Source organism: Streptococcus sp. NSSLK0004, from assembly GCF_059039125.1.
On record NZ_CM180142.1, the window covers coordinates 1 to 113,469 of the forward strand.

General features: G+C 42.6%; 110 protein-coding genes, 29 tRNA genes, 6 rRNA genes, 1 other RNA gene and 2 pseudogenes (1 of these 148 only partly in view). 139 read left to right on the top strand and 9 right to left on the bottom strand.

The window, feature by feature from the left end; all coding sequences use genetic code 11:
• From dnaA to recO, 42 genes and pseudogenes are all read left to right on the top strand, one after another.
• On the top strand, window positions 1–1,365 hold the full coding sequence (gene dnaA / locus AC4CS8_RS00005) for a chromosomal replication initiator protein DnaA (protein WP_493893044.1): 1,365 nt from the start codon (window positions 1–3) through the stop codon (window positions 1,363–1,365).
• A gap of 150 nt (window positions 1,366–1,515) precedes the next feature.
• Window positions 1,516–2,652: a DNA polymerase III subunit beta gene (dnaN, locus tag AC4CS8_RS00010; RefSeq protein ID WP_493893045.1), complete on the top strand. Its 1,137-nt coding sequence runs from the start codon at window positions 1,516–1,518 to the stop codon at window positions 2,650–2,652.
• 75 nt (window positions 2,653–2,727) lie between these two features.
• Window positions 2,728–3,609, top strand: coding sequence for a diacylglycerol/lipid kinase family protein (locus AC4CS8_RS00015; protein WP_493893046.1), 882 nt, complete (start codon window positions 2,728–2,730; stop codon window positions 3,607–3,609).
• Window positions 3,610–3,618: 9 nt separating this feature from the next.
• Window positions 3,619–3,822: a DUF951 domain-containing protein gene (locus AC4CS8_RS00020; RefSeq protein ID WP_493893047.1), complete on the top strand. Its 204-nt coding sequence runs from the start codon at window positions 3,619–3,621 to the stop codon at window positions 3,820–3,822.
• Window positions 3,823–3,925: 103 nt separating this feature from the next.
• Window positions 3,926–4,283: pseudogene (locus AC4CS8_RS00025) on the top strand (helix-turn-helix domain-containing protein).
• 82 nt (window positions 4,284–4,365) lie between these two features.
• Entirely contained in the window at window positions 4,366–5,481 is a 1,116-nt protein-coding gene (gene ychF / locus AC4CS8_RS00030) for a redox-regulated ATPase YchF (protein ID WP_014637241.1), read from the top strand.
• 55 nt (window positions 5,482–5,536) lie between these two features.
• Complete coding sequence (gene pth, locus AC4CS8_RS00035; RefSeq protein ID WP_493893048.1) at window positions 5,537–6,106, top strand: aminoacyl-tRNA hydrolase; 570 nt, start codon at window positions 5,537–5,539, stop codon at window positions 6,104–6,106.
• The gene (mfd, locus tag AC4CS8_RS00040) at window positions 6,106–9,600 is read left to right on the top strand and encodes a transcription-repair coupling factor (RefSeq protein WP_493893049.1); all 3,495 of its coding nucleotides are present in this window, start codon (window positions 6,106–6,108) and stop codon (window positions 9,598–9,600) included. Before pth ends, mfd begins: the two co-directional genes overlap by 1 nt.
• A gap of 50 nt (window positions 9,601–9,650) precedes the next feature.
• Window positions 9,651–9,923 carry an RNA-binding S4 domain-containing protein gene (locus AC4CS8_RS00045; RefSeq protein ID WP_004194330.1) on the top strand — a complete coding sequence of 91 codons (273 nt, stop codon included), beginning with the start codon at window positions 9,651–9,653 and terminating at the stop codon, window positions 9,921–9,923.
• On the top strand, window positions 9,910–10,281 hold the full coding sequence (locus AC4CS8_RS00050; RefSeq protein WP_493893050.1) for an FtsB family cell division protein: 372 nt from the start codon (window positions 9,910–9,912) through the stop codon (window positions 10,279–10,281). Before AC4CS8_RS00045 ends, AC4CS8_RS00050 begins: the two co-directional genes overlap by 14 nt.
• On the top strand, window positions 10,278–10,394 hold the full coding sequence (locus AC4CS8_RS00055) for an SP_0009 family protein (protein WP_493893051.1): 117 nt from the start codon (window positions 10,278–10,280) through the stop codon (window positions 10,392–10,394). Before AC4CS8_RS00050 ends, AC4CS8_RS00055 begins: the two co-directional genes overlap by 4 nt.
• Window positions 10,395–10,406: 12 nt before the next feature.
• Entirely contained in the window at window positions 10,407–11,690 is a 1,284-nt protein-coding gene (locus AC4CS8_RS00060; protein ID WP_493893052.1) for a serine hydrolase, read from the top strand.
• On the top strand, window positions 11,687–12,958 hold the full coding sequence (gene tilS / locus AC4CS8_RS00065) for a tRNA lysidine(34) synthetase TilS (RefSeq protein WP_493893053.1): 1,272 nt from the start codon (window positions 11,687–11,689) through the stop codon (window positions 12,956–12,958). Before AC4CS8_RS00060 ends, tilS begins: the two co-directional genes overlap by 4 nt.
• Window positions 12,959–12,962: 4 nt before the next feature.
• Window positions 12,963–13,505 (top strand): hypoxanthine phosphoribosyltransferase, encoded by a 543-nt coding sequence (hpt, locus tag AC4CS8_RS00070; protein ID WP_493893054.1) that lies wholly within the window; start codon window positions 12,963–12,965, stop codon window positions 13,503–13,505.
• Between the two features lie 21 nt (window positions 13,506–13,526).
• Entirely contained in the window at window positions 13,527–15,500 is a 1,974-nt protein-coding gene (gene ftsH / locus AC4CS8_RS00075; RefSeq protein ID WP_493893055.1) for an ATP-dependent zinc metalloprotease FtsH, read from the top strand.
• A gap of 283 nt (window positions 15,501–15,783) precedes the next feature.
• A pseudogene (locus tag AC4CS8_RS00080) lies at window positions 15,784–16,257 on the top strand (sigma-70 family RNA polymerase sigma factor).
• A gap of 328 nt (window positions 16,258–16,585) precedes the next feature.
• A 16S ribosomal RNA gene (locus tag AC4CS8_RS00085) occupies window positions 16,586–18,142 on the top strand.
• 52 nt (window positions 18,143–18,194) lie between these two features.
• Window positions 18,195–18,267, top strand: a tRNA-Ala gene (locus AC4CS8_RS00090).
• A 162-nt stretch (window positions 18,268–18,429) separates the two neighbouring features.
• Window positions 18,430–21,334, top strand: a 23S ribosomal RNA gene (locus AC4CS8_RS00095).
• Window positions 21,335–21,525: 191 nt separating this feature from the next.
• Window positions 21,526–21,641 (top strand): 5S ribosomal RNA (gene rrf / locus AC4CS8_RS00100).
• The 16S, 23S and 5S rRNA genes sit together here with 17 tRNA genes alongside, the layout of an rRNA operon.
• 4 nt (window positions 21,642–21,645) lie before the next feature.
• A tRNA-Val gene (locus AC4CS8_RS00105) sits at window positions 21,646–21,718 on the top strand.
• A 2-nt stretch (window positions 21,719–21,720) separates the two neighbouring features.
• Window positions 21,721–21,793, top strand: a tRNA-Asp gene (locus AC4CS8_RS00110).
• Window positions 21,794–21,831: 38 nt separating this feature from the next.
• Window positions 21,832–21,904, top strand: a tRNA-Lys gene (locus AC4CS8_RS00115).
• Window positions 21,905–21,907: 3 nt separating this feature from the next.
• Window positions 21,908–21,989 (top strand) — tRNA-Leu (locus AC4CS8_RS00120).
• Window positions 21,990–22,007: 18 nt separating this feature from the next.
• A tRNA-Thr gene (locus AC4CS8_RS00125) sits at window positions 22,008–22,080 on the top strand.
• Window positions 22,081–22,093: 13 nt separating this feature from the next.
• Window positions 22,094–22,165 (top strand) — tRNA-Gly (locus AC4CS8_RS00130).
• Window positions 22,166–22,172: 7 nt separating this feature from the next.
• A tRNA-Leu gene (locus AC4CS8_RS00135) sits at window positions 22,173–22,256 on the top strand.
• 12 nt (window positions 22,257–22,268) lie between these two features.
• Window positions 22,269–22,342: transfer RNA gene (locus AC4CS8_RS00140), tRNA-Arg, on the top strand.
• 49 nt (window positions 22,343–22,391) lie between these two features.
• Window positions 22,392–22,465: transfer RNA gene (locus AC4CS8_RS00145), tRNA-Pro, on the top strand.
• Window positions 22,466–22,470: 5 nt separating this feature from the next.
• Window positions 22,471–22,544, top strand: a tRNA-Met gene (locus tag AC4CS8_RS00150).
• 16 nt (window positions 22,545–22,560) lie between these two features.
• Window positions 22,561–22,634: transfer RNA gene (locus AC4CS8_RS00155), tRNA-Ile, on the top strand.
• A gap of 13 nt (window positions 22,635–22,647) precedes the next feature.
• A tRNA-Ser gene (locus tag AC4CS8_RS00160) sits at window positions 22,648–22,737 on the top strand.
• A 12-nt stretch (window positions 22,738–22,749) separates the two neighbouring features.
• A tRNA-Met gene (locus AC4CS8_RS00165) sits at window positions 22,750–22,823 on the top strand.
• 17 nt (window positions 22,824–22,840) lie between these two features.
• Window positions 22,841–22,913, top strand: a tRNA-Phe gene (locus AC4CS8_RS00170).
• Window positions 22,914–22,942: 29 nt separating this feature from the next.
• Window positions 22,943–23,016, top strand: a tRNA-Ile gene (locus tag AC4CS8_RS00175).
• 13 nt (window positions 23,017–23,029) lie between these two features.
• Window positions 23,030–23,117 (top strand) — tRNA-Ser (locus AC4CS8_RS00180).
• A gap of 93 nt (window positions 23,118–23,210) precedes the next feature.
• Window positions 23,211–24,023: a rod shape-determining protein MreC gene (gene mreC, locus AC4CS8_RS00185; protein ID WP_493893056.1), complete on the top strand. Its 813-nt coding sequence runs from the start codon at window positions 23,211–23,213 to the stop codon at window positions 24,021–24,023.
• Complete coding sequence (gene mreD / locus AC4CS8_RS00190; protein WP_321058409.1) at window positions 24,020–24,514, top strand: rod shape-determining protein MreD; 495 nt, start codon at window positions 24,020–24,022, stop codon at window positions 24,512–24,514. The genes mreC and mreD overlap by 4 nt, the downstream gene beginning before the upstream one ends.
• A gap of 101 nt (window positions 24,515–24,615) precedes the next feature.
• Complete coding sequence (pcsB, locus tag AC4CS8_RS00195) at window positions 24,616–25,830, top strand: peptidoglycan hydrolase PcsB (protein WP_493893057.1); 1,215 nt, start codon at window positions 24,616–24,618, stop codon at window positions 25,828–25,830.
• A 126-nt stretch (window positions 25,831–25,956) separates the two neighbouring features.
• Complete coding sequence (locus AC4CS8_RS00200) at window positions 25,957–26,925, top strand: ribose-phosphate diphosphokinase (protein WP_493893058.1); 969 nt, start codon at window positions 25,957–25,959, stop codon at window positions 26,923–26,925.
• 182 nt (window positions 26,926–27,107) lie between these two features.
• A complete protein-coding gene (locus AC4CS8_RS00205; RefSeq protein WP_493893059.1) occupies window positions 27,108–28,286 on the top strand; it encodes a pyridoxal phosphate-dependent aminotransferase in 1,179 nt (392 codons plus the stop codon).
• The gene (recO, locus tag AC4CS8_RS00210) at window positions 28,273–29,037 is read left to right on the top strand and encodes a DNA repair protein RecO (RefSeq protein ID WP_493893060.1); all 765 of its coding nucleotides are present in this window, start codon (window positions 28,273–28,275) and stop codon (window positions 29,035–29,037) included. The genes AC4CS8_RS00205 and recO overlap by 14 nt, the downstream gene beginning before the upstream one ends.
• Window positions 29,038–29,048: 11 nt before the next feature.
• Here recO and AC4CS8_RS00215 read toward each other — a convergent pair whose 3' ends face one another.
• The gene (locus tag AC4CS8_RS00215; RefSeq protein WP_105209053.1) at window positions 29,049–29,390 is read right to left on the bottom strand and encodes a hypothetical protein; all 342 of its coding nucleotides are present in this window, start codon (window positions 29,388–29,390) and stop codon (window positions 29,049–29,051) included.
• Between the two features lie 106 nt (window positions 29,391–29,496).
• Here AC4CS8_RS00215 and AC4CS8_RS00220 point away from each other — a divergent pair, with 106 nt between their 5' ends.
• The 56 genes from AC4CS8_RS00220 (at window position 29,497) to glf (ending at window position 80,355) form a co-directional block, all read left to right on the top strand.
• Window positions 29,497–30,231 carry a response regulator transcription factor gene (locus AC4CS8_RS00220; protein ID WP_493893061.1) on the top strand — a complete coding sequence of 245 codons (735 nt, stop codon included), beginning with the start codon at window positions 29,497–29,499 and terminating at the stop codon, window positions 30,229–30,231.
• Window positions 30,177–31,592 carry a sensor histidine kinase gene (locus AC4CS8_RS00225; protein WP_493893062.1) on the top strand — a complete coding sequence of 472 codons (1,416 nt, stop codon included), beginning with the start codon at window positions 30,177–30,179 and terminating at the stop codon, window positions 31,590–31,592. The genes AC4CS8_RS00220 and AC4CS8_RS00225 overlap by 55 nt, the downstream gene beginning before the upstream one ends.
• 322 nt (window positions 31,593–31,914) lie before the next feature.
• Entirely contained in the window at window positions 31,915–32,649 is a 735-nt protein-coding gene (locus AC4CS8_RS00230; RefSeq protein ID WP_321056916.1) for a hypothetical protein, read from the top strand.
• A 27-nt stretch (window positions 32,650–32,676) separates the two neighbouring features.
• Window positions 32,677–33,552 (top strand): ABC transporter ATP-binding protein, encoded by an 876-nt coding sequence (locus tag AC4CS8_RS00235; protein WP_493893063.1) that lies wholly within the window; start codon window positions 32,677–32,679, stop codon window positions 33,550–33,552.
• A gap of 1 nt (window position 33,553) precedes the next feature.
• Window positions 33,554–34,324 carry a hypothetical protein gene (locus AC4CS8_RS00240; RefSeq protein ID WP_493893064.1) on the top strand — a complete coding sequence of 257 codons (771 nt, stop codon included), beginning with the start codon at window positions 33,554–33,556 and terminating at the stop codon, window positions 34,322–34,324.
• A gap of 283 nt (window positions 34,325–34,607) precedes the next feature.
• Complete coding sequence (plsX, locus tag AC4CS8_RS00245) at window positions 34,608–35,615, top strand: phosphate acyltransferase PlsX (protein ID WP_493893065.1); 1,008 nt, start codon at window positions 34,608–34,610, stop codon at window positions 35,613–35,615.
• On the top strand, window positions 35,608–35,856 hold the full coding sequence (locus tag AC4CS8_RS00250) for a phosphopantetheine-binding protein (protein ID WP_493893066.1): 249 nt from the start codon (window positions 35,608–35,610) through the stop codon (window positions 35,854–35,856). Before plsX ends, AC4CS8_RS00250 begins: the two co-directional genes overlap by 8 nt.
• Before the next feature lie 117 nt (window positions 35,857–35,973).
• Window positions 35,974–36,681 (top strand): phosphoribosylaminoimidazolesuccinocarboxamide synthase, encoded by a 708-nt coding sequence (gene purC / locus AC4CS8_RS00255; RefSeq protein WP_493893067.1) that lies wholly within the window; start codon window positions 35,974–35,976, stop codon window positions 36,679–36,681.
• A 12-nt stretch (window positions 36,682–36,693) separates the two neighbouring features.
• Window positions 36,694–40,413 (top strand): phosphoribosylformylglycinamidine synthase, encoded by a 3,720-nt coding sequence (locus AC4CS8_RS00260; RefSeq protein ID WP_493893068.1) that lies wholly within the window; start codon window positions 36,694–36,696, stop codon window positions 40,411–40,413.
• Between the two features lie 2 nt (window positions 40,414–40,415).
• Window positions 40,416–41,870, top strand: coding sequence for an amidophosphoribosyltransferase (gene purF, locus AC4CS8_RS00265; RefSeq protein WP_493893069.1), 1,455 nt, complete (start codon window positions 40,416–40,418; stop codon window positions 41,868–41,870).
• A gap of 80 nt (window positions 41,871–41,950) precedes the next feature.
• A complete protein-coding gene (gene purM, locus AC4CS8_RS00270) occupies window positions 41,951–42,973 on the top strand; it encodes a phosphoribosylformylglycinamidine cyclo-ligase (protein ID WP_493893070.1) in 1,023 nt (340 codons plus the stop codon).
• Window positions 42,970–43,521 carry a phosphoribosylglycinamide formyltransferase gene (gene purN, locus AC4CS8_RS00275; RefSeq protein ID WP_493893071.1) on the top strand — a complete coding sequence of 184 codons (552 nt, stop codon included), beginning with the start codon at window positions 42,970–42,972 and terminating at the stop codon, window positions 43,519–43,521. Before purM ends, purN begins: the two co-directional genes overlap by 4 nt.
• Before the next feature lie 9 nt (window positions 43,522–43,530).
• Window positions 43,531–45,078: a bifunctional phosphoribosylaminoimidazolecarboxamide formyltransferase/IMP cyclohydrolase gene (gene purH, locus AC4CS8_RS00280; protein WP_493893072.1), complete on the top strand. Its 1,548-nt coding sequence runs from the start codon at window positions 43,531–43,533 to the stop codon at window positions 45,076–45,078.
• A 65-nt stretch (window positions 45,079–45,143) separates the two neighbouring features.
• Window positions 45,144–45,974, top strand: coding sequence for a DNA adenine methylase (locus AC4CS8_RS00285; RefSeq protein ID WP_493893073.1), 831 nt, complete (start codon window positions 45,144–45,146; stop codon window positions 45,972–45,974).
• Entirely contained in the window at window positions 45,964–46,779 is an 816-nt protein-coding gene (locus AC4CS8_RS00290; protein ID WP_493893074.1) for a DNA-methyltransferase, read from the top strand. Before AC4CS8_RS00285 ends, AC4CS8_RS00290 begins: the two co-directional genes overlap by 11 nt.
• A complete protein-coding gene (locus AC4CS8_RS00295; RefSeq protein WP_172053598.1) occupies window positions 46,757–47,683 on the top strand; it encodes a type II restriction endonuclease in 927 nt (308 codons plus the stop codon). Before AC4CS8_RS00290 ends, AC4CS8_RS00295 begins: the two co-directional genes overlap by 23 nt.
• A complete protein-coding gene (locus AC4CS8_RS00300; RefSeq protein ID WP_172053597.1) occupies window positions 47,683–48,588 on the top strand; it encodes a type II restriction endonuclease in 906 nt (301 codons plus the stop codon). Before AC4CS8_RS00295 ends, AC4CS8_RS00300 begins: the two co-directional genes overlap by 1 nt.
• Before the next feature lie 120 nt (window positions 48,589–48,708).
• Complete coding sequence (purD, locus tag AC4CS8_RS00305) at window positions 48,709–49,971, top strand: phosphoribosylamine--glycine ligase (RefSeq protein ID WP_493893075.1); 1,263 nt, start codon at window positions 48,709–48,711, stop codon at window positions 49,969–49,971.
• Between the two features lie 25 nt (window positions 49,972–49,996).
• Window positions 49,997–50,485, top strand: coding sequence for a 5-(carboxyamino)imidazole ribonucleotide mutase (purE, locus tag AC4CS8_RS00310; protein ID WP_493893076.1), 489 nt, complete (start codon window positions 49,997–49,999; stop codon window positions 50,483–50,485).
• Window positions 50,472–51,533 carry a 5-(carboxyamino)imidazole ribonucleotide synthase gene (purK, locus tag AC4CS8_RS00315; protein ID WP_493893077.1) on the top strand — a complete coding sequence of 354 codons (1,062 nt, stop codon included), beginning with the start codon at window positions 50,472–50,474 and terminating at the stop codon, window positions 51,531–51,533. Before purE ends, purK begins: the two co-directional genes overlap by 14 nt.
• Before the next feature lie 10 nt (window positions 51,534–51,543).
• Entirely contained in the window at window positions 51,544–52,581 is a 1,038-nt protein-coding gene (locus tag AC4CS8_RS00320) for a hypothetical protein (RefSeq protein WP_493893078.1), read from the top strand.
• Window positions 52,574–52,723, top strand: coding sequence for a hypothetical protein (locus AC4CS8_RS00325; protein WP_493893079.1), 150 nt, complete (start codon window positions 52,574–52,576; stop codon window positions 52,721–52,723). Before AC4CS8_RS00320 ends, AC4CS8_RS00325 begins: the two co-directional genes overlap by 8 nt.
• A 264-nt stretch (window positions 52,724–52,987) precedes the next feature.
• Window positions 52,988–54,280, top strand: a complete 1,293-nt coding sequence (purB, locus tag AC4CS8_RS00330; RefSeq protein WP_172098399.1) for an adenylosuccinate lyase — start codon at window positions 52,988–52,990, stop codon at window positions 54,278–54,280.
• Between the two features lie 336 nt (window positions 54,281–54,616).
• Window positions 54,617–55,885: a MerR family transcriptional regulator gene (locus tag AC4CS8_RS00335; RefSeq protein ID WP_172091343.1), complete on the top strand. Its 1,269-nt coding sequence runs from the start codon at window positions 54,617–54,619 to the stop codon at window positions 55,883–55,885.
• A gap of 193 nt (window positions 55,886–56,078) precedes the next feature.
• Window positions 56,079–57,077, top strand: a complete 999-nt coding sequence (ruvB, locus tag AC4CS8_RS00340; RefSeq protein ID WP_172043759.1) for a Holliday junction branch migration DNA helicase RuvB — start codon at window positions 56,079–56,081, stop codon at window positions 57,075–57,077.
• Window positions 57,077–57,823 (top strand): GNAT family N-acetyltransferase, encoded by a 747-nt coding sequence (locus AC4CS8_RS00345; protein ID WP_493893080.1) that lies wholly within the window; start codon window positions 57,077–57,079, stop codon window positions 57,821–57,823. The genes ruvB and AC4CS8_RS00345 overlap by 1 nt, the downstream gene beginning before the upstream one ends.
• A 1-nt stretch (window position 57,824) precedes the next feature.
• The gene (locus AC4CS8_RS00350; RefSeq protein ID WP_493893081.1) at window positions 57,825–58,439 is read left to right on the top strand and encodes an HAD-IA family hydrolase; all 615 of its coding nucleotides are present in this window, start codon (window positions 57,825–57,827) and stop codon (window positions 58,437–58,439) included.
• A 111-nt stretch (window positions 58,440–58,550) separates the two neighbouring features.
• On the top strand, window positions 58,551–59,099 hold the full coding sequence (locus AC4CS8_RS00355; RefSeq protein WP_493893082.1) for a nucleotidyltransferase family protein: 549 nt from the start codon (window positions 58,551–58,553) through the stop codon (window positions 59,097–59,099).
• 299 nt (window positions 59,100–59,398) lie between these two features.
• Window positions 59,399–59,872 carry a sigma-70 RNA polymerase sigma factor region 4 domain-containing protein gene (locus AC4CS8_RS00360; protein WP_493893083.1) on the top strand — a complete coding sequence of 158 codons (474 nt, stop codon included), beginning with the start codon at window positions 59,399–59,401 and terminating at the stop codon, window positions 59,870–59,872.
• A gap of 328 nt (window positions 59,873–60,200) precedes the next feature.
• A 16S ribosomal RNA gene (locus tag AC4CS8_RS00365) occupies window positions 60,201–61,757 on the top strand.
• Window positions 61,758–61,809: 52 nt separating this feature from the next.
• A tRNA-Ala gene (locus tag AC4CS8_RS00370) sits at window positions 61,810–61,882 on the top strand.
• A gap of 162 nt (window positions 61,883–62,044) precedes the next feature.
• A 23S ribosomal RNA gene (locus AC4CS8_RS00375) occupies window positions 62,045–64,949 on the top strand.
• A gap of 191 nt (window positions 64,950–65,140) precedes the next feature.
• Window positions 65,141–65,256 (top strand): 5S ribosomal RNA (gene rrf, locus AC4CS8_RS00380).
• Between the two features lie 5 nt (window positions 65,257–65,261).
• Window positions 65,262–65,334, top strand: a tRNA-Asn gene (locus AC4CS8_RS00385).
• A 23-nt stretch (window positions 65,335–65,357) separates the two neighbouring features.
• Window positions 65,358–65,429: transfer RNA gene (locus AC4CS8_RS00390), tRNA-Glu, on the top strand.
• 5 nt (window positions 65,430–65,434) lie between these two features.
• Window positions 65,435–65,524 (top strand) — tRNA-Ser (locus AC4CS8_RS00395).
• Window positions 65,525–65,536: 12 nt separating this feature from the next.
• Window positions 65,537–65,610 (top strand) — tRNA-Met (locus AC4CS8_RS00400).
• A gap of 17 nt (window positions 65,611–65,627) precedes the next feature.
• Window positions 65,628–65,700: transfer RNA gene (locus AC4CS8_RS00405), tRNA-Phe, on the top strand.
• A gap of 15 nt (window positions 65,701–65,715) precedes the next feature.
• Window positions 65,716–65,796, top strand: a tRNA-Tyr gene (locus AC4CS8_RS00410).
• A gap of 7 nt (window positions 65,797–65,803) precedes the next feature.
• Window positions 65,804–65,874 (top strand) — tRNA-Trp (locus tag AC4CS8_RS00415).
• A gap of 7 nt (window positions 65,875–65,881) precedes the next feature.
• Window positions 65,882–65,954 (top strand) — tRNA-His (locus AC4CS8_RS00420).
• Window positions 65,955–65,968: 14 nt separating this feature from the next.
• Window positions 65,969–66,040 (top strand) — tRNA-Gln (locus AC4CS8_RS00425).
• Window positions 66,041–66,052: 12 nt separating this feature from the next.
• Window positions 66,053–66,136 (top strand) — tRNA-Leu (locus AC4CS8_RS00430).
• Window positions 66,137–66,250: 114 nt separating this feature from the next.
• The gene (locus AC4CS8_RS00435; RefSeq protein WP_493893084.1) at window positions 66,251–66,694 is read left to right on the top strand and encodes a zinc-dependent MarR family transcriptional regulator; all 444 of its coding nucleotides are present in this window, start codon (window positions 66,251–66,253) and stop codon (window positions 66,692–66,694) included.
• Window positions 66,694–67,398, top strand: a complete 705-nt coding sequence (locus tag AC4CS8_RS00440; RefSeq protein WP_493893085.1) for a metal ABC transporter ATP-binding protein — start codon at window positions 66,694–66,696, stop codon at window positions 67,396–67,398. Before AC4CS8_RS00435 ends, AC4CS8_RS00440 begins: the two co-directional genes overlap by 1 nt.
• A complete protein-coding gene (locus AC4CS8_RS00445) occupies window positions 67,391–68,203 on the top strand; it encodes a metal ABC transporter permease (RefSeq protein ID WP_493893086.1) in 813 nt (270 codons plus the stop codon). The genes AC4CS8_RS00440 and AC4CS8_RS00445 overlap by 8 nt, the downstream gene beginning before the upstream one ends.
• Window positions 68,204–68,211: 8 nt before the next feature.
• Complete coding sequence (locus tag AC4CS8_RS00450; RefSeq protein WP_493893087.1) at window positions 68,212–69,720, top strand: zinc ABC transporter substrate-binding protein AdcA; 1,509 nt, start codon at window positions 68,212–68,214, stop codon at window positions 69,718–69,720.
• A 263-nt stretch (window positions 69,721–69,983) separates the two neighbouring features.
• Window positions 69,984–70,895, top strand: coding sequence for a helix-turn-helix domain-containing protein (locus AC4CS8_RS00455; RefSeq protein WP_493893088.1), 912 nt, complete (start codon window positions 69,984–69,986; stop codon window positions 70,893–70,895).
• A gap of 281 nt (window positions 70,896–71,176) precedes the next feature.
• The gene (locus tag AC4CS8_RS00460; protein ID WP_493893089.1) at window positions 71,177–72,409 is read left to right on the top strand and encodes a bifunctional folylpolyglutamate synthase/dihydrofolate synthase; all 1,233 of its coding nucleotides are present in this window, start codon (window positions 71,177–71,179) and stop codon (window positions 72,407–72,409) included.
• Window positions 72,410–72,619: 210 nt separating this feature from the next.
• Entirely contained in the window at window positions 72,620–74,191 is a 1,572-nt protein-coding gene (locus AC4CS8_RS00465; protein WP_493893090.1) for a quinol oxidase, read from the top strand.
• Between the two features lie 153 nt (window positions 74,192–74,344).
• Window positions 74,345–76,516, top strand: a complete 2,172-nt coding sequence (gene nrdD / locus AC4CS8_RS00470) for an anaerobic ribonucleoside-triphosphate reductase (protein WP_493893091.1) — start codon at window positions 74,345–74,347, stop codon at window positions 76,514–76,516.
• A 102-nt stretch (window positions 76,517–76,618) separates the two neighbouring features.
• Window positions 76,619–76,753 (top strand): hypothetical protein, encoded by a 135-nt coding sequence (locus tag AC4CS8_RS00475; RefSeq protein WP_002939130.1) that lies wholly within the window; start codon window positions 76,619–76,621, stop codon window positions 76,751–76,753.
• 1 nt (window position 76,754) lies between these two features.
• Window positions 76,755–78,101, top strand: a complete 1,347-nt coding sequence (locus tag AC4CS8_RS00480) for a bifunctional metallophosphatase/5'-nucleotidase (RefSeq protein ID WP_493893092.1) — start codon at window positions 76,755–76,757, stop codon at window positions 78,099–78,101.
• A 1-nt stretch (window position 78,102) separates the two neighbouring features.
• Window positions 78,103–78,594, top strand: coding sequence for a GNAT family N-acetyltransferase (locus tag AC4CS8_RS00485; RefSeq protein ID WP_493893093.1), 492 nt, complete (start codon window positions 78,103–78,105; stop codon window positions 78,592–78,594).
• Window positions 78,595–78,609: 15 nt separating this feature from the next.
• On the top strand, window positions 78,610–79,182 hold the full coding sequence (gene nrdG, locus AC4CS8_RS00490) for an anaerobic ribonucleoside-triphosphate reductase activating protein (RefSeq protein WP_493893094.1): 573 nt from the start codon (window positions 78,610–78,612) through the stop codon (window positions 79,180–79,182).
• Between the two features lie 69 nt (window positions 79,183–79,251).
• Window positions 79,252–80,355 (top strand): UDP-galactopyranose mutase, encoded by a 1,104-nt coding sequence (glf, locus tag AC4CS8_RS00495; protein ID WP_493893095.1) that lies wholly within the window; start codon window positions 79,252–79,254, stop codon window positions 80,353–80,355.
• Window positions 80,356–80,450: 95 nt separating this feature from the next.
• Here the strand turns inward: glf and AC4CS8_RS00500 are convergent.
• The 3 genes from AC4CS8_RS00500 to AC4CS8_RS00510 all read right to left on the bottom strand — a co-directional run bounded on the left by AC4CS8_RS00500 (window position 80,451) and on the right by AC4CS8_RS00510 (window position 82,112).
• A tRNA-Lys gene (locus AC4CS8_RS00500) sits at window positions 80,451–80,523 on the bottom strand.
• Between the two features lie 7 nt (window positions 80,524–80,530).
• Window positions 80,531–80,724, bottom strand: a non-coding RNA gene (gene ssrS, locus AC4CS8_RS00505) — 6S RNA.
• 101 nt (window positions 80,725–80,825) lie between these two features.
• Window positions 80,826–82,112: a replication-associated recombination protein A gene (locus tag AC4CS8_RS00510; RefSeq protein ID WP_493893096.1), complete on the bottom strand. Its 1,287-nt coding sequence runs from the start codon at window positions 82,110–82,112 to the stop codon at window positions 80,826–80,828.
• A gap of 69 nt (window positions 82,113–82,181) precedes the next feature.
• Here AC4CS8_RS00510 and AC4CS8_RS00515 point away from each other — a divergent pair, with 69 nt between their 5' ends.
• The 34 genes from AC4CS8_RS00515 (at window position 82,182) to rplQ (ending at window position 101,263) form a co-directional block, all read left to right on the top strand.
• Entirely contained in the window at window positions 82,182–82,517 is a 336-nt protein-coding gene (locus tag AC4CS8_RS00515; RefSeq protein WP_493893097.1) for a MazG nucleotide pyrophosphohydrolase domain-containing protein, read from the top strand.
• Window position 82,518: 1 nt separating this feature from the next.
• On the top strand, window positions 82,519–82,989 hold the full coding sequence (locus AC4CS8_RS00520; protein WP_493893098.1) for a DUF3013 family protein: 471 nt from the start codon (window positions 82,519–82,521) through the stop codon (window positions 82,987–82,989).
• Window positions 82,990–83,421: 432 nt separating this feature from the next.
• Entirely contained in the window at window positions 83,422–84,375 is a 954-nt protein-coding gene (gene prmA, locus AC4CS8_RS00525) for a 50S ribosomal protein L11 methyltransferase (RefSeq protein ID WP_493893852.1), read from the top strand.
• Between the two features lies 1 nt (window position 84,376).
• Window positions 84,377–85,123, top strand: a complete 747-nt coding sequence (locus tag AC4CS8_RS00530) for a 16S rRNA (uracil(1498)-N(3))-methyltransferase (RefSeq protein WP_493893099.1) — start codon at window positions 84,377–84,379, stop codon at window positions 85,121–85,123.
• Between the two features lie 3 nt (window positions 85,124–85,126).
• Window positions 85,127–85,843 carry a DUF554 domain-containing protein gene (locus AC4CS8_RS00535; protein WP_493893100.1) on the top strand — a complete coding sequence of 239 codons (717 nt, stop codon included), beginning with the start codon at window positions 85,127–85,129 and terminating at the stop codon, window positions 85,841–85,843.
• A 366-nt stretch (window positions 85,844–86,209) separates the two neighbouring features.
• Entirely contained in the window at window positions 86,210–86,518 is a 309-nt protein-coding gene (gene rpsJ, locus AC4CS8_RS00540) for a 30S ribosomal protein S10 (RefSeq protein ID WP_002939332.1), read from the top strand.
• A gap of 111 nt (window positions 86,519–86,629) precedes the next feature.
• Window positions 86,630–87,256 carry a 50S ribosomal protein L3 gene (gene rplC, locus AC4CS8_RS00545; protein WP_004195488.1) on the top strand — a complete coding sequence of 209 codons (627 nt, stop codon included), beginning with the start codon at window positions 86,630–86,632 and terminating at the stop codon, window positions 87,254–87,256.
• A gap of 24 nt (window positions 87,257–87,280) precedes the next feature.
• Window positions 87,281–87,904 (top strand): 50S ribosomal protein L4, encoded by a 624-nt coding sequence (gene rplD, locus AC4CS8_RS00550; protein ID WP_004195490.1) that lies wholly within the window; start codon window positions 87,281–87,283, stop codon window positions 87,902–87,904.
• Entirely contained in the window at window positions 87,904–88,203 is a 300-nt protein-coding gene (locus AC4CS8_RS00555; RefSeq protein WP_004195491.1) for a 50S ribosomal protein L23, read from the top strand. Before rplD ends, AC4CS8_RS00555 begins: the two co-directional genes overlap by 1 nt.
• A gap of 17 nt (window positions 88,204–88,220) precedes the next feature.
• On the top strand, window positions 88,221–89,054 hold the full coding sequence (gene rplB / locus AC4CS8_RS00560; protein WP_002936663.1) for a 50S ribosomal protein L2: 834 nt from the start codon (window positions 88,221–88,223) through the stop codon (window positions 89,052–89,054).
• Between the two features lie 250 nt (window positions 89,055–89,304).
• Window positions 89,305–89,586 carry a 30S ribosomal protein S19 gene (gene rpsS / locus AC4CS8_RS00565; RefSeq protein WP_000533766.1) on the top strand — a complete coding sequence of 94 codons (282 nt, stop codon included), beginning with the start codon at window positions 89,305–89,307 and terminating at the stop codon, window positions 89,584–89,586.
• 17 nt (window positions 89,587–89,603) lie between these two features.
• Window positions 89,604–89,948: a 50S ribosomal protein L22 gene (rplV, locus tag AC4CS8_RS00570; RefSeq protein WP_002936662.1), complete on the top strand. Its 345-nt coding sequence runs from the start codon at window positions 89,604–89,606 to the stop codon at window positions 89,946–89,948.
• 12 nt (window positions 89,949–89,960) lie between these two features.
• Window positions 89,961–90,614: a 30S ribosomal protein S3 gene (gene rpsC / locus AC4CS8_RS00575; protein ID WP_002936661.1), complete on the top strand. Its 654-nt coding sequence runs from the start codon at window positions 89,961–89,963 to the stop codon at window positions 90,612–90,614.
• 3 nt (window positions 90,615–90,617) lie between these two features.
• Window positions 90,618–91,031: a 50S ribosomal protein L16 gene (gene rplP / locus AC4CS8_RS00580; protein WP_024398423.1), complete on the top strand. Its 414-nt coding sequence runs from the start codon at window positions 90,618–90,620 to the stop codon at window positions 91,029–91,031.
• 9 nt (window positions 91,032–91,040) lie between these two features.
• A complete protein-coding gene (gene rpmC, locus AC4CS8_RS00585; RefSeq protein ID WP_024377707.1) occupies window positions 91,041–91,247 on the top strand; it encodes a 50S ribosomal protein L29 in 207 nt (68 codons plus the stop codon).
• 23 nt (window positions 91,248–91,270) lie between these two features.
• The gene (gene rpsQ, locus AC4CS8_RS00590; RefSeq protein ID WP_000440801.1) at window positions 91,271–91,531 is read left to right on the top strand and encodes a 30S ribosomal protein S17; all 261 of its coding nucleotides are present in this window, start codon (window positions 91,271–91,273) and stop codon (window positions 91,529–91,531) included.
• Window positions 91,532–91,555: 24 nt separating this feature from the next.
• On the top strand, window positions 91,556–91,924 hold the full coding sequence (gene rplN, locus AC4CS8_RS00595) for a 50S ribosomal protein L14 (RefSeq protein ID WP_004195497.1): 369 nt from the start codon (window positions 91,556–91,558) through the stop codon (window positions 91,922–91,924).
• 181 nt (window positions 91,925–92,105) lie between these two features.
• Window positions 92,106–92,411 carry a 50S ribosomal protein L24 gene (rplX, locus tag AC4CS8_RS00600; protein ID WP_002936656.1) on the top strand — a complete coding sequence of 102 codons (306 nt, stop codon included), beginning with the start codon at window positions 92,106–92,108 and terminating at the stop codon, window positions 92,409–92,411.
• Between the two features lie 23 nt (window positions 92,412–92,434).
• Complete coding sequence (gene rplE / locus AC4CS8_RS00605; RefSeq protein WP_002936653.1) at window positions 92,435–92,977, top strand: 50S ribosomal protein L5; 543 nt, start codon at window positions 92,435–92,437, stop codon at window positions 92,975–92,977.
• Between the two features lie 14 nt (window positions 92,978–92,991).
• Window positions 92,992–93,177 carry a type Z 30S ribosomal protein S14 gene (locus AC4CS8_RS00610; RefSeq protein WP_002936651.1) on the top strand — a complete coding sequence of 62 codons (186 nt, stop codon included), beginning with the start codon at window positions 92,992–92,994 and terminating at the stop codon, window positions 93,175–93,177.
• 309 nt (window positions 93,178–93,486) lie between these two features.
• The gene (rpsH, locus tag AC4CS8_RS00615) at window positions 93,487–93,885 is read left to right on the top strand and encodes a 30S ribosomal protein S8 (protein WP_002936647.1); all 399 of its coding nucleotides are present in this window, start codon (window positions 93,487–93,489) and stop codon (window positions 93,883–93,885) included.
• Between the two features lie 379 nt (window positions 93,886–94,264).
• A complete protein-coding gene (gene rplF, locus AC4CS8_RS00620; protein WP_105138624.1) occupies window positions 94,265–94,801 on the top strand; it encodes a 50S ribosomal protein L6 in 537 nt (178 codons plus the stop codon).
• A gap of 89 nt (window positions 94,802–94,890) precedes the next feature.
• On the top strand, window positions 94,891–95,247 hold the full coding sequence (gene rplR, locus AC4CS8_RS00625) for a 50S ribosomal protein L18 (RefSeq protein ID WP_002936641.1): 357 nt from the start codon (window positions 94,891–94,893) through the stop codon (window positions 95,245–95,247).
• An 18-nt stretch (window positions 95,248–95,265) separates the two neighbouring features.
• Complete coding sequence (gene rpsE, locus AC4CS8_RS00630; RefSeq protein ID WP_024391473.1) at window positions 95,266–95,760, top strand: 30S ribosomal protein S5; 495 nt, start codon at window positions 95,266–95,268, stop codon at window positions 95,758–95,760.
• Window positions 95,761–95,774: 14 nt separating this feature from the next.
• The gene (rpmD, locus tag AC4CS8_RS00635) at window positions 95,775–95,957 is read left to right on the top strand and encodes a 50S ribosomal protein L30 (RefSeq protein ID WP_044765554.1); all 183 of its coding nucleotides are present in this window, start codon (window positions 95,775–95,777) and stop codon (window positions 95,955–95,957) included.
• Between the two features lie 132 nt (window positions 95,958–96,089).
• The gene (gene rplO / locus AC4CS8_RS00640; RefSeq protein WP_002936637.1) at window positions 96,090–96,530 is read left to right on the top strand and encodes a 50S ribosomal protein L15; all 441 of its coding nucleotides are present in this window, start codon (window positions 96,090–96,092) and stop codon (window positions 96,528–96,530) included.
• A 13-nt stretch (window positions 96,531–96,543) separates the two neighbouring features.
• Window positions 96,544–97,854 (top strand): preprotein translocase subunit SecY, encoded by a 1,311-nt coding sequence (gene secY, locus AC4CS8_RS00645; RefSeq protein WP_493893101.1) that lies wholly within the window; start codon window positions 96,544–96,546, stop codon window positions 97,852–97,854.
• Between the two features lie 117 nt (window positions 97,855–97,971).
• The gene (locus tag AC4CS8_RS00650; RefSeq protein WP_493893102.1) at window positions 97,972–98,613 is read left to right on the top strand and encodes an adenylate kinase; all 642 of its coding nucleotides are present in this window, start codon (window positions 97,972–97,974) and stop codon (window positions 98,611–98,613) included.
• A 120-nt stretch (window positions 98,614–98,733) separates the two neighbouring features.
• Window positions 98,734–98,952: a translation initiation factor IF-1 gene (gene infA / locus AC4CS8_RS00655; protein WP_002936627.1), complete on the top strand. Its 219-nt coding sequence runs from the start codon at window positions 98,734–98,736 to the stop codon at window positions 98,950–98,952.
• A gap of 24 nt (window positions 98,953–98,976) precedes the next feature.
• On the top strand, window positions 98,977–99,093 hold the full coding sequence (gene rpmJ / locus AC4CS8_RS00660) for a 50S ribosomal protein L36 (RefSeq protein WP_001808836.1): 117 nt from the start codon (window positions 98,977–98,979) through the stop codon (window positions 99,091–99,093).
• A 19-nt stretch (window positions 99,094–99,112) separates the two neighbouring features.
• The gene (gene rpsM, locus AC4CS8_RS00665; protein WP_049617497.1) at window positions 99,113–99,478 is read left to right on the top strand and encodes a 30S ribosomal protein S13; all 366 of its coding nucleotides are present in this window, start codon (window positions 99,113–99,115) and stop codon (window positions 99,476–99,478) included.
• Window positions 99,479–99,495: 17 nt separating this feature from the next.
• Window positions 99,496–99,879 (top strand): 30S ribosomal protein S11, encoded by a 384-nt coding sequence (gene rpsK / locus AC4CS8_RS00670; protein WP_057491590.1) that lies wholly within the window; start codon window positions 99,496–99,498, stop codon window positions 99,877–99,879.
• Window positions 99,880–99,923: 44 nt separating this feature from the next.
• Window positions 99,924–100,862 (top strand): DNA-directed RNA polymerase subunit alpha, encoded by a 939-nt coding sequence (locus AC4CS8_RS00675; protein WP_493893103.1) that lies wholly within the window; start codon window positions 99,924–99,926, stop codon window positions 100,860–100,862.
• 14 nt (window positions 100,863–100,876) lie between these two features.
• Window positions 100,877–101,263 carry a 50S ribosomal protein L17 gene (gene rplQ / locus AC4CS8_RS00680; RefSeq protein WP_354363636.1) on the top strand — a complete coding sequence of 129 codons (387 nt, stop codon included), beginning with the start codon at window positions 100,877–100,879 and terminating at the stop codon, window positions 101,261–101,263.
• A gap of 888 nt (window positions 101,264–102,151) precedes the next feature.
• On the opposite strand, the gene dusB is transcribed toward rplQ, so the two are convergent.
• From dusB to gshAB, 3 genes are all read right to left on the bottom strand, one after another.
• Entirely contained in the window at window positions 102,152–103,156 is a 1,005-nt protein-coding gene (dusB, locus tag AC4CS8_RS00685) for a tRNA dihydrouridine synthase DusB (protein WP_493893104.1), read from the bottom strand.
• Window positions 103,149–104,015: an Hsp33 family molecular chaperone HslO gene (gene hslO / locus AC4CS8_RS00690; protein WP_493893105.1), complete on the bottom strand. Its 867-nt coding sequence runs from the start codon at window positions 104,013–104,015 to the stop codon at window positions 103,149–103,151. Before hslO ends, dusB begins: the two co-directional genes overlap by 8 nt.
• Window positions 104,016–104,092: 77 nt before the next feature.
• Window positions 104,093–106,324 (bottom strand): bifunctional glutamate--cysteine ligase GshA/glutathione synthetase GshB, encoded by a 2,232-nt coding sequence (gene gshAB, locus AC4CS8_RS00695; protein ID WP_493893106.1) that lies wholly within the window; start codon window positions 106,322–106,324, stop codon window positions 104,093–104,095.
• A 194-nt stretch (window positions 106,325–106,518) separates the two neighbouring features.
• On the opposite strand from gshAB, the gene AC4CS8_RS00700 reads away from it, so the two are divergent.
• Together AC4CS8_RS00700 and AC4CS8_RS00705 are read left to right on the top strand one after the other, a co-directional pair.
• A complete protein-coding gene (locus AC4CS8_RS00700; protein WP_493893107.1) occupies window positions 106,519–107,067 on the top strand; it encodes a hypothetical protein in 549 nt (182 codons plus the stop codon).
• Window positions 107,068–107,353: 286 nt separating this feature from the next.
• Window positions 107,354–108,703, top strand: coding sequence for a glucose-6-phosphate isomerase (locus AC4CS8_RS00705; protein ID WP_493893108.1), 1,350 nt, complete (start codon window positions 107,354–107,356; stop codon window positions 108,701–108,703).
• Window positions 108,704–108,772: 69 nt separating this feature from the next.
• On the opposite strand, the gene AC4CS8_RS00710 is transcribed toward AC4CS8_RS00705, so the two are convergent.
• Entirely contained in the window at window positions 108,773–109,714 is a 942-nt protein-coding gene (locus AC4CS8_RS00710) for a sugar-binding transcriptional regulator (RefSeq protein ID WP_493893109.1), read from the bottom strand.
• A gap of 134 nt (window positions 109,715–109,848) precedes the next feature.
• Here AC4CS8_RS00710 and AC4CS8_RS00715 point away from each other — a divergent pair, with 134 nt between their 5' ends.
• The 5 genes from AC4CS8_RS00715 (at window position 109,849) to AC4CS8_RS00735 (ending at window position 113,145) form a co-directional block, all read left to right on the top strand.
• Entirely contained in the window at window positions 109,849–110,688 is an 840-nt protein-coding gene (locus AC4CS8_RS00715; RefSeq protein WP_493893110.1) for a class II fructose-bisphosphate aldolase, read from the top strand.
• A gap of 1 nt (window position 110,689) precedes the next feature.
• Window positions 110,690–111,376: a triose-phosphate isomerase gene (locus tag AC4CS8_RS00720; protein ID WP_493893111.1), complete on the top strand. Its 687-nt coding sequence runs from the start codon at window positions 110,690–110,692 to the stop codon at window positions 111,374–111,376.
• An 8-nt stretch (window positions 111,377–111,384) separates the two neighbouring features.
• Window positions 111,385–111,906: a YjbQ family protein gene (locus tag AC4CS8_RS00725; protein ID WP_493893112.1), complete on the top strand. Its 522-nt coding sequence runs from the start codon at window positions 111,385–111,387 to the stop codon at window positions 111,904–111,906.
• Window positions 111,907–111,943: 37 nt separating this feature from the next.
• Window positions 111,944–112,687, top strand: coding sequence for a metallophosphoesterase (locus tag AC4CS8_RS00730; RefSeq protein WP_493893113.1), 744 nt, complete (start codon window positions 111,944–111,946; stop codon window positions 112,685–112,687).
• 95 nt (window positions 112,688–112,782) lie between these two features.
• Window positions 112,783–113,145 carry a DUF1033 family protein gene (locus AC4CS8_RS00735; protein ID WP_493893114.1) on the top strand — a complete coding sequence of 121 codons (363 nt, stop codon included), beginning with the start codon at window positions 112,783–112,785 and terminating at the stop codon, window positions 113,143–113,145.
• Here the strand turns inward: AC4CS8_RS00735 and AC4CS8_RS00740 are convergent.
• Window positions 113,142–113,469: the final stretch of a S66 family peptidase gene (locus AC4CS8_RS00740; RefSeq protein ID WP_493893115.1), read on the bottom strand. Its footprint extends 641 nt past the window's final position; 328 of the gene's 969 nt are visible here — the last part of the coding sequence; its start codon lies off the right edge, out of view — the gene reads right to left on this strand; the stop codon is at window positions 113,142–113,144. The two genes, AC4CS8_RS00735 and AC4CS8_RS00740, sit on opposite strands and share 4 nt — an antisense overlap.

The window sequence follows — 113,469 nt, forward strand, 5'->3', positions numbered from 1 at the left end:
GTGGAAAATGAACAAATTTTTTGGCAACGAGTTTTAGAATTAGCACAAGCCAATCTCAAGCAATCTGCTTTTGAATTCTTTGTTTCTCAGGCAAAACTAATCAGTATTCAAGATAACCAAGCAACTATCTTCTTAGATAGTCCCTTCAAGAAGCTATTTTGGGAAGAGAATTTAAAAGATGTTATCCTTACAGCAGGATTTGAAATCTACAATAATCAGATAAAAATAAATTATCAGTTTTCTGAAGTCAATCTACAGCCTATTCCGCACAAAATTGATGAGAATCCGGTCAATGATTACCAAGTTATTTCGCAGATAGAAACCAATAATCAGCCTATTCACTCAGATATAAAACCCCAGTACAACTTTGCAAACTTTGTTCAAGGTGATAATAACCAATGGGCAAAAGCCGCAGCACTAGCTGTTTCTGATAACCTAGGTGGACTTTACAATCCTCTATTTATCTTTGGAGGACCTGGTCTTGGTAAGACACACTTACTGAATGCGATAGGCAACAAAGTGCTAACAGATAATCCTGTAGCGCGTATAAAATATGTATCTTCTGAAACCTTTATCAACGAGTTTTTGGAGCATCTTCGACTTAATGAAATGGAGAAATTCAAAAAAACCTATCGCAACCTGGATTTGCTCTTGATTGATGACATTCAATCCTTACGCAATAAGGCCTCAACTCAAGAAGAATTTTTCCACACCTTTAATGCCCTGCATGATAAAAATAAACAAATTGTCCTCACAAGTGACCGAAATCCTGATTATCTGGACAATTTGGAAGAACGATTAGTAACACGTTTTAAATGGGGATTGACCAGCGAGATTACACCACCTGATCTGGAGACACGAATCGCTATTCTACGGAATAAATGTGAAGAGTATCCTTACGACTTTACAAATGATACACTTTCTTATCTAGCTGGACAGTTTGATTCTAATGTCCGTGATTTAGAAGGAGCTCTTAAGGATATTCATCTCCTTGCAACTATGCGAAATCTAACAGAGATTACAGTTGATGTCGCTGCTGAGGCCATTCGCTCTCGTAAACAAACTAATCCGCAAAATATCCTCATTTCTATTGAAACAATTCAAAAAGAAGTTGGGAATTTCTACGGTGTCAGCGTCAAGGAATTAAAAGGTGCAAAACGTGTACAAAATATTGTACATGCTCGACAAGTTGCTATGTATCTGGCGCGTGAGATGACTGATAACTCTCTCCCAAAAATAGGGAAAGAATTTGGAAATCGCGATCACACTACTGTTATGCACGCTTATAATAAAATAAAAAGTATGCTTGTAGAAGACGACAATCTAGAGATTGAGTTAACTACAATAAAGAATAAATTACGTTAATGTGGATAACTTTTTCAATTTTAGAGATTTTTTCCACAAGTTGTGAACAAGTTCTTTTCCTTATCCTTCTTGACTTGAAGGGATTTTTCCACAGATTTCACAGATACTACTATTACTATTAACCTTATTATCTATAAAAAAGGAGAATCCATGATTCAATTTTCTATCAACAAAACAGTTTTTCTGCAAGCTCTTAATATAACCAAACGAGCGATCAGTAGTAAAAATGCTATTCCCGTTCTTTCAACAGTTAAGATTGAAGTTTCAACAGATGGAATTACCTTAACAGGTTCGAATGGACAGATTTCAATCGAAAACTTTATCTCAGTTCAAGATGAAAATGCTGGACTTTTGATTTCTTCAACAGGTTCTGTTCTTTTAGAAGCAACTTTCTTTATTAATGTGGTATCAAGTTTACCAGATATTGTTGTGAATTTTAATGAAATAGAGCAGAAGCAAGTTGTATTAACTAGTGGTAAATCAGAAATTACTCTGAAAGGAAAAGAAGCAGAACAATATCCTCGTTTACAGGAAGTACAAACTACAAAACCCTTAGTATTAGAAACAAAGGTTCTTAAACAAACTATTAATGAAACAGCTTTTGCAGCTTCTACACAAGAAAGTCGACCAATTTTAACAGGTGTTCACTTTGTTTTGACTGAAAACAATCAATTAAAAACAGTAGCAACAGATTCTCATCGTATGAGTCAGCGTAAACTACTACTTGAAAAATCTGGGGATAACTTCGATGTCGTTATTCCAAGTCGTTCTTTACGTGAGTTTTCAACAGTTTTTACAGACGAAGTAGAAACTGTTGAGGTTTTCTTCTCTAACAACCAGTTACTCTTCAGAAGTGAACATATCAGTTTTTACACGCGCCTTCTTGAAGGAACATATCCAGATACAGATCGATTGATTCCAGCAGATTTTAATACCGTTGTAGTCTTTGATACGGCTAATCTTCGTCATGCTATGGAGCGTGCTCGTCTTTTGTCAAATGCAACTCAGAACGGTACAGTAAAACTTGAAATTTCTAACGGTTTAGTATCAGCGCATGTTAATTCACCAGAAGTTGGTAAAGTAAATGAAGAATTAGATGTGTTAGAAGTTACTGGTGATAATTTAGTAATTAGTTTTAATCCAAGTTATCTAATTGAAGCATTGAAAGCAACTAGCAGTGAGCAAGTTAAAGTGAGCTTTATTTCAGCAATTCGACCATTCACTATGGTACCAAATATTGAGGGAGAAGATTTTATACAACTGATTACACCTGTTCGTACTAATTAAATTCTTCTAAATTTGACCCGAAAGGGTCTTTTTTTTGGTATACTAGAAAGAAAAATAAATGATATGAATGATAAAATGAAACTATATATATTAGCGAATCCTAAGGCGGGAAGCCAGACAGCAGATAACATTATTGTCAAAATTCGTCGTCAATATCCACAATTTACTCTTCATATTTACAATACTCGCGGAGTTGATGATGAGTACCAACAAATCCAATCAATAATGGAACAGTTTGATACCTATCAGGACAAATTATTGATACTAGGCGGAGATGGGACTTTATCCAAGGCTTTAAAATACCTTCCAGAAACAGTACCTTTTGCTTACTATCCAACTGGATCAGGAAATGATTTTGCGCGTTCTATGGGGATTGAGAGGCTAGAACAGGTTATAGAAGCCCTCCTAACAGATAGAATTCTTCCCATAACAGTTTTGAAAAGTAATTTAGGTATTGTAGTAAATAGTTTGGATATGGGGTACTCGGCTCAAGTGATCGCTTATTCAGTCAATTCTAAGTTAAAAAAATGGTTAAATAGCATTAAACTAGGTAAACTGACTTATTTATTTTTTGGAATTCGTAGCTTGCTAAGCCGTGCTAAATTGACAGTAACAGTGAGTATGGATGGTCAAAAACAAATCTTGGAAGATGTATTTTTCTTATCTTTTGCCAATAACACCTATTTTGGAGGTGGAATTATGATTTGGCCAGATGCTAGTGCGCATCAAAAACAGATTGATCTTGTTTGGTTTAAACGAGGTAACTTAATTCAACGGATTCAAGCACTACTGGACTTACTTTTTAAACGCCATTATCAATCTTCTGTTCTACACCATAGCCATGCTCAGGTAGTTACTGTTGCAGCAAATCAAGAATTAACTTTACAAGTGGATGGAGAATTATGTCAGTCTAAAGAGGTGACCCTATCTTGCCAGCAACGTCAGATTTATCGATAAGGAGAAAGTATGTATCAATTAGGATCATTTGTCGAAATGAAAAAGCCCCATGCCTGTGTCATAAAATCGACCGGCAAGAAGGCCAATAAATGGGAGGTTATCCGTCTAGGAGCGGATATCAAAATCCGTTGTACCAATTGTGACCATGTGGTTATGATGAGCCGGCATGATTTTGAACGAAAAATGAAACAAGTTCTGTCGAGTGAAGCTTAGTTGACAACTTGCAACTGCTGGTTGCGTTACTTGTAGAACTATTGCTAGTAAAGGACTCATATCTAAGTTATACTAAACTTAGAAAAAAGAGGAGGAAATAACTATGACTCTATTAGCACAACAAATCAAGAATTTACGCACAAGTCACCAGCTATCCCAAGATGAGTTGGCAGAGAAACTCTATATTTCCCGTCAGGCTGTTTCCAAGTGGGAAAATGGCGAAGCAACGCCAGATATCGACAAACTGGTCCAGCTGTCAGAAATTTTTGGTGTCAGTCTGGATTATCTGGTTTTAGGAAAAGAACCTGAGAAGGAAATTGTGGTGGAACAACGAGGAAAAATGAATGGTTGGGAATACATGAACGAAGAATCCAAACGACCTCTTACAAGAGGAGATATTATCTCTCATTTTTGTTGCAGTTGTTGTTTTAGGTTCATTTTTCATTATGCATTATTTTTAACGAAGCTTGCCAATCGGCAAGCTTTTTCTCTATTTTTCTGCTATAATAGTCATGATTGAATTTTTAATTGGAGAGTAAAGATATGGCTTTAACAGCAGGAATCGTCGGTTTGCCAAACGTTGGTAAATCAACCCTATTTAACGCAATTACCAAGGCAGGAGCAGAGGCTGCCAACTATCCCTTTGCGACCATTGATCCAAACGTCGGTATGGTAGAAGTGCCTGATGAGCGTTTGCAGAAGTTGACAGAACTCATTACCCCTAAAAAGACAGTTCCAACCACTTTTGAATTTACCGATATTGCCGGTATCGTAAAAGGTGCCTCTAAAGGTGAAGGGCTTGGAAATAAATTCTTGGCCAATATCCGTGAGGTCGACGCCATTGTCCATGTAGTTCGTGCCTTTGACGATGAAAATGTCATGCGTGAACAAGGTCGTGAAGACGCCTTTGTGGATCCAATCGCAGATATTGATACCATTAACCTAGAATTGATTTTGGCGGACCTAGAGAGCATCAACAAACGCTATGCGCGTGTAGAAAAAATGGCCCGTACGCAAAAAGACAAGGATTCTGTCGCAGAATTTGCCGTTCTTGAAAAAATCAAGCCAGTCCTTGAAGACGGAAAATCTGCTCGTACAGTTGACTTCACAGATGAAGAACAAAAAATCGTTAAGCAACTCTTCCTCTTGACCACCAAGCCAGTCCTCTATGTTGCCAACGTCGATGAAGACAAGGTAGCAGATCCTGAGTCTATCAGCTATGTGCAGCAAATCCGTGACTTTGCCGCAACAGAAAATGCAGAGGTAGTCGTTATCTCTGCGCGTGCTGAAGAAGAAATTTCTGAACTAGATGATGAAGATAAGGGTGAATTTTTAGAAGCCCTCGGCTTGACAGAATCTGGCGTGGATAAGTTGACACGTGCTGCTTACCACTTGTTAGGTCTTGGAACCTACTTCACAGCAGGCGAAAAAGAAGTTCGTGCTTGGACCTTCAAACGTGGTATGAAAGCACCACAGTGTGCAGGAATTATCCACTCAGACTTCGAAAAAGGCTTTATCCGTGCTGTCACAATGTCCTATGATGATTTGATTCAATACGGCTCTGAGAAGGCTGTCAAGGAAGCAGGACGCCTTCGTGAAGAAGGAAAAGAGTACGTTGTTCAAGATGGGGACATCATGGAGTTCCGCTTTAACGTATAATAGAAAATTAGGTTGGAAAGAATTTTCCAGCCTTTTGGTATTGTAAGGAGAAAAAATGACACGATTAATCATAGGTCTTGGAAATCCTGGAGACCGCTATTTTGAAACCAAACACAATGTTGGTTTTATGTTATTGGATAAAATTGCCAAACGTGAAAATGTGACCTTTAGTCACGATAAGATTTTTCAAGCTGATATTGCAACTACTTTTATTGATGGTGAAAAAATTTATCTGGTCAAACCAACCACCTTTATGAATGAGTCAGGAAAAGCAGTCCATGCTTTGATGACCTATTATGGCTTGGATGAGACAGATATTCTAGTTGCCTACGATGATTTGGATATGGCAGTTGGGAAAATCCGTTTTCGCCAAAAAGGTTCAGCAGGCGGCCACAATGGAATTAAGTCTATTGTCAAACATATTGGAACGCAAGAATTTGACCGTATCAAGATTGGAATAGGTCGTCCAAAAGGTCAGATGAGTGTTGTCAATCATGTCTTATCAGGATTTGACACAGAAGACCGCATCGAAATTGATCTAGCTTTAGAGAAACTTGACAAGGCTGTCAACTTTTATCTGGAAGAAGACGATTTTGATACCATTATGAGAAAGTTTAATGGCTAATGAATATACTAGATATACTTCACAAGAACAAGCAAATCAATCAATGGCAGTCTGGTTTAAACAAATCAACACGTCAGTTACTATTAGGATTGTCTGGCACCAGTAAGTCATTAGTCATGGCGACTGCCTATGATAGTTTGGCTGAGAAAATAATGATTGTAACGGCTAGTCAGAATGAAGCGGAGAGGTTGGCTACAGATTTATCAGCCATTATAGGTAGTGAGAATATTTACAACTTCTTTACAGATGATAGTCCTATTGCCGAGTTTGTATTTGCTTCAAAGGAACGGACGCAGTCAAGAATTGATAGCTTGAATTTTCTGACCGATCCAACTCAGTCCGGAGTTCTAGTTGTTAGCATGGCTGCTTGTCGCGTTTTATTACCAAGTCCTACAGTTTACAGGAACTCTAAAATTAAGATAGAGATTGGTCAAGAAATTGAAATTGACAAACTTGTAAAGAAACTTGTCAATGTAGGTTACAAAAAAGTTTCCCGTGTTTTGACCAAAGGAGAATTTAGTCAACGTGGTGATATTCTAGATATTTTTGATATGCAAGCAGCATCTCCCTATCGTTTAGGGTTCTTTGGTGATGAAATTGATGGAATCCGTATTTTTGATGTCGATAGTCAAAAGTCTTTAGAGAATCTTGATGAGATTAGTTTAAATCCAGCATCAGATATTATTTTGTCCTCTATTGATTATGAGCGAGCTAGTCAGAAAATCCAAACCTCTATTGACCAGTCTACTAGTGAGGAACAGGAGTCCTATTTACGAGAAGTGTTGGCAGATATGCAGACGGAATATCGTCACCCTGATTTGCGCAAGTTTTTATCCTTTTTGTATGAACAATCATGGACCTTGTTGGATTACTTGCCAAAGGGTTCCCCACTTTTTTTAGATGATTTTCATAAAATAGCTGATAGGCAGGCCCAGTTTGAAAAAGAAGTTGCAGAGCTCTTGACAGATGATTTACAAAAAGGTAAATCTGTGTCAAGTTTGCGCTATTTTGCATCAACTTATTCTGAATTAAGAAAGTACAAACCTGCCACCTTCTTTTCAAGTTTTCAAAAAGGCTTAGGAAATGTTAAATTTGATGCTCTCTATCAATTTACACAACATCCTATGCAGGAATTTTTCCATCAAATTCCTCTCTTGAAAGAAGAATTAGCCCGTTATGCAAAATCCAATAACACGGTCATTATTCAAGCAAGTTCTGAGACAAGTTTACAGACTTTACAAAAATCTTTACAGGAGTATGATATTCAGCTACCTACCTATCCATCGGATAAATTAGTAGAAAGTCAACAACAAGTGACCATTGGTCAGTTAGCTTCTGGATTTCATTTGATGGATGAGAAGTTCGTTCTCATTACTGAAAAAGAGATTTTTAATAAAAAAATTAAGCGTAAGGTCCGTAGAACTAATATTTCTAATGCTGAGCGCATTAAGGACTATAGTGAGCTAGCTGTTGGTGACTATGTCGTTCACCATGTTCACGGGATTGGCCAGTACTTAGGGATAGAAACCATTGAAATTTCAGGCATTCATCGTGATTATGTGACCGTTCAGTATCAAAATGCCGACCGCATTTCCATTCCTGTAGAGCAGATTGATCTCCTTTCCAAATACTTAGCGTCTGATGGAAAAGCTCCAAAAGTTAATAAACTAAACGATGGTCGTTTCCAACGAACCAAGCAAAAAGTTCAGAAGCAGGTAGAGGATATTGCGGATGATTTGATTAAGCTTTACGCTGAACGTAGTCAGTTGAAAGGTTTTGCCTTTTCACCGGATGATGAAAATCAAGTTGAATTTGACAACTACTTTACACATGTGGAAACAGATGATCAACTCCGTTCTATTGATGAAATCAAAAAAGACATGGAAAAAGACTCTCCAATGGATCGCCTGTTAGTAGGAGATGTTGGATTTGGTAAGACAGAAGTAGCCATGCGAGCCGCCTTTAAAGCTGTTAATGATGGCAAGCAAGTAGCTATTCTTGTTCCAACAACTGTTTTAGCCCAGCAACATTATGCTAATTTCCAGGAACGATTTGCTGAATTTCCTGTCAATGTGGATGTTATGAGTCGTTTTAAAACAAAGGCAGAGCAGGAAAAAACGCTTGAGAAGCTAAAAAAAGGCCAAGTTGACATCTTGATTGGTACCCATCGCCTTCTATCAAAAGATGTTGTTTTTGCTGATTTAGGTTTACTGGTTATTGACGAAGAGCAACGGTTTGGTGTCAAGCATAAGGAACGCTTGAAGGAATTAAAAAAGAAGATTGATGTCCTGACCTTGACTGCAACCCCAATTCCTCGTACCTTACAAATGTCTATGTTGGGAATCCGTGATTTATCAGTAATTGAGACGCCACCGACCAATCGCTATCCTGTCCAAACCTATGTCATGGAAACAAATCCTTCCGTTATTCGAGATGCAATGCTTCGTGAGATAGATCGTGGAGGACAGGTTTACTATCTTTACAACAAAGTTGACACCATTGAGCAAAAAGTTTCGGAATTAAAAGAATTAGTTCCAGAAGCAACCATCGGATACGTCCATGGTCAAATGTCGGAAATTCAGCTAGAAAATACCCTTTATGCCTTTGTTGAGGGCGAATATGATATCTTAGTAACCACAACAATCATTGAAACAGGTGTCGACATTCCAAATGCGAATACCTTATTTATTGAAAATGCAGATCATATGGGTCTGTCAACCCTCTATCAACTTCGAGGACGTGTAGGTCGTTCCAGTCGGATTGCCTATGCCTATCTAATGTATCGTCCTGACAAATCCTTAACAGAAGTTGCTGAAAAGCGTTTGGAAGCTATTAAAGGCTTTACAGAACTAGGATCAGGTTTCAAGATTGCTATGCAAGATTTGTCTATTCGTGGAGCGGGGAATATCTTAGGAGCTGCCCAGTCAGGCTTTATCGATTCAGTAGGTTACGAACTTTATTCACAGCTGTTAGAACAGGCAATTTTAGAAAAACAAGGTAAGACAGCCCAACGTCAGAAGAGTAATTCTGAGGTTAATCTACAGATTGATGCCTATTTACCAAGTGATTATATTGCTGACCAACGTCAAAAAATTGAAATCTACAAACGTATTAAGAATATTGACAGTCGTGTAAACTATCAAGAATTACAGGAAGAATTGATTGACCGCTTTGGAGAATATCCAGATGTCGTAGCTTACTTACTTGAAATTGGGCTCCTAAAATCTTATCTGGACCAAGTCTTCTGTCATACAGTTCTAAGACGACAACACCAAGTAATCATTACATTTGAAACAATGGCTGGTCAAATTTTCTTAACGCAGGATTATTTTGAAGCCTTGTCAGTTACTCATTTGAAAGCACAAATATCGGAAAATCAAGGCAAGTTAGCAGTCGTTTTTAACGTTCAACAGAAAAAAGAATATGAAATCTTAGAAGAATTGATTTCTTTTGCTGAAAAACTGCAAGAAATAAAGACAAGAAAGGCAGAATAAATTTCTCAATTAAATGAAAAAATGGTAAAATACTTACTTGAGGTAAAGATATGAGACTAGATAAATATTTAAAAGTTTCTCGCATTATCAAGCGTCGGACAGTTGCAAAGGAAGTTGCTGATAAAGGAAGAATAAAAGTCAATGGTATTTTGGCTAAATCTTCAACAGATTTGAAAGTAAATGATCAGGTTGAAATCCAATTCGGTAACAAACTATTAACTGTTAAAGTCCTTGAAATGAAAGATTCGACTAAAAAAGAAGATGCACTGAAAATGTATGAAATTATCAGTGAAAAAAGGATAGAAAAAGATGAAGAAATCTAATATTCTCCAAATAAATAACCAATATATTCAAGAAGAATTACGTAAAACACTTCTGAATAAGCAAGAAAAAAGTAGAAAAAATCGTTTTATGGGGATGATATTGATTTTGGTTGTTTTTCTCTTTATTCTTCCAACATACAATTTAGTAGAAAGTTACCAGAAACTACAAGAACAAGAAAATCAATTGTCAACACTAGAAGCACGTTATGAGGAATTAAGCAAACAGCAAGAAAAAGAGGCTGCTCTGGTGAAGAAATTAGAAAATGAAGATTACGCAGCAAAATATATTCGTGCAAAGTATCAGTATTCAAAAGAAGATGAATTTATTTATAATATTCCAGGATTGTTACCAAAATGACAGAGAATATCTTACAAGTTGTAGAAAAATTTTTAACTTATTCAGAGACAAAATTAGAAGAATTAGCTGAAAAAAATCAATCGTTGAAGTTAGATGATGAGATAGAAAAGTAGGAAGGAGGGACTATGAAGAAAGTTTTATTAGTTCTTGTCTGTCCTGTACTATTTGCTAGTATTCCTATTGATAGTACAGAAATTCCTTTTGAATTATCAAATCAGAATTATTACCAGTTGACTGCCCAAGTTTTTACTAATGACATTCGTACGATTCCCTCTAATCCGAATGTTTATCATGAAATTTTTACTTATTTTGACAAAGAATTGACAGAAGTTGATGATCAGATTCAACCTAATCAACCATTCACTATCATAGGAGTAGATGTTAATCAAAACAATCAGCTAATATTCCAACTTTCAAATAAAAGTTATATTCAAGCGGACGCTAGTGTTATATATGATGATGTTATTCTCGCTCAAGAAAGTACTAAAGTAACTTATTGGTTAAAAAAAGGTTTTCAAGTTTACTCTAATCCAATCATTAATCAAGGAAAAAAAATCGCTACTACTCAAAAAGCTTATTCTTCGGTTGAAGCGACAGAGATTGTAGACACTCATAGAGGACAATTTGCAAAGATTGAAGGAGTAGGATGGATTAGTACAGATGATCTCTCTTTGACAGATAATCGAATGGAAGCTGTTCAGGAATTGCTCAATAGTCGTTATCAAAATGCTACTAATATTTCAGTTTATGTAAAACAACTGTCAACTCAAAATACGGCAGGTGTTCATCAAGATAGAATGATGTATGCTGCTAGTGTTACAAAGTTAGCTACACTATATTATGTACAACACCAACTAGACCAAGGTAAGTATCAACTGTCACAAGGTTTACAATATGTGAAACAAACAGAGGAATTCAAAGGTGCTTACATTCCAACAGGAAGCGGTAGTATTGTTAAAAATCCTGATAATATCCATTATCGCATTGATGATTTAATCAATCGAGTAGCAAAAGAATCAGACAATGTGGCCAGTAATATTCTTGCTTACTATATAACTAACCAGTTTGATGATGATTTTACTAAGACAATTACGGATATTACAGGACAAAGATGGGATATGGAGAACCGGCAAGCCAATGCTAAAATGGCTGGTCAACTCATGGAAGAAATTTACTATCAAGGAGGGTATGTCTTGGGAAGTTTACAATCCACGAACTTTGATAACCAACGAATTTCTCGAGATATAAATACGACGGTTGCTCACAAAATAGGAGATGCTTATGACTTTAGGCACGACGTGGCAATTATTTATGCCGATTCTCCATTTGTGTTATCCATTTTTACTGAAAATTCAACTTATGATATGATTTCTCAAATAGCAAATGATGTTTATGGTATTTTAAAATGATGGAAGAAAAGTTTTTAAAAGTGACACAAGCTGGTCACTTTTTTGATAAACATAATCGAGTATTGATTGCTGTTTCAGGCGGAAAAGACTCAATGAATCTCTTAAATTGTCTGTTTATCAATAAATCGAAGTTAGATATCGAGTTAGGTATTGCCCATGTTAACCATAAGCAACGTCCGGAATCGGATGAGGAAGAAGCATATTTAATAAAATGGGCTAACCAACACAATATCCCTATATACAATAAAAGTTTTACAGGAAAATTTTCTGAGAAAAATGCTCGTGATTTTCGTTATCACTTTTTTGCTGACATTATGGAAAAAGAAGGTTTTTCTGCCTTAGTGACCGCACATCATGCTGATGATCAAGCAGAAACCATTTTTATGCGTATGCTACGAGGGAGTCGATTGATTCATCTAGGTGCCATGCAGTCTGTTCAGGAATTTGCGAATGGACAATTGATTCGCCCTTTCCTCTCATTAAAAAAAGAAGAACTGGATACTCTATTTCATTTTGAAGATATTAGTAATAGCTCAGATACCTACCTTCGAAATCGCATACGACACCAGTATATTCCTCAATTAAAAAAAGAAAATCCCAAATTTTCTCAGGCTTTGATTGACTTAGGTCAGGAAAGTCAATTGTTATACCAAGCGTTTAAAGATTTAACAGTCAATCTTGATATAACTGATTTATCAGTGTTTCATCAATTGACTCCTGCTGTCCAATTTTTCTCTCTCCAAACATACCTAGAAAATTTTCCAGATTTACAATTGACAAAATCCCATTTTGAAGAAGTATTAGCTATTTTGCGCAATAAAGCTAATTATTATCATCCCCTAAAAAATGGATATTTCTTACAAAAAGATTATCAAAGTTTTAAAATTGAAAAAATGAGTCCTCAGACCGATAGGAAACTTCAGTCTCACATGGTAAAATCAGAGGGAATTTTTCATTTTTCAGATTATATTCTTTCTATTAATCAAGCTATTGAAAATCCAGATCAAATTATATACCTTCAACAGCACTTTCCTATCATTATAAGAGGGCGTAGAATAGCAGACAGGATTCAGGTCAATGGTTTAGAAAAAAAAGTCAGCCGTTATTTTATTGACCAAAAAATCCCACAATCTCTTCGTGACGCCACACCACTTGTGGAACAAGATGGAAAAATCTATGGAATTTTTAATATCGTTGCTAGTGATTTGAGTAAATCTTTGAAAAATGATATAATGAAGTTTACATTATATATAAAACGAAAGAAGTAAAAATATGTTGGAAAAAGACATCAAAAAGGTTTTGATTACAGAGGAAGAAATCGCAACAAAAGCTAGGGAACTAGGTAAAGTATTAACAGAAGAATATGCAGGTAAGAACCCTATCTTAATCGGAATTTTAAAAGGTTCTATTCCGTTTATGGCTGAATTAATCAAACATATAGATACTCATATTGAGACGGATTATATGGTAGTTTCTAGCTATCATGGTGGAACAGAAAGTAGTGGTACAGTTAAAATTATAAAGGATTTAGATAGTAGTGTAGCTGGTCGTCATATTCTTTTTATAGAAGATATTATTGATACAGGCCGCACGCTTAAAGAACTTCGTGAACTTTTCGCATTGCGCCAACCTGCTTCAATAAAAATTGCAACTTTACTGGATAAACCAGAGGGCCGTGTTGTTGAAATTGAAGCAGATTATTCCTGTTTTACTATTCCAAATGAATTTGTGGTTGGATTTGGTTTAGATTACAATGAAAATTATCGCAATTTACCATATGTAGGTATTTTGAAAGAAGAAGTATATACAAACTAGAAAAAGGTCACTAGATTATTTATGAACAATCAACAGAATAGAGGATTTATTCGAAATCCTTTTCTCATTATTTTAATTATAGCTACTTTAATTACAGGATATCAGTTTGTCAGTGCTGGTCGACAAACATCCAGTCAGGAAATTAGTTACTCTCAGGTAATTGAAGAACTAAAAGCAAATAATGTAAAAGAACTAACTTATCAACCAGATGGTAGTATTATTACTATCTCGGGAGTTTATAAAGAAGCTAAAAAGACAAAAAATGAAGTAGCAAGCGCTATTAAGTTATTTGAAGTTTCAGGGACAACAACCTATAACAATTTTAATTCTATTACTTTAGCATCTGAAACCACTCTTGCAGAACTACAGACACTGGCAAGTGAAAACAATATAGAAGTGACTGTTAAACAAGAAAGTTCTAATAGTATATGGTTAAGTTTACTAATTAATATCGTTCCTTTAGTTATCATCGGTGTATTTTTAATGATGATGATGAATCAAGGGGGAAATGGCGCTCGAGGCGCTATGAACTTTGGTCGTAATAAAGCTAAGGCTTTAGAACAAAGTAAAGTAAAAGTTCGCTTTTCTGATGTTGCAGGTGCAGAAGAAGAAAAACAAGAATTAGTAGAAGTTGTAGAATTTTTAAAAGATCCAAAGCGTTTTACTAAACTTGGTGCGCGTATTCCAGCAGGTGTCTTACTAGAAGGCCCTCCTGGAACAGGTAAAACTCTCTTAGCAAAAGCAGTAGCTGGTGAAGCAGGTGTGCCATTTTTCTCTATTTCAGGGTCAGATTTTGTAGAAATGTTTGTCGGTGTCGGAGCTAGTCGTGTTCGTTCTTTGTTTGAGGATGCAAAAAAAGCTGCACCTGCTATTATCTTTATCGACGAAATCGATGCTGTTGGTCGCCAACGTGGCGTAGGCATGGGTGGCGGTAATGATGAACGTGAGCAAACCCTCAACCAGCTTTTGATTGAAATGGATGGTTTTGAAGGCAATGAAGGTATTATTGTCATTGCAGCAACCAACCGTAGTGACGTTCTTGATCCAGCCCTTCTTCGTCCAGGACGTTTTGACCGTAAAGTATTAGTTGGTCGTCCAGATGTCAAAGGACGTGAAGCTATTCTCAAAGTTCATGCCAAAAATAAACCGTTGGCTGATGATGTTGATTTAAAATTGGTTGCCCAACAAACACCAGGATTTGTCGGTGCAGATTTGGAAAATGTCCTCAATGAAGCAGCATTAGTTGCAGCACGCCGAAATAAAGCGAAGATTGACGCATCCGATATCGATGAAGCTGAAGATCGGGTTATAGCCGGTCCTTCCAAGAAAGACCGTCAAATTTCAGCCAAAGAACGCGAAATCGTTGCTTACCATGAAGCAGGACATACCATTGTCGGACTTGTTCTATCAAATGCTCGCGAAGTACATAAGGTTACAATTGTTCCGCGTGGTCGAGCAGGCGGATACATGATTGCGCTTCCTAAAGAAGACCAAATGCTTCTCTCAAAAGAAGATATGAAAGAGCAATTGGCTGGACTCATGGGTGGTCGTGTTGCAGAAGAAATTATTTTTAATACTCAAACGACAGGTGCTTCAAATGACTTTGAGCAAGCAACTCAAATGGCACGTGCTATGGTCGCTGAGTACGGTATGAGTGAAAAAATGGGGCCAATGCAATATGAAGGCAGCCATGCTATGTTTGGTGGACAAACAACTCAAAAATATATTTCAGAACAAACTGCTTATGAATTGGATACGGAAGTTCGTGGTTTATTGACTGAAGCACACAACAAAGCAGCGGAAATCATTCAAGATAACCGTGAGAAACATCAGCTTATTGCAGAAGCTCTTCTTAAATATGAAACCCTAGACAGTATTCAAATTAAAGCTTTATATGAAACAGGTCAAATGCCAACTGAAACAGAAGAAAATGATGAAGAAGTTCGCCCTCTATCATATGAAGAAGTCAAAGAGAAAATGTCTGAAGAAAAGTAACTTCTCTTAATAACCAATAGATTGATTTTAGATTGAAGAAAAAATTATTGTTTTTTCTTCAATCTTTTTTTTTATTCCAAAAAGTAGCATAGAAATAATAAATGCCATGGTCTATTCATATTTTGAGTTCAGTCTGTGCATTAGTATAGCTGCAGTATAACTATTAGAAAAAATGATTTAGGGAACAAAGAACATAGATATTTAGATGACAAAAATGTCCTTTTCATCTAGTAAAGAGATAGGGTAGACTAATGTTATCTAAACGAATAAAGGAGCTATACGAATGGAATTTTCACACATATATGCCAAGGTTAGGGGTATTGTCCATAAGGCGCGCAAGGATTATTACATAAAATTGTGGGAAAGAGAAGATTGGGAACAAGAGGGTATGCTAATACTCCATTAATTACTCTTGCGTCACCCTGATTTAGTGAAGCAAGAGCGTCAACTATATTGCTACTTCAAGGTCAAGTTTCGGAATCATATAAAGGATTTAGTTCGTAAACAAGAAAGTCAAAAACGTCAATTCGATCGGATGCCGCATGAAGATATTCATGATTTATCTCATATGATTGGCAGTCCAGGTCTCCTCAATGATGAGTTGATAGTATTACGTGAAAGGCTCAGTTCATATCGGGCACAACTCAGTCCCTCCCAAGAAGAACAATATAACCAGCTGATTAGTGGTCGTAGTTTCAAAGGGCGTCGCCAAATGCTTCGGGAGTTAGAAGAGCACTTATCAGATTTCCGAGGATGAATAATCCATTTTCAGACAGAGGAAGCATTATAGAACGAAGGGAATCGAAATGATTATACTCTTTCAATTTCTAGATTCCCTAGTTCTCTTCAGCCCATCGCTAGAAAAACAAAAAAAGTTTAAAAAAAGTCAAAAAAGGTGTTGACAAGAAAAATGGAGTCTGATATACTGATATAGTTGTCGCTTGAGAGAGCGGTAGACAAGACCTTTGAAAATTAAAGAAGACGAACCAAACGTGCAGGGTGATTTATCTAAAGGATAAATCGTCAATGACAAAACAAAACAATAAAACGGAAAGCTAGTCATAGCTTGAGTTTGAATCAAAACTTTTTATGAGAGTTTGATCCTGGCTCAGGACGAACGCTGGCGGCGTGCCTAATACATGCAAGTGGAACGCACTTATTTCACCGGAGCTTGCTCCACCGAGATAAGTGAGTCGCGAACGGGTGAGTAACGCGTAGGTAACCTGCCTCATAGCGGGGGATAACTATTGGAAACGATAGCTAATACCGCATAACAGTATTTACTGCATGGTAGATGCTTGAAAGAAGCAACTGCTTCACTATGAGATGGACCTGCGTTGTATTAGCTAGTTGGTGGGGTAACGGCTCACCAAGGCTTCGATACATAGCCGACCTGAGAGGGTGATCGGCCACACTGGGACTGAGACACGGCCCAGACTCCTACGGGAGGCAGCAGTAGGGAATCTTCGGCAATGGGGGCAACCCTGACCGAGCAACGCCGCGTGAGTGAAGAAGGTTTTCGGATCGTAAAGCTCTGTTGTAAGAGAAGAACGTGTGTGAGAGTGGAAAGTTCACACAGTGACGGTATCTTACCAGAAAGGGACGGCTAACTACGTGCCAGCAGCCGCGGTAATACGTAGGTCCCAAGCGTTGTCCGGATTTATTGGGCGTAAAGCGAGCGCAGGCGGTTTGATAAGTCTGAAGTAAAAGGCTGTGGCTTAACCATAGTACGCTTTGGAAACTGTCAAACTTGAGTGCAGAAGGGGAGAGTGGAATTCCATGTGTAGCGGTGAAATGCGTAGATATATGGAGGAACACCGGTGGCGAAAGCGGCTCTCTGGTCTGTAACTGACGCTGAGGCTCGAAAGCGTGGGGAGCGAACAGGATTAGATACCCTGGTAGTCCACGCCGTAAACGATGAGTGCTAGGTGTTGGGTCCTTTCCGGGACTCAGTGCCGCAGCTAACGCATTAAGCACTCCGCCTGGGGAGTACGACCGCAAGGTTGAAACTCAAAGGAATTGACGGGGGCCCGCACAAGCGGTGGAGCATGTGGTTTAATTCGAAGCAACGCGAAGAACCTTACCAGGTCTTGACATCCCGATGACCGCCCTAGAGATAGGGTTTCTCTTCGGAGCATCGGTGACAGGTGGTGCATGGTTGTCGTCAGCTCGTGTCGTGAGATGTTGGGTTAAGTCCCGCAACGAGCGCAACCCCTATTGTTAGTTGCCATCATTCAGTTGGGCACTCTAGCGAGACTGCCGGTAATAAACCGGAGGAAGGTGGGGATGACGTCAAATCATCATGCCCCTTATGACCTGGGCTACACACGTGCTACAATGGCTGGTACAACGAGTCGCAAGTCGGTGACGGCAAGCTAATCTCTTAAAGCCAGTCTCAGTTCGGATTGTAGGCTGCAACTCGCCTACATGAAGTCGGAATCGCTAGTAATCGCGGATCAGCACGCCGCGGTGAATACGTTCCCGGGCCTTGTACACACCGCCCGTCACACCACGAGAGTTTGTAACACCCGAAGTCGGTGAGGTAACCATTTAGGAGCCAGCCGCCTAAGGTGGGATAGATGATTGGGGTGAAGTCGTAACAAGGTAGCCGTATCGGAAGGTGCGGCTGGATCACCTCCTTTCTAAGGAAATGGAACCTGTACGTTAGTCTTCTTTAATTTTGAGAGGTCTTGTGGGGCCTTAGCTCAGCTGGGAGAGCGCCTGCTTTGCACGCAGGAGGTCAGCGGTTCGATCCCGCTAGGCTCCATTAACAACGAAAGTTGTTAAACTTGTCCATTGAAAATTGAATATCTATCAAACATTCCTAAACGTATGTAACAGTACGTATAGAAATAGTAACAAGAAAATAAACCGAAAACGCTGTGAATATTTAATGAGTTTTCTAATTTTAAAAAAATTAGGTTAATAAGGTTAAGTTAATAAGGGCGCACGGTGGATGCCTTGGCACTAGAAGCCGAAGAAGGACGTGACTAACGACGAAATGCCTTGGGGAGCTGTAAGTAAGCAATGATCCAGGGGTGTCCGAATGGGGGAACCCGGCAGGTTGATGCCTGTCACCCATCACTGTTAAGGTGGTGAGGAGGAAGACGCAGTGAACTGAAACATCTAAGTAGCTGCAGGAAGAGAAAGCAAAAGCGATTGCCTTAGTAGCGGCGAGCGAAACGGCAGGAGGGCAAACCAGAGAGTTTACTCTCTGGGGTTGTAGGACTGCAATGTGGACTTAAAGATTATAGAAGAACTACCTGGGAAGGTAGGCCAAAGAGAGTAATAGCCTCGTATTCGAAATAGTCTTTATACCTAGCAGTATCCTGAGTACGGCGAGACACGCGAAATCTCGTCGGAATCTGGGAGGACCATCTCCCAACCCTAAATACTCTCTAGTGACCGATAGTGAACCAGTACCGTGAGGGAAAGGTGAAAAGTACCCCGGAAGGGGAGTGAAATAGAACCTGAAACCGTGTGCCTACAACAAGTTCGAGCCCGTTAATGGGTGAGAGCGTGCCTTTTGTAGAATGAACCGGCGAGTTACGATATGATGCGAGGTTAAGTTGAAGAGACGGAGCCGTAGGGAAACCGAGTCTTAATAGGGCGGATTAGTATTATGTCGTAGACCCGAAACCATGTGACCTACCCATGAGCAGGTTGAAGGTGCGGTAAGACGCACTGGAGGACCGAACCAGGGCACGTTGAAAAGTGCTTGGATGACTTGTGGGTAGCGGAGAAATTCCAAACGAACTTGGAGATAGCTGGTTCTCTCCGAAATAGCTTTAGGGCTAGCGTCGATATGTAAGAATCTTGGAGGTAGAGCACTGTTTGGATGAGGGGGCCATCTCGGTTTACTGATTTCAGATAAACTCCGAATGCCAATGATTCATGATCGGCAGTCAGACTGCGAGTGCTAAGATCCGTAGTCGAAAGGGAAACAGCCCAGACCACCAGCTAAGGTCCCAAAATAATTGTTAAGTGGAAAAGGATGTGGGGTTGCACAGACAACTAGGATGTTAGCTTAGAAGCAGCTATTCATTCAAAGAGTGCGTAATAGCTCACTAGTCGAGTGACCCTGCGCCGAAAATGTACCGGGGCTAAAACAATTTACCGAAGCTGTGGATAACACTAAGGTGTTATGGTAGGAGAGCGTTCTATGTGTGAAGAAGGTATACCGTGAGGAGTGCTGGAACGCATAGAAGTGAGAATGCCGGTATGAGTAGCGCAAGATGGGTGAGAATCCCATCCACCGTAAGACTAAGGTTTCCAGGGGAAGGCTCGTCCGCCCTGGGTTAGTCGGGACCTAAGGAGAGACCGAAGGGTGTATCCGATGGCCAACAGGTTGATATTCCTGTACTAGAGTATGAAGTGATGGAGGGACGCAGTAGGCTAACTAAAGCGGGCGATTGGAAGAGCCCGTCTAAGCAGTGAGGTGTGATATGAGTCAAATGCTTGTATCTATAACATTGAGCTGTGATGGGGAGCGAAGTTAAGTAGCGAAGTTAGTGACGTCACACTGCCGAGAAAAGCTTCTAGCGATGTATCATACTCTACCCGTACCGCAAACCGACACAGGTAGTCGAGGCGAGTAGCCTCAGGTGAGCGAGAGAACTCTCGTTAAGGAACTCGGCAAAATGACCCCGTAACTTCGGGAGAAGGGGTGCTCAGCTAGACTGAGCCGCAGTGAATAGGCCCAAGCAACTGTTTATCAAAAACACAGCTCTCTGCTAAATCGTAAGATGATGTATAGGGGGTGACGCCTGCCCGGTGCTGGAAGGTTAAGAGGAGGGTTTAGCGCAAGCGAAGATCTGAATTGAAGCCCCAGTAAACGGCGGCCGTAACTATAACGGTCCTAAGGTAGCGAAATTCCTTGTCGGGTAAGTTCCGACCCGCACGAAAGGCGTAATGATTTGGGCACTGTCTCAACGAGAGACTCGGTGAAATTTTAGTACCTGTGAAGATGCAGGTTACCCGCGACAGGACGGAAAGACCCCATGGAGCTTTACTGCAGTTTGATATTGAGTATCTGTACCGCATGTACAGGATAGGTAGGAGCCATTGAAGTCGGGACGTCAGTTTCGACGGAGGCGTTGTTGGGATACTACCCTTGTGTTATGGCTACTCTAACCCAGATAGGTTATCCCTATCGGAGACAGTGTCTGACGGGCAGTTTGACTGGGGCGGTCGCCTCCTAAAAGGTAACGGAGGCGCCCAAAGGTTCCCTCAGACTGGTTGGAAATCAGTCGCAGAGTGTAAAGGTATAAGGGAGCTTGACTGCGAGAGCTACAACTCGAGCAGGGACGAAAGTCGGGCTTAGTGATCCGGTGGTTCCGTATGGAAGGGCCATCGCTCAACGGATAAAAGCTACCCTGGGGATAACAGGCTTATCTCCCCCAAGAGTTCACATCGACGGGGAGGTTTGGCACCTCGATGTCGGCTCGTCGCATCCTGGGGCTGTAGTCGGTCCCAAGGGTTGGGCTGTTCGCCCATTAAAGCGGCACGCGAGCTGGGTTCAGAACGTCGTGAGACAGTTCGGTCCCTATCCGTCGCGGGCGTAGGAAATTTGAGAGGATCTGCTCCTAGTACGAGAGGACCAGAGTGGACTTACCGCTGGTGTACCAGTTGTCTCGCCAGAGGCATCGCTGGGTAGCTATGTAGGGAAGGGATAAACGCTGAAAGCATCTAAGTGTGAAACCCACCTCAAGATGAGATTTCCCATAACTTTATGTTAGTAAGAGCCCTGAGAGAAGATCAGGTAGATAGGTTGGAAGTGGAAGTGTGGCGACACATGTAGCGGACCAATACTAATCGCTCGAGGACTTATCCAAAGTAAGTAATGAAGGCGTTAAAAATTCTGTATGAAAATAGGAAACTGAGGCAGAGTCAACAGACTCTAGGAAGTTTATCTTTTTCACTAAGAATTTAGCCTGAATACAATTACTCACCAGTCAATATTGACAAGCGTGGTTAATCTTGTTAGAATATAGATATTCAATTTTGAGTTGACAAGACTCAATAGTTAAGTGACGATAGCCTAGGAGATACACCTGTACCCATGCCGAACACAGCAGTTAAGCCCTAGCACGCCTGAAGTAGTTGGGGGTTGCCCCCTGTGAGATAAGGGAGTCGCTTAGCGAAAGGGAGTTTAGCTCAGCTGGGAGAGCATCTGCCTTACAAGCAGAGGGTCAGCGGTTCGATCCCGTTAACTCCCATAGGTCCCGTAGTGTAGCGGTTATCACGTCGCCCTGTCACGGCGAAGATCGCGGGTTCGATTCCCGTCGGGACCGTTCAATTTAAAAGAATTGAAGGAAATAACATTGATTTAGACTCGTTAGCTCAGTTGGTAGAGCAATTGACTTTTAATCAATGGGTCGCTGGTTCGAGCCCAGCACGAGTCATATGCGGGTTTGGCGGAATTGGCAGACGCACCAGATTTAGGATCTGGCGCTTTCGGGCGTGGGGGTTCAAGTCCCTTAACCCGCATAAAGAAAATATAAATTTGCCGGCTTAGCTCAGTTGGTAGAGCATCTGATTTGTAATCAGAGGGTCGCGTGTTCAAGTCATGTAGCCGGCATTAGGAAAAGATTGCGAACGTAGTTCAGTGGTAGAACACCACCTTGCCAAGGTGGGGGTCGCGGGTTCGAATCCCGTCGTTCGCTTTGAGAGGCCGGGGTGGCGGAACTGGCAGACGCACAGGACTTAAAATCCTGCGATGGCAACATCGTACCGGTTCGATTCCGGTCCTCGGCATAGATATAGTAAGCACCCTTAGCTCAATTGGATAGAGTACCTGACTACGAATCAGGCGGTTAGAGGTTCGACTCCTCTAGGGTGCATGACTCGCTTAATGTGTGTACATTAGGGGAGGTTTATTTTTAATGATATCGGGAAGTAGCTCAGCTTGGTAGAGTACTTGGTTTGGGACCAAGGTGTCGCAGGTTCGAATCCTGTCTTCCCGATGTTTGGCGGTGTAGCTCAGCTGGCTAGAGCGTCCGGTTCATACCCGGGAGGTCGGGGGTTCGATCCCCTTCGCCGCTATATTTTTATTTGTGCTGGACCTTTAGCTCAGCTGGTTAGAGCTCTCGGCTCATAACCGAGCGGTCGTAGGTTCAAGTCCTACAAGGTCCATTTTTCGGATAATGGAGGATTACCCAAGTCCGGCTGAAGGGAACGGTCTTGAAAACCGTCAGGCGTGTAAAAGCGTGCGTGGGTTCGAATCCCACATCCTCCTTATTTTTAATATCGCGGGATGGAGCAGCTAGGTAGCTCGTCGGGCTCATAACCCGAAGGTCGTAGGTTCAAATCCTGCTCCCGCAATATCCTATTGTGGAGATGGCTCGGTAGCTCAGTTGGTAGAGCAATGGATTGAAGCTCCATGTGTCGGCGGTTCGATTCCGTCTCGCGCCATTGGAAATAAAGCCAAGTAAATTTTACTTGGGCGCGTAGCTCAGATGGTTAGAGCGCACGCCTGATAAGCGTGAGGTCGGTGGTTCGATTCCACTCGTGCCCATATCATATATAATGGAGAATTACTCAAGAGGCTGAAGAGGACGGTTTGCTAAATCGTTAGGTCGGGTAACTGGCGCAAGGGTTCGAATCCCTTATTCTCCGTATCGTTAAACGAGATTATCGAAGGATATTCTCGTTTTATTGTATGAAATTCTTGAAAGGGCCTATTAATCTATCATGGTTAAGTTTTCTCGATTGATTGTTGTTAGTTCTATATTTGTAGTTACTTCTTTATCGTTACTTTTTTTTACTGTTCAAAATGGTGTACAAATTCCTTTTATTTCAGACGGAATCAATTCAAGTATTTCAGGTATTAACAGTGTTTTTGCTAAGCCTGTGCAGTTTTTCTCAGCTCAAAAAGATAGTATTGTAGACCTTTTAGATGCTTATGACGAAAATAAGAGATTAAAGCAGACAATTGCTAGTTTGGAAGCTCAAGTTGCAGAAGTAGATACTTTGCTCAATGAAAACGATAGTCTCAGAAAAAATCTAGAGATTTCTCAACAATATGCTGAAAAAACAATGATTTCAGCTTTAGTTTCAGTAAGAACACCTGTTGCTTGGGATGATCAATTAACTATTTCTATTGGAAGTAATCAAGGAATTGTTTCAGATATGTTGGTCATGTCTGATGGTGGGCTTATTGGTATCGTTACAGATGTATATCCAAATGCTGCAGATGTAAAATTGCTATCGAAAGCTGATAATTTTACAAAAATCCCCGTCCGCTTGTCAGTGAATAATGAAGATATTTATGGAATATTAAGTGGATACGATACAGATACAGGGAGTTTTGTCGTGAGTCAGCTGAATAGTACAGTAGATATTCCAGAAGGAAGCAATGTAGTGACTAGCGATTTAGCTGGTACGATTCCTTCGAATCTACAAGTAGGAAAAGTTAGTTCAGTAAAAACAAACAGTGGAACAACAAATAAAGAAATATTTGTGTCACCAACAGCTAATTTTTCCAATATTTACTCAGTTTTAGTAGTGGGGAATGTAGGATGAAAAAATATTCTAACTACTTAGCTCCTATAGTTTTATTTACAGTTTTTTTATTAGATGCTCAAATATCTACCTTATTGAGTAATTTAGCACCTAGTACAGTATCCATCACAAGTCATTTATTACTCATTGTTGGAATGTATATTATAGATAAAATAAATTTAACATATACTATCATTCTATTTTCTATGTTAGGTATAGTTTATGATATTTACTATTTAAATATTTTGGGGATATCTACTACATTGTTTCCTTTAATTATTTATATGGTATATTATTTTACTACAAATGTTCATTTAAATCGTTGGACTAGTCTGATGATATTAGGTGTTATGATTTTTGGCTTTGAATTTACAAGTTTTGTATTAGCACGCTTATTTCAATTGACGAATCTCTCTATGTTTATATTCGTTGTTTATAAGTTACTACCAAGCTTATTATACAATCTATTTATTCTCCTTATTTTTTACCCGTTGTTTAAAAACGATTTGTAATTACAAATAAGAAATAAAAATGTAATAAATGCGTAATATATCTACGCATTTTTTTTGATAAAATGGAATGGTCAGAAAGAATAGAGGAGTTACACTACGTTATGAAGAAAAAAGTTTTGGCGACATTATTGTTAAGTACCATTGTATTAACTAGTACAAGTACTTTGACACTTGTTCATGCGGATGATACAGATAGCCAAATTGCAGCTAAAGATAGTCAATTGACTGAAATCGCGAATCAGCAAGCAGCAGCGCAAGCAGAAGTAGATAAAATCCAAGCAAATGTTGATGCAATTCTTGCTGAACAAGCAGCTTTAACAGCTGAAAACGAGAAGCTGGAAGCAGAATCAAAAGCACTTAGCGAAGAAATTCAAAAGTTAGCTGCAGATATTGTATCACGTGATGAAGTATTGAAAGAGCAAGCACGAAGTGCACAGGTAGATGGTTCAGCGACTAGCTACATCAATACTGTTTTGGACTCTAAGAACTTAGTTGATGCAGTAACACGTGTAAATGCGATGCGTGAAATCGTATCTGCAAACAATCGCATGCTTGAGCAACAAAAAGCAGATAAAGAAGCGATTGCTGAGAAGCAAAAAGCTAACCAAGAGGCAATCAATACTGTTGAGGCTAACTGGAAAACCTTGGATACTAAGGCACAGGAGCTGAAAACACAACAGGCAGACTTGAAAGTTGCTCAATTGAATCTTGAAGCACAAAAAGCAACTGTTGAAAGTGAAAAGAATGCTTTATTAGAGCAAAAAGCAGCGGCAGAAGCAGAAGCTAGGGCAGCAGCAGAAGCAGCAGCAGCATATCAAGCACAACAACAAGCAATTGCGCAACAACAAGCAGCAGTGGTTACACCAGTTCAACCAGCTGTGACAACTACGACTTCAAATACTGGTTCAACAAGTACTGGAAGCACTACAACTTCAGATACTGGTTCAACAAGCACTGGAACCACTACGACTTACACCCCACCAACTGTAACGGATTCAAGCAACACCTATCCGGTTGGTCAATGTACATGGGGTGCTAAGCAGGCGGCTCCTTGGGTTGGTAACTACTGGGGTAATGCGAATCAGTGGCTCTACTCTGCCTCTGCAGCAGGTTTCCGTACGGGTTCAACACCTCAAGTTGGTGCAGTAGCAGTATGGACTTCTGGTGCATACGGACACGTGGCAGTGGTAACAGCTGTAAATGGTTCTCAAATCCAAGTTGTGGAATCAAACTATGCAGGGAATCAATACGTTTCTAACTTCCGTGGTTGGTTTAATCCAGCAGCAGACGGGGTTACAGGTTATATTTATCCATAAAATGAATCCTTGGTTTAGGCCAAGGATTTTTTATGTTAAAATTGCTTTGATACTTCTTTCATTTTTGTTTGAAAATTGTTTCAAAAAGCGTTAAAATAGTTAAGTAGAAAGATTTAGGAGGCTATCATGGCGTTTACCAACTTAAAGTTGTTCGCTCTTTCGTCGAATAAGCAGTTAGCTGAAAAAGTAGCAAAAAAAATTGGCATTCCTTTAGGGAAATCTAGTGTTCGTCAGTTTTCAGATGGTGAAATTCAGGTAAATATTGAAGAATCAATTCGTGGAAGCCACGTTTTTATTCTTCAATCAACAAGCTCACCTGTAAATGATAATTTGATGGAAATTTTGATTATGGTAGATGCTTTGAAAAGGGCATCGGCTGAGTCGATAAATGTTGTTGTACCGTATTATGGGTATGCACGTCAGGATCGGAAGGCACGTGCACGTGAGCCAATCACGTCAAAATTGGTAGCTAATATGCTAGAAACAGCTGGTGTGAATCGTTTATTAACGATTGATTTGCATGCTGCGCAAATTCAGGGATTTTTTGATATTCCAGTGGATCATTTAATGGGAGCACCACTGATTGCTGATTACTTTGAGCGTCGTGGCATGACTGGTGAAGGTTATGTTGTCGTTTCACCTGACCATGGTGGTGTGACACGGGCTCGTAAGTTGGCACAGTTTTTGAAAACACCGATTGCTATTATTGACAAGCGTCGTAGTGTGGACAAGATGAATACTTCAGAGGTTATGAATATCATTGGAAATATCGAGGGTAAAACTTGTATCTTGATTGATGATATGATTGATACTGCTGGAACGATTTGCCATGCAGCAGATGCCTTGGCAGAAGCAGGTGCGACAGCAGTTTATGCATCTTGTACCCACCCTGTTTTATCAGGGCCTGCTATGGATAATATTACTAAGTCAGCGATTGAAAAATTAGTTGTCCTGGATACGATTGAAATTCCTGAGGACCGGTTGATTGATAAGATTGAGCATATTTCCACAGCAGATTTATTGGCAGATGCCATTATTCGTATTCACGAAAAACGTCCATTATCTCCTTTGTTTGAAACAAAGATTGCCAAATAATAGTTGGAAGAGTCGCAAGGCTCTTCTTTTTGGTATAATGTTCTTATATAAGTAATGAGAACATTAAGAAAAGCGTATGATTTTAGGAAATCTGTGTGGAAGTCGGTGGGACTTCAAGTGGATTTATCTAAATCACAAGCTTTTTAGTTCGAATACAATTATGACTTTCAAGAGGTGTTGCTATGGATATGCGTAATCGTTTTAATAAGAATTTGGATCGTATTGAGGTTTCTATGATTCGTCAGTTTGATCAATCCATTTCGGATGTGCCTGGGATTTTAAAATTAACTTTGGGAGAGCCTGATTTTACAACGCCTGACCATGTAAAAGAAGCAGCCAAGGCTGCTATTGATGCCAATAAGAGCTATTACACCGGTATGGCTGGTTTGCTGGAATTACGTCAAGCTGCGGCGGAGTTTGTTGCTGAAAAATACAATCTGACTTACAATCCTGAAACAGAAATTTTATCAACCATTGGTGCGACAGAGGCTTTGTCAGCAAGCCTAGTTGCTATTTTAGAAGCTGGAGATACGGTGCTTCTACCTGCCCCTGCCTATCCTGGTTATGAACCAATTGTCAATATGGTGGGCGCTGATATCGTTGAGATTGATACGACTGCTAATGATTTTGTTTTGACACCGGAGATGTTGGAAGAGGCGATTATTGAGCAGGGTGATAAGTTGAAGGCTGTTATTCTCAATTATCCTGCCAATCCAACGGGTGTGACTTACTCTCGTGAGCAGATTCAGGCCTTTGCGGATGTCTTGCGTAAGTATCCTGTCTTTGTTCTTTCGGATGAGGTATATGCCGAGTTGACCTATACAGGCGAGCCTCATACATCAATTGCTGAATTTTTACCAGGACAAACAATCTTGATTCAGGGTTTGTCCAAGTCCCATGCCATGACAGGTTGGCGGATTGGTTTGATTATGAGTCAAGCTCCAATTATCGCTCAAATCATTAAGAGCCATCAATATCTGGTAACTGCAGCGTCAACTGCTATGCAGTATGGCGCGGTCGAGGCATTGAAAAATGGTAAGGATGATGCTCTACCGATGCGGGCGGAGTATGTTAAACGTCGGGATTACATTATCGAAAAGATGACGGACTTGGGCTTTAAGATTATCAAGCCTGACGGTGCTTTTTACATCTTTGCCAAAATCCCTGCAGGTTACAACCAAGACTCCTTCAGCTTTTTACAGGATTTTGCGAGAAAGAAAGCAGTGGCCTTTATTCCAGGTGCTGCCTTTGGTCAGTATGGTGAGGGCTATGTGCGTATTTCCTATGCAGCAAGTATGGAGAAAATTCAAACCGCTATGGCTCGTTTGAAGGAATATCTAGAAGAAAATGGAACGAATTGAAACCAGGGGCTTAGTCCTTTACAATCGGAATTTTCGAGAAGATGATAAGCTAGTCAAGATTTTTACGGAGAAGGCTGGTAAGCGAATGTTTTTCGTGAAACATGCCTCTAAGTCCAAGCTGGTAGCTTCTATCCAACCTTTGACTTATGCGGATTTTATCGTTAAAATCAATGATGATGGTCTGTCTTATATCGAAGATTTTCATCAGGTACAGCCATTTAAGAGTATTAACGGTGATATTTTCAAGCTTAGCTATGCTACCTATATTTTAGCCTTGGCAGATGCTGCCTTGCAGGACAAGGTCTATGACTCAGCTCTCTTTGCATTTTTGGTCAAGACTTTAGACTTGATGGAGTCGGGTTTGGACTATGAAATTTTGACCAATATCTTTGAAATTCAGCTCTTGGGACGATTTGGGATCAGTCTGAATTTTCACGAGTGTGCTTTTTGTCATCGGGTTGGCTTGCCTTTTGACTATTCCTACAAGTACAGCGGTGTCTTGTGTCCGCAACACTATCAACAAGATGAGCGACGGGCTTATCTGGATCCCAATGTTCCCTATCTACTTGATCAATTTCAGGCTATTTCCTTTGATGAGCTGGAAACCATTTCCATCAAGCCTGAGATGAAGCGAAAATTACGGCTTTTTATTGACCAGTTGTATGAAGAATATGTGGGCATACACTTGAAATCCAAGAAATTTATAGATGATTTGTCTTCTTGGGGGCAGATTATGAAGTCAGAAGAATAAGAACAGCCTTCTCAATGGAGAGGGCTGTTTTGTAGATAATCCGTTAATTCTGTTTGGGCTTGGTGTGGTGTCAGGACAGCTAGGAAGGAGAGGTGGCTTCGGAAGCAGACTTGGTAGTCAGGCTCTTCATCAATCAGGATGAGTTGTCCAGTGTCATCTCGCTGGCGAATGGTTTTTGCTACCTTCATTCCATCCCAGAATATGTTTTGAGGGGTATTTATGATAAAATAGTAGTTAATTTGATGGGCGACGGGAAAATCTTCCTTGTGTTTGACTTGGAAGGGTCGCCCAAGTTGGTTTAAAATCCTTTCTATCGTGTTTGGATAGAAGAATGGTTTTAGGATATAGATCATGTAGGTTCCTTTCCTTTCTTTGATTTATCTTAGTATAGGAGATTTTAGAGAAAATGGGGTGGAGCTGTCATGAACAGTCTTTATTTTGTCATGAATGGGGGATGAGATGTTACGGATTTTTATCTTGGAAGATGATTTTATGCAACAGGCTAGGTTGGAGCAGGCGATTGAGGAAGTTGTAAAAACGAGTGATGTTGCCTACAAGACCTTGGAAGTGTTTGGTAAACCTCAGCAGTTATTAGAGGCTGTGACAGAGACTGGAAATCATCAGCTCTTTTTCCTAGATATTGAGATTAGAGGTGAGGAGAAGAAAGGGATGGAGATTGCACGGGAGATAAGAGCGCGTGATCCGCATGCTGTGATTGTTTTTGTGACGACGCATTCGGAATTTATGCCTTTGACCTATAAATACCGTGTGTCAGCTCTTGATTTTATTGATAAGGGGTTGGATGAGCCTGCCTTTAAAGAAGCGGTGGCAGATGTTCTCCAACATGCTTATAGTCATATCAGTCAGACTGTGAGCGATGATGCTTTTGTTTTCAAGAGTGAGTTTTCTCAGATTCAAGTTCCTTTTTCAGATATTTTGTATTTTGAAACCTCTTCAACGCCTCATAAGGTCATCTTGACAACCAAGTCAGGTCATACAGAGTTTTATGGCAAGGTGTCAGATATTGCTAAAACGGATGAACGATTGTACCAGAGTCATCGGGCTTATGTAGTTAATCCTGCTAATATTCTTCGTGTGGATGCTGTGGAGCGGATGGTGTATTTTGAACAGGAGGAATCTTGCTTGGTCTCTCGGATGAAACTGAAAGGTTTGCTGGAAAGGGTAGGGAAATGATGGCTATTGGTTTAGTATTTCTAGTGTCCTTCATCGACTGGTTTATCAAGCTTGGAGTTTTTAATCAGTTGAGTCAGCTGAGCTTGAAATGGTGGCGATTGTTTGTTTTCTCAGGTCTATTCTCGGGATTATTCCTCCTTTTTCCAGACAGTGTTCCTTACCTTGAACCCTTTTATTTCTTGGTCTATCTTTTGATATTTCAACGGTCTTGGACTTGGTCTCAAGCCTTGTTTTACGGTTTGGCACCTTTTGTCTTAGTTGATTTATTTCAGCGAACCTTTGGGATTTACCAGCTTAAGTGGACAACCTTTCAACTATGGCAGACACGTCTGGAATGGCTTGATATTCTCTTTGTGGTAGTGGTCCTTTTGCTCTTTATTCCTTTTTATCGGACCTTTATCCGTTTGCTGGGAATTGATTTTCAGCACATGAAGAAGGTTTTTGCTTACCCTAAGTTTAAAAAGAGTCTCAAGAACCTAATTTATTCTATGCTCTTCTATGTTGTTGTGGTGCATGCATTGCTCGTTTTTGGGCAATCAGTAGGCGAAATGGACTTTTCGGTAGCTATTGGCATAGGGGACAGTCAGGTTTATCTAGATTTTATTAAGATTTATTTTGCTTACTTTATCGGTAGTCTCTTTTTCCTCAATACCAAGCTAAAAGAGCAGTTGACTGAGGAATTGCAGGAAGCCAAGGATGCTCAATTATCTTCTTTAGAAGACTACAGTCAGCATGTGGAAAGCCTGTATAAGGACATTAGAAGTTTTCGACATGATTATACCAATATCTTGGTCAGTCTCAATGAAGCTATCAAGCAGGAAGATGTCAGTGAAATCAGGGCTATCTATCAAACGGTTTTAGCAGGGACAGACCAGAAATTTTATCAAGATGCCTATGATATTGGAAATCTAGCTCATCTGGATAATACTGCGATGAAAAGTATTTTATCTGCTAAGCTGATGGAGGCTCAAAGTCGGGGGATTCAGCTGACCGTTGAGATAGAAGAAGCCAGTACCGCTCCAGTAGGAATCGAATTGCTGGATATGGTGAACATCTTATCAATCTTTTTAGACAATGCCATAGAGGCAGCCAGTTTGTCAGCTGAGAAGAGTCTGCTTGTGGCCTATTTTGAAGACCAAGGTGAAAAAATTCTTATCATCGAAAATAGCACAGCAGAAGAACGGATTCAGACAAAATCTATCTTTTCTTATGGGAAATCCAGCAAGGGAGAGGGGCGAGGGATTGGTTTGGCCAATGTACAGAAAATCCTGTCACACTATCCGTCTTGTAGACTGGTGACGACTAGTCAGGCTTTTCGATTCCGTCAAGAACTACATGTGCCACATACGGTTAAAACATAATATTTACCGTTCATGACAAATAAACGACCATTCATTAGAGTGGTCATTTTTTATTGCTCTTTTGGGTTATACTCTTCTTGTAAAACAAATCAATACTCTTCGAAAATCAAAATCAGGCGTTGTTGACTTGATTTGATGACTGAAAAGCTCCAGTGGAGGTTTTCAGCCTGTTACTTGAAAATATGAAAAGTAACAGAGTTCTATCTGCGCCGTATAGACACGAACGATGTTCGCTCTATTTCCAACCTCCAAAGGTTCCCCAAACCTTTGGAGCTAGCCTGATTTTGATTTTCATTGAGTAGTAATCCTAAGGAGTTAAATTATGAATCTGTTTCCTTCAGTATTTCAATCCGTTTTTAAAAGACGTGATGTGAATATTCTTTTAGCCTTTGCCTTTTTGCCCTTGCTAGTATCTAGCTTGGCTGGTATAGGAGCTCAAATCAACACAGATGTGGCAAGTAGTTGGCTTTCCTTTATCGTGTCGGCTTTGGAGTTGCAATTCCAGCTGGTCTTACCTGCCTTAATTATGGGCTTTATCGTATCATCGGTCTTTCGTGATGAGATTGGTTCAGGAATCCTGTTTCTTTACAAGGATATCAAGAAATCCAGCATTCTTCACGCCAAGTTACTCAGTCTCTTTGCTGTCTATGTGATTTATTTCTTAGGGACAGTCCTTATCGCTAGTCTGACCTATGTCGTTACCATTGCTCCCCGATATGGTTTTCACTGGCTTCCTGCTCATCAAGCTGCTTATAGTTTGCTCTATATCTTGACGATGATTGGTTTAAATCTGATTTTGCTTAGTCTGGTAGCGGCAGTATCTATCAAGCGAACAACCATAATGGCTGTCTTGACTGGGGTACTTTTTAACCTTTTTGCTCAAATTGCTCCACTTTTAAATGGTTTTCGCTATACTTTCCCACAGACCTATGCGACCAAACTGGCTGGACAGTTTCCATTTGGACTTGCCCTTGCTATTAGTCTAGGTTTGATCCTGCTATATTTTGGATTGGCTTATCGTTCGGCACGCAAGAATTTTGAAAAAATTGAATATTAAAAGATACCTAAGAAAGAGAGAATAACAATGCTTACAATCAAGAACCTATCTAAACAATTTACTGGAAATGACTTTTACTCATTAAAAGATGTGAGTTTGGAGATTAAAAAAGGTGAAATCGTCGGTCTAATCGGTAAAAACGGCGCTGGGAAATCGACCTTGATGAAATTAATGGCCAAATCCCTCAAGCCGACAACAGGAAGCATTACCTATAATGGTGTGGATATTCATACGGCAGATAACTTGCTCAAGGATTTTGGGATTATGATTGACCCTGTTTTCTATCCAGAGATGTCGGTTATTGATAATTTGAAGTTTTACCTGACCTTGCATGGTAGGACAGAGCTGTTTCCAAATATTGAAAAGACTCTCAAGCTCTTAGATTTGTGGGAGGCTCGCAACCGTAAACCAAAAGGCTTCTCATTTGGTATGAAACAGCGGACGGCCTTGGCTATTGCGATGGTAGCAGAGCCAGACTTCCTTATCTTGGATGAGCCTTTTGTGGGCTTGGACCCTGTCGGTGTCCAACAGTTGATTGATATTCTCAAATCTTGGTCACAGGAACGCAATATCTCTATGCTGATTTCCAGTCACCAGCTTGGTGAGTTGGAGGCTCTCTGTGAGCGTTATGTCTATATCGAAAAAGGTCAGTTGGCAGATGAGTTTGCTGGGCAGTCAGCTCCGAGTGTCTTGGTAGAGGTTGATAGCAGAGCAGATAAGGAAGCTCTCTCAGCCTATTTGACAGAGGCGATTACTCTGGATGGGGATGTCCTAGAGATTTCCACTCAGGCAAGCAGTGGAGAACTCAATGCTGTCCTAGCCTACCTAGCTAGTCAAAACTTGATCAGCAAGCTTCATGTAAAAGAAAACCACTTGAAAGAAATTTTTAGTCGAGGTGAATAGTATGTTAGCAATTTTTAAACCTGTTTTTGCCAGTGTTTGGAAGAGGAAGGAAACCAAGATTTTCCTAGCCTTTGCCTTCCTCTTTCCGACTCTTTTTCTGGCTTCAACCTTTTTACCAAAAGGTTCCAACTTCATGGTGCCTGGTGCAAGTGACGGCTATCTTTATTCATTTGTAGTTTTGACTGGTAGTTTATTTAAGTCTTCAAATGACTTTACTCTACCTATCCTTGCCCTTTTCTATCTAACCTATACGGTCTTCAAGGGTGAGGCGGATAGCCATACCATGTTTCTCTATAAGGATATCAAGCGTCAGGATATCTTTTGGGCCAAGGTCTTGAGTCTGGTGACGATTGTCCTTATTTATACAGGAATCTTTCTATTGGTGATGGCAGTTTATTACTACACACGTATTGGTCATTTGGACTATGCAACCTTGAGTTTCTGGGATCATCTGGCGGATGAAAATGCAGGGTTTGCTCAAAGTATCCTTGGTGGTATGCTAGATATGTTGGTCTGTGTCTTACTGGCTGCTTGTGTTTCCTTGTACTCAGGGGTTGGAGCGACTATGGCAGTTGCCTTTGGTTACTCACTTGGGTCAAGTATTTTAGCAGTATTTGGTTTGGCTAGCTTCTTTCCAACTGGTAATATTAATGCCTTGTATGAAGGAGCAAGCCTGTTTTCAACATTAGGAACATCTGTTTTGGTTACTTTGGTTTATTCGACGGTATTAGCCTATCTGACCTTGAAGTATTTTAAAAAGATGGAGTTTTAAGGTGTTATGCCCTTTCTAGTGATTAGAGAGGGTATTTATTTTGCTTTGCTATTTTCAATATCGTCATTTAGTTTTTCTTTTATTACTTCGACGAGCGAGGAAACGTCGTTTCCTTATTTCCAACTTCAAACACTCCACTGGAGTGTTTGAACTCGCCTTGCCTAACTCCAGTTATGCCTGCGGCTCGTTGCCTAGTACTAAAAGTAAACTAAAAGACTATAATAGGAAAAAAGTTAAAATCGTGCTATAATATCCCTAAGACTAAAGTGAAGGAACTAGATAGATGAAACGTATTGCAGTAGATGCTATGGGTGGGGACAATGCCCCTCAGGCAGTGGTAGAGGGGGTTAATCAAGCCTTGTCTGCCTTTCCAGACATTGACATTCAACTTTATGGTGATGAGGCTAAAATCAAGCAGTATTTGACAGCGACAGAGCGTGTCAGTATCGTCCATACGACGGAGAAAATCAATTCAGATGATGAGCCGGTCAAGGCGATTCGTCGGAAGAAAGAAGCTTCGATGGTCCTAGCGACCAAGGCTGTCAAGGATGGTCAGGCAGATGCGGTCCTGTCGGCTGGAAATACAGGTGCTCTGTTGGCGGCAGGCGTCTTTGTCGTCGGTCGCATCAAGAACATCGACCGTCCTGGTCTTATGTCTACCTTGCCGACTATGGACGGTAAGGGATTTGATATGATGGACTTGGGGGCAAATGCTGAAAATACAGCTCATCACCTCTATCAGTATGGTATTCTTGGCTCATTTTACGCGGAGCACGTGCGTGGGGTCAAGCAACCTCGTGTAGGACTTTTGAACAACGGTACGGAAGATACCAAGGGAACGCCAGTTCACCAAGAAGCCTATAAATTCTTGGCGGAAGACAAGTCCATCAACTTTATCGGTAATGTGGAGGCGCGTGAGTTGCTTAACAGCGTGGCGGATGTGGTCGTGACGGATGGTTTCACGGGAAACGCTGTACTGAAAACCATTGAGGGAACTGCAAAATCCATCGTTGGTCAGTTGACTGGCTCAATCAAGAATGGTGGTCTGCGTGCTAAATTGGGTGGTCTTTTAGTCAAGCCTACTCTTAAAAAGGCATTGGGTGCTATGGACTATAAGAAGGCTGGCGGTGCTGTCTTGCTTGGTCTGAAAGCACCTGTCATCAAGGCGCACGGATCTAGTGATGCTCAATCAATTTTCTATACGATTAAGCAGACGCGTTCGATTTTGGAGGCCGGTATTGTGGAGAAATCAGTTGCCAAATTTTCAGTAGTGGAGGACAGTCATGACTAGAGAGCAGGTTTATCAGCGGGTTGTTGAATTGATTCAGGATGAGAAGGGGGAAGACTTCCACGTTCAACCTGAGTCTACCTTGGTAGATAATATTGCTGCAGATTCGGTGGAAATTATGGAATTTGTCCTGACCTTAGAGGATGAGTTCGGAGTAGATGTGCCGGATGCGGCCATTGAACGATTTGAAACCTTATCTGATATTGTGGATTTTATTTATGAAGAATTAAAAAAACGTTCGTAGTTTACGGGCGTTTTTCTTTGTTTTTAGTTGAAAGACCGTAAAATTCTTGTATAGGCGAATGTTGTGTGTTAGAATAAACGAAAAGACTAGAATATTTTATGAAAGGCGAACATTTCAATGAAAACAGACCTTCTCTATTCAGGAAAAGCTAAAGATATCTACGCTACGGCTGATAGTGACCAGATTGTTGCGGTTTATAAGGATCAGGCGACTGCTTTTAATGGTGGTAAGAAAGAACAGATTGTAGGTAAGGGCCGGCTCAATAATCTGATTTCCTCTTTGATTTTTGAAAAGTTGAATGAAGCGGGAGTCCAGACGCATTTTATCAAGCGCTTGTCGGATACGGAGCAGTTGAATAAGAAGGTGGAGATTATTCCTCTTGAGGTTGTTTTGCGAAATGTGACAGCTGGGTCTTTCTCAAAACGGTTTGGTGTGGAAGAAGGAATTGCCTTATCTACTCCTATCGTGGAATTTTACTATAAAAAAGATGAGTTGGACGATCCTTTTATAAACGATGAACATATTGCTTTTCTTAATCTAGCTAGTTCAGAAGAAATTGCCTATATCAAGGAAGAAACAAGACGAATCAATGGGTTCTTGAAGGACTTGTTTGCTCAGATTGGATTGACTTTGGTGGATTTCAAGCTAGAATTTGGGATTGACTCTTCTGGTCAGATTTTATTGGCGGATGAGTTTTCTCCGGATAATTGTCGTTTGTGGGATGCGGATGGCAACCATCTGGACAAGGATGTTTTCCGTCGGGGTCTCGGGGAGTTGACCGAGGTTTACGAGGTCGTATTGGCAAAGTTACAAGAAGTGAAATAAGGATTGGAAAAAATGGCGAAGCGGATTTTTGTTGAGAAGAAGGCAGATTTTCAGATTAAGGCGGAGGCTCTTCGCAAGGAGTTGACCCATAATTTGCAGTTGACAAGTTTGACGAGTGTACGTCTGGTGCAGGTTTATGATGTTTTCCATCTGGAGGATGACTTGCTGGAGCAAGCTATTAAGCATATATTTACCGAGCAGGTGACGGACAAGGTCTTGTCGGAAGCTGAGCTTGACTTGGAGGGAGCTGCTTATTTTGCGATTGAGGCTCTTCCTGGTCAGTTTGACCAGCGGGCTGCCAGCAGTCAGGAGGCCCTTCTCTTATTGGGCAGTCGTCAGGAGGCGCGTGTCAATACAGGTCAGCTCTATATCTTGAATGGCGATGTGCAGGAAGAAGAGTTGGCTGTTATCAAGAATTATTTGCTTAACCCTGTGGATTCGCGATTCAAGGATATGGATGCTCCTTTGGTGGCTCAGGAGTTTTCGGTGTCAGATACGACTATTCCGACCTTGGACTTTTTTGATAGCTATGGGGCAGAGGAATTTGCGTCTTACAAGCGTGAGGCTGGCTTGGCTATGGAAGTGGAAGACTTGCTCTTCATTCAGGACTATTTCAAGTCAATTGGGCGAGTGCCAACGGAAACAGAACTCAAGGTCTTGGATACTTACTGGAGTGACCACTGCCGTCATACGACATTTGAGACAGAACTGAGGTCTATTGACTTTTTAGCTTCAAAATTCCACAAGCAATTGCAGGCAACTTATGACAAGTACCTGGCTATGAGAACTGAGTTAGGTCGGACAGATAAACCGCAGACGCTTATGGATATGGCGACGATTTTTGGTCGTTATGAGCGGGCAAACGGTCGTCTGGATGACATGGAAGTGTCGGATGAAATCAATGCCTGCTCGGTGGAAATCGAAGTGGATGTGGACGGCGTGAAAGAGCCATGGCTCCTTATGTTCAAGAATGAAACCCATAATCACCCAACAGAAATCGAGCCTTTTGGTGGTGCCGCAACCTGTATCGGTGGAGCCATTCGTGATCCTTTGTCAGGTCGTTCTTATGTTTATCAAGCCATGCGGATTTCAGGTGCGGGCGATATTACCCAACCTCTGACGGCTACTCGCCCAGGGAAATTGCCACAGCAAATCATTTCGAAAACAGCAGCACATGGTTATTCTTCATACGGAAATCAAATCGGTCTTGCGACCACCTATGTACGTGAATACTTCCACCCAGGCTTTGTCGCAAAACGTATGGAGTTAGGTGCCGTAGTCGGTGCAGCTCCAAAGGAAAATGTGGTCCGTGAAAAACCAGTCGCAGGCGATGTGGTCATCTTGTTGGGTGGCAAAACAGGCCGTGACGGTATCGGTGGGGCAACAGGCTCGTCCAAGGTACAGACAGTTGAGTCTGTGGAAACAGCTGGTGCGGAAGTCCAAAAAGGAAATGCTATTGAAGAGCGTAAAATCCAACGCTTGTTCCGAAATGGTGACGTCACTCGTTTGATTAAAAAATCCAATGACTTCGGTGCAGGTGGGGTCTGTGTAGCCATTGGTGAGCTGGCAGACGGTCTTGAAATCGACTTGGACAAGGTTCCACTCAAGTATGCTGGCCTGAATGGTACGGAGATTGCCATTTCCGAATCACAGGAGCGGATGAGCGTCGTTGTTCGTCCGGCAGATGTAGACGCCTTTATCTCAGCTTGTCATCAGGAAAATATCCATGCGGTTGTTGTAGCCAAAGTGACGGAAAAACCAAACCTGGTCATGACTTGGAATGGTCAAACCATTGTTGATTTGGAGCGTTCCTTCCTTGATACCAATGGTGTGCGCGTGGTGGTGGATGCTAAAGTAGTTGACAATGCTGTCAACCTTCCCGAATTACGTCAGACATCACCTGAAACCCTAGAAGAGGATTTGAAGACAATTCTTTCAGACCTCAACCATGCTAGTCAAAAAGGTTTGCAGACGATTTTCGACTCATCTGTTGGTCGTTCAACCGTCAACCACCCACTCGGAGGTCGCCATCAGTTAACACCGACAGAAAGCTCTGTGCAGAAGTTGCCTGTCCAGCACGGTGTGACGACCACGGCTTCTGTCATGGCTCAGGGTTATCATCCTTATCTGGCAGACTGGTCACCTTACCACGGAGCAGCCTATGCAGTCATCGAAGCGACAGCTCGCTTGGTGGCAACAGGGGCTAACTGGTCCAAGGCTCGCTTCTCCTACCAGGAGTATTTCCAGCGCATGGATAAGCAGGCAGAACGCTTTGGTCAGCCAGTAGCAGCACTTTTGGGCTCAATCGAGGCTCAGATCCAGCTTGGATTGCCGTCTATCGGTGGTAAGGACTCCATGTCTGGGACCTTTGAGGACTTGATCGTTCCACCGACCTTAGTTGCCTTTGGTGTGACCACAGCAGATAGTCGCAAAGTCCTCTCACCTGAGTTCAAGGAAGCTGGCGAAAACATTTATTATCTAGCAGGTCAAACCTTGTCAGAAGACATTGATTTTTCTCTGATTAAATCCAATTTTGAGACTTTTGAAAAATGGCAGAGCGACTATCGGATTACGGCTGCTAGCGCAGTCAAGTACGGTGGTGTTCTAGAAAGTCTAGTCCTCATGTCCTTAGGTAACCAAATTGGTGCAGAAGTCGAGCTTGAAGAACTTGAAGCCAGCTTGACAGGTCAGCTAGGCGGATTTATCTTTACATCGAAAGAAGACATTGAAGGTGCTATTAAAATCGGTCAAACAAGTGCAGACTTTACAGTCCTTGTCAATGGTGTAAAGTTGCTTGGAAAAGACTTACAGGCTGCCTTTGAGGGCAAATTAGAGGAAGTCTATCCAACGGAATTTGAACAGGCGACAGACTTACAGGATGTTCCAGCTATTACAAGTTCAGCAGTTATAAAAGCTAAGGAAATAGTTGACGTGCCACTGGTTTATATTCCAGTTTTCCCAGGAACAAACTCAGAATACGATTCTGCCAAGGCCTTTGAACAGGCTGGTGCTAAGGTCAATCTTGTTCCATTTGTGACCTTGGATGCTGAGAGTATTGAAAAATCGGTTGACGACATGGTTGACAATATTGACGAGGCAAATATTCTCTTCTTTGCAGGTGGATTCTCTGCTGCGGATGAACCAGATGGATCTGCTAAGTTTATCGTGACCATCTTACGAAACGCCAAGGTCCGCTCTGCTATTGACCGCTTCATCGAAAAAGGTGGCCTCATTATCGGTATCTGTAATGGCTTCCAGGCCCTTGTTAAATCGGGCTTGCTACCCTATGGAAACTTTGAGGAGGCAGGTGAAACCAGTCCGACCCTCTTCTACAACGATGCCAACCAGCACGTTGCCAAAATGGTGGAAACACGGATTGCCAATGTCAATTCACCGTGGTTGGCAGGTATTCAGGTCGGTGATATTCATGCTATCCCAGTTTCTCATGGTGAAGGTAAATTTGTGGTTAGCGAAGAAGAATTTGCTATCTTGCGTGATAATGGTCAGATTTTCAGCCAGTACGTTGACTTTACAGGTCAGCCAAGCATGGACTCGAAGTACAATCCAAATGGCTCAAGTCATGCGATAGAAGGTATTACCAGTCGCAACGGGCAGATCATCGGGAAGATGGGGCATTCGGAGCGTTACGAGGACGGTCTTTTCCAGAATATTCCAGGCAAGAAAGATCAAGGCTTATTTGTTTCAGCAGTTCGCTATTTTACAGGAAAATAAATATGACATACGAAGTTAAATCACTCAATGAAGAATGTGGCGTGTTTGGTATTTGGGGTCATCCGCAAGCTGCTCAGGTTACTTATTTTGGACTCCATAGTTTGCAACATCGAGGGCAGGAAGGTGCAGGAATTTTAGCCAATGATGGTGGGCATTTACGCCGCCATCGTGGAACAGGTTTGATTGCAGAAGTCTTCAAAAATTCAGCAGATTTAGAAGCCTTGACAGGAAAGGCTGCTATTGGTCATGTTCGCTATGCAACATCAGGCTCTGCCTCTATCAACAATATCCAACCCTTCCTCTTTGACTTTTCAGATATGCAGGTGGGATTGGCGCATAATGGTAATTTGACCAATGCGGTCAGTTTGAAGGCTGAATTAGAAAAAAATGGTTCCATTTTCTCTTCTTCCTCCGATACAGAGATTTTGATGCACTTGATTCGCCGCAGCCACAATCCAGATTTTATGGGAAAAATCAAGGAAGCACTGAACACTGTCAAAGGTGGCTTTGCCTACTTGATTATGTTAGAAGACAAGTTGGTTGCAGCTTTGGATCCAAATGGCTTCCGACCACTTTCAATTGGTCGTATGAAAAATGGAGCTTGGGTTGTTGCTAGCGAAACCTGTGCCTTTGAAGTCGTCGGTGCTGAGTGGGTGCGAGATGTGATGCCAGGTGAAATTGTCATTATTGATGATTCAGGTGTTCAATACGATCGTTATACCAATGACACGCAGTTGGCTGTTTGTTCCATGGAATATGTCTATTTTGCTCGTCCAGACTCGGTTATTCATGGAGTTAATGTTCATACAGCTAGAAAAAATATGGGTCGTCGCTTGGCACAGGAATTTAAACACGAGGTGGATATTGTTGTTGGTGTGCCAAACTCCTCCCTCTCAGCAGCTAGCGGCTTCTCAGAAGAGTTAGGTTTGCCAAATGAAATGGGACTGATTAAAAACCAGTATACCCAACGTACCTTTATCCAGCCGACTCAGGAATTACGTGAGCAAGGTGTCCGCATGAAGTTGTCAGCAGTGTCAAGCATTGTAAAGGGAAAACGGGTGGTTATGGTTGATGATTCTATTGTTCGAGGAACAACCAGCCGCCGTATTGTTCAGTTACTGAGAGAGGCAGGAGCTTCTGAAGTTCATGTGGCCATTGGCAGTCCTGAACTTAAGTACCCTTGTTTCTACGGTATTGATATTCAGACCCGTAGGGAATTGATTTCAGCCAATCATAGTGTTGATGAAGTTTGCGAAATAATAGGTGCTGATAGCCTGACCTATCTTTCACTTGAAGGCATGATTGAGGCGATTGGTATTGACACCGATGCACCAAAAGGTGGACTTTGCGTTGCTTATTTTGATGGAGAGTTTCCAACACCCTTATATGACTATGAGGAAGAATATCTCCGTAGTTTAGAAGAAAAAACAAGTTTCTATATTGAAAATGTGAAGTAAGACAAGTGCTGTCAATAAAGGTTGACAATCTTGTAAACCTTGTCAAGTAGCTGCAAAGTTTCACAAGGAAAGGAAGAAAAATGACAAATAAAAATGCGTATGCCCAGTCGGGTGTGGATGTTGAAGCTGGGTATGAAGTTGTCGAACGAATCAAGAAGCATGTAGCTCGCACAGAACGTTTGGGCGTTATGGGAGCTCTCGGTGGCTTTGGTGGCATGTTTGACTTGACTAAACTGAATGTCAAAGAGCCTGTCTTGGTATCAGGAACAGACGGTGTCGGTACCAAACTCATGCTCGCAATTCAATATGATAAGCACGATACTATCGGTCAGGACTGTGTGGCTATGTGTGTCAACGACATTATCGCAGCAGGTGCGGAGCCACTTTACTTCCTTGACTACATCGCAACTGGAAAAAATGAGCCAGCAAAATTGGAGCAAGTGGTGGCTGGCGTTGCAGAAGGCTGTGTCCAAGCGGGCTGTGGTCTGATTGGTGGTGAAACGGCTGAAATGCCTGGCATGTATGGCGATGACGACTATGATCTAGCTGGATTTGCTGTCGGCATTGCGGAGAAGTCCCAGATTATTGACGGCAGCAAGGTCAAAGAAGGTGATATTCTCCTCGGTCTAGCATCAAGCGGTATCCACTCCAACGGTTATTCCTTGGTCCGTCGTGTTTTTGCGGATGTTTCTGGCGACGCTCTGTTGCCAGAGCTCAATGGCAGAGCTCTTAAGGACGTCCTCTTAGAGCCGACCCGTATTTATGTCCAGCAGGTATTGCCTCTGGTAAAAGCAGGGCTGGTCAACGGCATTGCCCATATCACAGGCGGTGGCTTTATCGAAAATATTCCCCGTATGTTTGCTGACAACCTAGCAGCTGAGATTGAAGAAGATAAGATTCCAGTCCTTCCAATCTTTACAGCCCTTGAAAAATACGGCCAAATCAAACATGAAGAAATGTTTGAAATCTTCAATATGGGTATCGGCATGGTATTGGCTGTCAGTCCAGAGCAGGTGGAGAAAGTCCGTGAATTGGTAGGCGAAGAAGTCTATGAAATCGGCCGCATCATCGCCAAGGAAGATAAGAGTGTGGTCATCAAATGAAACGAATAGCAGTGTTTGCATCAGGCAATGGCTCTAATTTTCAAGTCATCGCAGAGCAGTTTGAAGTAGCTTTTGTCTTTTCAGACCGTAGAAACGCCTATGTCTTGGAACGGGCTGAAAAACTAGGTGTGCCAGCATTTACTTTTGAATTAAAAGAATTTGCGGATAAGCAGGCTTACGAAGAAGCCCTCATCCAACTCTTAGACAAGCACCAGATTGACTTGGTGGTCTTGGCAGGCTATATGAAGATTGTGGGTCCGACCTTGTTAGCTCAATATGAAGGTCGTATCATCAATATCCACCCGGCTTATCTGCCTGAATTTCCAGGGGCTCACGGGATTGAAGACGCTTGGAATGCAGGTGTGGCAGAAAGTGGTGTGACAGTCCACTGGGTTGACAGTGGCGTTGACACAGGACAAATCATCAAACAAGTCCGAGTGCCCAGGCTGGCTGATGATACCCTAGAAACCTTTGAAGCTAGAATACATGAAGCAGAGTACCAACTCTATCCAGCAGTCTTGGAGGAGTTAGGGGCAGTGAAAAAATAAGGAGAAATCATGACAAAACGCGCACTAATTAGCGTATCAGATAAAAATGGTGTTGTAGAATTTGCCCAAGAATTGGTCAAGCTTGGCTGGGAAATCATCTCGACAGGAGGCACCAAGGTTGCCTTGGATCAGGCTGGAGTGACTACTATTGCCATTGACGATGTGACCGGTTTTCCTGAGATGATGGACGGTCGTGTCAAGACACTTCATCCCAAAATCCATGGTGGTTTGCTGGCTCGTCGGGATTTGGACAGCCACCTACAAGCAGCCAGCGACCATGAAATCGGCTTGATTGACTTGGTAGTGGTCAACCTTTATCCCTTCAAAGAGACCATCTTGCGTCCGGACGTGACCTATGACTTGGCGGTGGAGAACATCGACATCGGTGGTCCGTCCATGCTTCGTTCAGCAGCTAAAAACCACGCTAGTGTGACCGTTGTGGTGGATCCGGCAGATTATCCGACGGTTTTAGGGGAAATAGCAGAGCAGGGAGAGACGGCTTATGCTACGCGTCAGCGATTGGCAGCTAAGGTTTTCCGTCATACCGCAGCCTACGATGCTCTTATTGCAGACTACTTTACCAAGCAAGTCGGCGAAGACAAGCCTGAAAAACTCACCATTACCTACGACCTCAATCAGCCTATGCGTTATGGAGAAAATCCACAACAGAATGCGGATTTCTACCAAAATGCCCTGCCAACAGCTTACTCGATTGCAGCTGCCAAGCAGTTAAATGGTAAGGAATTGTCCTTCAATAACATTCGGGATGCGGATGCCGCTATTCGTATTATCCGTGATTTCAAGGACCGTCCAACTGTTGTGGCTCTCAAACACATGAACCCTTGTGGTATCGGTCAGGCAGAAACCATTGAACAGGCTTGGGATTACGCTTATGAGGCTGACCCAGTGTCGATTTTCGGAGGCATCGTCGTACTGAACAGAGAAGTAGATGCTGCGACGGCAGAAAAGATGCACCCGATTTTCTTAGAAATCATCATCGCACCGAGCTACTCGGCTCAAGCGCTAGCTATTTTGACCAATAAAAAGAAAAATCTGCGGATTTTGGAATTGGCCTTTGACGCACAGGATGCGAGCGAAGTGGAAAAAGAGTTCACAGGCGTTGTCGGCGGGCTCTTGGTGCAGGATCAGGACGTGGTGGTGGAAAGCCCAGCGGACTGGCAGGTGGTGACCGATCGTCAACCGTCCGATCAAGAGTGGGCGGCTATGGAGTTCGCTTGGAAGTCCTCCAAGTACGTCAAGTCCAACGGCATCATCATCACCAATGACAAGATGACCTTGGGCGTGGGACCTGGGCAAACCAACCGTGTGGCGTCCGTCCGCATCGCTATCGAGCAGGCCAAGAATCGTTTGGATGGAGCTGTTTTGGCATCAGACGCCTTTTTCCCATTTGCTGATAATGTGGAAGAAATCGCTGCGGCAGGAATCAAGGCTATCATTCAGCCTGGTGGCTCAGTCCGTGACCAAGACTCCATTGACATGGCCAACAAGTATGGCTTGACCATGGTCTTTACGGGAGTAAGACATTTTAGACATTGAGAATTTTGATGCAAGAAAGACACCCCGGCTGGAGAAGTTGGGGTGGTTTTTGGTATAATAGTTCTATGATTTTAAAACCTTTTACGAAATGGACAGGTGGGAAGCGGAAGTTACTAACTCAGCTACATGAACACTTGCCATTAGAATACAATAGATATTTTGAACCGTTTATTGGGGGAGGAGCACTATTCTTTGATTTAGCTCCCGAAAATGCCGTAATAAACGATTTTAATGAGGAATTGATAAATACTTATTTACAGATACGGGATAATCCAGAAGCCTTGCTTGATTTATTACATATCCATCAAGAGAACAATTCTAAGGAATATTATTTGAATGTTCGTTCGGTTGACAGAGATGGTAGAATAGAAACTATGTCTGATGTAGAGCGAGCAGCACGCATACTGTATATGCTACGAGTAGATTTTAATGGTCTATATAGGGTGAATTCTAAAAATCAGTTTAATGTTCCTTACGGTAGGTACAAAAATCCAAAGATAGTAGACTCGGAACTTATTCTTAGTGTATCAAGATACTTAAATGATAACAATATTTTAATTATGCAAGGTGATTTTGTTACGGCAGTTGAAGAAGCTGTTGCAGGAGATTTTGTATATTTTGATCCTCCATATGTTCCTATAACGGCTACTAGCTCTTTTACTTCCTATACGCATGAAGGTTTTTCGGATGAGGATCAGCGTCGATTAAGAGATACTTTCATAGATTTAGACCAAAGAGGAGTTAATGTAATGCTTTCTAATTCTTCAAGCCCAGTAGTTGAAGAATTGTACGCTGGTTTTAATATTTCCCGAGTAGATGTATCGAGAACGAATGGAGCAAGTAATTCCAGTCGTGGAAAAATTCAAGAAATTATTGTAAGAAATTATGGCGAATAACGAATATAAGTATGGAGGGGTCTTAATGAACAAACCATACTATCATAAAAATAAAGCTATTTTGGTACACGCAGATACATTTGAATTTTTGAATAAAATGAAACCAGAGAGCATGGATATGATTTTTGCAGATCCTCCATATTTTTTAAGTAATGGGGGAATTTCTAACTCTGGAGGTCAAGTTGTTTCCGTAGATAAGGGGGAGTGGGATAAGGTTAATTCTTTAGAAGAAAAACATGAATTTAATAGGAAGTGGATTCGCTTAGCTAAAAATGTGTTGAAACCAAATGGGACCATTTGGATTTCAGGGAGTTTTCACAATATATATTCAGTGGGGATGGCCTTAGAACAAGAAGGTTTTAAAATACTAAATAATATTACTTGGCAGAAGACAAATCCTGCACCAAATCTTTCCTGTCGTTACTTTACTCATTCAACGGAAACTATTTTATGGGCTCGAAAAGATGATAAAAAAGCTCGTCATTATTATAATTACGAACTTATGAAAGAACTCAATGATGGCAAACAAATGAAAGATGTTTGGGTTGGAGGACTAACAAAAAAATCTGAAAAATGGGCAGGTAAGCATCCGACTCAGAAACCAGAATATCTTTTAGAACGTATTATTTTAGCTTCAACTCAAGAAGGAGATTACATACTTGATCCATTTGTAGGAAGCGGGACGACAGGAGTGGTTGCCAAACGGTTAGGAAGAAAATTTATTGGGATTGATGCTGAACGGGATTATTTAAAAATCGCGAGAACTAGATTGGATAAGGAAGATGGCAAGAAGAACTTTTCATAGTTGGTTTGAAACTTTTACAGATACGGTTGCTGATTGGAACTACTATGTTGACTTTACAAAGGTTTTTAATAATATGAACGACCTGTATTTGAGAACTAATTTGAATATCTTGAATACGTTGGTAGGGAGTAAACAAATTCGAGAAGATTTTATCGCAATCTGTGAAAAGTATCCAGATGTGTTAACTATCATACCAATTCTTTTGGCTATACGTTTGGAATCTAAAGGCCGAGGAAAAAATCGTAAACCAATTGCTTTACCTATTCGCGAGTATGGGGACGATGCTATAATAAGCTACGATTTTGATTTTTATTCTCCTAACTATACCATAGAGAATTATGCAGATTTGCTAGAGAATACAGGTGTTTTTGAACTACTGCAATCACATCTAGTTAAAAACTTACAGGACTATGTTTACGGTGTAGAAGTCGGGTTAGATTCAAATGGTCGTAAAAATAGAATGGGTAAGATAATGGAAGCTTTGGTTGAAAGAGAACTTTGGAATGCAGGACTAAAAGAAAAAACGGACTACTATAAACAAATAAGTACTAAGCAAATTGAATCACTATTTCATATTGATTTAAGTGCCATAACAAATAATGGTAAAAATCATAAGAAGTTTGATTTTGCAATTCACGTAAATGGTCAATTGTATTTAACTGAAGTAAATTTCTATTCTAAATCAGGGTCAAAACCAAATGAAACCACACGTTCATATGAAAATTTAGCAGAAAAACTTACTGAAATTTCGAATGTTCATTTTGTTTGGATAACAGATGGTGAAGGTTGGCAAAGGTCTAAATCTAATTTAGAGGAGGCATTTGAAAGAATACCAAGATTGTACAATCTCCATGATATTCGGAATAAAAATATTAAAGAGTTATTAGAAATGGAGATGGACTAATGAATTTGCAAGCTTATATAAATTTATCTTCTGAAGAACGCTTAAAAATATTTTTAAGTACTTTATCAGTTACTAATCGAACGCCAGATTACTATGTCAATTGGTCTAAGGTTGAACGAGAAACAAAAAAATATGAGTTAGAGTTAAATACTTTGAATTATTTAATTGGTAAAGATGATATATACAACGAAGCGTTGCAACTTTTTAATAAACAACCAAATTTATTAAAAGCTATACCAAGTTTGATTGCAAGTCGTGATAAAACACTGGATATTTTATCAATTGACGCCGAAGATAATATGAGTTTTGATAACTTAGATTTTGCAAAAATTGATGAGGATAGAATTGTAGATTATACTAACTTTGTAGAAGCAACAGGATTATTAGATTTTTTGCAAAAGAAAGCCAATCGCTCTTTAGTGGACTACGTTTATGGAGTAGAGGCGGGACTTGACAGTAATGCACGTAAAAATAGAAGTGGTACTACCATGGAGGGTATTTTAGAGCGAACAGTAGCACGTGTCTGTAAAGAATATGGATTGGAGTTTAAGGCACAAGCAACAGCTCCATTTATAAAGGATAATTGGGGGATTGAGGTCCCTGTTGATAAGTCGGAACGCCGATTTGATGTTGCTGTATTTTCGAAAGATAAACATAAAGTATGGCTAATTGAAACGAATTATTACGGTGGAGGCGGTAGCAAGTTAAAGGCTGTAGCTGGAGAATTTACAGAATTAAGCCAATTCGTCACAAAATCTACAGATGATGTTAATTTTGTGTGGGTAACAGATGGTCAGGGATGGAAGACTGCCCATCTTCCTTTAGCAGAAGCATTTGGTCATATAACCCATGTCTTCAATCTCGACATGCTAAAACAAGGTTACTTATATGATTTGTTTAGATAATCAAATTTGCTCACCTCGTGTGAGCTTTTTCCATTTCCGAACGTTTTCCTGTTCTTTCTATCAAAATCTGTCTGTTTTTGCTATACTGTTTATATAAAATCCGTTTTTGAGGTGTGAAAAATGAAACTTTTGGTTGTAGGGTCTGGTGGTCGTGAACATGCTGTTGCAAAGAAATTGTTAGAGTCTGATCAGGTAAAACAGGTCTTTGTAGCTCCTGGGAATGACGGAATGACCTTGGATGGTATAGAGTTAGTAAGCATCGGGATTTCCGAACATTCTGCATTAATCAACTTTGCTAAGGAACATGACATTGCCTGGACATTTGTTGGCCCTGACGATGCTCTGGCAGCAGGTATTGTTGATGATTTTGAACAGGCTGGACTCAAAGCTTTTGGTCCGAGTCGTCTGGCCGCGGAGCTGGAGTGGTCAAAAGACTTTGCTAAACAAATCATGGTCAAATACGGCATTCCAACAGCAGCCTTTGGCACATTTTCCAACTTCGAAGAAGCCAAGGCCTACATCGAAGAGCAGGGGGCACCAATCGTGGTCAAGGCGGACGGCTTGGCACTGGGCAAGGGCGTGGTCGTGGCGGAAACCGTCGAGCAGGCGATCGAAGCGGCACGGGAGATGCTCTTGGACAACAAGTTCGGTGACTCAGGTGCCCGCGTGGTCATCGAGGAGTTCCTGGAGGGCGAGGAGTTTTCCCTCTTTGCTCTGGTCAATGGCGACCAGTTCTATATCCTGCCGACAGCCCAGGACCACAAGCGTGCCTTTGACGGCGACCAAGGTCCCAACACAGGTGGCATGGGGGCTTACGCTCCTGTTCCCCACCTGCCTCAAAGCGTGGTGGACACAGCAGTTGATACCATTGTCAAGCCCATTCTGGAGGGCATGATTGCGGAAGACCGGTCTTATCTGGGCGTGCTCTATGCTGGCTTGATTCTGACCGACCAAGGTCCCAAGGTCATCGAGTTCAACGCCCGTTTTGGCGACCCAGAAACTCAGATTATCCTGCCTCGCCTGACCTCTGACTTTGCTCAGAACATAGACGACATCCTCCACAAACGCTCGACCCAGCTGACCTGGCTGGAAAACGGTGTGACGCTGGGCGTTGTCGTGGCTTCAAACGGCTATCCTCTGGACTACGAAAAAGACGTGACCTTGCCAGCAAAGACCGAGGGCGACATCACGACCTACTATGCTGGGGCTCGTTTTGCGGAAAACAGCAGAGCACTGCTCTCTAACGGTGGTCGGGTTTATATGCTAGTCACCACAGCAGACACCGTCCAAGAAGCCCAAGAAAAAATTTACTCGGAGCTGAAAAATCAAGATACGACAGGCCTCTTTTATCGGACAGATATTGGAAGCAAGGCCGTAAAATAAGGGATAAAGAAAAGGAAAGATAAGCATGAACATTCCAATTTCCATCATCATGGGCTCTAGTTCCGACTGGAAAACCATGAAAAAAGCAGCCGATGTGCTGGACAAATTTGGCGTTGCCTATGAAAAGAAAGTGGTATCTGCCCACCGCACCCCAGACCTCATGTTCCGTCATGCCGAAGAGGCGCGTGGTCGTGGCATCAAGGTTATTATCGCAGGAGCAGGTGGTGCGGCTCATTTGCCAGGTATGGTAGCAGCTAAAACCACCCTGCCTGTCATCGGTGTCCCTGTTCAATCTCGTGCCCTCAGCGGTGTGGATTCCCTCTATTCTATCGTGCAGATGCCAGGCGGTGTGCCTGTTGCGACTATGGCTATTGGCGAAGCAGGTGCTACCAACGCAGCTCTGACAGCTCTTCGTATTCTCTCCATTGAAGACCAAACCATTGCAGCTCAGCTGGCAGATTTTGCCAAGGAGCAGGAAAAAGTTGCGGAGGCGATGACAGATGACCTCATCTAAGACAATCGGAATTATCGGCGGCGGTCAGCTGGGGCAGATGATGGCCATTTCCGTTATTTACATGGGGCACAAGGTGATTACGCTGGATCCTGCAGCAGACTGCCCAGCTTCCAAGGTCAGTGAGGTTATCGTTGCTCCCTATCACGATGTGGTGGCCCTCAAACAGTTGGCGGAGCGGTGCGATGTCCTGACCTACGAGTTTGAAAATGTCGATGCCGACGGACTGGACGCGGTCATCAAGGACGGTCAGCTCCCTCAGGGGACAGATCTCCTCCGCATTTCCCAGAACCGCATTTTTGAGAAGGATTTTTTGGCAAAAAAAGCTGGCGTGCAAGTCGCCCCCTACAAAGTCGTCACATCTAGCCTAGACCTAGAAGGTCTGGACCTCAGCAAAAACTATGTCTTAAAGACAGCCACTGGGGGCTATGACGGACATGGCCAGAAGGTCATTCGAGAAGTGGCGGACTTGGAGGCGGCTAGTCAGTTAGCCAACTCTGCCGAGTGTGTATTGGAAGAGTTTGTGAATTTCGACCTGGAAATCTCCGTCCTTGTGTCTGGGAATGGCTCCGACTACACAGTCTTTCCTGTGCAGGAAAATATCCACCGCAATAGTATTCTTTACAAAACTATCGTGCCTGCCCGTATTTCAGATGAACTAGCTGAAAAAGCCAAAACCATGGCCCTGCAAATCGCAGACAAACTTCAATTAGCAGGCACCCTCTGTGTTGAAATGTTTGTGGCAGGGCAGGATATTCTGGTCAACGAAATTGCTCCTCGACCACATAATTCGGGGCATTATTCTATTGAAGCCTGTGATTTTTCACAGTTTGATACCCATATCCGAGGCATTCTCGGCCAGCCTCTGCCCCCTATCCGCCTGCTTTCCCCAGCCGTCATGATTAACGTTTTGGGACAAGACATGGAAGCAGTCCAAACCTTTCTTCAAGAAAACCCTACCGCCCATCCCCACTTTTATGGTAAACTAGAAGCAAAGCACAATCGCAAAATGGGACACGTGACGGTGTTGGGGGAAGATGAAGCAGGTTAGGAGGTAGTATATGAGTGAATTAGCAATTAAAAGAGAAGAAATTGCTACTAAAGATGAAGATAGACAATTATCAGTACAATTTTTGAAAAATAAAAATATTAATTTGGAACAGATTGGCAACTATTTTGCGACAATCGTAAATTCTTATAAAGAAATTCAACAGAACATTAATGCTGAAGAGATGTATGTTGTTAAGTTTACAAAAGAACAATTAAAAAGGTATCAAACTGGCGAAATAGATTTTCAAAGAACAGCAGATAGATCAGCTTTACTGCCTAATTTTGTAAAAAAAGGAACAAATAATGAAATTGTATCTAAAGCAAGATTAGAAAAAATTGTTTTAGATAATCCAGAAGCGTTGCAAAATGTTATTAACAATGCTAATCAATTAGCCAATGCTCAAAAAATTGCTGATTTGGAAATATTGCTGACCGAAGTTAAACAAATCGCTTTGGAAGTTAAACGAGGCCTCAAAGACGACAGGCGTTCCAAGATTTTAGGAGCAGAAAGTACAATCAATCAGGCATTAATGATGCCAGAGGATAATCCCCAAAAGCAGGTTTTATTACTTAATTCCATAAGTCACCTTAACGAGGGTAGAGAGGCATTAATAAAGGAATTTGAAAACGAGATTAAAAAGAATATTTCTATTCCTAATTCAAAATGGCAACTATTTTTAAAATCTGTATTTGATGAGAAGTTTAATCAAGATGTTTTAGAAAGTTTTTCAGAATTAAATGAACAATTTTCTTATATTGTAAAGTCTACGGAACTATTAGCTAAGACATACATGATTACTGGTAATCATCAACTTATAGATAGTCTTTATACTCCAGTAAAGTTATTAGTTGAAAATAATAAAGAATATGTTGGGCAATTATTTGAATTGCAAGATGTTGATGTTGAAACAGAACGACAGTTGAAATGGTGTGTTGAACCTGCGGAATTTATTGCTCAAATTGGTATGACAGAACTGGCAGATGACGACATAATTGCAATTGAATTTACAGGAGAGGAATTACTGATAGGTGGAATTTCAAATGGATAAAAATCAAGTGCATAAAGTTGGTAAGATGTTAAATAAACCTGTGAAATTTGTAAAGAAAAATATGGGGATTATATCAACTGCGGTAATTGTTTATGGTGGCCCAATGTTAGCAAAGTATTTAAATGAAAGAAAAAACAAATAACAGGCTAGCCTAATCTAGTGCATATATTGAATATGGAATTATTAAAAAATAATTTAGAACGGAAGGACCCGTGTTCTCTTGACGGAATACAGGATACGGATTTTTTTAATCAACAATTTTAAAAAGAAAGGAAAGAGGGTAAGTTCAAGCATTTGAACTCGGGCTAAAAGCGTCGGAAAAAAGATAAACTGCCTTGTGTGCTAGCGCACAGTGTCAGTTTCCTATTTTTCTCTCGCTTTCTTAACGCCCTCTGTATCATAAACAATGATCAATCGTTATTCCCGCCCGGAGATGGCGGCTATTTGGAGTGAAGAGAACAAGTACAAGGCTTGGTTGGAAGTGGAAATCCTCGCAGATGAGGCTTGGGCTGAGTTGGGTGAGATTCCCAAGGAAGATGTGGCCTTGATTCGTGAGAAGGCGACTTTTGACATCGACCGCATTTTAGAGATTGAAGAGGAGACCCGTCACGATGTGGTGGCTTTCACGCGTGCGGTTTCGGAAAGTCTTGGTGAGGAACGTAAGTGGGTCCACTACGGTCTGACGTCGACTGACGTGGTGGATACGGCTTACGGCTACCTCTACAAGCAGGCCAACGACATTATCCGTCGCGACCTTGAAAACTTTACCCATATCATCGCCGACAAGGCGCGTGAACACAAGTACACCATTATGATGGGCCGTACCCACGGTGTCCATGCGGAGCCAACGACCTTCGGTCTGAAACTGGCGACATGGTATAGCGAAATGAAACGCAACATGGAGCGTTTCGATGTAGCGGCCAAGGGTGTTGAAGCTGGTAAAATTTCAGGTGCGGTTGGAAACTTTGCCAACATTCCTCCATTTGTGGAAGAGTATGTTTGTGGCAAGTTAGGCATTCGTCCGCAGGAAATTTCTACTCAGGTCCTTCCTCGTGACCTTCACGCAGAATATTTCTCAGCCCTAGCCTTGATTGCAACGTCTATCGAGCGTATGGCGACAGAAATCCGTGGGCTACAAAAATCTGAACAACGTGAAGTCGAAGAGTATTTCGCCAAAGGCCAAAAGGGCAGCTCTGCTATGCCCCATAAACGCAACCCTATCGGTTCTGAAAATATGACCGGTCTGGCTCGTGTGGTGCGTGGTCACTTGGTGACGGCTTTTGAGAATGTGGCTCTCTGGCACGAACGCGATATTTCCCACTCGTCAGCGGAGCGGATTATCACTCCGGATACGACCATTCTTATCAACTATATGCTCAATCGTTTTGGCAATATCGTTAAGAACTTGACGGTCTTCCCTGAAAATATGAAACGCAATATGGAGTCAACTTTTGGCTTGATTTACAGCCAGCGTGTCATGCTTAGTTTGATTGAAAAAGGTATGACCCGTGAGGAAGCCTATGACTTGGTGCAACCAAAAACTGCGCAGTCATGGGATAATCAAGTGGACTTCAAGCCCCTTCTCGAAGCGGATGAGCGTGTGACTGCTAAACTAAGCCAGGAAGAAATCGATGAACTCTTCAACCCAGACTACTATGCTAAGCGGGTAGATGATATCTTTGCTCGACTTGGATTATAAAAAATCAAAATTCTTTGGATTTTCCAGAGAATTTTTTAGTTTCCCTTAAGTTTTGCGCGCTATACTTTATTCAAGCTAGAAATAGCAAAACTTTTACTGAATGATTTTCAGTATCGTCATCCGTAAGAGCTAAAGCTCAAACGGCTGGCATATCTTTTCACCTAAAGGTATCCCTAGCTCTAAGTCGCAAGCGACAAGAGCTAGGTATCATATAATCTCCAGAAAACAGTCAGCAAAAATTAGCTGACTGTTTTTGTATAAAAAATCAAAAAATCCTTGACTCATCCCTAGGGGAATGGTGTATGCTAGGACTATCAAAACAGATGGAGGTTGCTTATGCAGGTCAAAGATGTGGAGAAGTTGACAGGCTTGTCAACCAAGGCTATACGCTTGTATGAGGAAAAGGGCTTGATTGAAGTGGCGAGAAATCCACTCAACGACTACCGTGATTATTCAGAGGAAAATGTGCGGCAGCTCCGCTTGATTAAGTTGCTCCGCTATTTTGAGTTTTCCCTAGCAGAGATTAAGGACCTCCTAGCCTTGCCAGAGGAGGATTTGCGATCAGCCTTGCATGAGAAAAAGCAGGGAATCAACCAGCAAGCAGAAGAATTGGCAGACAAGGTTGATTTGCTGGACCAGGTGGTCAGGGATTTGGGCAAGAAAGAGGATTGGTTGGAAGAAGCACAGGAATCCATTGCTTTTGTGGAAAGCGGTGAGTTCCAAGACTTCAAACAAGATTTAGAAGATGCCTTGCTGCCAAGTATTTGGATGACTCTCTTACAGACCTTGATGCTATCAGGTCCGATTCTCTGGTTGTTTACCCGCATCCAACAGGATCGGCAGGAAAATCTTTTTCTACTAGCAGTAGTTTCCCTGCTAGCAACCGCTTGGATAACGCTTCTCTGGAGAGATTACCTCGTGACCTGGTGGAAACATCGGGACAAGGTTCGCCAGAAGAATCGTAGTCAGGCCTGGTGGATTCCGATTGGTCTTATCTCTCTCGTAGGTGGGGTTGCCTACTTTGTCCTTGTCGGCTGGTTGACTGAAAGATTTTTCCTACCAAGCGATTGGCTCTTCTATGAGTATTCGACTGGTCTGGGCAAGATTGCTATATTTTTTATCATGGCTTTTCTCGTTTTTCTTTTGGGAAAACTGGCGAGGCTGGTGAAGTTATCTTGGAAATATGGCTTGGGTATGGCAGGCGGTTGTATCCTATTGACCGCTCTGCTGATTTCTACCACAACAGCTGTGACCAAAGACCAGATTATTGACATCAATCTGTTGGCTCCGTCCATGGAATATCTTTACAGCGATGTCAAGTCTGTCTGGACAGGCTTTGGGACCAAGCCAGTGACAGTGAACAGGTCTGAAAGGCAAGGGGAATTCAGCTATCAAATTCAACTGGATGGAAAAAAGATTGTGTTTATGCAACCAGCTGTTAATCAGAACTTGGTACCTGACGATACCTACATCGAACTAGAGGAATTTGATCAGCGACTGATGAATTTGGGCATTCCCAAAGAAAGTTCAACAGAAGGCAGTCAGTACAACGATTTAGATTCGCACTATCTAAAACGCTTTTTGCGAATAGTGGAAAATCAATAAAATGAATTCTGTTTTAGTCTCCCTTAAGCTTGACGAGTTATACTTTATCCAAGCTAGAAATATCGGATTTCCTTTTCACCTAAAGGTGTCCCTAGCTCTAAGTCGCAAGCGACAAGAGCTAGGTATCATATAATCTCCTGGAAATACTGGACTCACTGAGTCTGGTATTTTCATTTTGTGCTATAATGGTTTCATGACTAGAATTTTAGATATGGAACAAATGCAGGACGAGGAGTACGTTGAGCGTACCCTGCGTCCGCAGAAATTAAATGAATACATCGGTCAGGACAAGGTCAAGGACCAGCTGAAAATCTTTATCGAGGCGGCCAAGCTCCGTGATGAAGCCTTGGACCATACCCTTCTGTTTGGCCCTCCGGGTCTGGGGAAGACGACCATGGCCTTTGTCATTGCAAACGAACTAGGGGTGAATATCAAGCAGACCAGTGGTCCTGTTATTGAAAAAGCAGGCGACTTGGTGGCCCTTCTCAACGACTTGGAGCCTGGCGACGTCCTCTTTATCGATGAAATCCACCGTATGCCCATGGCGGTCGAGGAAATTCTCTACTCAGCTATGGAAGACTTCTACATAGACATTATGATTGGAGCAGGGGAGGCCAGTCGCTCCGTGCATTTGGAGTTGCCACCTTTTACCCTGATTGGAGCGACCACTCGTGCGGGTATGCTGTCCAATCCCCTGCGGGCGCGTTTTGGGATTACTGGTCACATGGAATATTATGAACTGGCTGATTTGACGGAGATTGTTGAGCGGACGGCGGATATCTTTGATATGGAGATTACCCATGAAGCTGCTATTGAGCTGGCTCGTCGGTCTCGTGGAACTCCCCGTATCGCCAACCGCCTGCTCAAGCGGGTGCGGGATTTCGCACAGATTATGGGCGACGGTCTGATTGACGACACCATTACGGACAGGGCCTTGACTATGCTGGATGTGGACCGCGAGGGGCTGGATTATGTGGACCAGAAGATTCTCCGCACCATGATTGAGATGTACGGTGGCGGTCCCGTCGGCCTTAACACCCTGTCGGTTAATATCGCCGAGGAGCGTGAGACGGTGGAGGACATGTACGAGCCCTACCTGATTCAGCAGGGCTTCCTCATGCGGACACGGACAGGGCGGGTTGCGACTGCCAAGGCTTACGAGCACTTGGGTTATCCCTATACGGAAAAATAATGGCAGAGCAGATGAGACAAGTAGCCAATTTATTTGGAGATTGGCCTGAGGCAATTATTTGGACCTGTTTAGAAGGCAGAATGGGACAGATTCATGTCGATAATACCCAGTCGCCCCAGTCAGCTCTAGCTCTCTATGGACGGCAGAGCTTCTTTGGTTTTTTTGCCGGAAAACCAAATGCGGACTTGCTAAAAATTTGTGAGGGAAAGGATATTATTTTAGTACCCCAAAACCAGGCCTGGTCAGACTTGATAGAAGGGACTTACGGAGACAGTATCCGGTCCTTTACCCGTTATGCTACGAAAAAAGATACTAGTTTTGACCTTGGGCATTTGCAGAAACTGATTGATGCCCTACCTGAAGAGTTTGACCTGAAAGTGATTGACCGTAATCTGTATGATGCCTGTCTAGTGGAAGACTGGTCACGCGATTTGGTTGGTAATTATGCTGATGTGGAGCAGTTTTTAGACTTGGGTCTAGGCTATGTCATCTTGCATAAGGAACAGGTGGTGTCAGGTGCCTCATCCTATGCCAGTTATTTAGGTGGGATTGAGATAGAGGTGGACACTAGGGAAGAATTTCGAGGTCAAGGTTTAGCAATAATCTGTGCTGCTCAGTTAATTTTAACCTGCCTAGAGCGAGGGCTTTATCCCAGTTGGGATGCCCATACATTGACTTCCTTGAAACTTGCTGAAAAGTTGGGCTACGAATTGGACAAGCCCTATCAAGCTTATGAATGGAGATAAGATGACACTAACATTTATTTGGGATTTAGACGGTACACTCTTGGATTCTTATGAGGCAATTCTAGCTGGAATTCAAGAAACTTATGAACAATATGATATTCCTTTTGATTATGAGGAAGTGAGGAGCTTTATTCTCAAAACCTCTGTTAAAGACTTACTGGTGCGTGATGCAGACAAGTATGGTCTGGATAGTGAGGAACTCAATCGTGTACGTGCAACTTCCTTGAAGGAGAAAAATACGCAGATTCCCTTGATGGAGGGTGCGCGTGAAATTTTGGCTTGGACCGAGGAACAAGGTATTCAAAATTTTGTCTATACACACAAGAGTGACAACGCCTTTCAGGTTTTAGAAGACTTAGGTGTTCGTCATCATTTCATAGAAATCTTAACCAGCGATTCAGGTTTTGAACGTAAACCCAGTCCAGAAGCTCTGCTATTTCTCATCGAAAAATACAATCTGGACAAGAAAAACACCTACTACATAGGTGATCGTCTACTTGATGTAGAAACGGCTATCAATGCGGGTATCCATAGCATTAACTTACAGATTGATGGAGTGGAAAAGAATCGGAAGATTGAAAGTTTGACAAAAATAAAAGAATTATTTGACGATTAAGGAAAGATTAAGCTAGTCTGGCTATACTATAGCCATCCTAAAACTTTTCTTTTTCATATAATCTCCTAGAAAGCCCAGCCACCGTGCTGGGTTTTCTGCTATAATGAACTTATGAAACATAAAGTAGCAGTTGAAAAGGCCTTGTTGGCAAATGCAGATTTGAGAAAGATACTGACCATTGTTGCCTCCTTGGATCTTAATGATGCATGGATTTGCGCGGGAACCTTGCGGAATTATTTGTGGAATGGCGGAGCTTTTGATCCAGAAACGGATGTGGATGTGATTTTCCATGATGTGACGGTTTCCTATGAAGAAACGCTGGCGATTGAGAAGAGCTTGCGTCAGACATTTCCGAACTATCAGTGGGAAGTCAAAAATCAAGTCTATATGCACCAGCATAGCCCAGAAGCCAAACCTTATCTCTCCTCCAAGGATGCTATGAGCAAATATCCCGAGCGATGCACGGCAATTGGAGCCCGCTTGCTAGAAGGCGGGCGAGTAGAGCTCTTTTGCCCTTATGGACTAGAGGATATTCTTCGCTACCGAGTTCGACCAACTCCACATTTTCGAGAAAATGCTGAGCGTATGGCAGTCTATCGTGCACGACTGGCTAAAAAAGATTGGTGTACTAGGTGGCCAAATCTCCAAATAGAGTTCTAAAGTCACTCATGTGGCTTTTTATTTTGGTTAAAATATGGCAAGATAAAAAACCTATATCGGAGATAATAATAACAATGATATATAGTAGAAAAGCATAACTTCAAAAAAGATTAATGAGGGAATGGTTCAGACGGCTAAGGAGGAGATTTTTAAAACTATCACATAGTGGAACTGGTCCATACCTAATGTATCCGAGTGTAAGCGGGATTTTATTTGGAAAAGTGACAAAAATGTCCTTTTCATCTAGTAAAGAGATAGGGTAGACTAATGTTATCTAAACGAATAAAGGAGCTATACGAATGGAATTTTCACACATATATGCCAAGGTTAGGGGTATTGTCCATAAGGCGCGCAAGGATTATTACATAAAATTGTGGGAAAGAGAAGATTGGGAACAAGAGGGTATGCTAATACTCCATCAATTACTCTTGCGTCACCCTGATTTAGTGAAGCAAGAGCGTCAACTATATTGCTACTTCAAGGTCAAGTTTCGGAATCATATAAAGGATTTAGTTCGTAAACAAGAAAGTCAAAAACGTCAATTCGATCGGATGCCGCATGAAGATATTCATGATTTATCTCATATGATTGGCAGTCCAGGTCTCCTCAATGATGAGTTGATAGTATTACGTGAAAGGCTCAGTTCATATCGGGCACAACTCAGTCCCTCCCAAGAAGAACAATATAACCAGCTGATTAGTGGTCGTAGTTTCAAAGGGCGTCGCCAAATGCTTCGGGAGTTAGAAGAGCACTTATCAGATTTCCGAGGATGAATAATCCATTTTCAGACAGAGGAAGCATTATAGAACGAAGGGAATCGAAATGATTATACTCTTTCAATTTCTAGATTCCCTAGTTCTCTTCAGCCCATCGCTAGAAAAACAAAAAAAGTTTAAAAAAAGTCAAAAAAGGTGTTGACAAGAAAAATGGAGTCTGATATACTGATATAGTTGTCGCTTGAGAGAGCGGTAGACAAGACCTTTGAAAATTAAAGAAGACGAACCAAACGTGCAGGGTGATTTATCTAAAGGATAAATCGTCAATGACAAAACAAAACAATAAAACGGAAAGCTAGTCATAGCTTGAGTTTGAATCAAAACTTTTTATGAGAGTTTGATCCTGGCTCAGGACGAACGCTGGCGGCGTGCCTAATACATGCAAGTGGAACGCACTTATTTCACCGGAGCTTGCTCCACCGAGATAAGTGAGTCGCGAACGGGTGAGTAACGCGTAGGTAACCTGCCTCATAGCGGGGGATAACTATTGGAAACGATAGCTAATACCGCATAACAGTATTTACTGCATGGTAGATGCTTGAAAGAAGCAACTGCTTCACTATGAGATGGACCTGCGTTGTATTAGCTAGTTGGTGGGGTAACGGCTCACCAAGGCTTCGATACATAGCCGACCTGAGAGGGTGATCGGCCACACTGGGACTGAGACACGGCCCAGACTCCTACGGGAGGCAGCAGTAGGGAATCTTCGGCAATGGGGGCAACCCTGACCGAGCAACGCCGCGTGAGTGAAGAAGGTTTTCGGATCGTAAAGCTCTGTTGTAAGAGAAGAACGTGTGTGAGAGTGGAAAGTTCACACAGTGACGGTATCTTACCAGAAAGGGACGGCTAACTACGTGCCAGCAGCCGCGGTAATACGTAGGTCCCAAGCGTTGTCCGGATTTATTGGGCGTAAAGCGAGCGCAGGCGGTTTGATAAGTCTGAAGTAAAAGGCTGTGGCTTAACCATAGTACGCTTTGGAAACTGTCAAACTTGAGTGCAGAAGGGGAGAGTGGAATTCCATGTGTAGCGGTGAAATGCGTAGATATATGGAGGAACACCGGTGGCGAAAGCGGCTCTCTGGTCTGTAACTGACGCTGAGGCTCGAAAGCGTGGGGAGCGAACAGGATTAGATACCCTGGTAGTCCACGCCGTAAACGATGAGTGCTAGGTGTTGGGTCCTTTCCGGGACTCAGTGCCGCAGCTAACGCATTAAGCACTCCGCCTGGGGAGTACGACCGCAAGGTTGAAACTCAAAGGAATTGACGGGGGCCCGCACAAGCGGTGGAGCATGTGGTTTAATTCGAAGCAACGCGAAGAACCTTACCAGGTCTTGACATCCCGATGACCGCCCTAGAGATAGGGTTTCTCTTCGGAGCATCGGTGACAGGTGGTGCATGGTTGTCGTCAGCTCGTGTCGTGAGATGTTGGGTTAAGTCCCGCAACGAGCGCAACCCCTATTGTTAGTTGCCATCATTCAGTTGGGCACTCTAGCGAGACTGCCGGTAATAAACCGGAGGAAGGTGGGGATGACGTCAAATCATCATGCCCCTTATGACCTGGGCTACACACGTGCTACAATGGCTGGTACAACGAGTCGCAAGTCGGTGACGGCAAGCTAATCTCTTAAAGCCAGTCTCAGTTCGGATTGTAGGCTGCAACTCGCCTACATGAAGTCGGAATCGCTAGTAATCGCGGATCAGCACGCCGCGGTGAATACGTTCCCGGGCCTTGTACACACCGCCCGTCACACCACGAGAGTTTGTAACACCCGAAGTCGGTGAGGTAACCATTTAGGAGCCAGCCGCCTAAGGTGGGATAGATGATTGGGGTGAAGTCGTAACAAGGTAGCCGTATCGGAAGGTGCGGCTGGATCACCTCCTTTCTAAGGAAATGGAACCTGTACGTTAGTCTTCTTTAATTTTGAGAGGTCTTGTGGGGCCTTAGCTCAGCTGGGAGAGCGCCTGCTTTGCACGCAGGAGGTCAGCGGTTCGATCCCGCTAGGCTCCATTAACAACGAAAGTTGTTAAACTTGTCCATTGAAAATTGAATATCTATCAAACATTCCTAAACGTATGTAACAGTACGTATAGAAATAGTAACAAGAAAATAAACCGAAAACGCTGTGAATATTTAATGAGTTTTCTAATTTTAAAAAAATTAGGTTAATAAGGTTAAGTTAATAAGGGCGCACGGTGGATGCCTTGGCACTAGAAGCCGAAGAAGGACGTGACTAACGACGAAATGCCTTGGGGAGCTGTAAGTAAGCAATGATCCAGGGGTGTCCGAATGGGGGAACCCGGCAGGTTGATGCCTGTCACCCATCACTGTTAAGGTGGTGAGGAGGAAGACGCAGTGAACTGAAACATCTAAGTAGCTGCAGGAAGAGAAAGCAAAAGCGATTGCCTTAGTAGCGGCGAGCGAAACGGCAGGAGGGCAAACCAGAGAGTTTACTCTCTGGGGTTGTAGGACTGCAATGTGGACTTAAAGATTATAGAAGAACTACCTGGGAAGGTAGGCCAAAGAGAGTAATAGCCTCGTATTCGAAATAGTCTTTATACCTAGCAGTATCCTGAGTACGGCGAGACACGCGAAATCTCGTCGGAATCTGGGAGGACCATCTCCCAACCCTAAATACTCTCTAGTGACCGATAGTGAACCAGTACCGTGAGGGAAAGGTGAAAAGTACCCCGGAAGGGGAGTGAAATAGAACCTGAAACCGTGTGCCTACAACAAGTTCGAGCCCGTTAATGGGTGAGAGCGTGCCTTTTGTAGAATGAACCGGCGAGTTACGATATGATGCGAGGTTAAGTTGAAGAGACGGAGCCGTAGGGAAACCGAGTCTTAATAGGGCGGATTAGTATTATGTCGTAGACCCGAAACCATGTGACCTACCCATGAGCAGGTTGAAGGTGCGGTAAGACGCACTGGAGGACCGAACCAGGGCACGTTGAAAAGTGCTTGGATGACTTGTGGGTAGCGGAGAAATTCCAAACGAACTTGGAGATAGCTGGTTCTCTCCGAAATAGCTTTAGGGCTAGCGTCGATATGTAAGAATCTTGGAGGTAGAGCACTGTTTGGATGAGGGGGCCATCTCGGTTTACTGATTTCAGATAAACTCCGAATGCCAATGATTCATGATCGGCAGTCAGACTGCGAGTGCTAAGATCCGTAGTCGAAAGGGAAACAGCCCAGACCACCAGCTAAGGTCCCAAAATAATTGTTAAGTGGAAAAGGATGTGGGGTTGCACAGACAACTAGGATGTTAGCTTAGAAGCAGCTATTCATTCAAAGAGTGCGTAATAGCTCACTAGTCGAGTGACCCTGCGCCGAAAATGTACCGGGGCTAAAACAATTTACCGAAGCTGTGGATAACACTAAGGTGTTATGGTAGGAGAGCGTTCTATGTGTGAAGAAGGTATACCGTGAGGAGTGCTGGAACGCATAGAAGTGAGAATGCCGGTATGAGTAGCGCAAGATGGGTGAGAATCCCATCCACCGTAAGACTAAGGTTTCCAGGGGAAGGCTCGTCCGCCCTGGGTTAGTCGGGACCTAAGGAGAGACCGAAGGGTGTATCCGATGGCCAACAGGTTGATATTCCTGTACTAGAGTATGAAGTGATGGAGGGACGCAGTAGGCTAACTAAAGCGGGCGATTGGAAGAGCCCGTCTAAGCAGTGAGGTGTGATATGAGTCAAATGCTTGTATCTATAACATTGAGCTGTGATGGGGAGCGAAGTTAAGTAGCGAAGTTAGTGACGTCACACTGCCGAGAAAAGCTTCTAGCGATGTATCATACTCTACCCGTACCGCAAACCGACACAGGTAGTCGAGGCGAGTAGCCTCAGGTGAGCGAGAGAACTCTCGTTAAGGAACTCGGCAAAATGACCCCGTAACTTCGGGAGAAGGGGTGCTCAGCTAGACTGAGCCGCAGTGAATAGGCCCAAGCAACTGTTTATCAAAAACACAGCTCTCTGCTAAATCGTAAGATGATGTATAGGGGGTGACGCCTGCCCGGTGCTGGAAGGTTAAGAGGAGGGTTTAGCGCAAGCGAAGATCTGAATTGAAGCCCCAGTAAACGGCGGCCGTAACTATAACGGTCCTAAGGTAGCGAAATTCCTTGTCGGGTAAGTTCCGACCCGCACGAAAGGCGTAATGATTTGGGCACTGTCTCAACGAGAGACTCGGTGAAATTTTAGTACCTGTGAAGATGCAGGTTACCCGCGACAGGACGGAAAGACCCCATGGAGCTTTACTGCAGTTTGATATTGAGTATCTGTACCGCATGTACAGGATAGGTAGGAGCCATTGAAGTCGGGACGTCAGTTTCGACGGAGGCGTTGTTGGGATACTACCCTTGTGTTATGGCTACTCTAACCCAGATAGGTTATCCCTATCGGAGACAGTGTCTGACGGGCAGTTTGACTGGGGCGGTCGCCTCCTAAAAGGTAACGGAGGCGCCCAAAGGTTCCCTCAGACTGGTTGGAAATCAGTCGCAGAGTGTAAAGGTATAAGGGAGCTTGACTGCGAGAGCTACAACTCGAGCAGGGACGAAAGTCGGGCTTAGTGATCCGGTGGTTCCGTATGGAAGGGCCATCGCTCAACGGATAAAAGCTACCCTGGGGATAACAGGCTTATCTCCCCCAAGAGTTCACATCGACGGGGAGGTTTGGCACCTCGATGTCGGCTCGTCGCATCCTGGGGCTGTAGTCGGTCCCAAGGGTTGGGCTGTTCGCCCATTAAAGCGGCACGCGAGCTGGGTTCAGAACGTCGTGAGACAGTTCGGTCCCTATCCGTCGCGGGCGTAGGAAATTTGAGAGGATCTGCTCCTAGTACGAGAGGACCAGAGTGGACTTACCGCTGGTGTACCAGTTGTCTCGCCAGAGGCATCGCTGGGTAGCTATGTAGGGAAGGGATAAACGCTGAAAGCATCTAAGTGTGAAACCCACCTCAAGATGAGATTTCCCATAACTTTATGTTAGTAAGAGCCCTGAGAGAAGATCAGGTAGATAGGTTGGAAGTGGAAGTGTGGCGACACATGTAGCGGACCAATACTAATCGCTCGAGGACTTATCCAAAGTAAGTAATGAAGGCGTTAAAAATTCTGTATGAAAATAGGAAACTGAGGCAGAGTCAACAGACTCTAGGAAGTTTATCTTTTTCACTAAGAATTTAGCCTGAATACAATTACTCACCAGTCAATATTGACAAGCGTGGTTAATCTTGTTAGAATATAGATATTCAATTTTGAGTTGACAAGACTCAATAGTTAAGTGACGATAGCCTAGGAGATACACCTGTACCCATGCCGAACACAGCAGTTAAGCCCTAGCACGCCTGAAGTAGTTGGGGGTTGCCCCCTGTGAGATAAGGGAGTCGCTTAGCGTTAATCCGCCATAGCTCAGTTGGTAGAGCGCATGACTGTTAATCATGATGTCACAGGTTCGAGCCCTGTTGGCGGAGTAAAGAGAGATCTTTAGCTATATGGTCCGTTGGTCAAGGGGTTAAGACACCGCCTTTTCACGGCGGTAACACGGGTTCGAATCCCGTACGGACTATATTTGGAGGATTACCCAAGTCCGGCTGAAGGGAACGGTCTTGAAAACCGTCAGGCGTGTAAAAGCGTGCGTGGGTTCGAATCCCACATCCTCCTTATTTTTAATATCGCGGGATGGAGCAGCTAGGTAGCTCGTCGGGCTCATAACCCGAAGGTCGTAGGTTCAAATCCTGCTCCCGCAATATCCTATTGTGGAGATGGCTCGGTAGCTCAGTTGGTAGAGCAATGGATTGAAGCTCCATGTGTCGGCGGTTCGATTCCGTCTCGCGCCATTAATTTAATATCTTGGAGAGATAGCGAAGAGGCTAAACGCGGCGGACTGTAAATCCGCTCCTTCGGGTTCGGGGGTTCGAATCCCTCTCTCTCCATACCTTTACGGGCATAGTTTAAAGGTAGAACTAAGGTCTCCAAAACCTTCAGTGTGGGTTCAATTCCTACTGCCCGTGTTCTATGGCGGGTGTGGTGAAGTGGTTAACACATCAGATTGTGGCTCTGACATTCGGGGGTTCGATTCCCCTCACTCGCCTTTTATAATAATATTGGGGTATCGCCAAGCGGTAAGGCAAGGGACTTTGACTCCCTCATTCGTTGGTTCGAATCCAGCTACCCCAGTTACAACTATAAGCCGGCGTGGCGGAATTGGCAGACGCGCTGGACTCAAAATCCAGTGTCCGCAAGGACGTGCCGGTTCGACCCCGGCCGCCGGTATAGTTAGACTTTAAGAACGTTATGTATCTAACGTTCTTAAAAATTGCAATTATAATTAACTGGTTAACAATTAATTAGTTAACAAACAATACTAAAGAAAGAATCGCTGGTAGAATGAAAAATTTGTCAAAGCAGATAGAAATAAGTTTGCAAGATATTGTGCTTAGCTCGGAGAATCAATTGGAGATTCTGGTTGGAAGTTGCCAGAGTCAAGTGCAATTGACCAATACGCAGGAGCACATTTTAATGCTGATTGAAAAAAAAGCCTTTACTAGTACCGAGATTGCAAAGGAATTACAGGTCAGTCAAGCGGCGATTACGAAGGCTATCAAATCTTTGTTGGCTCGAGATATGCTAGTGGCTGTTCGTGATCAGAAGGATGCACGAGTTATTCGTTATAGTCTGACAGTCAAGGGCAAGCCGATTGCTGCAGAGCATGCCCATCATCATGAGCATACACTTTCAGCTTATGAGGAATTGTTGACTGCTTATACAGAAGAAGAACAAAAAGTGATTAGTCGCTTTTTAGAGGATTTAGTGAGGAAGATAAAGAAATAATGCGCTATATAACGGTGGAGGACTTATCCTTCTATTATGACAATGAGCCGGTCTTGGAGCATATCAACTACCACTTGGATAGTGGGGAATTTGTGACTTTAACAGGTGAAAACGGAGCTGCTAAGACGACTTTGATTAAGGCAACTTTAGGTATTCTCAAACCTAAGCAAGGAAAGGTAGTGATTTCAGCAACTAGTTTGTCTGGTAATAAATTGCGTATGGCTTACCTACCTCAGCAGATTGCGAGTTTCAATGCGGGTTTTCCAAGTACAGTTTATGAATTCGTTCGTTCGGGGCGCTATCCTCGTCAAGGTTGGTTTCGTCGTTTGACGGCTCATGATGAGGAACATGTGAAAACTAGTTTGGAATCTGTTGGAATGTGGGAGCATAAGGATAAAAAGTTGGGGGCTTTAAGTGGTGGGCAGAAGCAACGGGCTGTCATTGCACGTATGTTTGCATCAGATCCAGATGTTTTTATATTGGATGAACCGACAACAGGGATGGATGCTGGTACCAAGGATGATTTTTACCAGCTGATGCATCATTCTGCTAAGAAACATGGTAAGTCTGTTCTGATGATTACCCATGATCCGGATGAGTTGAGCCGGTTTGCAGATCGGAATATTTATTTGGTTCGAGATCAGAAGTCTCCATGGCGTTGTTTTAATGTGCATGATAAGGATGGGGAGGTAACTCATGTTTGATTTATCTTTCTTGAACTATGATTTCATGCAACGAGCATTTTTAGCTATTATTGCCATGAGTCTCTTTTCTCCAATTTTAGGAGTTTTCTTAATTTTACGTAGGCAGAGTTTGATGAGTGATACGCTCAGTCACGTTTCGCTAGCTGGGGTTGCTTTTGGTTTAGTATTGGGAATTTCGCCGACCATTTCAACTATGCTGGTGGTCATTGTTGCAGCAATTTTCTTGGAGTACCTACGGACCATTTACAAGCATTTTATGGAAATCGGGACAGCGATTCTAATGTCAACTGGTCTGGCGATTTCCCTTATCGTTATGAATCAATCAGGAGGTAGGTCTAGTTTGAGCTTGGATCAATATTTGTTCGGTTCGATTGTGACTATCAGTCAGGAACAGGTATGGGCTCTCTTTGCTATTGCAGTAGTGGTTTTGGTTTTGACACTGCTTTTTCTGCGACCGATGTATGTTTTGACTTTTGATGAGGATACGGCTTTTGTGGATGGTTTGCCTGTGCGGGCAATGTCGATTGCCTTTAATGTGGTGACGGGTGTGGCTATCGCTCTCATGATTCCAGCGGCAGGGGCTCTCTTGGTATCGACCATTATGGTCTTGCCTGCCTCCATTGCCTTGCGTTTGGGTAAGAATTTCCGAACGGTGATTGGTATCGGTATGGGTATCGGTTTTGTTGGAATGGTTTTGGGGCTCTTTGCTTCTTATTACGCAGAGACGCCAGCTAGTGCCAGCATTACCTTGATTTTTATTAGTATTTTCTTGCTGGTCACCCTAGTGACCAAGTTCAAAAAATAGGAGGAAACATGAAAAAGTTAGCAGTTTTAGGTTTGGGTTTGTCCGTTTTGGCTCTTTCGGCCTGTGGCAATAGCGCAGCTTCTCAGGATGATGAGTTGAACATCGTGACTACTTTTTATCCTGTTTATGAGTTCACCAAACAGGTAGTTGGTGACGAAGGAACGGTTGATTTGCTGATTGAGGCAGGGACAGAAGTGCATGATTTTGAGCCATCTGCAAAAGATATTGCCACTATTCAAGAGGCGGATACCTTTGTCTATGAAAATGAAAATATGGAAACTTGGGTGCCAGATGTTTTGGATAGTATTGATACTGAGACAGTTGGTGTTATCAATGCAACAGAGGGTATGTTGCTTCTACCAGGTAGCGAAGAAGAAGGACACGATCATGCAGAAGGGGAAGAACATAGCCATGCTTATGATCCGCACGTGTGGTTGTCACCTGAACGCTCAATTACCTTGGTTGAGACTATTCGCGATGGCTTGATTGCTCAATATCCAGATAAAAAAGATGTTTTTGAAGAAAATGCTGCAGCTTACATTGAAAAATTAGAAGCTCTGCACGCTCAATACACAGAAGTCTTGTCAGCCGCCAAGCAGAAATACTTTGTCACGCAGCATACTGCCTTTGCTTACTTAGCCTTGGACTACGGTTTGCACCAAGTATCGATTACTGGGGTATCAGCAGACCAAGAGCCAACAGCAACACGCTTGGCAGAATTGACAGAGTACATCAAGACATATGGTATCAAGTATATCTACTTTGAAGAGAATGCTTCTTCTGCAGTAGCGGAAACTCTTTCCAAGGAAACTGGAGTGGAACTGGATGTTCTTGACACACTTGAAAGCGTGACGACAGAAGCGATGGAAAGTGGCGAAGATTATATTTCCATTATGGAAGCTAACTTGACCGCACTTGAGAAAACGACTTCTCAGGCAGGTGTTGAAATCTTGCCTGAAGATGGTGCAGAAACTGCTCAGACAGTTTACAATGGCTACTTTGAAGATAGTGCAGTCAAAGACCGCACCCTATCTGACTATGCGGGTAACTGGCAGTCTGTTTATCCATATTTGCTGGATGGTACCCTTGATCAAGTCTGGGATTACAAGGCAAAAATCAAAGGTGGTATGACAGCTGAGGAATATAAGGCTTACTATGATACAGGTTACAAGACCGATGTAGATCATATCAACATCACAGACAATACAATGGAATTTGTAGTTGGTGATAAATCATATAAATATACTTATAAGTATGTTGGCTATGAGATTTTGACCTACAAAAAAGGCAATCGTGGCGTTCGTTACCTCTTTGAAGCGACAGACAGCGATGCGGGCGACTACAAGTATGTTCAATTTAGCGACCACAATATTGCACCTGTTAAAACAGGTCACTTCCATATCTACTTTGGCGGTGAGAGCCAAGAAAAATTATTAGAAGAATTGGAAAATTGGCCGACCTACTATCCAGATGACATGACTGGTTTGGAAATCGGTCAGGAAATGCTGGCTCACTAAGATAGGATGCCATTTGTTATAGTAAATAATTGTGAAATAGAGAGAATCGATAGAAGTCTCTCTATTTTTTGTATATAGAATTATCTACTTATGCGAGTACTTTTTCTAGAATTGATATTAGGAAACTTATGCAGAGTTGATGGGTAGAGTTTCTGAAGAGATGTTGGAATGGAGATTGAATAGTTGTCAAAAGTTTTGGGAATGATATTGCCACCAACAAACATTTTTGTTAAACTAATAAATATATATTCCGGAGGTTGTCTATGGATAATAAGGTATTTGGACAGAAAGTTAGGCGCTTGCGAGAGGAAAAGGGGTTAACACGCGAACTATTTTGTGAAGATGAAGCAGAATTATCTGTTCGTCAATTGACTCGTATTGAAACAGGAGCTTCTAAACCAACTTTAACGAAAATAAATTATATAGCTTCGCGACTGGGGACAAGTCTCTATGAACTGATGCCAGATTACGTTGGTTTACCTGCAGAATATATAAAGATAAAATATCATATTCTTAGGACACCTACGTATGGAGAGCCTAGTAAGGTTGAAGAACGTGACGTTCTTCTAATGGAAATATATAATAAATTCTACGACGAATTACCAGAGGAAGAGCAACTGGCGATCGATGCTTTGCAGTGTGCGATAGATGTGCATACAACTAGTACGACTGATTTTGGTGAAGGAATAATCGATGATTATTTCCATCAAATCTGTGAGAAGGCGGTTTATCAAGTAAATGATTTACTCATTCTTTCTTTATTTGTTGAACGGACTTATTCTGAAACCCTTGATAAGGGGACGAAATTACATTTGGAAATCAAGTCCTTGGTGCCGAAGTTAATTGAACAAATTGTTGAAATTGATCCTAAAGATTTGTTTATTTTACGTGACTTATTGTTCCTGATTATAGGAACATTGGGGCAGAATAAAGATTATGAGGTCTTCCCTATAATCTTTGAAGGACTTGATGAAATCATGAAGCGCACGCAGGATTTTCAGAAAAAGCCAATCTTAAGTATGCTAAAGTGGAAATATGAATTATTTGCTAATAGAGATACAGAAGCTGCGCGCTTTTACTATGAAGAAGCCGTTGCTTTTGCGGGGTTGGTTGGTAATGAGTACGTCAAGGAACGAATGATTCACGATTGGGAAATTGATTTGACAGAAATGTGACATTTTTGTCCTGTTTATTTTAATTAGTCAAATATATAATGACTGTATCAAAATAATTATGGAGGACAGATATGTTGAATGCAATTAATCTAGGGGATGCAGCAAAAGAAGGGTGGACTGGCTGGTGGCGGTGGTAATGTAAATCGGTTGATTTATATATTTTTCTGCCTATGTGTAGCAATCTCTGTTTTGGAGTTCTCATCAAGCGATGGGACTCTTCTTTTTTTGCATTTTTACCTTCTTCCTGCTAGTATAGAAAGAAGAAAATTGGAGGGTATTGGATGGAGACATGGTTGAATGAGAAACAAGGGGTGACCTATCGCTACAAAATGGAGAAGGTGCAATTTGCTTTGGAGTTGCTGGGCAATCCAGAAAAAAAAATACGAGTGGTTCATGTGGCAGGGACTAATGGTAAGGGGTCTACGGTTGCTTTTTTATCCCACCTTTTGCAAGGACAAGGTTTTAGAGTAGGAACTTTTACTTCTCCCCATATGGAAACGGTACGTGACCGAATTTCTATAAACGGTCAACCTATGATTGATACTGATTTTCAAAGTTTGCTGGGGAAAGTTGCTTATTTAGAAAAGCGAGTTGCTAGAAGGTATGAAGCTTTTAGTTATTTTGAAACCTTATTTCTTGTGATGTTAGCATACTTTTCTCATCAAAATATTGACTATGTTTTGGTTGAAACTGGCATTGGTGGTAGAGAAGATGTGACAGTGCTGGTTGATCCTCTGTTGACTATCATCACTTCAATTGGCTTAGATCATCAAGATTTGTTGGGTTACTCCCTGAAGGAAATAGCAGAACAGAAGGCAGGGATTGTTAAGGACGGAGTACCGTTGCTAGTGGGACCGTTAGCGCCTGAAGTTCTCGCTATTTGTTCTCAATCCTGTCAGATTCATCAAGCTCCCTTATATCAGTGTGGCAAGGATTTCCGGCTAGAAGAGATGATGTTTACTACGGACCATCATGGAGAAATTGGACCGATAAAATTAGGCTTGAAAGGGAGTCATCAGGAGGAAAATGCAGCCGTGGCTCTGCAAGCCTTCTGCTTATTGGCAGAAAAGGATGGCTGGTCAATTAATGAGCATCAGGTGTTAATCAGCTTGGAGAAAACAAGTTGGGCTGGGCGTATGGAACAAATTTCTGCCTTTCCAAATATTTATTTGGATGGGGCTCACAACCTTCCTGCAATCGAGCGTCTAATGGAGTTTGTTCAGCAAGAAAGCAAAGGTTGTGTAACCATATTGTTCTCAGCTTTGAAGCGAAAAAACTTTAAAGAGATGTTAGCTGCGCTAAAAGTGCGGCTTCCAGATGCAAATATAATCTTGACTAGTTTTGATTATGTTGAATCAATTGGAGAAGAGGATGCGGATGGGACCGGCATCTATCGGTCAGACTATCGAGCATTTGTTCGTGAGTGGAAAGAGAATGCTACAAGAGAAGATTGTTTATTTATCACTGGTTCGTTGTACTTTATATCTGAAATTCGAAAATTTTTATCTATGTAAATTTAAGCAGGCAGGTTTGCCTGTTTTTTTGCGAATAGATAGGTATGACAGAAGAAGAAAGACAAATGTTTCTACAGGCTTTTTTTGAAAAAAATTATCATACTTTTCGAGAATTGGAACGCTTTGCAGACTTGACAAAAGATTTGGACAGTGAATGACAGACAAGGGAGTTTTTGGTATAATGGAAATGATTATACTAAGGAGAAGAACATGACGGATCAAGAAGTTCAACAAGAAGTTCAACAAGCGACCTATTCGCGGAGTGATTCTTATTCGAGAAACGCTCGAAGAGGGAGCAGAAGAAGACAAAATGATCGGGCGCTCAATAGAGAGTATCAGGAAAAAATGGTTCCGACAAAACGATGGCTTGTCTTGTTGCTAAGTGCTCTCGCTAGTTTGTTATCAGTAGCTAATCCTTTATTATCTAGCTTGGCTAATAATATCCAATCGCAAAATCTCTATGCTGGTCTTGCTATGCAAGCAGGACAGAATCCGTATGAGTCATTTTTTGGAACTAGTGGTGTGCTTTATTATTTGTTAACCTATGTGGGATCCTTCTTTGGCACTACTATTGGGTTGGTCTTGTTGCAGTGGGTGGCTCTTAGTATAGCTGGGACTTACCTTTATAAAATTATCGCTTACTTCAGTCACTCGCAGAAAACAGCGGACAATTTACTCATTTGGTTTTATTTGTTTATTTTGGCTTTAGATTTTGGTGGAATTTATGCAAGTCTCTTTGCAATGCCTTTTCTTTTGACAAGTATTTGGTTTTTGATTCGTTATTTCGAAAATGCGGTGCGTGATGAGGCGTTTATTCTTTATGGAATAGATGCAGCGATTGTCTTTATGATTTATCCAAAGGGTGCAATCTTATGGCTCGTTTCTAGTCTTGTTCTTTTGGTCTATAATGTCCGCAACCGGCAATTATCGCGTGGGTTTTATCAGTTCTTGGGAATTTTGTTTGGTTTCCTGTTGATAATCTATTCAGTGGGATATTATACTTTTGTAGCTCAGATACTAGGTGCGGCGATTCAACAAACGTTCTTCTATAACATCAGTTTGGATTTTAGTTATTCGGGAATCTTATGGACCATATTGATTGTATTTGGCTTCTTGATAGTAACGGGCTTCTTTAAAAATTTCCTACAAACAATAATCTCTCTTGCAGATGGACGACATGGCTATATTAAAGCGACGGTCTTATTGACCTTTATATTGCAGTTAATTTTCATTATTGGAAATGAAAATTTTGAGATTAGTCAACTAACCATTCTTTTTCCTTATGGTTTCCTATTGGCGGTACTTCATCTGCGCCCTCTTATACAAGAGAGTGTTGATGATTCGGATCAAGTCAGGGTGGGAGAGTTGAATTATCTTAAATCAAGTTTATATCTACCACTTATTGCTTGTATTATGATTCCATTGCAGTCTCTTTGGATTTACTGGAATCAGGGAGATATTTATCAGGAGCGTTTGCAAATTTCTCAGTACATTCAGGAAAATTCGGAAACGTCAGATACTATTTATGCTTGGGATGACAGCGCCCAGATTTACCTAAAAAGTGGTCGCTTGGCTGCTGGAACAATCATTACTGCGACACCTTATTTAAATACGGAAACAAATCAATCTAGTATCACCTATGATTTGAATAAAAATAATGCAGCTTTTGTAGTTGTTAACCAAGCGATTCCCTTGCTTGATGATGTCAAAACAAATTTAGAAGCTAATTATACTCAAGTGGAATTGGATACAGAGAATCTGCTGCTTTATAAAAAGAAATAATAAAAATGACTGTGATAGGCAGTCGTTTTTCTTTTTATGAAATCACCATATCTTGTGTATAAAAAATATAATTTTTCTTTTTTACACAAGATATTGATTTTTGTTCTGTAAAGTGCTACACTATATCCAATGAGAATATTGGAGGTTAGTCAAATGAGTGTGCAGGAGCATGTCTTACCTGGCATAAAGTTATTGGTTTTGAAGCGTGATGGACGGACAGTATCCTTTGATCAGGATAAAATTTTTTCTGCTCTTCAGCGGGCTAACCAAGAGGTAGTACATCCTGTATCGGAATCTGCTTTACAAATAGTTTTAGAGGCGAGTTTGGCTGAGATTGATCGGAGATTTGAGAGAGATATCCAGATTTATGAAATTCAGACAGTTGTGGAGCAGGAGCTACTCAAGGCTCGCTTATATGATGTGGCAGAGCGATATATCCAATACCGGACTCAGCGCGATTTTCGTCGCCATCAAGCGACTGATATAAATTTTGAAATTCATAAGTTGTTGAGCAAAGACCAGACGGTGGTTAATGAAAACGCCAATAAAGATGCGGATGTTTTTAATACCCAGCGTGACCTAACAGCGGGAATTGTAGGCAAGTCCATTGGTCTCAAACTCTTGCCTGCCCATGTTGCCAATGCTCACCAAAAAGGGGATATTCATTACCATGACTTAGATTATAGCCCTTACACACCAATGACCAACTGTTGTTTGATTGATTTCAAGGGGATGTTGGCTCAGGGCTTTAAGATTGGAAATGCAGACGTAGAAAGTCCTAAGTCTATCCAGACAGCCACAGCTCAAATTTCGCAGATTATTGCCAATGTGGCTTCTAGTCAGTATGGTGGTTGTTCAGCCGACCGTATCGATGAGGTCTTAGCCCCCTATGCAGAGCTCAATTATCAAAAGCATTTAAAAGAAGCACAGGAATGGGTCTTGCCTGCTAAACAGAAAGATTATGCACGAGCTAAAACGCAAAAAGACATCTATGATGCTATGCAGTCTTTGGAATATGAGATTAATACCCTCTTTACTTCCAATGGGCAGACGCCGTTTACCTCGCTCGGTTTTGGTCTAGGAACCTCTTGGTTTGAACGAGAAATTCAAAAGGCAATTTTGAATATTCGTATCAAGGGTCTTGGCCGTGAAGGGCGGACAGCTATCTTTCCTAAATTGATTTTCACAGTTAAGCGTGGATTGAACTTGGAGCCAGATTCTCCAAACTATGACATCAAGCAATTAGCGATTGAATGTGCGACCAAGCGTATGTATCCAGATATGCTGTCCTATGACAAAATCGTTGAGTTGACAGGTTCTTTCAAGGTGCCAATGGGTTGTCGTTCTTTCTTACAGGGATGGAAGGATGAAAATGGACAGGATGTGACATCTGGTCGTATGAACCTAGGTGTCGTAACGGTTAATTTACCACGGATTGCCATGGAGTCAGCAGGAGATATGGATAAGTTCTGGGAAATCTTTGCAGAACGTATGGCGATTGCAAAAGATGCCTTGGTTTATCGTGTGGAACGAGTGAAAGAGGCAACCCCGGCCAATGCTCCTATTCTCTATCAATATGGGGCTTTCGGAAAACGTTTGGCTAAGACAGATACAGTAGATGAGGTCTTTAAAAATCGGCGGGCAACCGTATCTTTGGGTTACATTGGTTTGTATGAAGTCGCAACAGTATTTTACGGTGGCGAATGGGAGACCAATCCAGAGGCGAAGGATTTTACGGTCAACATTATCAAGAAAATGAAAACTTTGGTTGAGGATTGGTCGGATGAATATGGCTATCATTTCTCAGTTTATTCGACACCATCTGAAAGCCTGACAGACCGTTTCTGTCGTATGGATACAGAGAAATTCGGCGTCGTAAAGGATATTACGGATAAAGAATACTACACCAACTCTTTCCATTATGATGTACGGAAAAATCCAACACTATTTGAAAAACTGGATTTTGAGAAAATTTATCCTGCTGTAGGTGCAAGTGGCGGATTTATCCATTACTGTGAATATCCTGTTCTCCAACAAAATCCAAAGGCACTGGAGGCTGTTTGGGACTATGCCTATGATCGTGTAGGTTACTTGGGGACCAATACGCCGATTGATCACTGTTATGCTTGTGATTTTGAAGGAGACTTTGAACCGACAGAGCGTGGGTTTAAGTGTCCAAATTGTGGAAACAGCGATCCTAAGTCGGTAGATGTGGTTAAACGAACTTGTGGTTATCTAGGTAATCCACAAGCCCGTCCGATGGTAAAAGGACGCCATAAGGAGATTTCGGCACGTGTAAAACACATGAATGGGTCTAGTTTATAAAGAATGGACATGAGGGCTTCCGTAGTTTTGAGGAACTACGGAAGTTTGTTATAATAGGGGGAAACACTTAATGGCTCTGCTATTTTTCAAAAGGAGAAAACAATGGGAAAATACCAACTAGACGATAAGGGTAAGGCCTTGGTAACACGCTACCATGAGAAGAATTCTAATGTGAAACAGGACAAGAAGGCGCGTGTGCAGGAATTGCTCAAACAAGCGAAGAATAAGAAGAAATAGTATGAACTATACAGATATCAGCATTCTCCATACCAATGATATGCATTCCTATATGGAGAATTTCCCAAAGAAGGCGCAGCTGATTGGGGATATTCGGGCTAAGAATGAGCAAAAAGAGATTCCGACCTTTGTCTTTGATAGTGGCGATCTATTTTCAGGGAATATCTTTTTCAATATGTACCGAGGGGTCAAGGAAATCGAGCTAATGAATCAAATTGGTTGCCAGGCCATGACCTTGGGTAATCATGAATTTGATCATGGAGATGAGTTGCTCAGTCGCTTGGATGACTTTGCCCAGTTTCCAATTGTGTCTTCCAATCTCCGCTACCGTGAAGAGGAGGCGGCTGATGAATTGGTGCCACTTGAGGATGTTCTGGAGCTTGATATGGCTGGAAGGAAGCTCTATGTCTTGGGATTGACCACCTTGGAGACACAGGAAGTTGCATCACCGACAGACAAGGTCGTCTTTGAGGAGCCGAGACAGGCTCTGCGACGGTTGGTGGACCAAATTTTGCACCAGAATCCGCAGGCTCATCTGGTCTTACTTAGCCACCTGGGCTATGATGAAGATGTGAATCTGGCTAAGGATTTCCCTGAAGTCAACGTGATTTTGGGTGGGCATACTCACACAATCTTGAAAGAACCAACTCAAGTAGGGAGCGTCAGCATTTGCCAGGCTGGTCAATACGGTCGCTATGTTGGTCATCTGTCCCTGCGGTGTTTTGCAGACGGGCGACATGAAGTCCTGGCCTACGACTTGATTGAGGTGGAAAAACTGACCCAAGAAGACAGGGCGGTCAAGGCCATTATCGACCAGATGAAATCGGAACGGGACGCAGCTTTTTCCCAACCAATAGCGACCCTGCCGCAGGCACTAGACGGAGAGCGGTATAGCATTCGTCAAGGCCTGTCCAGTCTAGCTCCTGTCATCTGTCAGGCTCTTTTTGAGCGGGCTGGCCAGTTGGGTTTGCAGGCGGACGGTGCGGTCATCAACGGCTTCGGCATTCGGGCTTCCTTGTCGGCGGGACCGATTTACTATTCGGATTTGGTCAAGGTTTTGCCCTTCTCTAAACGCGTCCTCCTAGTTTCTATCAAGGGCAGTGACTTGGTGGCTAGCTTACAGACTGGTCTCCACCCTCAGATGTGTGGCATTGTCTCCGATGGTGAGGATTTTATGGTCAATAGCAGAGCAGTCGAGCCAGACAAGGTCTATCAGATTGTGACCAATTCTTTTGTTTGGAGCGGCAAGGACAACTATGATGATTTTCATAAGGCAGAAATCGTACAGGACTTGGGACTGGATAGTGATATCATCAGTGAATTTTTTAAAAGACAATATGGAGGTTAGTATGGAACTAAGACGACCGACTGTGGCAGATAAGGAAACGATTTTGGATATGTTGGCCGAGTTTGAAGCAGCAGGATCAGCTATGGACGGAGGTCATTATCCGAGGGATTTGGTCTATGAAGAATGGTTAGAGCAGAATCTCTCATATGAGATGGGCCTAGATTTACCTGAGGGTTACGTTCCTGCGATTCAGTACGTTTCTTTTGATCAGAATGGTAAAGCACTTGGCTTTTTACATTTACGATTACGGTTAAATGATTTTTTATTGCAAAAAGGCGGTCACATCGGATATTCCATTCGTCCGACCGAGCGTGGGAAGGGTTACGCTAAGGAACAACTGCGACTGGGTTTGCAGGAGGCAGCTAGTAAAAATATCGCCAAGGTCCTTGTGACTTGTTCGACAGACAATCAAGCCAGTCGCCGCACGATTCTGGCTTGTGGCGGTAGTCTAGAAGATATCCGCGAAGGAGTAGAACGTTACTGGATTGGCTAAGAAAAGGAGGCAGCTATGACGGAACAGACCTGGAACAATCCCAAACCAGGCGAGTGGAAGAGCGAAGAACTCAGCCAAGGTCGAATCATGGACTACAAGGCCTTTAATTTTGTGGACGGCGAAGGGGTGCGTTGTTCCCTCTATGTTAGCGGCTGTCTCTTTCATTGTCCGGGTTGCTACAATGTTGCCACCTGGTCCTTCAAGGCAGGGATTCCCTATACCAAGGAGCTAGAAGATCGCATCTTAGCAGACTTGGCTCAGCCCTATGTGCAAGGCTTGACCCTCTTGGGCGGCGAGCCTTTTCTAAACACTGGTACGGTCCTCCCACTCGTAAAGCGAATTCGGAAAGAATTGCCAGAAAAGGATATTTGGTCTTGGACAGGCTACACATGGGAAGAATTGATGCAGGAAACGCCAGACAAGCTGGAGCTGCTCAGCCAGTTGGACATACTCGTAGACGGCCGCTATGACAAAAACAAACGCAACCTCATGTTGCAATTTAGAGGGTCGTCCAACCAACGCATCATTGATGTCCAGCAATCCCTCAAACAAGGACAGGTGGTTATCTGGGAAAAGTTAGAGAAGTAACAAAAGAACTGGAGCCCCAGTTCTTTTGTGGTATAATGGATAGAAATAATGTTCAGAAAGAGTAGAATCATGTACGATTATATCATTGTTGGTGCGGGCTTATCTGGAGCGATTTTTGCCTATGAGGCGACCAAGCGCGGAAAGAAAGTGAAAGTCATTGATAAACGCGACCATATTGGTGGAAATATTTATTGCGAGAAACAAGAAGGGATCAATGTTCATAAGTACGGAGCCCATATTTTTCATACTTCCAATAAGGAAGTGTGGGACTATGTCAATCAGTTTGCAGAGTTTAACAACTATATCAACTCGCCGCTGGCTAACTACAAGGGGCAGTTGTTTAACTTACCTTTCAACATGAACACCTTTTATACCATGTGGGGAACCAAGACGCCTCAAGAAGTGCGTGACAAGATTGCTTCTCAGACCCAACATTTGCAAGATACCGAGCCACAAAATTTGGAAGAGCAGGCCATAAAGTTGATTGGTCAGGATATCTATCAGACTCTTATCAAAGGTTATACCGAGAAACAATGGGGACGGGCTGCAACAGACTTACCTCCTTTTATCATCAAACGCCTACCAGTTCGCTTTACTTATGATAATAACTACTTCAACGACCGCTACCAAGGAATTCCGGTTGGTGGTTATAATGTCATCATCGAAAAAATGCTGGAAGGGATTGAAGTAGAGCTCGGGGTTGATTTTTTTGAACATCGCAGAGCTTTGGAAGCAAGTAGCAAAAAAACCGTCTTTACAGGTATGATTGACCAGTATTTCGATTACAAGTATGGAGAACTGGATTACCGCGGACTACATTTTGAACATGAAGTGCTGGATAGCGATAATTACCAAGGAAATGCCGTGGTTAACTATACGGAAAGAGAAATTCCTTACACACGCATCATCGAGCATAAACACTTTGAGTTCGGTCAGCAAGAAAAGACAGTCATCACCAGAGAATATCCAGCAGATTGGAAACGGGGGGATGAGCCTTATTATCCAATCAATGACGAGAAGAATAACGCCCTTTTTGCTCGCTATGCTGAAGAGGCTCAAGCTTGTCGCGACCGCGTCATCTTCTGTGGTCGCCTCGCAGATTACAAGTATTACGATATGCACGTGGTCATCGAACGGGCCTTGCAAGTCGTGGCAGAGGAACTCGATTCGTAAGACATCACTCCGATTGGGGTGATTTTTTTTGACCAAATTATCTTCCAAACACACAAAAAGCCCTGCAGAACAAGGCTTAAGGAGATATATGAAAATCCTCCCTGTAGGGATCGAACCTACGACCCACGGATTAAGAGTCCGCTGCTCTGCCAGCTGAGCTAAGGAAGGGCAAAATAAAAATGCTGTATTGGTACCGGTTATTCAAAGATTGTATTGATCCCGCACGCTAAAAGCAGGTGGGTGACGTGTTTTTGACTTAGTTGCTTCTGGGTGAACCAGCCTGCATACTGCCAAAAGATCTTTGTCTCCCTAGTAATACAAAAATAGTCGGTCAACACATAGGTATGAATTCGTATACCACAGCAGTTCTTATTTATGATTTAATAATACCACTTTTTTTTGAAAAATCAAGAGGAAAACTGCAAAAATGTAAGCGTTGTCAACAAATGGATGCCGGAATCCTTGATAGATCAAGGATTTTGACTTCTATTTTTTTTCAAATTTTTTATCTTTTCTTGGGTCATACCCAAGGCACGCTCGTATTTGCCAGTGTCGTTGGCGGTAAAGTAATCCGCATGTAGTAACTTATCGGGCAGGTATTGCTGGTCCACCCATTTTTCAGGATAGGCGTGTGGATAGAGGTAGCCTATGGCATTCCCCAGCTTCTTACTGTCGGCATAATGACCGTCTCGCAAGTGATGTGGGATAGGTAGATGGCCGTTTTTCCGCAAATCAGCCAGCGCTGCGTCCATTGCCTGATAGGCAGAATTGGACTTGGGAGAAAGAGCCAAATCAACGACCACATTGGCAATTAAAATCCGTGCTTCTGGGAAGCCGATTTTCTGGGCAGCTTCAAGGGCAGTCACCGTATGAATCTGTGCCTCTGGATTGGCCAAGCCGATATCTTCATAGGCAATGATTGTTAAGCGACGAGCCAGACTAGGCAGGTCTTCCGCCTCGATCAAACGAGCAGCGTAGTGGAGGCTGGCATTGACATCGCTTCCTCGAATGGATTTTTGCAGGGCTGAGAGAATATCGTAGTGGGCATTTCCGTTCTTGTCCATGCTGATGTAGGACTTTTGTAGGCTATTTTCCACAGCGTCCAGATCAATGTGGCGACTACCGTCGTCACTTTTCTTGGTAGAAAGCACAGCTAATTCCAGAGAATTATAGGCGGCACGTAGGTCACCGTTGGTCGCATTTGCTAGGAAATCTAATGCCTCTGGCTCAATGGTGACAGGGAAATCAAAACCTCGTTCAGTATCTGTTAGAGCCTGTTCCAAGGCCTGACGGATATGGTTAGTTTCCAAAGGCTGCAATTCAAAAATCTGTACCCGACTGCGGATGGCAGGGAGAATCGAGAAAAATGGATTTTCCGTCGTCGCACCAATCATGATGATATTGCCATTTTCCAAGAGAGGCAAGAGGAAGTCTTGTTTGGTCTTGTTGAGGCGGTGGATTTCATCGAGCATGAGGACCAGACCACCAGAAAACTTGGCCTCTTCAGCGATTTCCTGCAGGCGTTTTTGGTTGTCCGTCGTGGCATTAAAGGTCCGAAAGGCATACTTGGTCGTGCCAGCAATGGCGGACGCAATCGAGGTCTTGCCAATCCCCGGCGGACCGTAGAGAATCATGGACGACAGCATATTGGCATCAATCATGCGACGGATAATCTTTCCAGGACCGACCAAGTGTTCCTGGCCGATGACATCATCAATGGATTTGGGCCGCATACGAAGGGCGAGATTGGCTGGCATAGGCTTCCTTTCAGTGCATTTATGGTATAATCATTATACTACAATTTTAGGATTTGGAGAGAAACGAAGATGGCGGATTTGACGGTGAGCGTTTTGGAAGAATACTTGCGTGACCACTATGGGACGACAGTTCCAGAGCAAAGTCTCTTTATGAAATTAGTGGAGGAAATTGGTGAAGTGGCAGAGCTACTGAATCAACGTGCAGGCCGTAAGATGATGGATAGCGAAGCTGACAGCTCTACTCTTCTGGCAGAAGAATTAGCTGACGTTATTCACTATGCTGTAGCCTTAGCAGCGGTGAATCAACTAGATTTAACCAAGTCCATTTTGGAGAAAGACAAGCGGGCTTCCGTCAAATACGGTCGAGAAATAAATTTATTGGAATTTATAGAAAAGAGGAAATAGAATGGCGAAACATGGCTTTTTAGATGTGCTGGAAGCGGCACTGGATAAACATTTTACTTATGATTACGAGCTTAATTGGGACAAGAAAAACCATGCAGTTGAGTTGGCTTTCATCCTGGAAGCACAAAATGCGGCTGGAATTGAAACGGTGGATGACGAAGGCAATGCCTCTGCGGAGGATATTTTCCTAGAGGAGTATGTCCTTTTCTACAACCAGGACAAGTCTCGCTTTGACGAGGAAGACTACCTGGTCGCTCTGCCATTTGACGCCAAGAAGGGCTTTTCAGCAGAGTTTCTGACCTACTTCGCAGGTTTTCTCAAGGACACCGCCGACCAAGGCCTAGATGACCTCATGGACTTTTTGGTGGACCCAGAAGCCCAAGAATTTGCGATTGCTTGGGATAGAGAGGCCTTTGAAAAAGGCAGAGCAAAATTGGTAGAGGGGGAGTGTTATCCCTATCCGAGGTATTAGGATGTGAAGGGTGTAGAATGGGCTAGAGAACTGGCTAAAAAGGCACACGCTGTCCAGGTAGATAAGGCTGGTAGACCGTATTTTGAACACCTAGAGGCTGTTGCTTCAAGTGTTCAAACTGAAGATGAAAAAAAGCTTGCCTATCTGCACGATATTGTAGAGGATACGGACTATGATTTGAAAGATTTGTATCACATAGGCTGTGAAAAATATATTCTAGTAGCAATTGACCGCTTGACCAAGAAAAAAGGGCAAGATTATACAGAGTATCTAGAAGGTGTCCGTTCAAATCCCTTAGCAAGAGTTGTAAAGTTGGCTGATTTAAAACACAATTCAGATTTAAGTAGACTTGAAAAAGTAACCCCAAAGGATTTAGAACGTTATGAAAAATATAAACGAGCTATCGAATTTTTAGAATTTAAGGAAAAAAACATGAACTCATGGCAAGAATTAACGATTCACGTGCATCGTGATGCAGAAGAGGCAGTTTCAAATCTCATGATTGAAACGGGCAGTCAGGGGGTGGCTATTAGCGACTCAGCTGACTATGTGGGGCAGGAGGACCGTTTCGGCGAACTCTATCCCGAGGTGGAGCAGTCAGATATGATTGCGATTACGGCCTATTATCCTGATACTGTGGATATTGAGGAAGTTAAGGCAGATTTGGCGACTCGCTTGTCGGATTTGACAGGCTTTGGTTTAGAGACGGGTCAGGTCAGCCTAGAAAGTCAAGAATTGGCAGAGGAAGACTGGGCGGACAACTGGAAGAAATACTATGAGCCAGCCCGCATTACCCATGATTTGACCATTGTACCGTCTTGGACCGACTACGAGGCGACTGCTGGTGAGAAGATTATCCGCCTAGATCCAGGTATGGCTTTCGGTACGGGTACTCATCCAACGACCAAGATGAGCCTCTATGCTCTTTCTCAGGTCTTGCGTGGTGGCGAAACGGTTATCGATGTTGGTACAGGCTCAGGCGTTCTCTCTATTGCCAGTTCTCTCTTGGGTGCTAAGGAGATTTACGCTTATGACTTGGATGAAGTGGCGGTGCGTGTGGCACAGGAAAACATTGACCTCAATGCCAATACTAGCAATATTCATGTCGCAGCGGGCGATTTGCTTCGTGGCATTGACATTGAGGCGGAAGTCATTGTTGCCAACATCTTGGCGGACATTCTCATCCATCTGACCGAGGATGCCTACCGTCTGGTCAAGGACGAGGGTTACCTGATTATGAGCGGTATCATTGCGGACAAGTGGGACATGGTGCGAGCATCTGCGGAGGCGGCTGGCTTCTTCCTTGAGACCCATATGATTCAGGGCGAGTGGAATTGCTGCGTCTTTAAGAAGACGACTGACCGCTCAGGTGTGATTGGAGGCTAGGATGCAGCAGTATTTTGTCAATGGCAGAGCACCGCAGGGCGTGTTCCAGATTAGCGATAAAGACACTGCCAAGCACATGTTTTCTGTTATGCGCTTGCAGGCAGACGACCAGATTGTCCTGGTCTTTGACGATGGTATCAAACGCTTGGCGCGCGTAGTGGATAGCCAGAGCCAATCTGTTGAAATCATCGAAGAGTTGGCAGACAATGTTGAATTACCTGTTTCCGTCACCATTGCTATGGGCTTTCCAAAGGGAGATAAGCTAGAGTTTGTCGCTCAAAAGGCAACGGAATTAGGTATGTCAGCCCTTTGGGCCTTTCCAGCGGACTGGTCTGTGGTCAAATGGGACGGCAAAAAAATAGCCAAAAAAGCAGAAAAGTTAGAAAAAATTGCCCAGGGAGCAGCTGAGCAAAGCAAACGCAATCGCATTCCAGCTGTTCGCTTGTTTGAGAAAAAAGCGGATTTTCTAACTCAGCTGGCAGGATTTGATCAGATTATCTTAGCTTACGAAGAGGCCGCAAAAGAAGGCGAACAAGTCAACTTAGTAAAAATCTTGTCAGGCTTAGAAATCGGCCAATCAGTTCTTGTCATTGTCGGTCCAGAAGGTGGCGTGTCGCCTGAGGAAGTAGCTGCATTTGAAGGAGCAGGAGCGGTCAAGACAGGTCTTGGTCCTCGTATCTTACGAGCAGAGACGGCTCCACTCTACGCCCTTTCTGCCATTAGCTACGCTACGGAATTGTTGAGGTAAATCATGTTTGCCTTAGGAACGCTTATCAATACATTTGCCATCGTCCTAGCAGGTTTGCTAGGGTCTTGGTTTGGTCATCTCTTGAATCCCCGTCATCAATCTGGCTTGACGATGGCTAGTGGTGTTGCCATACTCTTTTTAGGGATTTCTGGAACTTTGACAGGTCTTTTAACAATAGAAAACGGACGCTTAGTTACCCAGAACACCATGCTCTTTGTACTCAGTCTGGCTTTTGGAACCTTTCTAGGAGAAGTCGCCCATATTGAAGGTTGGTTTGAGCGATTGGGGATTTGGTTGCGAGAAAAGTCAGGAAACAGTCAAGATTCCCAGTTTTTAGATGCCTTTTTGACAGCTTCTTTAACCGTATGTATCGGAGCTATGGCTATCATCGGATCCATTCAAGACGGTCTGACAGGAGATTACACCCTCTTGGCTATTAAGAGTATCCTAGACTTCATTATCATTTTCATCATGACAGCTAGTTTGGGAAAAGGAGCGGGATTTTCAGCCGTACCAGTCTTCCTTTTTCAAGGGTCGGTTACGCTTCTAGCGCGTTTGGTTGAGCCTCTGATGACAAATCAAGCGCTCGCCAATCTTTCCTTTATTGGCTCAGCTCTTATCTTTTGTGTCGGAGTCAATATCATCTGGGATAAAAAGATTCGTGTCGCTAATATGCTGCCTGCTATCTTAATTGCAGTTATTTGGAGCTATTTTGCGTGAAAAGCCAGGATTGTCTTGGTTTTTATTGTGTTCTGGTCGCTGACAAAGTCTGTTGTTTCAATCCAAAATTCCCGGATTGTTACATCTTTCTACTATAAATATATACCAGCAGAGGATGCTTTGTTACCATTACCTATCCAGACAGAAAAGATTCAGAAAAATTTATTTTACAAGTTTTCAAAAAAAGTGAGCATAAAGGCTTGCAATGGTGGATAGAATCTGATAGAATGTTCTAGTGCCGTAAAAATTACGGCTTTAGCTTTGATGCAAGAGGTTGCGACACGCTCGGTTGCATTGCCACGTGACCCGTGTTGGTTTTCTTGTGGAGCTAGCCTATTATCTTAAATAGACGAAAAGGAGAAAAAGATGGCAAACAAAAAAATCCGCATCCGCTTGAAAGCGTACGAGCACCGTACACTTGATACAGCAGCTGCAAAAATCGTTGAAACTGCAACACGTACAGGTGCTCAAGTAGCAGGTCCAGTTCCACTTCCAACGGAACGTAGCCTCTACACAATCATCCGTGCAACTCACAAGTACAAAGATTCTCGTGAGCAGTTCGAAATGCGTACACACAAACGTTTGATCGATATCATCAACCCAACTCAAAAAACAGTTGACGCCTTGATGAAATTGGATCTTCCAAGTGGTGTAAATGTAGAAATCAAATTGTAATCTGATTTCAAAGAGTCGAGCGCAGGTTGAAGCCTGTATCTTGGTTTGAGCATAAAAAACGCTCGTTAAAAACTTTTTAACTATAAAAATAAGAAAAGGAATATTTTTCTCATGACAAAAGGAATCTTAGGGAAAAAAGTGGGAATGACTCAAATCTTCACTGAATCTGGTGAATTTATCCCTGTTACTGTCATCGAAGCAACTCCAAACGTTGTTCTTCAAGTGAAAACAGTTGAAACTGATGGTTATGCAGCAGTTCAAGTTGGTTTTGATGACAAACGCGAAGTTTTGAGCAACAAACCTGCCAAAGGCCATGTAGCTAAAGCTAACACAGCTCCTAAGCGCTTCATTCGTGAATTCAAAAACATTGAAGGCTTGGAAGTTGGACAAGAAATTACAGTTGAAACTTTCGCAGCTGGTGATGTTGTTGATGTAACTGGTACATCTAAAGGTAAAGGTTTCCAAGGTGTTATCAAACGCCACGGTCAATCACGTGGTCCTATGGCTCACGGTTCTCGTTACCACCGTCGTCCAGGTTCTATGGGTCCTATTGCACCTAGCCGTGTATTCAAAGGTAAAAACCTTGCAGGTCGCATGGGCGGCAACCGTGTAACAATTCAAAACCTTGAAGTTGTACAAGTTGTTCCAGAAAAGAACGTTATCCTTATCAAAGGTAACGTACCAGGTGCTAAGAAATCTCTTATCACTATCAAGTCAGCAGTTAAAGCTGGTAAATAATAAGGAAAGGGGAAATCAGTCGAAATGGCAAACGTAACATTATTTGACCAAACTGGTAAACAAGCTGGTGAAGTAGTTCTTAACGATGCGATCTTTGGTATCGAGCCAAACCAAGCAGTTGTATTTGATGTGATCATCAGCCAACGTGCTAGCCTTCGTCAAGGTACTCACGCAGTTAAAAACCGTTCAGCAGTCTCAGGTGGCGGACGCAAACCATGGCGTCAAAAAGGAACTGGACGTGCTCGTCAAGGTTCTATCCGTTCACCACAATGGCGTGGCGGTGGCGTAGTCTTCGGACCAACTCCACGTTCATACGCGTACAAACTTCCACAAAAAGTTCGTCGCTTGGCACTTAAATCTGTTTACTCAGAAAAAGTTGCTGAAAACAAATTTGTAGCTGTTAACTCACTTGAATTCACAGCTCCAAAAACTGCTGAATTTGCAAAAGTACTTGCAGCATTGAGCATTGATTCTAAAGTCCTTGTTATTCTTGAAGAAGGCAACGAATTCGCAGCTCTTTCTGCTCGTAACATCCCAGGAGTTAAAGTTGCAACTGCAACAACTGCAAGCGTACTTGACATCGCAAATGCAGACAAACTTCTTGTAACTCAAGCAGCTATCTCTAAAATTGAGGAGGTTCTTGCATAATGAATTTGTATGATGTTATCAAAAAACCTGTCATCACAGAAAGCTCAATGGGCCAACTCGAAGCAGGCAAGTATGTATTTGAAGTTGACACTCGTGCACACAAACTCTTGATTAAGCAAGCTGTTGAAGCTGCATTCGAGGGAGTTAAAGTTGCAAATGTTAACACAATCAACGTGAAACCTAAAACAAAACGCGTAGGTCGTTATGTAGGTCGCACAAACAAAGTGAAAAAAGCAATCATCACATTGGCTGCTGATTCAAAAGCGATCGAATTGTTCGCTACAGCTGACGCTGAATAATCAAAGGAGGAATTAACGTGGGTATTAAAGTTTATAAACCAACGACAAATGGCCGTCGTAACATGACTTCTTTGGACTTCGCTGAAATCACAACAAGCACTCCAGAAAAAAGCTTGCTTGTTGCTTTGAAGAGCAAAGCTGGTCGTAACAACAACGGTCGCATCACTGTTCGTCACCAAGGTGGCGGTCACAAACGTTTCTACCGTTTGGTAGACTTCAAACGTAACAAAGATGGCGTTGAAGCAATCGTTAAAACAATCGAATACGATCCAAACCGTTCAGCAAACATCGCTCTTGTACACTACACAGACGGTGTTAAAGCTTACATCATTGCTCCTAAAGGTCTTGAAGTTGGTCAACGCATCGTTTCAGGCCCAGAAGCAGATATCAAAGTTGGTAACGCACTTCCACTTGCAAACATCCCAGTCGGTACTGTTGTTCACAACATCGAGTTGAAACCAGGTCGCGGTGGTGAGTTGGTTCGTGCTGCTGGTGCATCTGCACAGGTTCTTGGTCAAGAAGGTAAATACGTTCTTGTTCGCCTTCAATCAGGTGAAGTTCGTATGATCCTTGGTACTTGCCGTGCTACTGTTGGTACTGTAGGTAACGAACAACATGGCCTTGTTAACCTTGGTAAAGCAGGTCGTAGCCGTTGGAAAGGTATCCGTCCAACAGTTCGCGGTTCTGTAATGAACCCTAACGATCACCCACACGGTGGTGGTGAAGGTAAAGCACCAGTTGGTCGTAAAGCACCATCTACACCATGGGGTAAACCAGCTCTTGGTTTGAAAACTCGTAACAAGAAAGCTAAATCTGACAAACTTATCGTTCGTCGTCGCAACCAAAAATAATTTATTCTTAGTTGCCTAGCATTCTATATCATCCGCCAACTCGGTAGGGTTTGTTATGGACTGACTATTCCAGCACCTCAGTTTGATTGAAATGCCAGTTTGACGCAGTGGTTGATTGCAGTTTCTAGTAGCATAGCTAGGTCGAAACTTCTAATCAACTGTGCGGGGGCAGGACAACGAACACGGTAACTGGGGTTCTGTCCAGCTCCCAAGCCGCTGTGGTACATATTTTAAAGGAGAAAACACTAAAATGGGACGTAGTCTTAAAAAAGGACCTTTCGTCGATGAGCATTTGATGAAAAAAGTTGAAGCTCAAGCAAATGACGAAAAGAAAAAAGTAATTAAAACTTGGTCACGTCGTTCAACGATCTTCCCAAGTTTCATCGGTTATACAATCGCAGTTTACGATGGACGTAAACACGTACCTGTATACATTCAAGAAGACATGGTAGGTCACAAACTTGGTGAATTTGCACCAACTCGTACTTACAAAGGTCATGCTGCTGACGACAAGAAAACTCGTCGTAAATAATTTAGGAGGAAAACACAATGGCAGAAATTACTTCAGCTAAAGCAACTGCTCGCACAGTACGTGTTTCACCTCGTAAATCACGTCTTGTCTTGGATAACATCCGTGGCAAAAGCGTAGCAGACGCAATCGCAATCTTGAAATTCACACCAAACAAAGCTGCAGGCATTATCGAGGGAGTTTTGAACTCAGCAATCGCTAACGCTGAAAACAACTTTGGTTTGGAAAAAGCTAACTTGGTAGTCAGCGAAGCATTCGCAAACGAAGGACCAACATTGAAACGTTTCCGTCCACGTGCGAAAGGTTCAGCTTCACCAATCAACAAACGCACAGCTCACATCACTGTAGTTGTGGCAGAGAAATAAGGAGGTAAAAACGTGGGTCAAAAAGTACATCCAATTGGTATGCGTGTTGGCATCATCCGTGATTGGGATGCTAAATGGTATGCTGAAAAAGAATACGCGGATTACCTTCATGAAGATCTTGCAATCCGCAACTTTATCAAAAAAGAATTGGCTGATGCGTCAACATCAACAATCGAAATCGAACGTGCTGTAAACAAAGTTATCGTTTCTATCCACACTGCTAAACCAGGTATGGTTATCGGTAAAGCTGGTAGCAACGTTGACGCACTTCGTGCTCAATTGAACAAATTGACTGGTAAGCAAGTACACATCAACATCATCGAAATCAAACAGCCTGATTTGGATGCACACCTTGTTGGTGAGTCAATCGCTCGTCAATTGGAGCAACGTGTGGCATTCCGCCGTGCTCAAAAACAAGCTATCCAACGTGCAATGCGCGCTGGTGCAAAAGGTATCAAAACACAAGTTTCTGGTCGTTTGAACGGTGCTGATATTGCCCGTGCAGAAGGCTACTCTGAAGGAACTGTTCCTCTTCATACACTTCGTGCGGATATCGACTATGCTTGGGAAGAAGCTTTGACAACTTACGGTAAACTTGGTGTTAAAGTATGGATCTACCGTGGTGAAGTTCTTCCAGCTCGTAAAAACACTAAAGGAGGTAAATAACAAATGTTAGTACCTAAACGTGTAAAACACCGTCGTGAATTCCGTGGAAAAATGCGCGGTGAAGCAAAAGGTGGAAAACAAGTAGACTTCGGTGAATTTGGTCTTCAAGCTACTACTAGCTCATGGATTACAAACCGCCAAATCGAAGCTGCCCGTATCGCTATGACTCGTTATATGAAACGTGGTGGTAAAGTTTGGATCAAGATCTTCCCACACAAATCATACACTGCTAAAGCTATCGGTGTACGTATGGGTTCTGGTAAAGGTGCTCCTGAAGGTTGGGTAGCTCCAGTTAAACGCGGTAAGGTTATGTTTGAAGTGGCAGGCGTTTCTGAAGAAATCGCTCGCGAAGCATTCCGCCTTGCTGGTCACAAATTGCCAGTTAAAGTTAAATTCGTAAAACGTGAAGCAGAATAAGGAGAAGACATGAAACTTCAAGAAATTAAAGATTTTGTAAAAGAACTTCGTGGCCTTTCTCAAGAAGAACTTGCTAAGAAAGAAAACGAATTGAAGAAAGAACTCTTCGAACTTCGTTTCCAAGCTGCTGCTGGTCAACTTGAGCAAACTGCTCGTTTGAACGAAGTTAAAAAACAAATTGCACGTATCAAAACTGTGCAATCTGAAGCTAAATAATAGATTGGGAAAGGAGAATTTCAATGGAACGCAATAATCGTAAAGTTCTTGTTGGACGCGTAGTATCTGACAAAATGGACAAAACAATCACAGTTGTAGTTGAAACAAAACGTAACCACCCAGTCTATGGTAAACGTATTAACTACTCTAAAAAGTACAAAGCTCATGATGAAAACAATGTTGCTAAAGAAGGCGATATCGTTCGTATCATGGAAACTCGCCCGCTTTCAGCTACAAAACGCTTCCGTCTTGTAGAAGTTGTGGAAGAGGCAGTTATCATTTAATCAACCTGAAAGGAGAAAATTGACATGATTCAAACAGAAACTCGTTTGAAAGTTGCTGACAACAGTGGCGCACGCGAAATCTTGACAATCAAAGTTCTTGGTGGTTCAGGACGTAAATTCGCGAACATCGGCGACATCATCGTTGCTTCAGTAAAACAAGCTACTCCTGGTGGTGCGGTTAAAAAAGGTGACGTTGTAAAAGCCGTTATCGTTCGTACTAAGACAGGTGCTCGTCGTGCTGATGGTTCTTACATCAAATTCGATGAGAATGCTGCAGTTATCATCCGTGAAGACAAAACTCCTCGCGGAACTCGTATCTTTGGCCCAGTGGCACGCGAATTGCGTGACGGCGGTTTCATGAAAATCGTTTCATTGGCACCAGAAGTACTTTAATCAGATAGTTTTAGGAAATTTGTTACAGACTAGGCAGTTTGTTGTAGATAGTACTTGGGTACATCAAAACAAACTAACGAAGTCTGTGACGAATTTAGTAAACTAGAAAACAAACTAAGTCCCCTGGCCTTCTAGTGGTCAGGGTGCCCATTAGGGCGTAAGAAATAACAGGAGAAATCAAATGTTTGTAAAAAAAGGCGATAAAGTTCGCGTAATCGCTGGTAAAGACAAAGGCGTTGAAGCAGTTGTCGTAACAGCACTTCCAAAAGTAAACAAAGTTATTGTTGAAGGTGTTAACATCGTTAAGAAACACCAAAAACCAAACAGCGAAAACCCTCAAGGCGCTATCGTTGAAAAAGAAGCTCCAATCCATGTGTCAAACGTTCAAGTTCTTGATAAAAATGGTGTTGCAGGTCGCGTTGGTTACAAATTTGTAGACGGCAAAAAAGTTCGCTACAACAAAAAATCAGGCGAAGTGCTTGATTAATCACGAAGGAAAGGAGAAGTATAATGGCAAATCGTTTAAAAGAAAAATATCTTAATGAAGTAGTTCCTGCTTTGACTGAACAATTTAACTATTCTTCAGTTATGGCTGTGCCAAAAGTTGATAAGATCGTTTTGAACATGGGTGTTGGTGACGCTGTTTCTAACGCTAAAAACCTTGAAAAAGCTGCTCAAGAATTGGCTTTGATTTCAGGTCAAAAACCACTTATCACTAAAGCTAAGAAATCAATCGCCGGCTTCCGTCTTCGTGAGGGTGTTGCAATCGGTGCGAAAGTAACTCTTCGTGGCGAACGCATGTATGAATTCTTGGACAAATTGGTTACAGTTTCACTTCCACGTGTACGTGACTTCCACGGTGTACCAACTAAGTCATTCGACGGACGTGGTAACTATACACTTGGTGTGAAAGAGCAATTGATCTTCCCAGAAATCAACTTCGACGATGTTGATAAAACTCGCGGTATGGATATCGTTATCGTTACAACTGCTAACACTGACGAAGAATCACGTGCATTGCTTACTGGCCTTGGTATGCCGTTTGCAAAATAAGAGGGAGAGAATAAATGGCTAAAAAATCAATGATCGCTAAGAACAAACGCCCAGCTAAGTTCTCTACACAAGCTTACACACGCTGTGAAAAATGTGGACGTCCACACTCAGTTTACCGCAAATTCAAATTGTGCCGTGTATGCTTCCGCGACTTGGCTTACCTTGGACAAATTCCTGGCGTAACAAAAGCTTCTTGGTAAGATAAGATGTGAGAGCGTTCAGCAACCAACGCAAAGATAGGAGATTTGACGCAGAAGTTTACTTCTAGGAAAAGTCTATCTTCTTTGCAAAGGTTGTAGCTCGAACTCAATTTTATAAACAAACTCGATACAAAGTTTGCTTGCCGATTTGAACACGGGCGAAAGCCTGTGTGAAAAAGACTAACTTTTCTTGAAACCAGAGTTTCTACGTCAAGTTTTCTATTTTCACGTTGGCTTTTAGCGCCCTTTGTATCATGAATTAACTAGCAAGTGACCTAATCAAACTGCTAGTAAGAGGAGAAACAACAAATGGTTATGACTGACCCAATTGCAGATTTTTTGACACGTATTCGTAACGCTAACCAAGCAAAACACGAAGTGCTTGAAGTACCTGCATCAAACATCAAAAAAGGTATTGCTACAATCCTTAAAAACGAAGGTTTTGTGAAAAACGTTGAATTCATCGAAGATGACAAACAAGGCATCATCCGTGTATTCTTGAAATACGGACCAAACGGTGAAAAAGTTATCACTAACTTGAAACGCGTTTCAAAACCAGGTCTTCGTGTTTACTCAAAACGTGAAGATATTCCTAAAGTCCTTAACGGACTCGGTATCGCAATCATCTCAACATCAGAAGGTCTTTTGACTGACAAACAAGCTCGTCAAAAGAACGTTGGTGGCGAGGTTATCGCATACGTTTGGTAATCTTTTAGCTTCCAATTCCGTCATGTGCCTGTGTTAGAGCGTCTCGTCTTGACATACTCAAGTATGGTCTGCGTCGCTCTGCCTTGCCACATTTAGAAATTGAAACCTAAAAGCATGATACAAACGCGGAGGGACCAGTTCTTCGTGCGTGTTCAAATCAGATTGACTGATTATTTTGTATCATGGAACCAACTAGAGCAAGATTCACTAATTGAACACGCCTACAACTCTTTGAAAAAAGAGAAACTCTCCATAGATGCAAGGCATCTGCAGTCGAGTTCCCTATTTTTCTTCGAGTTGCTTAACGGCTTTGTATCTTGTTCACCCCGTGAAAACTAGTCGCTTGACGGCTTGATAATTTAACAGGAGAATTTAAAATATGTCACGTATTGGTAATAAAATCATTACATTGCCTGCTGGTGTTGAAATTGCTCAAAACAATGGCGTGGTAACTGTAAAAGGACCTAAAGGGGAATTGACTCGTGAATTCCCAACTGCTATTGAAATCCGTGTGGAAGGTACAGAAGTTACTCTTCACCGTCCAAACGATTCAAAAGAAATGAAGACTATTCACGGTACTAGCCGTGCTAACCTCAACAACATGGTTGTTGGTGTTTCTGAAGGCTTCAAAAAAGAACTTGAAATGCGTGGTGTCGGTTACCGTGCTCAATTGGCTGGTAACAAGTTGACACTTGCTGTTGGTAAATCACATCCAGATGAAGTGGTTGCACCAGAAGGTATCACATTTGAAGTTCCAACACCAACACAAATCGTCGTGTCTGGTATCAACAAAGAAGTTGTTGGTCAAACAGCAGCTTACATCCGTAGCCTTCGCGCTCCTGAGCCATACAAAGGTAAAGGTATTCGTTACGTTGGTGAATTTGTTCGCCGTAAAGAAGGTAAAACAGGTAAATAATAGCTTGCTGGGGTGGCTATGCCACCTGGCTGACTATTTCTCAAAATGTTTCGTAAGAAAACAGAATCATACATTAAGAGGTGAATATTGTGATTTCAAAACCAGATAAAAACAAAATCCGCCAAAAACGCCACCGTCGCGTTCGCGGTAAAATCTCTGGAACTGCTGCTCGCCCACGTTTGAACATTTTCCGTTCTAATACAGGCATCTACGCTCAAGTGATTGATGACGTAGCGGGTGTAACGCTCGCAAGCGCTTCTACTCTTGATAAAGAAGTTTCAAAAGGTACTAAGACAGAACAAGCTGTTGTTGTAGGTAAACTCGTTGCTGAACGCGCGGTAGCTAAAGGTATTTCTGAAGTGGTCTTTGACCGCGGTGGATATCTCTATCACGGACGTGTGAAAGCTTTGGCTGAATCAGCTCGTGAAAACGGATTGAAATTCTAATAGGGAGGACACTAAGAAATGGCATTCAAAGATAACGCAGTTGAAATTGAAGAACGCGTAGTAGCCATCAACCGTGTTACAAAAGTTGTTAAAGGTGGACGTCGTCTTCGTTTCGCAGCTCTTGTGGTTGTTGGTGACCGTAACGGTCGCGTAGGTTTCGGTACTGGTAAAGCTCAAGAAGTACCAGAAGCTATCCGTAAAGCAGTTGAATCTGCTAAGAAAAATATGATTGAGGTACCAATGGTTGGTACAACAATTCCTCACGAAGTTCGCTCAGAATTTGGTGGAGCTCGTGTATTGTTGAAACCAGCTGCAGAAGGTTCTGGGGTTGCTGCCGGTGGTGCAACTCGTGCCGTAATCGAATTAGCAGGTATTGCTGATGTGACTTCTAAGTCACTTGGCTCAAACACACCAATCAACATTGTTCGTGCAACAGTTGAAGGTTTGAAACAATTGAAACGTGCTGAAGAAGTGGCTGCACTTCGTGGCATTTCAGTTTCTGATTTAGCATAAGAAAGGAGATACTCATGGCTCAAATTAAAATTACTTTGACTAAGTCTCCAATCGGTCGCAAACCAGAACAACGGAAAACAGTTGTTGCCCTTGGACTTGGCAAATTGAACTCTTCAGTTGTTAAGGAAGATAGTCCAGCTATTCTTGGAATGGTGAATGCTATCTCTCACTTGGTAACTGTAGAAGAAGTAAAATAACTTCGAATTATACAAACAGACTAAGTCGCAGAGAAATCTTTGCGACTTCTAGTCAATTTTACATACAGCGAGTTTGTGGAGGAAGACTCTTGCACTTCACAGGCGCTAGCATACATAAGAGGAGAAAAAATAATGAAACTTCATGAATTACAACCTGCTACAGGTTCTCGTAAAGTCCGCAACCGTGTTGGTCGTGGTACATCATCAGGTAACGGTAAGACTTCTGGCCGTGGTCAAAAAGGTCAAAAAGCTCGTAGCGGTGGTGGCGTGCGTCCAGGTTTTGAAGGTGGACAAACTCCATTGTTCCGTCGTCTTCCAAAACGCGGATTTACAAACATCAACGCAAAAGAGTATGCAATTGTGAACTTGGATCAATTGAACGCTTTTGAGGATGGTGCAGAAGTAACACCAGTTGTATTGATCGAAGCTGGTATCGTTAAAGCTGAGAAATCAGGAATCAAAATTCTCGGGAACGGTGAATTGACGAAAAAATTGACAGTGAAAGCTGCTAAATTCTCTAAATCAGCTGAGGAAGCAATCACTTCTAAAGGTGGTTCAGTAGAAGTCATCTAAGAGGTGACAGCCTATGTTTTTTAAACTTCTAATCGATGCTTTAAAGGAAAAGAGTGTTCGTAAAAAAATCCTTTTTACATTATTTATCCTTTTGGTCTTCCGCGTAGGCACACATATTACTGTCCCGGGAATTAATGCTAAAAGTTTACAAGCTCTATCAGATGTGCCGTTTTTAAACATGATGAGTTTAGTATCTGGTAATGCGATGCGGAATTTCTCGGTCTTTGCTCTAGGTGTTAGCCCCTATATTACAGCTTCGATTATTGTTCAGCTTTTGCAAATGGATTTATTGCCGAAGTTTGTTGAATGGGGTAAGCAGGGAGAAGTAGGTCGTCGTAAGTTGAACCAAGCGACGCGCTACATTTCTTTAGGACTAGCCTTTGTACAGTCTATTGGTATTACTGCTAGCTTTCATGCTTTAACAGGGATGCAGTTGACGACTACTACCTTGACATGGAAAACCTATCTCATCATTGGTACTGTGTTGACAACTGGCTCTATGATTGTGAGTTGGTTGGGTGAACAAATTACGGATAAGGGATATGGCAACGGGACATCTATGATTATTTTTGCTGGTATCATTTCGTCATTACCAGGAACGATTTACGATATCTACGTTGATCGATTTGTTAACATAGATTCTAGTCGATTAGTAGAGTCCGCTATATTTACAGCTTTGTTTGTTATTTTAGTTTTAGTCATTATTTATTTTACGACTTTTATTCAGCAAGCAGAGTATCAGATTCCAATTCAATATACAAAACGTGCTCAAGGAGCACCGTCTAGCTCCTACCTACCTTTGAAACTTAACCCCGCAGGCGTTATTCCGGTTATTTTTGCAGGATCGATAACAGCCATTCCGACTTCTATTATTCAGTTTTTAGCTAGTCAAAATCGTAGCGTTTCATGGTTGTTGGAAGTGCAGAAATACTTCGATTATACTACTGTTCGTGGAATGATTGTTTACGCCGTTCTTATCATCCTTTTCACATTCTTTTATAGTTTTGTTCAGGTTAATCCTGAGAAAGCAGCGGAAAATCTTCAAAAGAGCGGAGCTTATATTCACGGGGTACGCCCAGGAAATGGTACGGAGAAATTTATCTCCAAATTATTAACACGTTTAGCAACTGTTGGGTCACTTTTCCTTGGTTTTGTTGCCTTGTTGCCGATTTTAGCGCAAAATCTTTTTGGTTTATCTTCTAATATCGCCTTTCTCGGTACTAGTTTGATTATCATTATTATGACAAGTATTGAAGGTATTAAACAACTAGAAGGTTACCTATTGAAGAGAAAATATGTAGGTTTTATGGAAGTAAGCGAATAGTTTGCTTTACTGATTTTTATTAATAGTAGGTAGAGTATTCTCTACCTCACTATTTTGTTTTTGTATAAGTTTGTCAATTTTGATAAATTTATATGAAAACAAAATAAGGAGTTTATCATGAATCTTTTAATTATGGGTTTACCAGGTGCCGGTAAGGGGACACAGGCCGCAAAGATTGTTGAAAAATTTAATGTTGCTCATATTTCAACAGGGGACATGTTCCGCGCAGCAATGGCTAATCAGACAGAAATGGGGGTTCTTGCTAAGTCGTATATCGATAAAGGCGATCTTGTTCCTGATGAAGTCACTAATGGCATTGTTAAAGAACGCTTGATTCAAGATGATATCAAGGAAAAAGGTTTCTTATTAGATGGGTATCCTCGTACAATTGAGCAAGCTCATGCTTTAGATGCCAACTTGGCTGATTTGGGAATAAAACTAGATGGTGTTATCAATATTGAAATCGATCCATCGAAATTGGTAGAACGATTAAGCGGACGTATTATCCATAAGGAAACAGGTGAAACCTTCCACAAAATCTTTAATCCACCAGCACCAGGCTATAAAGAAGAAGATTTTTATCAACGTGAAGATGACAAACCTGAGTCTGTTCAACGTCGTTTGGAAGTGAATATCGCGCAGGGGCAGCCGATTATTGAGCACTATCGTGCACAAGGTTTGGTCCATGATATTGAAGGTGACCAAGATATCGAAGTTGTCTTTTCAGAGATTGATACTATTTTATCAAAATTGCAATAAATCAAAGGATTTAGCTTGCGTTTAGACGTCAAATGTGATAAAATAGCCTAGTCTGACTTATAATTGTTACCTCTGTGTTCAGAGGTCATCAAATCGAATTTAGAGAGGGGATACTTTTGCATGGCAAAAGAAGATGTGATTGAAATTGAAGGCAAAGTAGTTGATACAATGCCGAATGCTATGTTTACTGTTGAGTTGGAAAACGGACACCAAGTCCTTGCAACTGTTTCTGGTAAAATCCGTAAAAACTACATCCGTATTTTGGTCGGTGACCGTGTAACTGTTGAGCTTAGTCCTTACGACTTAACACGTGGCCGTATCACATACCGCTTTAAATAATCGAAATACTTGGAGGGAGTAAACATGAAAGTAAGACCATCGGTCAAACCAATTTGCGAATACTGCAAAGTTATTCGTCGTAATGGTCGTGTTATGGTAATTTGCCCAGCAAACCCTAAACACAAACAACGTCAAGGTTAAAATATAGAAAGGAGAAAACATGGCTCGTATTGCTGGAGTTGACATTCCAAATGACAAACGTGTAGTAATTTCATTGACTTACGTATATGGTATCGGACTTACAACTTCTAAGAAAATTCTTGCAGCAGCAGGTATTTCAGAAGATATCCGCGTAAAAGATTTGACATCAGATCAAGAAGATGCTATCCGTCGTGAAGTAGATGCAATTAAAGTTGAGGGTGATCTTCGTCGTGAAGTGAACTTGAACATCAAACGTTTGATGGAAATCGGTTCATACCGTGGTATCCGTCACCGTCGTGGACTTCCTGTCCGTGGACAAAATACTAAAAACAATGCCCGCACTCGTAAAGGTAAAGCCGTTGCGATCGCTGGTAAGAAAAAATAAAATAGGAGGTAGAAAAATTGGCTAAACCAACACGTAAGCGTCGTGTGAAAAAGAATATCGAATCTGGTATCGCACATATTCACGCTACATTTAATAACACTATTGTTATGATTACTGATGTGCATGGTAATGCTATCGCATGGTCATCAGCTGGTGCTCTTGGTTTTAAAGGTTCTCGTAAATCTACACCATTTGCTGCACAAATGGCTGCTGAAGCTGCTGCTAAATCTGCACAAGAACACGGTCTTAAAACAGTTGAAGTTACCGTTAAAGGCCCAGGTTCAGGTCGTGAGTCTGCTATCCGCGCTCTTGCTGCCGCTGGACTTGAAGTAACTGCAATTCGTGATGTGACTCCTGTACCACACAATGGTGCTCGTCCTCCAAAACGTCGCCGTGTATAATCAGTTTAACGATACACTGCTTTTCGTTTAAGAGGGAGTAAGAAATGATTGAGTTTGAAAAACCAACTATAACAAAAATTGATGAAAATAAAGATTACGGCAGGTTTGTAGTAGAGCCACTTGAACGTGGTTATGGTACAACTCTGGGGAACTCGCTTCGTCGTGTACTCCTTGCTTCACTTCCAGGTGCAGCTGTTACATCAATCAAAATTGATGGAGTGTTACACGAATTCGACACAGTTCCAGGTGTCCGTGAAGATGTTATGCAGATTATTCTCAACATCAAAGGCATTGCTGTAAAATCTTATGTCGAAGACGAAAAGAAAATTGAACTTGATGTAGTAGGGCCAGCAGAAGTAACTGCCGGTGATCTTCTCACAGATAGTGATATTGAAATTGTAAACCCTGATCATTATCTCTTTACAATTGCTGAAGGTGCAAGCTTCAAAGCCATTTTAACTGTCGGCTCAGGTCGCGGTTATGTATCAGCTGATGATAATAAAAAAGATGATGCACCTGTGGGGACATTGGCTGTAGATTCAATCTACACACCGGTGAAAAAAGTCAATTACCAAGTTGAACCAGCTCGTGTTGGTAGTAACGATGGATTTGACAAATTAACACTTGAAATCATAACAAATGGTACTATTATTCCAGAAGATGCTTTGGGACTTTCTGCACGTATTTTGATGGAACATCTTGGTCTCTTTACAGACTTAACCGAAGTTGCGAAATCAGCTGAAGTAATGAAAGAAACAGAAGAAGCAGCTGATGATAGAATGTTAGATCGTACTATTGAAGAATTGGATTTATCTGTCCGTTCATACAACTGTTTGAAACGTGCAGGAATCAATACTGTATTTGATTTAACAGAAAAAACAGAACCTGAAATGATGAAAGTACGCAATCTGGGCCGTAAGAGTCTTGAAGAAGTCAAAGTTAAATTGGCTGATTTAGGTCTAGGATTGAAAAAAGATAAATAATATAGGAGGAAAAAATGGCATACCGTAAACTAGGACGCACTAGCTCACAACGTAAAGCAATGTTGCGCGATTTGACAACTGACCTTTTGATCAATGAATCAATCGTAACAACTGAGGCTCGTGCTAAAGAAATCCGTAAAACAGTTGAAAAAATGATTACACTTGGTAAACGTGGCGATTTGCACGCTCGTCGTCAGGCAGCAGCATTTGTTCGTAACGAAATTGCATCTGAAAACTATGACGAAGCTACTGATAAGTACACTGCTACTACAGCACTTCAAAAATTGTTCTCTGAAATTGCTCCTCGTTATGCAGATCGTAATGGTGGATACACTCGTATTCTTAAAACAGAACCACGTCGTGGTGATGCTGCTCCAATGGCAATCATTGAACTTGTATAAGATCATCAATTTTGTTGAGTGTTATGATGATGGAATTCGATTGAATTCTTAGTCTAGCTCTGGTCTACCGCTGGGCTCGTCCCAGCGGGAACACTCATCAGATGAGACGTAACGCTTGTTTACGAAATCACTCTCCTATATGAGAATGACTTCGTAAGCAGGCGTTTTACATTGAATTAAAAAAACGCTCACGATTCTCTCTTGCAGGTGAAAATGAGCGTTTTTTTTTATAGTCTTTTAGTTTGCTTTTAGTACTTGCTCTAACTGTCTGGGAGACGATTAGAAGTTAGAGATAAGTCGAATACCATTCGAATCAAAAAGCTGCAGGTTGCTTCAACAGTCCAGCAAACTGTTGGAGGTTGGAAGTTGTACTTACGATAGCAAGTAATAATCGTACAAGTACGGCAAAGCGAGTTCTCTAATGATGAAATTATTTGAAGTTGGAAATAAGGAAGCGAAGTTTCAAACTACTACTCTTTTCAGGTGGAAGGCTGTAAAGAGAGTGAGAAAGAACTCGACTGGTCTAAAGAAGAGGGGATTATGAAAAGAATCGCTTATAATGGACAGTATAAAAAAGTTATATACTGTTCTTTGAACAATCTTTTGTTTCAAGTTGTTGATCTGAAACAGTCTATCACCAGACTGTTTCACTCCCACCCCCGCGTAGCTCTAACTATCTGGGAGACAGTTAGAGGTTGGAGATGAAATGAACTTTGTTCGCAACAGTCGTAATGGTTAGATTTGGCGTGTACTACGCGAACAAATTTGTCAATCAACCACTGCGCTGAGATGTTGACACGAACTCTGAGAAGTGGCACTGAGCTTTGTCCAGCCTCTTTTCACTCATCAAGGCTCTTGACAACGGTTAGTTTTAATTTTTGAAGGACATTATTTGGCAATCCGTTCTTGATAGGCTTCTCTGGCCTGATCAAAGAGTTCTTGGACCTGCTTAATGGTTTCTGCCTTGGCAACGGCGCCACGAATCTTGGCAGCACCTGCTGATCCACGGAGATAGTGGGGAGCAAGACCACGGAATTCGCGGACGGCAACTGACTCGCCCTTGAGATTGGTCAATCGGGTCAGGTGGTCAAAAGCGACATCAAGTTTATCTTCAAAGGAGAGGTCGGGTAATATTTCACCTGTTTCAAGGTAGTGGTTGATTTGGTTGAAGATGTAGGGATTTCCCATAGCAGTTCGTCCGACCATGACGGCATCGGCGCCGACTTCCTCGATACGCTGACGGGCATCTTCTACATTGCGGATGTCGCCGTTTGCGATGAAGGGAATCTTGGTCAGGCTGGCAGCCACCTTGGTTAAGGTTTCGAGGTCAACTGTGCCTGTGTACATCTGTTCACGGGTTCGTCCGTGCATGGCTAGGGCAGCCACACCGGCACTTTCTGCGGCCAGGGCATTTTCGACCGCTAGGTCGGTATTGTTCCAACCTGTCCGCATTTTAACTGTCAAAGGAATATCGAGAACAGAAGTCACTTCCTTGATGATGTGGTAAATCTTGTCGGGGTCCTTGAGCCACTTGGCACCAGCTTCGTTTTTTACGACCTTGTTGACAGGGCAGCCCATGTTAATATCTACGATATTAGCCTTGGTGTTGGTTTGGATGAAGTCGGCAGCCCGTTTCAGTCCTTCGGCATCACCGCCGAAAAGCTGGATAGACATGGGGTATTCGTTGTCGTCGATATGGAGCATGTGGAGGGTCTTCTCGTTGTTGTAGAGAAGGCCTTTTTCAGAAATCATTTCCATAACGACCAGACCAGCGCCCATTTCTTTGGCAATGGTGCGGAAGGCCGAGTTGGTCACGCCAGCCATTGGGGCCAGCACGCAGCGATTGGGGATTTCCACATCACCAATCATGAAAGGGGTGTTGAGATTAGCCATTGATGAGTTCCTCCAAATCGTTTTCGTCAAAGTGGTAATGGGTCTGGCAGAATTGACAGGTGATGTCCACGCCCTTGTCCTCGTCTTTCATCTCTTGCAGGTCGGTTTTTGGCAGACTAGCCAGAGCATCGAGGAAACGGTCTTTAGAGCAGTCGCAGACAAAGCCGATTTCCTCTTCTGACAGGCGTTTGAAGTCGTCGTCGCCATAAATGGCGGATAGCAGAGCTTCTATATGGTTTTCAGAAGCCAGCAAGCTCGAAATGGCAGGCATTTCTTGGATACGTTTCTCGAAACGGGCAATCTCAGCCTCGGTCGCACCTGGTAAAACTTGCAACAAGAATCCACCGGCTACCTTGACCTTGTCTTCTTCGTCCAATAAAACATTGAGCCCCACCGCAGATAGTGTCTGTTGGCTGTCGGTTAGGAAATAGGCAAAGTCTTCGCCGATTTCACCTGAAATCAGGGGCGTCATGGAATTGTAAGGATGGCCTGTACCGTAGTCTGTGATGACGAGGAATTGCCCATTGCCAACAAGTGGTCCAACGATAACTTCACCTGTTGATGTTCGTTTGTAGTCCAAGTCTGGGTTTTGGATGTAGCCCTTGACCTGACCTTTGGTATTGGCAACGGAGATGATAGCCCCAACGGCCCCGCTGGCTAAGATTTTGAGGGTGATTTTGGTGTCACCTTTTTCGTTGGCTGCTAAAATCTGATTGGCAATAAGGGTCCGTCCTAGAGCCACGGTTGATGAAGCCATGGTGTCGTGTTTTTCTTGAGCTGTTCGAACAGTCTCTGTACTGTCCAAAACATAGGCACGAAAATGCCCACTGTTTGATAGTGTTTTAATAATTTTATCCATAAGGATTATTATAGCACAAGTGAGGAAAATGGGGAAAGGAGATGACTATAAGAAAAAACTGACTAGGGCTAGCCAGTTTAAAGTTCAGGAAACAGCTTCCGCAAGATTTTCGGTGTAATGCTTTGCCCAGGTCCTGCGTAGGTGTAAGTGTGCAGGTACATGGCAGGGTTGAAGTTGAGTTCGATGCAGGTGCAGTTGGGGTCGTCCTTGCTGGCTGGCTTGGTGCGGTCGGGGATAATCAAGTCCACACCGCAAGCCCAAGCTCCCATAGCAGTCGCCATATCAGCAGCCAGTTGCTTGTAGGACTCGTCCATTTGGTCGGTCATGTCAATGGAGTCGCCACCGGTTGAGATATTGGAATTGCCACGCAGAAAGGCTTGGATGCCCTCTGGCAAAACTGTATCAGGCGTGTAACCCTGTTGCTCCAACATAAGTAGTTCGATGTCCCCCAGGTTGATGATTTCCAGCGGCGAACGGTGGTCACGCCCACGCAGGGGATCTTGATTTTTTTTGTCGACTAATTCTCGGATGGTTGACTGTCCGTCCCCTACGACATTGGCTGCGACGCGGAGCAGGACAGCCTCGCACTTGCCGTCCAGGACGAAGAAGCGGTACTCGGTCCCCACCACGAATTCCTCCACGAGCACATGGCTGTCTTCCGAAAAGGCGATGTTCAGGGCTTTTTCATAGTCCGCAAGGCTGGCTGGTTCTTGGAAGATAGAGATGCCGAGGCCGAAGTTAGTGGATTTTGGTTTGACAACAATAGCAGAGCTAGCTACCTGTCCGTAGTACCGCAGGGCATCTTTCTTGTTAGCAAATTCCGCTCCCGCAGGCACTGGAAAACCAGCCTGGTCTAGAATCTTCTTGGTCACGACCTTGTTGGCCATGGCGAGTGGAATGACGTAGTTGTCCTTGGAGGTCATATTACCATTTTTGATGTACTCGACATGGTCACCATGCCAAAGTTTGAGAAACTGGTCTTCCTCATCCAAAATCTCTACATTCAAGCCTAGCTGAATGGCGTCAAAGAGAATCATCTGGGTGGAGAGTTCCATGTTTTCATAGCCCTTAAGGGCGTAAGGGGCTGTCCAAGCATAGTCATGGAAGATTTGTCCTTGCTGCTGGCCAAATCTTTCCAAAGATCCGTCTTCAACCTGCTCTGCTATTTTTCCAGAGAGAGTCAAGCGTGGGTCTTGAAGAGTAGCCTTCACTTGAGTGATGAGCTGGCTGTAGTAGTCATCTAATCCAAAGTGGGCGACGATTTCTGTCATGGCAGTCAGGATAGGGCTGGCGTTCGCCTCTGCTGGTAGGGGAGTGTGGGGGTGACTGAGGGCGATGCGGTTGTTGAGGTCTGCCGCCTGAGCCAACTCTTCATCGACCTGGTCCATATCATCAAGCCAGAGCAGTGCCAGGGCAAAGAGGTGAGTGGTGTCTAGCGTTTCTTGGCTGATAGCCAGTGGCTCGAAGGGGTTGAGGTCGAAGTTGCGGAACTCCAGATAGGTGATGCCCTTGGTTAAGAAATCTCGGCTGGTCTTGGCACCACGGAGGCGGACAGCTGAATAAAATTCCTTTTCAGCAGACAACTGACCGCTAGCCACGGCCTGCTCGATGTCGGTCACATATTGCTCCAAAGAAGAGAAGGAGATGTGGACATCGGGGGCATTGACATAGCCGTGGTTGGAGTTGCGGATGGACCGGACGCAACCAATCTCATCTGCCAAAAATCCCTCCTCAGCCAGACTGCTAGCTCCGTAGAGGTAGGTCAAAAGCCAACGGTAGCGTAAGAAATTCTGAGCAAGCTTGAGATAGAGGGTATTTTTAAAGCTGATAAGGTCGTCATGCCCACTGACTGCAAAGAGTTGCTGGGTCAGGTCTTTACCTAGCTCAAAATTGTAGTGAATGCCTGACATGGACTGGAGTAGCTTGCCGTAGCGTTTCGCCAAGCCGATACGGTATTGGTACTCGTAGTCGCTCTCCAGCTGGGCAATCTGAATTTCATCTTCCGAAATCACAGGTGGCATGGACAGGGGCCAGAGATATTCGCTTTTGTTCATAGAGCGAACAGCGACATCCGTAATAGCTCCGAGGAAACGGCGGGCTTCCTTGGTCGAATGAGCCACTGGTGTAATCAGCTCCAACTGTGGCTCGCTGTAGTCCGTTTGGATATAGGGGTGAAAACTGCGTGAACCGAGTGTCTTGGGATGGGGAGTTTGGGCGACACGATTGTCCGAGTTGATTCGTAGGGATTCCCGTTCCAAACCAAAGGTGGCTTGGAGAATGGGACTATTTGGTGATAATTTCTGTAACATGCGGATTCCTTCACATTCAAATAAATCTGATTTAATTTTATCTAGTTTGGAGATGAAATACAAATTTCTGCTACGGAGATGGGAATTAAAAGATTCGATTGTTCATAATTTCCCTGTTTTTCTTAAAATTTGCTAGATTTAAGCTATTTTTTTGGAAAAAATAGTAGTATTTAGCTACATTAAGGAGGTGCTCTATGTTTGTATTCGCTTTTCCAGGTATGGGAAAAACTACGTTAGCAAAATATAATTCGAAAATTGTAGATTTAGAGATGTCTGATATTAAGTATGATAATTCATATGTTAGTCATTTAACGAAGGAGGAACGTAAGTCCGTACCTCGGCCGATTAAAGATAAACACTATAAACAGATTTATATTCAAAAAGCTTTATCTTTGCATAGAGAAGGAAAAACTGTGCTGGTTGCCTTGAATTTTTTGTTTAGAATGTTACTAGTTGTTATTATTCGCGAGCAAGTGCCGTTTCATATCTATATTCCACATCCCTCCCTCAAAGAAGAATACCGCCAACGATATATTCATCGTGGGAACAACACACGGTTCATTTCGGAGGTTATGTTTGTTTGGTACCTCAGTTTAATTCCGCTAGTATTCTTATCAAAAGTATTTCCGCAATGGATAACTGTGACAAAACGTGGAGAAACACTTTCTGATTATGAGCTAGGAAATCAAGGAGTCACAAAATTATCTATCCGAAAAGCTTTTGCAAAGGAGCCGTCCTTGTAGTGAGGATAAATGATTGTTCATCATATTTCCTTGTGTATCTAACAGTTTTTTCACAACTTTATTGTAAATGAATAAATATCTCCATCTAATCCCTCGATTCTAGTCTCTTTGATTTTTGCTGTCAGCAAGATATAAAGTGGCCATTTTCATTAGCATCTCTCTATTATGTAGGCATATGACTAATTTTCAAAACAATATTTTATGAAAATGAATGAAAATTCACAAATTCCTTGAAAAAAAACTGATAAAGCGTTATCATAATATGGTACATAAATGGAGGAATAATATGACACACATTACATTTGATTATTCAAAAGTATTGGGACAATTTGTTGCCCCTCAAGAAATTGATTTTTTGCAAAGTCAGGTAACGGCTCTGGATGCTGATTTGCGTAAAGGGACTGGTGCTGGTGCAGAAATGCTCGGTTGGCTTGATTTGCCAGAAAACTATGACAAGGAAGAATTTGCTCGTATCAAGGATGCTGCGGCGAAAATTCAAGCAGACAGTGATGTCTTGGTGGTCATCGGTATCGGTGGTTCCTATCTTGGTGCCAAAGCTGCCATTGACTTCTTAAACACATCATTTGTGAACTTGCAGACCAAGGAAGAACGTAAGGCTCCACAAATCTTGTATGCTGGAAACTCTATCTCATCTAGCTACTTGGCAGATTTGGTAGACTATGTGGCTGATAAGGACTTCTCAGTAAACGTGATTTCCAAATCAGGAACAACAACTGAGCCGGCGATTGCTTTCCGCGTCTTTAAGGAATTACTTGTTAAGAAATATGGACAAGAAGAGGCTAACAAACGTATTTATGCAACAACTGATAAGGCGCGTGGTGCAGTAAAAGTTGAAGCTGATGCAAACGGTTGGGAAACTTTTGTTGTCCCAGATGATGTTGGCGGACGCTTCTCAGTCTTGACAGCCGTTGGTCTTTTGCCAATTGCCGCAGCAGGTGCAGACATCACAGCTTTGATGAACGGAGCCAATGCAGCTCGTAAGGACTACTCATCTGACAAGATTGCTGAAAACGCAGCCTACCAGTATGCTGTTGTCCGTAATATCCTTTACAGAAAAGGCTACGTGACAGAAATCTTGGCTAACTACGAGCCATCACTTCAATACTTCAGTGAATGGTGGAAACAGTTGGCAGGTGAGTCTGAAGGCAAGGATCAAAAAGGAATTTACCCAACTTCAGCAAACTTCTCAACAGACTTGCACTCACTTGGTCAGTTTATCCAAGAAGGCTATCGCAATCTCTTTGAAACAGTTATTCGTGTCGACAAGCCACGTAAAAATATCCTGATTCCAGAAATGGATGAGGACTTAGATGGCCTTGGTTACCTCCAAGGAAAAGATGTTGACTTTGTTAACAAGAAAGCAACAGATGGCGTACTTCTTGCTCACACAGACGGTGGTGTACCAAATATGTTTGTGACCCTTCCGCAACAAGATGAGTTCACGCTCGGTTATACTATCTATTTCTTTGAATTAGCAATTGCTTTGTCTGGCTACCTCAATGGTGTTAATCCATTTGACCAACCGGGTGTAGAAGCTTACAAGAAAAATATGTTTGCTCTTCTTGGCAAACCAGGATTTGAAGAACTAGGTGCAGAATTGAACGCACGACTATAAAAATGAACCAGCTTGGCTAACCAAGCTGGTTTTTGCGTGCCTTGACGGACTAGTAGGTGAGGTGGCTATTTAGTAATCTTGGGAGAGGAGAAAGCGGGCGACAGGTTCGTCGATAAAGATGTGGTCGACACAGCCTTTTTGAAGGAGGGCGAATAGACTTGGAGCCTTGCCTTCTCCTGTCGCTAAAATAATAATCTCCTTCATCATTTCAAGTTCTTCTAGAGTAATGCCAACCATGCGGTTGGATAGATCTGTTTGAACGGTGTCTCCTTTAAAATCATAAAAGGTAGCCAAGGCATCTCCGATGACCTGATGCTTTAAAATATCCGCCTCTTCAGCTTCTGTTACAAGACCAAGTTGTTTATAGGTAGAAGAAAGAGCAGGATTACCAATACTCACGATGGCCAAGTCTACAGACAAGGCTTTTTTATGTGCTTCTTTAATGAAGCTGGATTGGAGGAGGTCCTGTTTTTGTTGGGCGGTATCTGCAATGGCTGGGGCATAGTAGTAACTTGCCTTAGCTTGGAATTTTTCAGCTAAACGAAAACACAGGTGGTTGGAGTGGAGATGGAGTGCTTCCACATTGGCTCCCCCCATTAGGGGAACGATTGTCAGGTGAGGATAGGAAGCCGGAAGAGCCGCTTGAACACACTCGTATAGAGTTGTTCCCCAACCAATTCCGATTGAACTGAGGGAATATGCTCGGTGCTGAATAAACTCAGCCAACTCCTGACCGACATTCAATTTAGCTTGTAAATCCGTTTGGGCTTGAGGAGTGATGACCGCGGTCTGTAGATTGTACTTCTCCATCAGTTGTTGGCTTAGTTCCAGGAGAGAGGCAGATTGTGGAGCAATATGGATTTGTACAATCTTCCGATTTCTGGCTTCTTTTAAAAAAGTAGCGACTGTCGGTCGGCTGATTTGGAGTTGCTTGGCAATCTCTGTCTGGGTCCGCATTTCCTGATAATAGAGGAGGGCGGTTTGGTAAATTAACTCATCTCGATTCTTCATTTGTTAAATCCTAGCCATATTTTTATAGTTATCATATCTTAAAATTTTACATTTGTAAATAGTTGCTAAAAACTATTTTTACTGAAGGAAAAAAGAGCTATAATAACAGTGAAAAAAGAAGAAGGAGCAAAATCATGTTAACCCATTCAAAGCCATTATTTGCACAAGCAAAGTTGGAAAAATTTGCTATTCCAGCTACAAATTTTATTGATAGTTCATCTGCTCGAACCTATTGCCGAGTGGCAGAGGAACGAGGCTTGCCCTTGATTTTGGCCTTTGCTCAATCCCATAGACATTTTTTAACCTTAGAGGAGGCAGCAGCTATTGGAAAGGCGGTGGCAGAGGAAGTCAGCGTGCCGATTGTACTCCATCTAGATCATGGAGAAGATTTGGAGTACGTCGAGCGGGCTATTGAGCTCGGTTTTACCTCTGTGATGATAGATGCCTCCAGAAAGTCTTTTGAGGATAATGTAGCACTGACTAAGCAGGTGGTCGAACTGGCTCATGCCAAGGGGATTGTGGTAGAAGCAGAATTGGGCCACGTGGGCTCTAATGACCTATCAGAGTCAAGCAAGCTCACGAACTCTGTCTACACAGAAGTAGATAAAGTACTCGATTTTATAGAGGCGACTCAGGTAGATTCTCTCGCTATCTCGATTGGAACGGCTCATGGTATTTATAAGGGAGAACCAAAGATAAACTTTGAGCGTTTAGGGGAAATAGCAGAGCTGACCAGTACACCCCTGGTCTTACATGGAGGTTCTTCTTCAGGAGATGAAAATTTAGGCAGATGTGCCCGTGAAGGAATTTCCAAAATCAACATTTACTCTGATTTTCTTGTAGGAGCTCAGCAGGAGATTATTGCTCAAGGTGCTCAAGATTATGTTTCTATAAAAGAGGCAGCTGATCAAGGCATGGCTAAAGTCCTGCATCGTTACTATGATGTATTTGGAACGAAAGCAGTGGAGGTATAGAATGACAAAACCAAGAGTAAAATCCCCGTTCTTTATGTTTAACCCCAAATCTTATCTGTATGGAGAAGAGTTGCTCAAACTAGCAGAGGTGGCGGAGAAAATGGCAGAGCGTTATCCAGAGATTTCCGTATTTCTCACTTGTCCTTTTGCAGATATTTTTCCTGTCTCACAGATCACCCGGCGGGTCATCGTGACGGCCCAGCACATGGACGGTATTTGTCTGGGGCGTGGTATGGGTCATGTCTTACCGGAGTCTCTCTATGCGTCAGGGGCTAGAGCTAGTTTTATCAATCATGCAGAACGTCCCATCACATTTGAAGAGATTATCAAGGCAGTTCAACGGGCCCGTGACTTGGGAATGGTGACTGTTGTCTGCGCCAATTCGTTACAGGAGGCCAAGGCTATCGCTACCTTGGAACCAGATATTATTTTGTGTGAACCGACCGAGCTGATTGGAACTGGGCAAACAAGCGACAGTAGTTATATTACCAGCACCAATCAAGCTATCAAGGCCATTTCACCAACTACCCTCGTCATGCAGGCTGCAGGAATTTCTAGTCCAGATGATGTCAAGCGGGTATTTGAGTTGGGGGCAGATGGGACAGGTTGTACCAGCGGTATCACGGAGGCGAGAAATCCAGCGGAGATGCTGCAAGCCATGATTCAAATGACGGGACAGGCTAGATAGGAGGAAGTATGAAACTACATAAGGCTAGCTTTACAGTAGATACAGCTGAGGGCAAGGTATCCTATGTGGATATTACTCCTCAGTTGCGACAGATTGTCGAGGAAAGTGGGATTCAGAATGGACTGCTCGCTGTATTAACCCCCCACACGACATGCAGTGTTTTTTTCGAGGAATTTGTCCATGATCGAACAGAAGAGGGAGATGAATTTCTTCAGGTGGATTTGAACCATGTGCTAGAAAAGATTATTCCAAACCACACTGATGCTTCTACCTACCTCTATCCAGGTGAGGAACATTATCGCGAGGTAGAGTCTTGGTCAAATGCCTCTGTGTATTTGCCAGGCGGTGACCGCAGGGCCTTGTGGAATGGCGATGCTCACTTAAAAGCCACCCTGATTGGTTCTAACCAATTGGTTGATGTGACAGGTGGAGATCTAGGTGTCGGATCGACAGGATATTACTACTTTGCTGATTTTGACCAAACACGCGCACGCACACGGACCTGTCAAGTAACGGTTTGGGGGATTTAGGCAAGCTTCTTTTTGATTCTATGCTACAATAGTAGGTATGGAACAAACTATAGATACAAAAAAAGAGTACTTTGTCGTCGGTGATGTGCACGGGAAATATTCCCTACTATCCGACTTATTGAAAAAGTGGGATTGTAATAGCCAGCAGCTAATTTTTCTTGGAGATTTGATTGATCGAGGGGAAGATTCTAAGTCTTGCTTAGAATTGGTTTGCAAACTGGTAACAGAGGAAGGCGCGCGTTGCCTTACTGGCAATCATGAGCGAATGTTCTTAGCTTGGCTAGATAATCCAGCGGAACGTTATGACCACTACCGTCGGAATGGCGGAGATACCACAATTAATTCCTTGTTAGGTCGTTCTTTAGACGCCCCTGTTGATGCATTTTTGGATGCGCAAAAGGTGCAAGAATTGTATCCTGAATTGATCGCATTTCTGAAAAAGTGTCCCTATCATCTTGAGACGGATCGCTATATCTTTGTTCATGCTGGTGTGGATTTGGAATGTGATGATTGGCGAAACACCAGCAATCACGATAAGGTTTGGCTTCGTACACCTTTTCATGAGGCCAACAATACAACCGGAAAAACCATTGTTTTTGGGCATACCCCTGTTTACAAGCTTTTCAATTCCCCCGTCAAGACCAACCAGATTTGGCAGAGTTCAGATGGGAAAATCGGGATAGATGGAGGTGCGGTCTATGGAGGAGTTTTGCACGGTATTGTCTTAGATCAATTAGGGCTGGTCATAGACTATGCGTTATCAGCCACTTCCTATCGATGATACGGATTCAAAGAGTGTTAGAGAATTTACAAGCAGAATATTTTCTAAAATCATACAAATCCGATATAATGAGACCACGAAGGAAGTATGAGTCTATGTATCAAGTGATTAAAATGTATGGAGATTTTGAGCCCTGGTGGTTTATTGACGGTTGGGAAGAAGACATTGTCAGTTTAAAAAACTTTTCTTCATATGAAGAGGCGCTCCGTTATTACCAAAAGGAATGGGTACACCTATCCGAAGAATTTTCAGAAAAAAAGAGTCAAAACGGTATGATGACGGCCTTTTGGGATCCCAAAGACCAATATTGGTGTGATGAGTGTGATGAGTACCTTCAGCACTTTCATTCCTTGATGTTGGTGGAGTCCAGGGAGATCTTGCCACAAGGTTTTCGGAAAAAAGAGAGGCTTTCTCGTGTCCGCCCTTGTCAACTTAGAAACAAAGAAAAGCTCGGTTAGTCCGAGCTTTTTGCTGTCTTAAAATGGATACTCATGGTCCGGCTATCGAGTTCCACTTGACCCCCAATAGTAACGGTGAAGAGTGGCTGAGTGTGGGCAAAATCCAAGTCATAGAGAACAGGGATAGATTTGAGAATCGGGTGTTTGTCTAAAATAGCTAGAAAAATCTCCTCAGTCATCTGTGTTTCTTTTGGAAAACGACCGAAGACAACAGCCTGCGGATTGGGATAAGCTTGTAGAAGAGCAGTCAAATGACGAGCGATAATGAGATAGTCGTCGTCTTCCGCCTCCTCTAAAAAGAGCACATACTTATCAGGTTTGGGT

Coding starts and splice junctions, on each gene's coding strand:
- dnaN (WP_493893045.1), top strand. CDS start 1,516: ATGATTCAATTTTCTATCAACAAAACAGTTTTTCTGCAAGCTCTTAAT.
- AC4CS8_RS00015 (WP_493893046.1), top strand. CDS start 2,728: ATGAAACTATATATATTAGCGAATCCTAAGGCGGGAAGCCAGACAGCA.
- AC4CS8_RS00020 (WP_493893047.1), top strand. CDS start 3,619: ATGTATCAATTAGGATCATTTGTCGAAATGAAAAAGCCCCATGCCTGT.
- ychF (WP_014637241.1), top strand. CDS start 4,366: ATGGCTTTAACAGCAGGAATCGTCGGTTTGCCAAACGTTGGTAAATCA.
- pth (WP_493893048.1), top strand. CDS start 5,537: ATGACACGATTAATCATAGGTCTTGGAAATCCTGGAGACCGCTATTTT.
- mfd (WP_493893049.1), top strand. CDS start 6,106: ATGAATATACTAGATATACTTCACAAGAACAAGCAAATCAATCAATGG.
- AC4CS8_RS00045 (WP_004194330.1), top strand. CDS start 9,651: ATGAGACTAGATAAATATTTAAAAGTTTCTCGCATTATCAAGCGTCGG.
- AC4CS8_RS00050 (WP_493893050.1), top strand. CDS start 9,910: ATGAAGAAATCTAATATTCTCCAAATAAATAACCAATATATTCAAGAA.
- AC4CS8_RS00055 (WP_493893051.1), top strand. CDS start 10,278: ATGACAGAGAATATCTTACAAGTTGTAGAAAAATTTTTAACTTATTCA.
- AC4CS8_RS00060 (WP_493893052.1), top strand. CDS start 10,407: ATGAAGAAAGTTTTATTAGTTCTTGTCTGTCCTGTACTATTTGCTAGT.
- tilS (WP_493893053.1), top strand. CDS start 11,687: ATGATGGAAGAAAAGTTTTTAAAAGTGACACAAGCTGGTCACTTTTTT.
- hpt (WP_493893054.1), top strand. CDS start 12,963: ATGTTGGAAAAAGACATCAAAAAGGTTTTGATTACAGAGGAAGAAATC.
- ftsH (WP_493893055.1), top strand. CDS start 13,527: ATGAACAATCAACAGAATAGAGGATTTATTCGAAATCCTTTTCTCATT.
- mreD (WP_321058409.1), top strand. CDS start 24,020: ATGAAAAAATATTCTAACTACTTAGCTCCTATAGTTTTATTTACAGTT.
- pcsB (WP_493893057.1), top strand. CDS start 24,616: ATGAAGAAAAAAGTTTTGGCGACATTATTGTTAAGTACCATTGTATTA.
- AC4CS8_RS00200 (WP_493893058.1), top strand. CDS start 25,957: ATGGCGTTTACCAACTTAAAGTTGTTCGCTCTTTCGTCGAATAAGCAG.
- AC4CS8_RS00205 (WP_493893059.1), top strand. CDS start 27,108: ATGGATATGCGTAATCGTTTTAATAAGAATTTGGATCGTATTGAGGTT.
- recO (WP_493893060.1), top strand. CDS start 28,273: ATGGAACGAATTGAAACCAGGGGCTTAGTCCTTTACAATCGGAATTTT.
- AC4CS8_RS00215 (WP_105209053.1), bottom strand. CDS start 29,390: ATGATCTATATCCTAAAACCATTCTTCTATCCAAACACGATAGAAAGG.
- AC4CS8_RS00220 (WP_493893061.1), top strand. CDS start 29,497: ATGTTACGGATTTTTATCTTGGAAGATGATTTTATGCAACAGGCTAGG.
- AC4CS8_RS00230 (WP_321056916.1), top strand. CDS start 31,915: ATGAATCTGTTTCCTTCAGTATTTCAATCCGTTTTTAAAAGACGTGAT.
- AC4CS8_RS00235 (WP_493893063.1), top strand. CDS start 32,677: ATGCTTACAATCAAGAACCTATCTAAACAATTTACTGGAAATGACTTT.
- AC4CS8_RS00240 (WP_493893064.1), top strand. CDS start 33,554: ATGTTAGCAATTTTTAAACCTGTTTTTGCCAGTGTTTGGAAGAGGAAG.
- plsX (WP_493893065.1), top strand. CDS start 34,608: ATGAAACGTATTGCAGTAGATGCTATGGGTGGGGACAATGCCCCTCAG.
- AC4CS8_RS00250 (WP_493893066.1), top strand. CDS start 35,608: ATGACTAGAGAGCAGGTTTATCAGCGGGTTGTTGAATTGATTCAGGAT.
- purC (WP_493893067.1), top strand. CDS start 35,974: ATGAAAACAGACCTTCTCTATTCAGGAAAAGCTAAAGATATCTACGCT.
- AC4CS8_RS00260 (WP_493893068.1), top strand. CDS start 36,694: ATGGCGAAGCGGATTTTTGTTGAGAAGAAGGCAGATTTTCAGATTAAG.
- purF (WP_493893069.1), top strand. CDS start 40,416: ATGACATACGAAGTTAAATCACTCAATGAAGAATGTGGCGTGTTTGGT.
- purM (WP_493893070.1), top strand. CDS start 41,951: ATGACAAATAAAAATGCGTATGCCCAGTCGGGTGTGGATGTTGAAGCT.
- purN (WP_493893071.1), top strand. CDS start 42,970: ATGAAACGAATAGCAGTGTTTGCATCAGGCAATGGCTCTAATTTTCAA.
- purH (WP_493893072.1), top strand. CDS start 43,531: ATGACAAAACGCGCACTAATTAGCGTATCAGATAAAAATGGTGTTGTA.
- AC4CS8_RS00285 (WP_493893073.1), top strand. CDS start 45,144: ATGATTTTAAAACCTTTTACGAAATGGACAGGTGGGAAGCGGAAGTTA.
- AC4CS8_RS00290 (WP_493893074.1), top strand. CDS start 45,964: ATGGCGAATAACGAATATAAGTATGGAGGGGTCTTAATGAACAAACCA.
- AC4CS8_RS00295 (WP_172053598.1), top strand. CDS start 46,757: ATGGCAAGAAGAACTTTTCATAGTTGGTTTGAAACTTTTACAGATACG.
- AC4CS8_RS00300 (WP_172053597.1), top strand. CDS start 47,683: ATGAATTTGCAAGCTTATATAAATTTATCTTCTGAAGAACGCTTAAAA.
- purD (WP_493893075.1), top strand. CDS start 48,709: ATGAAACTTTTGGTTGTAGGGTCTGGTGGTCGTGAACATGCTGTTGCA.
- purE (WP_493893076.1), top strand. CDS start 49,997: ATGAACATTCCAATTTCCATCATCATGGGCTCTAGTTCCGACTGGAAA.
- purK (WP_493893077.1), top strand. CDS start 50,472: ATGACCTCATCTAAGACAATCGGAATTATCGGCGGCGGTCAGCTGGGG.
- AC4CS8_RS00320 (WP_493893078.1), top strand. CDS start 51,544: ATGAGTGAATTAGCAATTAAAAGAGAAGAAATTGCTACTAAAGATGAA.
- AC4CS8_RS00325 (WP_493893079.1), top strand. CDS start 52,574: ATGGATAAAAATCAAGTGCATAAAGTTGGTAAGATGTTAAATAAACCT.
- purB (WP_172098399.1), top strand. CDS start 52,988: ATGATCAATCGTTATTCCCGCCCGGAGATGGCGGCTATTTGGAGTGAA.
- AC4CS8_RS00335 (WP_172091343.1), top strand. CDS start 54,617: ATGCAGGTCAAAGATGTGGAGAAGTTGACAGGCTTGTCAACCAAGGCT.
- ruvB (WP_172043759.1), top strand. CDS start 56,079: ATGACTAGAATTTTAGATATGGAACAAATGCAGGACGAGGAGTACGTT.
- AC4CS8_RS00345 (WP_493893080.1), top strand. CDS start 57,077: ATGGCAGAGCAGATGAGACAAGTAGCCAATTTATTTGGAGATTGGCCT.
- AC4CS8_RS00350 (WP_493893081.1), top strand. CDS start 57,825: ATGACACTAACATTTATTTGGGATTTAGACGGTACACTCTTGGATTCT.
- AC4CS8_RS00355 (WP_493893082.1), top strand. CDS start 58,551: ATGAAACATAAAGTAGCAGTTGAAAAGGCCTTGTTGGCAAATGCAGAT.
- AC4CS8_RS00360 (WP_493893083.1), top strand. CDS start 59,399: ATGGAATTTTCACACATATATGCCAAGGTTAGGGGTATTGTCCATAAG.
- AC4CS8_RS00435 (WP_493893084.1), top strand. CDS start 66,251: ATGAAAAATTTGTCAAAGCAGATAGAAATAAGTTTGCAAGATATTGTG.
- AC4CS8_RS00440 (WP_493893085.1), top strand. CDS start 66,694: ATGCGCTATATAACGGTGGAGGACTTATCCTTCTATTATGACAATGAG.
- AC4CS8_RS00445 (WP_493893086.1), top strand. CDS start 67,391: ATGTTTGATTTATCTTTCTTGAACTATGATTTCATGCAACGAGCATTT.
- AC4CS8_RS00450 (WP_493893087.1), top strand. CDS start 68,212: ATGAAAAAGTTAGCAGTTTTAGGTTTGGGTTTGTCCGTTTTGGCTCTT.
- AC4CS8_RS00455 (WP_493893088.1), top strand. CDS start 69,984: ATGGATAATAAGGTATTTGGACAGAAAGTTAGGCGCTTGCGAGAGGAA.
- AC4CS8_RS00460 (WP_493893089.1), top strand. CDS start 71,177: ATGGAGACATGGTTGAATGAGAAACAAGGGGTGACCTATCGCTACAAA.
- AC4CS8_RS00465 (WP_493893090.1), top strand. CDS start 72,620: ATGACGGATCAAGAAGTTCAACAAGAAGTTCAACAAGCGACCTATTCG.
- nrdD (WP_493893091.1), top strand. CDS start 74,345: ATGAGTGTGCAGGAGCATGTCTTACCTGGCATAAAGTTATTGGTTTTG.
- AC4CS8_RS00475 (WP_002939130.1), top strand. CDS start 76,619: ATGGGAAAATACCAACTAGACGATAAGGGTAAGGCCTTGGTAACACGC.
- AC4CS8_RS00480 (WP_493893092.1), top strand. CDS start 76,755: ATGAACTATACAGATATCAGCATTCTCCATACCAATGATATGCATTCC.
- AC4CS8_RS00485 (WP_493893093.1), top strand. CDS start 78,103: ATGGAACTAAGACGACCGACTGTGGCAGATAAGGAAACGATTTTGGAT.
- nrdG (WP_493893094.1), top strand. CDS start 78,610: ATGACGGAACAGACCTGGAACAATCCCAAACCAGGCGAGTGGAAGAGC.
- glf (WP_493893095.1), top strand. CDS start 79,252: ATGTACGATTATATCATTGTTGGTGCGGGCTTATCTGGAGCGATTTTT.
- AC4CS8_RS00510 (WP_493893096.1), bottom strand. CDS start 82,112: ATGCCAGCCAATCTCGCCCTTCGTATGCGGCCCAAATCCATTGATGAT.
- AC4CS8_RS00515 (WP_493893097.1), top strand. CDS start 82,182: ATGGCGGATTTGACGGTGAGCGTTTTGGAAGAATACTTGCGTGACCAC.
- AC4CS8_RS00520 (WP_493893098.1), top strand. CDS start 82,519: ATGGCGAAACATGGCTTTTTAGATGTGCTGGAAGCGGCACTGGATAAA.
- prmA (WP_493893852.1), top strand. CDS start 83,422: ATGAACTCATGGCAAGAATTAACGATTCACGTGCATCGTGATGCAGAA.
- AC4CS8_RS00530 (WP_493893099.1), top strand. CDS start 84,377: ATGCAGCAGTATTTTGTCAATGGCAGAGCACCGCAGGGCGTGTTCCAG.
- AC4CS8_RS00535 (WP_493893100.1), top strand. CDS start 85,127: ATGTTTGCCTTAGGAACGCTTATCAATACATTTGCCATCGTCCTAGCA.
- rpsJ (WP_002939332.1), top strand. CDS start 86,210: ATGGCAAACAAAAAAATCCGCATCCGCTTGAAAGCGTACGAGCACCGT.
- rplC (WP_004195488.1), top strand. CDS start 86,630: ATGACAAAAGGAATCTTAGGGAAAAAAGTGGGAATGACTCAAATCTTC.
- rplD (WP_004195490.1), top strand. CDS start 87,281: ATGGCAAACGTAACATTATTTGACCAAACTGGTAAACAAGCTGGTGAA.
- AC4CS8_RS00555 (WP_004195491.1), top strand. CDS start 87,904: ATGAATTTGTATGATGTTATCAAAAAACCTGTCATCACAGAAAGCTCA.
- rpsS (WP_000533766.1), top strand. CDS start 89,305: ATGGGACGTAGTCTTAAAAAAGGACCTTTCGTCGATGAGCATTTGATG.
- rplV (WP_002936662.1), top strand. CDS start 89,604: ATGGCAGAAATTACTTCAGCTAAAGCAACTGCTCGCACAGTACGTGTT.
- rplP (WP_024398423.1), top strand. CDS start 90,618: ATGTTAGTACCTAAACGTGTAAAACACCGTCGTGAATTCCGTGGAAAA.
- rpmC (WP_024377707.1), top strand. CDS start 91,041: ATGAAACTTCAAGAAATTAAAGATTTTGTAAAAGAACTTCGTGGCCTT.
- rpsQ (WP_000440801.1), top strand. CDS start 91,271: ATGGAACGCAATAATCGTAAAGTTCTTGTTGGACGCGTAGTATCTGAC.
- rplN (WP_004195497.1), top strand. CDS start 91,556: ATGATTCAAACAGAAACTCGTTTGAAAGTTGCTGACAACAGTGGCGCA.
- rplX (WP_002936656.1), top strand. CDS start 92,106: ATGTTTGTAAAAAAAGGCGATAAAGTTCGCGTAATCGCTGGTAAAGAC.
- rplE (WP_002936653.1), top strand. CDS start 92,435: ATGGCAAATCGTTTAAAAGAAAAATATCTTAATGAAGTAGTTCCTGCT.
- AC4CS8_RS00610 (WP_002936651.1), top strand. CDS start 92,992: ATGGCTAAAAAATCAATGATCGCTAAGAACAAACGCCCAGCTAAGTTC.
- rpsH (WP_002936647.1), top strand. CDS start 93,487: ATGGTTATGACTGACCCAATTGCAGATTTTTTGACACGTATTCGTAAC.
- rplF (WP_105138624.1), top strand. CDS start 94,265: ATGTCACGTATTGGTAATAAAATCATTACATTGCCTGCTGGTGTTGAA.
- rpsE (WP_024391473.1), top strand. CDS start 95,266: ATGGCATTCAAAGATAACGCAGTTGAAATTGAAGAACGCGTAGTAGCC.
- rpmD (WP_044765554.1), top strand. CDS start 95,775: ATGGCTCAAATTAAAATTACTTTGACTAAGTCTCCAATCGGTCGCAAA.
- rplO (WP_002936637.1), top strand. CDS start 96,090: ATGAAACTTCATGAATTACAACCTGCTACAGGTTCTCGTAAAGTCCGC.
- secY (WP_493893101.1), top strand. CDS start 96,544: ATGTTTTTTAAACTTCTAATCGATGCTTTAAAGGAAAAGAGTGTTCGT.
- AC4CS8_RS00650 (WP_493893102.1), top strand. CDS start 97,972: ATGAATCTTTTAATTATGGGTTTACCAGGTGCCGGTAAGGGGACACAG.
- infA (WP_002936627.1), top strand. CDS start 98,734: ATGGCAAAAGAAGATGTGATTGAAATTGAAGGCAAAGTAGTTGATACA.
- rpmJ (WP_001808836.1), top strand. CDS start 98,977: ATGAAAGTAAGACCATCGGTCAAACCAATTTGCGAATACTGCAAAGTT.
- rpsM (WP_049617497.1), top strand. CDS start 99,113: ATGGCTCGTATTGCTGGAGTTGACATTCCAAATGACAAACGTGTAGTA.
- AC4CS8_RS00675 (WP_493893103.1), top strand. CDS start 99,924: ATGATTGAGTTTGAAAAACCAACTATAACAAAAATTGATGAAAATAAA.
- rplQ (WP_354363636.1), top strand. CDS start 100,877: ATGGCATACCGTAAACTAGGACGCACTAGCTCACAACGTAAAGCAATG.
- dusB (WP_493893104.1), bottom strand. CDS start 103,156: ATGGCTAATCTCAACACCCCTTTCATGATTGGTGATGTGGAAATCCCC.
- hslO (WP_493893105.1), bottom strand. CDS start 104,015: ATGGATAAAATTATTAAAACACTATCAAACAGTGGGCATTTTCGTGCC.
- gshAB (WP_493893106.1), bottom strand. CDS start 106,324: ATGTTACAGAAATTATCACCAAATAGTCCCATTCTCCAAGCCACCTTT.
- AC4CS8_RS00700 (WP_493893107.1), top strand. CDS start 106,519: ATGTTTGTATTCGCTTTTCCAGGTATGGGAAAAACTACGTTAGCAAAA.
- AC4CS8_RS00705 (WP_493893108.1), top strand. CDS start 107,354: ATGACACACATTACATTTGATTATTCAAAAGTATTGGGACAATTTGTT.
- AC4CS8_RS00710 (WP_493893109.1), bottom strand. CDS start 109,714: ATGAAGAATCGAGATGAGTTAATTTACCAAACCGCCCTCCTCTATTAT.
- AC4CS8_RS00715 (WP_493893110.1), top strand. CDS start 109,849: ATGTTAACCCATTCAAAGCCATTATTTGCACAAGCAAAGTTGGAAAAA.
- AC4CS8_RS00720 (WP_493893111.1), top strand. CDS start 110,690: ATGACAAAACCAAGAGTAAAATCCCCGTTCTTTATGTTTAACCCCAAA.
- AC4CS8_RS00725 (WP_493893112.1), top strand. CDS start 111,385: ATGAAACTACATAAGGCTAGCTTTACAGTAGATACAGCTGAGGGCAAG.
- AC4CS8_RS00730 (WP_493893113.1), top strand. CDS start 111,944: ATGGAACAAACTATAGATACAAAAAAAGAGTACTTTGTCGTCGGTGAT.
- AC4CS8_RS00735 (WP_493893114.1), top strand. CDS start 112,783: ATGTATCAAGTGATTAAAATGTATGGAGATTTTGAGCCCTGGTGGTTT.